The following is a 113843-nucleotide window of genomic DNA, read 5'->3' on the forward strand; positions in this document are numbered from 1 at the left end:
ATCGTCCCTCTCGATAAAACGTTTTAATAGAGAATGTGCGACGCGACGGGGCACCGGAAGGAGGAAGGGGATGCGCGCGTCGCGTAGTGAGGATGATGCGCTCGCGGCTCACCGGGCCGGTAGGCCATCGTTAACCGGAAGTAGCACGAAATTAACAACTCGCCCCTGTGAGGGCTATCGTGCCTGCATGCACATATCTCCCGTTGAGGACGTCAGTGGACTCGTCTACTTCACCGACGGGTCGCTCGCCTACGCGGGAAGGCACGTCCATGAAAAGTCCTATCCTGCACACACCCACAGCTTCCTGGAGGTGGCGGTCGTCGTCGCGGGCACCGGCACGCACCACTCGCTCGCCGGCCGGCAGGCGCTCGCCGTGGGTGACGTCGTCCTGCTGCGGCCCGGCGTCCTGGCACGAGTACGAGCGCTGCGCGGACCTGGTGCTGTACAACTGCTGCTTCCGGCCCGGCCTGCTGCAGCGCGAACTCGCCTGGGCCAGGGAGGACCCGCTGCTGGGACACCTGCTGTGGACCGCCCCCTACTCGCTCGGTCGGCGCGGCATGCTCACGGCGAAACTCGACGACGCGGCGCTGCGGGCGTGCATGACGCCGTTGCGGGCGCTCGACGGGCTGGGCTCGGCGGCCGGTCCGCTGCACCGCGGCGACGTCATCGGCCACCTGACGTTGTTCCTCAGTGCCCTGGCCAGGGTCGTGGCCAAGGAGGGAAACAGCAGGCTGAGCCCGCCGGCGTCGCCGCACCCGGCCGTGGCCAAGACCATGCGCCTGCTGGAGGGCGACTTGGCTCATCCCTGGACGCTGCGCGAGCTGGCAGAAAAGCTCCCCATGGTGCCCGGCTCGCTCGTGCGGCTGTTCAAGTCGGCCGTGGGGCTGCCGCCCATGGCCTACCTCGCCCAGCAGCGAGCCGAGGCCGCCGCCGCGCTGCTGCTGCAGGACGACCGGCCGATCTCGCAGATCGGCGCGTCGGTGGGCTGGCCGGATCCCAACTACTTCGCGCGTCGCTTCAAGGCCCACTTCGGGCTGAGCGCGCGGGCGTACCGCAGCCGCTTCAGCGACGACTCGGCCTTCCTCCGGACCTGGCTGCACGCGGAGTCCTGAGCTCGGAGCCCATTTCGTGACCCCTGCCGCTCTTGCCGCCCAGTGGCGGCGATGTTACGTTCCCCGCACCCACTGGCATGTGTTAGTGACGTTGGTGCGGCACCTGTCCTCCGTCTCTGCCTCGCCACACACGCAGGACCGCTTAAAACGATCAAATGGAGAGTGTGATGTCCGGGCCCGCGCCCCCGCCCCCGGCGGCAGCCGCTCCGCCCGCGCGGCCGGCCAGGGGCGAGCGGTGGTTTCATCACCGTCTATGTGCTGGCCTCCCTGGCCATCCGGTTGCAGCAGATCGATCCTGAGGGCAAGGAGGCGGCGCTCGGCCTGGCATCGGGATCGGCACGCTGCTCAACATCATCGCCGCCCCGGTCGTGGGCCTGTTGAGCGACGACACCACCTCCCGCCTCGGCCGGCGCAGGCGATGGATGCTGGCGGGCATGCCGGTGCCGACCGCCGGAGCGGTGCTTACCGCCGTGCTCCAGACGGTCCCGGGTGTGCTGCTGGGCTACGTCGTCGCGCAGGTCGGCATCACGTTCATCGAGACCTCGCTGCTGGCGGTGATGCCGGACCAGGTGCCCGAGGAGCAACACGGTAAGGTCGGCGGTCTGCTCGGATTCACCGCCCAGATCGCGGGGGTGGCCGGATCCCAGGTGTCGGGCGCGCTGGCCGGTTCGCCGCTGCTGCTGTTCCTCGTACCGGCCCTGGTGGCCTGTGCCGCCGTGCTGCTGCTGGTGGTGACGATGTCCGACCGGCCCTTGCCCCGCGACCAGCGCAAGGTGCTCGACCTGGCGGGTGCTGGCACCCGGCTGGACCGCCTATCAGCACCGCCTGCGCTACCAGACCTTCGACGTGACGGATCTGCTGCGCGTGGGGACCAACTGCCTGGGCGCGACGCTGGGCGACGGCTGGTACCGGGGACGGCTGGGCTTCGAGGGCAAGCGGGCCCTGTACGGCGATTGGCTCGCCTGGCTGGCCCAGCTGGAGCTCGTCCACGACGACGGCACGATGGAGCGCGCGAGGACCCCGCCCGCGCTGGCGCCGCCGACGTGTAGGTGGCGAGGGTCGACGCCGAGGTGGTCGACAGCTCAGCTGTGCCGAAGTAGCTTCTGCCGCGACGCACCGGGACACGCTGGGCCCCGTACATCGTCTACTGGCTTGACCAGGTTTTGGTCTGCTGCGCTGTCCTAATTCGCGACTTCGAGCCGGTATTTGAAGAGGTGACAGGGACCTGCGGCCCATTCTGATAATGCCGCGGTGACCAGCGGATATCGCTTGACCCGGGCCATGAAGGTGGGCGTCGATACGGCTACCCGCGCATCCGACGACCCCGCGGACACTGTTGCGGCACCCCTGGGTCAGAGCTGGGCGAGTGGGCGCGAACAAAGAGACAAGCCGAACGGAGAAAGGCCATCACGACGATGAACGGCACCATCTATAAGACGTGTTCCTGCCGCGATGAGGCGAGCGGGAAGAAACTCGGCAAGAAGTGCCCGAACCTGCGCCGCCCAGGAGGGAAGAGAGAACGTTGGAGTACCACGCACGGCACCTGGGCCTACCAACTGGAGCTACCTCCATACGCCGACGGGCGGCGGCGGAACCCGCTGCGCCGCCAGGGCTTCACCGAGGTCAAGGAGGCGGAGGCCGAGCTTGAGCACGCCTGCGCCCTGCTGTCCTTGGACGAGGACCCTCACATACGGCGGAAGATCACCGAACTGATGCTCGCCACGCTCAAGGGAACGCGCACGCTGCCTGCGGTAGAGGAAGTACGCCGCAAGGTGCGCACGCACCAGGACCTGAACCCCACGGTCACGGTGGCGGAATGGATGACTGAGTTTCTGCGCCGCAAGCGGAAGATCGACGCCACCACCCGCCGCTCGTACGAGGCCCATATCCGGCTCTACTTCGTCCCCTATCTGGGCGACATCCGGCTGGATCGGCTGCGGGTCTCGGACGTGGCGGGCATGTTCGACGCGATCGAGGAGTTCAACGACGTCATCGCCACCGCCCGCGCCAGCGACGATCCCGAGCAACGGGCGAAGGTACGATACCGGCGGCCGGTCGGGCCGAGCACCATGCACCGTATCCGCGCAACCCTCCGGCACGCGCTGAACATCGCGATCAAACAGGACCGGCTGATCGACTTCAACCCGGCGGCGGTGGTGGAACTCCCGGATGCCGACAAGCCGAAGGCATTGGTGTGGACCGACGAACGCGTCGCCGCCTGGAACCAAGATCTGCACCAGCGGCTAAGCGTCGAACAGCAGCGCCGCGGCGGCGGCCGAGGTAATCCGATCAACGTCTATATCTCCACGCCGCGCCCCTCATCGGTGATGGTGTGGACCCCGGCACAAACTTCAGCCTTCCTCGCCCGCGCAGCCACACACCGGCTGTTCGCGCTGTACCGGCTGATCGCGCTGCGAGGTCTGCGTAGAGGCGAGGGCGCCGGGCTGCGCTGGAAGGACGTCGACCTCCAGGCAGGCAGTGCCGGAGTGCACTGGCAGATCACCCAGCTTGGCTGGGAAACGATCCAGGGCAAGCCGAAGACCGAGGCCAGCGACCGCGTCATCGCCTTGGACACCGACACGGTCACCGTCCTGCGTACCCACCGCCGCAACCAGACCGCCGAGCGGCTCGCGGCGGGAGAGGCATGGGCCGACAGCGGCTTCGTCTTCACTGATGAGATCGGTCGACCACTCCATCCGCAACACCTCAGCGACCAGTTCTACCGGCTCGCTTTCGAAGCGGGACTGCCACCGGTGCGGCTGCACGATCTTCGCCACGGTGCGGCCTCCCTCATGCTGGCCGCCGGAGTGGATTTGAAGGTCGTACAGGAAACTCTCGGTCACGTCTCGTCCACCTTCACCCGCGATACCTACACCAGCGTCTACCCCGAGGTCGCCCGCGCCGCGGCCGAATCCACCGCTGCTCTGATCAGCGCCGCCCCAGCCGCTGGGGAGCCTCGATTGATCACTCTGCCCGCGGGTACCGTCACTCCGATCGTGTCCGGTCGCGGATGAGATCGTCATCACCCTGCTCGGGGCCGAGCGTGGTTTGATCAAGGGCAGGGATTCCGTCCGCGGCCTCGGTCGCTATGGCGACCGCTCGGGCGACCGCTGGAGCCGAGTCGGGCTTGTCGAGGCTGGTGCGGAGGGTGACCGGCTTGAGCAGGACGGCGGCGAGGATGCCGAGGGCGGCGACGGCGGCGCAGATGAGGAAGATGCGTCCGGTGGCGTCGCCGTAGGCGGCGCGGACGGCGGTGCCGTGGGTGGTCAGGTCCTCGACGTGGCGGGCCAGGACGGCGCCGAGTACGGAGACGCCGATGGTGCCGCCGAGGGAGCGGAAGAAGGAGACGGTGGAGCTGGCGGTGCCGATGTCCTTGAGCGGCACGGCGTTCTGCACCGCCAGGACGAAGTTCTGCATGGTCATGCCGACGCCGAGCCCGACGGCGAGCATGGCCACGCTCATGAGGGCGATCGGGGTGGTGTGGTCGATGAGGCCGAGCCCGGCGAACCCGCCGGTGAGCAGGATGGTGCCGGTGAGGATGTACGGCTTCAGCTTGCCGCTCTTGCTGATCATCCGGCCGGCGACGATGGAGGAGATGAGGATGCCGGCCATCATGGGGATGGTGAGCAGGCCGGCCTGGGTGGCGCTGTAGCCGCGGGAGGCCTGGAAGTACTGGCTGAGGAAGACGGCGGCGCCGAACATGGCGGTGCCGACGGCGAGGCTGCCGATGATGGCCAGGGCGGTGGTGCGCTGCTTGACGATGGCGAGCGGCACGATGGGTTCGGCGGCGCGCGTCTCGACCCACAGTGCGGCGGCGAGCAGCACCAGGGTGCCGGCGAGCATGGCGGCGGTCTGCCAGGAGCCCCAGGCGAAGGCGTCGCCGACGAAGGAGATCCAGATGAGCAGCACGCTGATGCCGGCGGCGATGAGGGCCGCACCCAGATAGTCGATCTTGACTTCGGCGCGGCGGATGACAGGCAGGCGCAGCGTCTTCTGCAGGATGAACAAGGAGACGGCGGCGATGGGGATGCCGAGGTAGAAACACCACCGCCAGCCCAGCCACGAGGTGTCCACGATGAGGCCGCCGAGCAGCGGCCCACCGATGGTGGAGGCGGCGGTCACGCTGCTGAGATAGCCGCTGTAGCGGCCGCGCTCGCGGGGCGGGATCATCGCGCCGATCGCGATCTGCACGAGGGCCTGCACGCCGCCGACCCCGATGCCCTGCACGGCGCGGGCGGCGATGAGCTGGCCGGGGTCCTGGCTGAGGCCGGCCGCGAGCGAGCCGAGCACGAAGACGACCACAGCGGCCTGGACGAGGGTCTTCTTGCTGAACAGGTCGGCCAGTTTGCCCCAGATGGGGGTGGTGGCGGTGGTGGTGAGCAGGGTGGCGGTGACGATCCAGGTGTACTGGGTCTGCGTGCCGTCCAGCGCACCGATGATCTTCGGCAGGGCGGTGGTGACGACGGTGCTGCTGAGAGTGGCGACGAACAGCGCGAGCAGCAGGCCGCTGAGCGCCACGAGCACCTGCCGCTTCGTGGCGGCCTCGTTCGCCGCGGTGGGGTTCTGCACGGGATGGCTCCAGGGTGAGGGATCACGGCGGGGCGGCCGGGATGGCCGGCCGCCCCGCCGCGGTGAGGACGGCCGCGGTGCGGGTGTCGCGTCGCGGTGCGGACTCAGACGATGACGGTGCGGACGCCCTCACCCCGTTCCATCAGCTCGATCCCCTCGTTGACCTGATCGAGCGTGATGCGCTTGGACACCATCGAGGACAGGTCGATCCGGCCGGTCTCGGCCAGCCGGATGTAGCGGGGAAAGTCGCGCAGGATCTGCGAGCCGCCCGCGACCGAGCCCTGGATGCGCTTGCCGGTGAAGATGGCCGCCATCGCGGGCAGCGTCAGCGTGGCGTCCATCTTCGGCGGCATGCCGATGAGCGTGACCGTGCCCTCCGGCCGGGCCAGGTTGAAGGCCTGCACGATGAGCTCAGGCAGCCCGACCGCCTCGAAGGAGTGGTCGGCGCCGCGCCCGCCGGTGAGAGCCCGTACTTCTTCGAGGGGATCGCAGGAGGCGGGGTCGAGGGCGTGGGTGGCGCCTGCCTGAAGGGCGGCCTCGCGGCGGCCGGGGGAGGGGTCGATGGCGATGATGACGGCAGCGCCAGCGATGCGCGCGCCCTGGATGACCGACTGGCCGACGCCGCCGCAGCCGACGACGGCGACGCTGGAGCCGGGCTGGACCTGGGCGGTGTTGAGCGCGGCGCCGACGCCGGTCATCACGCCGCAGCCGAGCAGGGCGAGCTGCTCGTCGGGCAGGTCGGTCTGTACGGCGACGACGGTGGCCTCGTCCACGACCATGGCCTCGGCGAACGAGCCGCACCCGCACAGCGCGGGGGCCTGCCGCCCGTCGGGCAGGTCGAAGCGGGGCGCCATCCGTACCGCGCCGCGTTCGCAGTGGTTGGACATGCCGTTGACGCACCACCAGCAGGAGCCGCAGGCGGGTGAGACGGAGGCGAGCACGCGGTCGCCTGTCTTGACGCGGCGCACGTCGGGCCCGACGGCCTCGACGGTGCCGCAGGCTTCGTGGCCTGGCACGATCGGGGACGTGCGTTCGGCGCGGTTGATGGAGGTCAGGTCGGTGTGGCAGATGCCGCTGGCCGCGACCTTCACCAGCACGTCGCGGGGGCCGATCTTCGGGGTGGGCAGGTCTTCCAGGACGAGTGGCTGGTTCGGCTCGTAGGAGACGGCGACTTTCACAGGGAGTCTCCCAGGTGCGGAGGAATGCCGATGGTGCGCGGTTCGAGGAAGCTCTGCAGCCCTTCGGGGCCGAGTTCGCGGCCGAGGCCGGACTCTTTGAAGCCGCCGAACGGGGTCAGCGGCATGGGGGAGGGGCTGCCGTTCACGATGACTCCGCCGGTGCGCAGCCGCCGGGCGACGGCCAGGCCACGCGCCGGGTCGGCGGACCAGACGCTGCCGGACAGGCCGTAGCGGGTGTCGTTGGCGATGCGGACGGCGTCGTCGTCGCCGTCGTGCGGGATCAGGCACAGGACGGGACCGAAGATCTCCTCCTGCGCGACCCGCATCGAGTTGTCGACGTCGCCGAGGATGGTGGGCTCGACGTACCAGCCCTTGGGCAGGTCACGAGGACGTCCGCCGCCGGCCACCACGCGGAAGCCCTCGTCCAGGTTGATGTAGCCTTCCACGCGCTCGCGCTGCCGCTCGGCCACCAGCGGGCCCACCACCGTGGCCGGGTCATGCGGGTCGCCGACGGGCACGGTCACGGCCTTGGCGGCGGCGGCCTCCAGGGCCTCGGCGTAGCGGGAGCGGGGGACGAGGACGCGGGTCTGCGCCGCGCACACCTGCCCGGAGTTGTGCATGGCGCCGCCGACCAGCTTGGGGATGATGGTCTCCACCTCGGCGTCGTCCAGGAGGACCGCGGCCGACTTGCCGCCGAGCTCCAGCGAGACCCGCTTGATCTGGTTCCCGCACAGGCTCATGATCCGCTTTCCGGCGGCGGTGGAGCCGGTGAAGGCGACCTTGTCGGTGCCCGGGTGGGTGACCAGGTGCTCGCCGACCGCGCGGTCGCCGGGCACGACATTGACGACCCCGGCCGGGACGCCCGCCTCGTGCAGCACCTCGGCCAGGATGTACGGGCTCAGCGGCGTCTCCGGCGGCGGCTTGAGCACCACGGTGCAGCCGGCCGCCAGCGCCGGGGCGAGCTTCCACGCCGACAGCGTGACCGGGGCGTTCCACGGCACGATCGCGGCGACCACGCCCACCGGCTCCGACGTCACCAGCCCGGCCATGTCGCCGCGGCGCACCAGGCGGTCGAAGTCGTAGGTGCGGATCAGTTCGGCGTAGTACTCGAAGACCGGGGCGACGGTGGCGGTCTGGAACGGGGCCTGGCTGCTGGCCACGCCCATCTCCTCCACCAGCACTTCGGCGATCTCGGCGGCGCGCTGCTTGACCAGGTCGGCGGCGCGGACCAGCACGTCGGCCCGCTCGGCAGGGGTCATGCGGGGCCAGGGGCCGTGGTCGAAGGCGGCGCGGGCGGCGGCCACGGCGCGGTTGATGTCCTCGACGGTCGCCACGGGCACCTCGCCGACGACCTCCTCGCTGGAGGGGGAGACCACCTTCAGCACCTCGTCACCGGCGGGCTTGACCCACTCGCCGCCGACGTAGAACTCGCGCCGGTACATCAGCTGATCGTTCACTTCACTCCTCTACGGTGATGGCCAGGGCGGGGCAGACCAGGGCGGCCTGCTGGACGTCCGCGAGCCGCTCGGGTGACGGGGTCTCGTTCAGCAGCACGACGATGCCGTCCTCGTCGCGCTGGTCGAACACGTCGTCGGCGGCCATCACGCACTGGCCGGAGGCGACGCACTTGTCCTGCTCGATGATGATTTTCATGGGGTCCTTACCAGGTGACGGGCAGCTCGTAGGCGCCGTAGACGAAGCCGTCGTGCTTGAACGGGATCTGCTCGACGTCGGCGGCGAGCGCCAGGGTCGGGATGCGGCGCAGCAGGGCCAGGTAGGCGACCTGCAGCTCCATGCGGGCCAGCGGCTGGCCGAGGCACTGGTGCACGCCGAAGCCGAAGGTGACGTGGCGGCGGGCGTCGCGGGTGAGGTCGAGCCGGTCGGGGTCGGGGAAGGCGGCCGGGTCGCGGTTGGCGGTCTCGTTGACCACGACGATGCCCTCGCCGGCCTTGATGACCTGGCCGGCGATCTCGATGTCCTCCATGGCGACGCGGCGCAGGCCGCCGTGGGTGATGGTGAGGTAGCGCAGCAGTTCCTCGACCGCCGAGGTGATCAGCTTGGGGTCGTCACTGTCGCGCAGCAGGGCGAGCTGGTCGGGGTTCTGCAGCAGGGCCAGCGTGCCCAAAGTGATCATGTTGGCGGTGGTCTCGTGGCCGGCGAACAGCATCAACACCCCCATCTGGGCGGCCTCCGGCCGGGTCAGCTCACCGCTGTTGACCCGCTCCACCAGCCCGGACAGCAGGTCGTCGCCGGGATTGGTGAGCTTCTCGCCGATGAGCCCGTCCAGGTACTGGCCCAGATTCCGCTGAGCCTGCCCCCGCTGCTCGGGAGTCGAGGTGCGGTTGATGATGACCTTGCTGTTGGACTGGAAGAAGTCGTGGTCGTCGTACGGGACGCCGAGCAGGTTGGAGATCACCAGGGACGGCAGCGGCAGCGCGAACGCCTCGACCAGGTCGGCGGGCTTCGGCCCGGCCAGCATGGCGTCGATCAGGTCGTCGGCGACCTTCTGGGTCTCCGGCCGCATGGCCTCGACCCGCTTGATGGTGAACGCGGAGGTGACCATGCGGCGCAGCCGGGCGTGCTCCGGGTCGTCCATCATGATGAAGCCGATGCCGCCGGCGTTCTCCTGCTTGGCCATGCCCTCCATCGCGGCCGCCTCAGCAGGTGAGAGGCGGGGGATGCCGTTGAAAGGGGAGACGCTGACCTTGGAGCTGCCGAGCACGGCGCGGTGTTCGGCGTGGCCGGTGACCAGCCACGGCGTGCTACCGTCCCACAGCCGGACCCGGGTCAGCGGGCCCTCCTCCTGCCGGGCCCGCATCGCGGGGGCGGGATCCAGCGGACAGGTCGCCGGGCGGGCGATGTCGTAGTCGGGAATTGTCGTCATGGTTCCTCCTGTGAGATGTGATTCAGGCGAGCTTCGCGGACCAGCCGCCGTCGACGGGCACGATGACTCCGGTCACGAACGAAGCGAGGTCAGAGGCCAGGAAGGCCGCGACGTTGGCCTGTTCCTGCGGCTGCCCCGCGCGGCCGAGTGCCGCCTTGCCGGCCAGTTCGCGCATGATCTCGGGCGGCGCGGCGAAGTTCTTCTTGCTGAGGGTGAAGCCGGGCGCCACCGCGTTGGCGCGGATGCCCTGCGGCCCGTACTGCACGGCGATGGCCTTGGTGAGGGCGTTGACGCCGGCCTTGGCGGCGGAGTAGGCCATCGAGATTCGCTCGTCCACGTTCAGCGAGGCGGCGGAGGAGAAGTTGACGATGGCGCCGCCGCCGGTGGGGACCATGGCGCGCACGGCGTGCTTGTCGCACAGGACCGTGCCGCGCAGGTGCACCGAGGTCAGGTCCTCGTACTCCTCGGTCGTGATCTCGGCGCTGCGGCGGCTGCCCGGGATGCCGGCCACGTGGACCAGCGCGTCCACCCGGCCGAACACCTCGATGGCGCGCGCGAACATCGCCTCGACGTCTTCCTCGCGGCGCACGTCGACGCGGAAGGGACTCACCGAGGGGCCGAGCGCGGCGGCCGTGTCGTCCTGGCCGCCGCTCAGGTCCGCGGCGAGCACCTTCGCGCCCTCACCGGCGAACACCGCCGCGCAGACCTGACCGATCCCCGCGCCGGCGCCGGTGATCACGGCGACCTTCCCTTCGAGCAGCCCGCCGGGTGGGCGAAGTACGCCGGCCAGGTCATCGGCGTTTGTCATGTGAGCTCCCTATGAGGTGGGGCCAGGCAGACAGCGGGACGGGCCGCGTACGGCTACCCAGCAAGTAAGTCGAGTGGTTGATTTAAATAAACGGATTGATTTAAATTGTCACAGGGGCGGACACCTGTCAACCCAGGACCCGCAGTTGGAACGGCCATTCGGCCCGCCTGTGCGTAAGCTGTCCTCCCGTCACACCTCGCCGGCACGGCGAAGGACCCGCGGCGACCTGAGGGACTGGGCCGTGGCAGGCTGGCGCGCAGTCCCGGTGCGGTGGAAGACGATGAAGAGCAGGATGAGACGACGAGACGAGCAGGTCAGCGCGACCCGGGAGGCGCTGCTGAGCGCGGCCGAGCGGCTGTTCGCCGAACATGGCGTGCACGCCGTCGGCAACCGCCAGATCAGCGAGGCCGCCGGCCACGGCAACAACGCCGCTGTCAGCTATCACTTCGGCACCAAGGCGGACGTGATCCGGGCCATCGCCCGCAAGCACGCCGAGCAGATCGAGGGCCGCCGTGAACGCATGATGACCGGCCTCGGCGATTCCACCGACCCGCGCGACTGGGTGGCGTGCCTGGTCCGGCCGTACACCGAGCACCTGGAGAGCCTGGGCACCCCCACCTGGTACGCCCGCTTCACCGCCCAGGTCATGGCCGACCCCGCGTTCAGCGCCATCATGATCGACGAAGCCCTTACCGCCGCCCCGATCGTCCGGCTGTTCCAGGACGGCCTGGCCCGCTGCCTGCCCGGCCTGCCCGCCGAGGTGCAGCACGAACGCGTCACCATGGCCCGCCATCTGGTCACCCAGATGTGCGTCGAGCGGGAACGGGCTCTCGCCGAGGGCGCCCCCACCTTCCGTCCCACCTGGACGGACACCGCCGACGCTCTGATCGAGGTGATCGTCGCGATCTGGCAGGCGCCCGTCCACGGCACGCCGTCGTAAGGGTCTGCTGCGACAGCAGGAGGCCGAGGGGGTCAGATTGCGACCCACCCCGATCCCCTGACAAGCGCGGCTGGAGGCGTATCAGGCCGGCCCCGCGAGCTGGAAGGCCGCGGTGAGCTGCTGCCGGTGCTGGCGGGCCTGCTTGGGCATGTTCCAGCCCAGCACGCCCGTGACCTGGCCGTCGCGCCGGTACACGGCCACGAACCGGCGCTCGGCCAGGGCGCCCTCCACGATGGACACCTCGGCGTCCGGGGACGGCATCCCGTGCACGTGGATCTTGGCGTCGAACTGGTCGGTCCAGAAATAGGGGATGGGCGTGTAAGGGCGGTCCTCGCCCAGCAGGTTGCCGGCGACGGCGATGGCCTGTTCGGTGGCGTTGGTGCGGTTCTCCAGGCGTACCGGCCGGCTCAGCGTCTCGTGGTGCCAGCGGGCCGCGTCGCCGGCCGCGTACACGCCTTCCGCCGCCCGGCAGCGGGAGTCGCAGACCAGCCCGTTGTCCAGCTCGAGGCCGCTGCCGGAGAGCCACTCGGTGGCCGGCGCGGCGCCGAACGCCACCACGACGACGTCGGCCGGCAGCACCTCGCCGGTCTCCAGGCGCACGCCGGTGACGCGGCCCTGCCGTTCGGCCAGCCCGGTCACCGCGGCGCCGAGCCGCAGCTCGACCCCGCGTTCGGTGTGCAGCTCGGCGAGCAGGTCCGCGACCGGCCGGCCGAGCTGGAGGGCCAGCGGCGCCGCCTGCGGGCCGGCCAGGGTGACCGGCACACCCAGGCCGCACGCGGTGGCGGCGATCTCGGCGCCGAGCACCCCGTCGCCCACCACCACCAGGCGCGTGCAGGACAGCAGGTCCATCCGCAGAGCCAGCGCGTCGTCGAGGCTGCGCAGCACGTGCACGCCGACCAGCCCGTCCTGGCCGGGCAGCGTCCGGGGACGCAAACCGGTGGCCACCACGACCGCGTCCGCGCTCAGCACCCGCCCCGACGCCGTGCGCACCGCACGCGCCGAGGCGTCGAAGCCGGTCGCCGGGTCGCCGAGCACGAAGTCCGCGTCCAGCGCGGACAGCACGGCCGGGGGCCGCAGCTGGGCGCGCTCGGGCTCCCAGCTTCCTGCCAGGACCTGCTTGGACAGCGGCGGCCGGTCATAGGGCAGGTGCGGCTCGGCGCCCAGCACGGTCACCCGGCCCGCGTAGCCCTTGCGCCGCAGGGCCTCCACGGTGGCCAGGCCGGCGGCGGAGGCGCCGACCACGAGCACGTCGTTGGGGACGCTCACGCGTCCTCGCTCACCAGGATCGCGGCCCCGGGGCAGACGTCGGCGGCCTCGCGGACCACCGGGTGCAGTTCTTCGGCGGGCCGTTCGTCCAGCAGGATCACGACGCCGTCCTCGTCGCGCTGATCGAACACCTCCGGCGCGAGCAGCACGCACGTGCCGGCGGCGCAGCACTTGTCCTCGTCGATGGTGACTTTCACGGTCGATCTTCCTTTCTGCGTGGGTGGGGGTTCAGGCGGCGGCGACCCGTAGAAGCAGATCGGCGACGGCCTTGGGTTCGGTGATCATCAGGTCGTGTCCGGTGTCGATGTCCCAGACCCGGTCGGAGGCGGCGGCCTTCGCCATGCGGGCGGGGTCGCGGTGGGGGAGGGTGTTGGTGCAGAGGATGTGGGTCTGCGGAAGGTCCCACAGCGCGGCCTCGTTGGACAGGCGCAGCGGCTGTTCGAAGCACTTGTACGGGTGCGGGGTCAGCCGTTCGGTCAGCCAGGCGATGTCGGCCGGGTCGGTCACGCCGTAGTGCGGGATCGGCTCGGTGCCGGGCCACAGGACGAGTTCGACACCGTCGACCACGCGGCCGGCGGCCCGGGCGGCCCGCATCGATCCTGGGGAGACGTCGGCGAGGGCCTCGCCGTTGACCGGGGTGGCGGCGTCGAGGTAGACGAGGTGGCCGATGCGGTCGGTGGCGCGGTCGGCGACGCCGGTGATGACCATGCCGCCGTAGCTGTGACCGACCAGGATCACCTCGCGCAGGTCCTCGTACTCCAGCACCGTGGTGATGTCCTTGATGTGGAAGTCGAGGTCGATGTCCGGGCGCAGCAGGTGGGCCCGCTCGCCCACGCCGGTCATGGTGGGGGTGTGCACCTCGTGTCCCGCCCCGCGCAGGATGCGGGCGACGCGCTGGTAGCACCAGCCGCCGTGCGCGCCGCCGTGGACGAGTACGTAGGTGGCCATGAGTGTTCTCCTTCGATCAGTGAGTTGCAGTGTTCTTGGCGGGCAGGAAGGCGGCGATGGCGAGGGCGAGCAGGGAGGCGGCCGCGCAGATCGCCAGGACCAGGCGCAGCCCGTTCTGGGAGGGGAAGGCGGCGCCGCCGAGGGTGATGGTCAGGCTGGCCAGGACGGCGCCGGCCACGGCGCTGGAGACGGATGTGCCGATCGCTCGCATGAGGGTGTTGAGGCTGTTGGCGGCGGCGGTCTCCGAGACCGGGACCGCGGCCATGACGAGCGAGGGCATGGCGCCGTAGGCGAACCCGACGCCCGCGCCGATGACGCAGGAGACCAGGACGAGCTGCCAGATGGCCGACATCAGCACGACACTCAGGCCGTAGCCGGCGGCGACCACGAGAGCCCCCAGCATCAGGGTGACCTTCGGGCCCCGGGCGGCGGAGATGCGGGCCGACCAGCGGGAGACGACCCTCATCACCAGTCCCTGCGGTGCGAGGACGAGGCCGACGGCCAGCATCGTCTGCCCGAGCCCGTAGCCGGTGGCGGCCGGTAGCTGCAGCAGTTGCGGGAAGGCGAGTGACATGCCGAACATCGCGAAGCCGAACATGGCCGAGGACAGGTTGGTCAGCAGCACCTGACGGCGGGCGGTGGTGCGCAGGTCGACCAGCGGCTGCCGGGTGCGCAGCTCCCACCAGCCCCAGGCCAGCAGCACGACGACGGCCGCCACGAGCAGGCCGATGGTCAGGCCGCTGGTCCAGCCCCAGTCGGTGCCCTTGGAGATGGCCAGCAGCAGGCACACCAGGACGGCCGACAGCCCGGCGGCGCCGATCAGGTCGAAGCGCCCGCCCGTACGGACCCGGGACTCGGGGATGAGGGTGAGCACCAGCACGGCGGCGATGGCGCCCAGCCCGGCCGAGATCCAGAACAGCACATGCCAGTCGGCGTGGTCGGCGATCAGCGCGGCGGCGGGCAGCCCGATGGCGCCGCCGACCCCCATGGACGAGCTCATCGTCGCGGTCGCCGCGCCCAGCCGTTCGGGCGGCAGCTCGTCGCGCATGATGCTGATGCCGAGCGGGATCACTCCGGCGGACAGGCCCTGCAACACGCGTCCGATAATCATCGGCGTAAGGTCGGTGGACAGACCGGCGATCGCCGAGCCGACCGTCAGCAGGGCGAGGCTGACCAGCAACATGCGGCGCTTGCCGAACATGTCGCCCAGCCGTCCCACGACCGGAGTCGCCACGGCGGCGGCGAGCAGGGTGGCGGTCACCGCCCAGCTGGCGTCGGCGGCTGAGGCGCCGAGAAGCCCGGGCAGCTTCGGGACCAGCGGGATCACCAGGGTTTGCATCGAGGCGGTGACGATCCCGGCGAAGGCCAGAATGCCCACGATCACGGCGGGCCGTGGCGGGGCGGAGCTGTGGGGATCGGCAGGTGGAGCAAGAGTGAGGGACATGGAGGGTCTCCAGCCATGCGAACAATTTAAATCGTGCGATTTACTTCATTGAACCATATGCTTGAGGTGATTGGTCCCTGTGGTCGATGACGGCCTGGCGTGAAGGAGTGAGCGATGGCGAGCAGGACGGCGCGGCCCGAGCGTGGAAGCGCGACGCGGGAGCTGATCCTGACGACCGCCGAACGGCTGTTCGCCGAGCACGGGGTGCACGCGGTCTCCAACCGCCAGATCAGCGAGGCCGCCGGGCAGGGCAACAGCGCCGCGGTGGGCTACCACTTCGGCACGAAGGCCGACCTGGTACGCGCGATCGCGCGCAAGCATGCCGAGGAGATGGAACGGCTCAGGGTGTGGATGGTGGCGGACATCGCCGGCTCCACCGAGGTCCGCGACTGGGTGGGCTGCCTGGTGCTCCCGCTCACCCGGCATCTGGACGACCAGGGCAGCCCCAGCTGGTACGCCCGCTTCCGCGCCCAGGTGATGGCCGACCCGGCGCTGTTCGAGATCACCGTCGAGGAGTCGCTGCCGTCGCCGTCGCTGCGGCTGCTCGTGGACGGCGTCAACCGGTGCTTGGCCGACCTGCCGCCCGCCGTGCGCGAGCAGCGCTGGGTCATGGCCCGGTACGCGATCGTGCAGATGTGCGTCGAACGGGAGCGCGCCCTGTCCGAAGGCACCTCCACCCGCCAGCCGAGCTGGGACGACCTCGCCGCCGTCCTGATCGACGCGATCGCCGGCATGTGGCAGGCTCCGGTGACCCCCCGGTCCTGACCGGCCCGCTCGCCGTTCCGGGGTTCTCAGGCCTGGGCGGACACCTCGGCCCACTCGGCCCAGGTGTCCAGCCGCTCGGCGTAGAGCCGCCGGGCGGCCTGGTACGGATGGGCGCCGAAGACGACCCGCAGCGGCGGGTTCTCGGCGTCGGCGATGCGCAGCAGGGCCTGTGCGGCCGATGCCGGGTCGCCCAGCTCGCGAGCGTGCGATCCGGTCGAGAGCGCTTCCCGCAGATGGTCGTACTCCGCCAGGGGAGCGGACTTGACCGCGCCGGTGCCGAGGCCCGTGCTGTACGCGCCGGGCTCGACGATGGTGACCTTGATGCCGAACTGGGCGACCTCGCCGGCCAGGGACTCGCTGATGCCCTCCAGCGCCCACTTCGAGGCGTGGTACGCGCCCAGCGTGGGGTAGGCGGCCACGCCCGCGAGGCTGGAGATCTGGATGATGCGACCGCCGCCCTGGCGGCGCAGGAGGGGCAGTGCCGCCTGGATCACCCACAGCGGCCCGAACAGATTCGTCTCCAGCTGGTCGCGCAGGTCCTGCTCCTCCAGCTCCTCGACGGCGCCGTGCACGATGTGGCCGGCGTTGTTGACGACGACGTCCAGGCGGCCGAAGTGCTCGTGGGCGCGCCGGACCCTGTCGGTCGCCGCCGCCCTGTCGGTCACATCCAGGGGCAGCGGCAGGACCGCGTCGCCGTGCGCAGCGACGAGGTCCTGCAGCGTATCGAGATCGCGGGCGGTCGCCGCGACCTGGTCGCCGCGCGCCAGCGCCGCCTCGGCGAAGCGCTGGCCAAGACCCCGCGACGTGCCCGTGATGAACCAGACCTTGCTCATGGAAGCTCCGTCCACAAACCGTTGAATCACATGACTCGCCACAGTAAATCATGCGATTTAGTAGCTGGCGCTGCACGGCGGCCCCCTCATTGACCTGGGGCGTGGTCATCGCCCAGACTACAGCCCTACCGGACGCACCCGTCCGGTTCGCTGGTGTGCTGAAGGGAACTTGCGTTGACCGATCAGTGGGACGACATCGCCGACGTGCTCGTCGCGGGCTCCGGCGCGGCGGGCCTGACCGCCGCCATCGCCGCCGCCGACCAGGGGCTGGACGTTGTGGTAGCGGAGAGTACCGCGCGCTGGGGCGGCACCACGTCCATCTCCGGAGGCGGGCTGTGGATGCCGGCCAACCCGCTCATGCTCCGCGACGGCGTCCACGATTCCGCCGAGGAGGCCCTGCGGTACATGGACGAGGTCATCGCCGACGCCGGCCCAGCCTCCTCACCCGAACGGCGGAAGGCCTACGTGCAGACGGCCCCCGAGGTCGTGGCCTTCCTCGGCCGTAAGGGGGTGCGGTGGCGCAGGTCCCCGGACTACCCCGACTACTATCCTGACCGGCCCGGCGGCAAGGTCGGCAGGGCGATCGAGGCCGCCCCGTTCAACACCAAGCTGCTCGGCGACTTCTACGACAGCGCCCGCTCCAAGGAGAGCGGCATCCCGCTGCCGCTCATGACCGACGACGTGTGGCTGCTGACACGTGCCTGGTCCACGCCGAGTGGCTTCGCCCGCGGCGCGCGTTTCGTCTTCCGCTCGCTGGGCCACCTCGCCGGCGGCAAACGCCCGGCCGGTATCGGCGGAGCGCTCGCCGCCTCGTTCATGCACGTCGTCCGCACCCAGCAGACCCCCGTCTGGCTGTCGGCGCCGGTCGTCGACCTGATCGTCGAAGGCGATTCCGTGGTGGGGGCGATCGTGCAGCGGAACGGGAGCAAGCGCCGGGTCCGGGCCCGGCGCGGTGTCGTCCTGGCCGCCGGCGGATTCGCCAACAACGCCGAGTGGCGGGAGAAGCACCACGGCATCCCTGGCTACTCCTCCGCCCCCGAAGGCGACCTCGGCACGGCCATCGAGGCGGGTATGCGGGCGGGCGGCACGGTGGCGCTCATGGACGACGCCTGGTGGGGCGCCTCCCTGCTCGGCCCCGACGGCAAGGCGCGCTTCCTCGTCTCCGAACGGTCGTTCCCGTTCTCGATCATCGTGGACGCGAACGGCGAGCGTTTCACCAACGAGTCCGCGTCCTACATCGACGTCGGGCATGCCATGCTGGCTCACGACGTGCCCGGGCCGATGTGGATGATCAGCGACGTCCGGCACGCCCGGCGCTACCTGAACTCCGCCCTGGTCGGCCAGGTCGGAAAGTGGCGCCAGGCCGGCCTGCTCTTCGAAGCTCCCACCATGGAGGCGCTGGCCCCGAAGATCGGCCTCGACCCCGCCCGGCTGGGCGCGACCGTCGGGCGCTTCAACGGCTTCGCCCGTTCCGGGGTGGACGAGGACTTCGGCCGTGGCCGCACCGTCTACGACAACTATTACGGCGATCCGCGGGTCAAGCCCAACCCCAACCTCGGCGCACTGGAGAAGGGGCCCTTCCGTGCCGTCCGCGTCTATCCGGGCGACCTGGGCACCAAAGGCGGCCTGCTGACCGACGAGCAGGCCCGCGTGCTGCGCGAGGACGGGACGGTCATCCCGGGTCTGTACGCGGCGGGCAACACCACCGCCTCGGTCATGGGCCGCACCTATCCCGGCCCGGGCTCCACCATCGGCCCCGCCGTCGTCTTCGGCTACCGCGCCGCCCGGCACGCGGCCACGCGCTGAGCGGGTCTCACGTCTCGATGCCGTGCCGGAGCATCCGCCAGATCCGCTCGGCGGCCTGGGTGCGCCCGGCCTGTTCGGGAAGCTCGGCGAGCAGGAGGGCCAGCATGCCGATGGCCAGGAGCAGATCGTGGGTCGTCACCTCCGCCCGCACGCGGCCCGCGCGCTGAGCCTCGGCGAGCCCGCCTTCCAGCAGGTTCTGTACGCGTTCGCGCAGCTCGAGGATCCGCGGGTCCGGCTGCGGCGGCATGGTGACCAGGCGGATGAACGTGGTCGAGGCGATGGCCTGCTCGGTGACCAGGGCCAGCACCTCCTCCAAGGTGGTGCCGGGCCTGGCGGCCAGCGCCTCCAGTTCGGCGATGCTGTCGTCGAAGACGGCCAGGGCGAGGCTGAGGCGATCGGGGAAGTGACGGTAGAGGCTGCCCTGTCCGACCCCGGCCGCCCGCGCGACGTCGGTGAGCGAGGCGTCGTAGCCGGAGGCGGCGAAGGCGTTCCGGGCCGCCGCGATCAGTGCCGCGCGGTTGCCCGCCGCGGCGCTTGGTCCTCTGTTGGGTCGACGCGTGGCACTCACGGTGACTAGGCTAGCAACCGGACGATGGCGTCCGGATGTCATGGGATCGCCAGCCGCAGCCAGGCCGGTCAGACCGAAAGGACCACCTCTTGACCACGACCTTCGACGGTCGCGTCGCCCTCATCACGGGTGCCGGCTCCGGCATCGGCCGGGCGATGGCCGTCGCCTTCGCCAAGGCCGGCGCCCGCGTCGTGGCCTGTGACCTCAACGAGGAAAGCGCCAGGCAGACCGCCTCGGCCATCGGCGACCAGGCCGTGGCCGTAGCCGCCGACATCGGCGACGAGACGGCGGTCTCGGCCCTGGCGGAGGCGGCGATCGGCGCCTACGGGCGCATCGACGTGCTGTGCAACAACGCCGGGATCATGGACACGATGGCCCTGCCCGCCGACATCCCGATCGAACAGTGGGAGCACGTCCTGCGCGTGAACCTGACCGGCACCTTCCTGGTCACCCACGCCGTCCTGCCGCACATGCTGCGCCAGGGCGGCGGCGCCATCGTCAACACCGCTTCCGAGGCCGGCATCCGCGGCGGCGCGGCCGGTGCCGCCTACACCGCCTCAAGCACGGCGTCGTCGGCCTGACCAAGAGTGTGGCCTGGGCCTACGCCAAGGACGGCATCCGCTGCAACGCCATCCTGCCCGGCCCCACCATCACGAACATCGCCAACGGCACCACCTTCGACCCGACCGGCACCGCGCGCCTCGGCCCGGTGCTCGCTCTCGGAGAGCGCCGGGCCGAGCCTGAGCAGATGGCGGACGCTGCCCTGTTCCTGGCCTCAGACGCGGCCTCGTTCGTCAACGGCGCGATCGTGCCGGTGGACGGCGGCTGGTCGGCGGCCTGAGGAAGCGCCGGGGCGGGGTTTCGGCACCAGCCCCGGCACGACGAAGAAGGTTAGTCGGCGAGCGCTTCCCTGCGGCGCAGTTCGAGGGTGTCTTCGACCCGCCTGGCGTCGCGCGGGTAGGTGCGGTAGAGGAGGCCGAGCACCAGGCCGTTGGCGATCATCAGCAGGACCAGCAGCCAGAGGAACACGCCCTGGATGCTGAGGGCGGCCGCGAGCATGCCCGCCAGCAGCGAGAACAGCGCCCAGGCGATGGTCTCGAACACCGTCAGCCAGATCGCGAACGCCTGGCCGCGCAGCTCCGGCAGTACGACGGCCGCGACCAGAGGCCGGTTGACGGGCGGGTTCAGCCCCTGGCAGATGCCCAGCAGGCCCCAGAAGACGGAGTAGAGGGCGATGTCCTCGTAGCGGAACTGGGTGCCGAAGAAGGCCGCGGCGGCGAAGAGGATCTGCGCGAGCTGCAGCACCAGGACGCGGCCCCGGTACGGCATGAGCCGGTCGAGCTTCGGCAGGAGGAACCCGGCGGCCAGCGTCGTGATGGCGTAGCCGACGCTGAAGGGCACCGCGACCAGGGCAGCGACGGTGTTGCTCAGGCCGCGCTCGGTGACGAGGAACTGCACGCCGAAGATGGTGATCAGCAGGTGCCCCGACAGCAGCCGGCTCACCATCATCACCGCATAGGTGGGGATGCGGAACAGCCCCAGGACGGAGCCAAGAGTGATCTTCGCAGTCTGCTCGTTCGAGAGGCCGGCGAGCTGCTTCTCGGCGGCCCCGGTTCCCGGGTCCTTGAACCAGACGGTGACGACGAGGCCGGCGAGGATGCACGCGCCGCCGAGTGTCCACAAGGCCCATCGCCAACCGTCCGGGAAGGACAGGAACATGGCCAGGGCGGGCGCGATGAGGAGGCCGATCAGCGTGGGCAGGGCGTAGAGGACACCGGTGGCCCGGGCCCGCTGCTCGTCGGCGAAGGAGTCGGTGACGACGGTCATCGCGATCGGCACGGCGCCGATCACCGAGGCGGACATGAGCGTGCAAAAGAGCAGAATCGTGGCGAAGTTCTGTGAGAACCCGGCGGCGATGCCGAACAGGCCGCCGGCCACGGTGATGACGGACAGAGTGGCCCGGCGGCCGATCTTGGTGGTCAGCCACACCCAGAACGGCCCGGCGGGCACGCTGGCGACCTTGCCGAGCGCGCCGATGATGCCGAGGTGGCTGCTGTCGAGCCGCAGGGAGTTCGCCAGGGTGGGGAAGATGGTGTTGATCAGGCCGGCTTCGGTGTTGTCGACGACCGTGACGCCCGAGATGATGGCGACGTTGCGCCAGCGGTGGGGGACGTCGGCCGCTGCGGGTTGTGCGGGCGCGGTGGAAGCGCTGGCATCCATGGGGGTGCCCCTGTCTGCAGTTGTGCGGGGAGGGAGTGTCAGAGCCGCTCGTCGATGCGGCGCAGCACCGCGGCCGGCACGTAGCCGTAACGAGCGAGGTCCAGAAGGGTCAGGGTGGCGGGGGCGGCGAGCAGCTCCGACTGCGTCAGCTCGGGTGCTTCTGCGGCGAGGACGTCCTTGGCCCCGGCGATCCGCAGGAGCTCCACGATGGGCGTGCCCAGCAGGGCGGAGTTGCGCAGGTCCTCGATCGCGGGCAGTGGCTCGGCGACGACGGCCGCGCGGTCACGCTGCTCACGCACGAGGAGGTGCTCGCGCGTGATGGCGCCCTCGCGCGGGATGCCCAGGCGTTCGAACTGGCTGGCCGGGGCGTCGGTGGCGACCATGAGGCGGCGCAGCAGCTCGATCATGCGCAGCTCCACGTCGTCGTCGGCGATCGGGTGCTCCTGGGCCGGGTCGCGCTGGAGGTCGAACAGCAGCGTGCCGTGCTGCCACGGGTTCATGTACGTGGGGGCGGCCGGCAGGCACATGGTGCGCACGCCCTTGGTGAAGGTGAACGGCTCAGCTGGTTCCCACTCCTTCAGCTCGCCGGGGGAGAAGCGCGTGCGCATGTGGGTGGGCATGAGGGTGAACTCTTCGAGCGGGCCGTTGGCCGGATCCTTGGCGGCGCGCATGTAGACGTAGCGGCCGTCGGTGACGTTGACGTGGCCGCCGTGGATCCCGAACAGCACGGCCTCATGGCCCAGTGTCGTGGCCAGGTCGTTGCCCTGCATGTCGGGGGTGGGTTCGAGGCCGAAGTAGCGCAGCACGGTCGGGGCGATGTCGATGGTCTGCGCGAGCTCGCCGCGCCGCCGGTCGCGGCCGCCGGTGCGCGGGTCCCACAGGAACATCGGCAGGTGCACCAGTTCGTTGAACCACGGCATGACCGTCTTGGCCCACCAGCCGTGCTCGCCGAGCAGGAAACCGTGGTCGGTGTTGACCAGCAGCAGCGTGTCGTCCCACATGGCGTGCTCGTCCATGAAGTCCAGGACGCGGCCCAGCGAGCGGTCGCACATCGACACCAGGGCGGCGTACTCGTAGCGGGCGTGCTCGACCTGCGCCTTCGGCTCGGCCACCTTCTGGTAGGGCGGCCAGTCGAACTCCGGGCCGTCGTAGTCGTGCGGGTAGCGGTCCTTGTAGGGCTGGTGGGTGAAGAACGGCTCGTGCGGGTCGAACAGCTCGATCTGCAACAACCACCGGTCGGCGTGCACGTTGGTCTCGAGGAAGTGCAGGCCGGCGTCGACGGTTCGGGTCTGCGAGTGCTCGGCCTCGGTCGGCATGTACGTCCGGTTGACCGCGTCCTGCTGATGAGAGCCGGACGTGCCCACCACGCCCTTCCACGGATCACCCTCCTGGCCCCGGAAGAACTCCCAGGTGCTGTAGCGGGTGTGGTAGGTCGCGCCGCCGTCCTCCCAGTAGTGCGGATGGTCGGAGACCAGATGCGTGTGCACGCCCGCCCGCTTGAGCAGCTCCGGCATTGAGTCGTCGAACGGCTCCAGCGGCCCCCAGCTGCGGTGCAGGAAGTTGTAGCGGCCGGTGTGCAGCTCGCGGCGCGCCGGCATGCAGGGCAGCGAGCCGGCGTAGAAGTTGTCGAACGTCACTGCCTTGGCGGCCAGGCGGGCGAAGTTCGGGGCGTCGACGAAAGTGTCGGCGTAGGGGGAGAGCAGGTGCCGGTTCAGGCTGTCGAACATGACGATGACGGCCCTCATCGCGACGTCTCCTCGGCAACCTGGCCATTGATGTGCTCGCCGTCGAGCAGGCGGCGGCGCAGCTCGATGAGGGAGGCGATGTGGCGGTCCATCTCGTCGGTGCCGCGCCGGCGGATCCACTCGGCGATCTGGGCGCCGAGCTCGGTGTTGCCATCGGTCGGCATGCTGGGAAAGGTATGGTCTTCGGGCTGGTGGCGGTATTTCGCCACCTCCGCCAGCCGGGTGTTGATCTCGATGTCGAGAATCTCGATCACGTGCTCGACCGTCGTGAAGGCGGCGCTGCCCAGCCGGACCACGAAGTCGGGGTCCTGGAAACGCGAGGGCGGCTGGTAGGGGCTGGCCAGCCAGTCGTGGACGACCGCCTGGCCCTCCTCGGTGACGTGGTAGCGCTTGGCGTTGGTCGCGCCGGGGCGCTCCTCGACGGTGTGCTCCACCCAGCCGCGCTTCTCCATGGCGGCGAGCGTCCGGTACGCCTGACTCATCGTGGTGTTGGACCGGAGGAACCGGCCGTAGGTGTCGAAGAACTTCTTCAGCTCGTAACCCGTGCTGGGACGCATGAGCAGGGCGCTGAGAATCAGGATCTCAAGCTTCATGAGATGTGCGCCTGTCGTTGTGACGAAGGTAACCATTCCACAAGTGGAATGGTGATACCATGCCACAAGTGTCACGGTCTGTCGATAGTCCTTCGTGCTGCACCCCGCGCCGCGGCCCGGCCGCTCAAGGAGAGCGGGCGCCGGATCCACTCCGGCACGGCACGCATGCGATCGAGCAGTGCCACATCGAGGCCGGCACCTTCCGCATGGGTGACGCCTTCGGCGACGGCCTGCCCGGCGACGGCGAGTCACCCGTGCACGAGGTGCGGCTCGACGCGTTCGACATCGATGCGACCGCCGTGACCAACGCCGACTTCGCCCGTTTCGCCGACGACACCGGCTACCGCACCGAGGCGGAGGCCGCCGGTTCCTCTGCGGTCTTCCACCTGCTGGTGCGCCCTGAAGCGGAGGTGGTCGGCAGCTCGCCCCGCGCCCCCTGGTGGATCTTCGTCGAGGGCGCGAGCTGGCGGCGTCCGGAAGGTCCAGGATCGGACCTGCTCGGCCGCGAAGACCACCCCGTCGTGCACGTGACCTGGCACGACGCCCAGGCCTACTGTGCCTGGGCGGGCCGGCGCCTGCCCACGGAGGCCGAGTGGGAGCGCGCCTCGCGCGGCGGCCTCGAGGGCGCCCGCTACCCCTGGGGCGACGAGCTCCTCGACGCGAGCGGGCAGTGGCAGGTCAACATCTGGCAGGGCGCCTTCCCCCGGCACAACACCGGCGACGACGGCTGGCCGGCCACCGCCCCCGTGCGCACCTACCGGCCGAACGGCTTCGGCCTCTGGCAGACGGTGGGCAACGTGTGGGAGTGGTGCGACGACCCGTTCGACCCCCGCGCGTACGCCAAGCGCGCCCGCGCGCAGGGACCGGCGCACGAGCCGCGCCCCCGGGTGTCCCCGGTCCTGCGCGTGCTGCGCGGCGGCTCCTACCTCTGCCACGACTCCTACTGCAACCGCTACCGCAACGCCGCCCGATCGTCGAACACGCCCGACTCCAGCATGGGCAACGCGGGTTTCCGCACGGTGGCCCGCTGACCTACCGCAGCGGGCCCTCGTGGCCGAAGGCCAGGGGCAGGAAGCGCTCGGCCATGCGGCGGTAGCCGGCCGCGTTCGGGTGCAGGCCGTCGGGCAGATCGGCGACGTCCTCCGGGCCGAAGAGCGCGAGCCCGTCGAGGACGTGCAGGTTCTCGTCGCCCTCCTTGCGGCGCAGACCGGTGTGCTGGTGCAAGAGCTCGCGGATGCGGGTCAGCGTGAGCGCGCCGTCGCCCAGCTCGGCGGGCCGTGCGGCCACGTGGACCTGGCCATCGGCACGCATGAGGGTCGGGCCGGGATGGTCCTCGGCGACCGGGCAGACGATCGGGGTGACGATGAGGATCGGCGTCGTGGGATGGCCGTCCCTGATCGTGTCCAGGAAGCCGTGGAAGGCCGGGACGAAGGCGCGTTCGCGCAGGGAGTCGGCGTTGACGACGTTGATGCCGAGTTCGAGGCTGATCGCGGCCGCGGGCAGGTCGCGGATGGTCCGGGCGACGAACTGGTCCAGGTGGCACTGACCGCCGAGGCCGAGGTTGAGCAGCGAGCGGCCGGCCCGCCGGGCCACGATCGCCGGCCAGGTCCCGGTCGGGCGTTCGGCCTCGGAGCACTGGCTGATGGAGCTGCCGTGGTGTACCCACAGCGGGGCCTCGGCCGGCGCTGGACGCAGTGACGCCCCGTCGGGGATCCGGACGTCCAGCAGCTTGAGTCCCGCCGCGGCGGGGAGCCAGATCTCCACCCGCTGCTCTTCGCCGCCCTCACCGAGGTCGAACCGGAGGGTGGCGGGGCCGCCCGGCCGCAGCTCCATGCCGCCGGTGGCCGGGTCCACCACGATGAGGTTCTGCTCATCGGTGACCACCGGCTCGCGCAGGTCTCCGTCGATCACCAGGTCGAAGGCGGTGCCCGTCGCCGCCGTGCCCGGCATCAGGATCTTGGTGAGCTCGACGTCGAGCTCCAGTGCCGTGGCGTCAGTCATGGCTTCGATCCGGACCCCGGACGGTATCGCGCTCATGAAGTCGAAGCCGAGGTCGCCCAGCCGGGCCCGTGTCGTGCCGGACGAGCGGTGGAAGGTGACGCCTGTCGTGTCGGAGGCCGGCTCCACGGCGCCGGCGACGGAGCCGAGCGCGGCTTCCCTGATGGATCGCATGGCGAATCCTCTCGATGAAGGGGCAGGGGGCGGCGAGGTCTCGCCGGAGGATCGGGCTTCAGGTGGAGGCGCGCTGGATCACGCGGGGCCTGGCGGAGGCGGAGGTCGCACGCGGCTGTGCGCCGGAAAGGCTCGCGACCACGGACTCAGCGTGGTCGCGCGCGATCTCGTGCAGATCGAAGACCACGGTGGTGAGGGGCGGGATCGCCACTTGCGCGGTGAGGATGTCGTCAGCGCCGATGACGGCGAGGTCGGCGGGGGAGCGCAGGCCACGCTCGTGGACGCCGGCCAGGACGGCGAGCGCGGTGTCGTCGTTGAAGGCGCACACACCTGTCACCGACCGCTCCGTCCAGTGCCGCACCGCCTGCGCCGCGTCCGGAACCTTCAGGGCGACGGTCAGCTCCACGGGAGGTTCGAGGCCGGCCCGGGCGCAGGCCTCGGCCACTCCTCGCAGGCGGTCGTCGGCCATCGGCCGCAGGGCCGCGTCGGCGGTGAGGGCGTAGCCGATGCGCCGATGGCCCCGGTCGATGAGGTGCTCGGCCTGCAACCGGCCGATCTGCTGCATCGAGGAGTCCTCGTAGGGGAGGGGCAGGACGACGGTGGCGCCGGCGCGGCGCAGGGCTTGGGCGGTGCCGGCGTCGAACGGGTAGAAGCCGATCACCGCCGATGCGCCGACGCTGGCGCAGACGTCCGGCAGTGGACGGCCGTGCGCCCCTTCGAGATGCGTGACGAGAGTCAGGTTGAAGGCCGCGAGCGCGGTGGCGAGCTCCTCGATGAAGCGGCTGATGCTCGACCCGATCGGCAGGTCGGGAATGGCCAGCAACGCGACGTCGCTCCGGCCGGCGCGCAGCGCGCGGGCCCAGGCGTGCGGGCGGTAGCCCAGGCGTTCTGCCGCCTCCATGACGCGACGCCTGGTCTCCTCGGGGATCGACTGCCCCGGGGCGTCGTTGAGCACGACGCTCACCGTGGTGCGGGAGACACCCGCCGCCCGCGCGACGTCGGTGCTCGTGATCCTTCTGGCAGGTCGCGTCATGAATCCTCACGTCGAGGTGCTGGGGGCAGGGCATCTCATCCTAGACGGGTAGTGACACGTGTCTGTCATGGGAGGGACGGTTCGCGGTCCGTTGCGAATACGTTACGGAAACCGCTCTTGTCAGCCCTGGGATACCTGCTGTTAACGTCAGCTCATCCACCACAGACACGTGTCACCGAAACGTGTCACCTGCGCATTCGAGTCGTCCATCCGCCTGAGGGAGCACCTCGTTGACTTTCCCCGCCACCTTTCTCTGGGGCGCCGCCACCGCGCCGCATCAGATCGAGGGCAACAACACCGACAGCGACTGGTGGCTGAGCGAGCAACTGGTGCCCGGCCTGGAGCGCAGCGGCGACGCGGTCGACGGCTACCACCGCTATCCCGAGGACATGCGGCTGCTCGCCGAGGCCGGGCTGAACGCGTACCGCTTCGGCGTCGAGTGGGCGCGCGTCGAGCCCACCCCCGGGCACTTCTCCCGCGCCTCACTCGCGCACTACCGCCGCATGATAGACACCGCGCTGGCCCTGGGTCTGACGCCGGTCGTCACCTTGCACCACTTCACGAACCCGCGCTGGTTCGCCGAGCGGGGCGGCTGGATGGCCGACGACGCCATCGACAGGTTCGCCGGCTACGTCAGGGAGGTCACGGCCATCCTGGACGGCGTCGAGTGGGTCTGCACGATCAACGAGCCGAACATGCTCGCCGTGATGGTCGCCATGAGCCGCGCGGCCCAGGCCGGTGACGTCGAGAAGTGGACGACGCCCACCATCGAGGGCGAGACCCGGCCCCCACTGCCCGAAGTCGGACCGGAGATCGGGCGGAGACTGGCTGAGGCCCACCACGCGGCCCGCGAGATCGTCAGAAAGCACACTGGCGCGGCCGTCGGGTGGACGGTGGCCAACCAGGCGCTCACCCCGACCCCGGGCAACGAAGCCAAGCTGCGCGAGGTGCGTTACCTGCGCGAGGACCTGTATCTGGAAGCGGCCCGCGGCGACGACTTCATCGGCGTGCAGTCCTACACCAGCCAGCCCGTGGACGAGAACGGCGTCGTCCCGCATCCGCCCAGCCCGGACAACACCCAGACCGGCTTCGCCTACCGGCCGGACGCGCTGGGCATCGCGGTCCGCCACACCTGGGAGGTGACCGGCGGTATACCGATCCTGGTCACCGAGAACGGCATCGCCACCGCCGACGACTCCCGGCGGATCGCCTACACCTCCGAAGCGTTGCGGCACCTGTCGCAGGCCATGGACGACGGCATCGACGTACGCGGCTACCTCCACTGGAGTGCCCTCGACAACTTCGAGTGGGGGAGCTGGGAGCCCACCTTCGGGCTGATCGGCGTCGACCGCGAGACCTTCGAACGCCACCCCAAGCCCAGTCTCTCGTGGCTGGGCCACGTCGCCCGCCACGGCCGGCTCTGACCCCACCAGCAGAAGGAACACGCGTGCACAACAGAATCGACATCTCAGCGCTGACGCTGGAGGAGAAGGCCACGCTGCTGTCCGGGCGGGGCGCCTGGGAGACGGCGGACATCGAGCGCCTCGGCATCCGGTCGATCACGCTGACCGACGGTCCGCACGGTCTGCGCAAGGTGGCCCCGGACGCCGAGCAGTTCAGCTTCGAGGCGAGCCTGCCCGCCACCTGCTTCCCCACGGCGGCGGCCCTCGGCTCGTCCTGGGACCCCGATCTGCTCACGGAGGTCGGCGAGGCGCTCGGCGCCGAGAGCCGGGCGGCCGGGGTGGACGTCATCCTCGGGCCGGGCGTCAACATCAAGCGCTCACCGCTGTGCGGCCGCAACTTCGAATACCTGTCGGAGGACCCGGTCCTGACCGGGCATCTGGGAGCGGCGCTGGTGCGCGGCATCCAGAGCCGGGGGGTGGGCGCGTCGGTCAAGCACTTCGCCGCCAACAACCAGGAGACCGACCGCATGCTCGTGAGCGCCGACGTGGACGAGCGTACCCTGCGGGAGATCTACCTGGCCGGCTTCGAGCACATCGTGAAGAACGCCCGGCCGTGGACGGTGATGGCCGCCTACAACAAGGTCAACGGCGTCTACGCCACCCAGAACCACTGGCTGCTGACCGAGGTGCTGCGCAAGGAGTGGGGCTTCGACGGGGTGGTCGTGTCGGACTGGGGAGCGGTCGCCGACCCCGCCGCGGCCGTCGCCGCCGGGCTCGACCTGGAGATGCCCGGCACCAACGGCATCAGCGCCGCCCGCCTCGTCGCCGCCGTGCGGGCCGGGGAGATCGAGGAGGCGGTGCTCGACCAGGCCGTCGCACGCCTGCTCACCCTGATCGGCCGCACCGCCGAACCGAGCGGCGAAGCGGACTTCGACCGGCATCACGCCCTGGCCCGGCGGGCCGCCGCCGAGTCGGCCGTGCTGCTCAAGAACGACGACGCCATCCTGCCTTTGAACACCGGAGCACGAATCGCGCTGATCGGCGAGTTCGCCCATACGCCAAGGTTCCAGGGAGCCGGCAGCTCCCAGATCAACCCCACCAGGGTCGACAACGCCCTGACCGCGCTGGCCGGCGACTTCGCCGAGCTGTCGTTCGCCCCCGGATTCCTGCTGTCCGGAGACCAGGACCCGGCACTGCTCGCCGAGGCGGTGGCCGCGGCGGCCGGCGCCGACGTGGCCGTGCTGTTCCTCGGGCTACCGGAGGGCGAGGAGTCGGAAGGCTTCGACCGCGGGCACCTCGACCTGCCCGCCGTCCAGCTCGACCTGCTGGCGGCCGTCGCCGAGGCCAACCCGAACGTCGTGGTCGTGCTGGCCAACGGAGGCGTCGTCGAGGTCGCCTCCTGGCGGCACCACGCCAAGGCGATCCTCGAAGGCTGGCTGACCGGCCAGGCCGGCGGCGGCGCGATCGCCGACCTGCTGACCGGCCGCGCCAACCCGAGCGGCCGCCTCGCCGAGACGATCCCGCTGCGCCTGGCCGACACCCCCGCCTACCTCAACTACCCGGGACCGACCTACGGCGAGCGGCTGTATGTCGGCTACCGCTACTACGACGCCAAGGATATGCAGGTCGCCTACCCCTTCGGCCATGGCCTGTCCTACACCGCCTTCACCTACTCCGACCTGCACGTCGAGACCGACGCGAGCACCGTGCGGGTGCGGCTCGTGCTCACCAACACCGGACCGGTCCCCGGCAAGGAAGTCGTGCAGCTCTACGTCGGCGACCCCGACTCCACTCTCGACCGTCCCGTCCGCGAGCTCAAGGCGTTCACCAAGATCGAGCTCGCCCCGGGTGAATCCGCCCCGATCGTGTTCGAGCTGCAGGAACGCGATCTGTCCTCCTACAGCCTCGACCACGGCCGCTGGGTCCTGGAGGCCGGCGACTTCGAGATCGCCGTCGGCGCCTCCTCCCGTGACCTGCGCCTGACAGCCACCGTGACGGTGGACGCTCCCGTTCTCACCAAGCCCCTCAGCAGGCACTCGCCCATCCGCGACTGGCTCGCCCACCCGACCGGCGGCCCGCTCCTGCTCGAGGCGATGAGCGCGGGACAGGACCCCTCGGTACTCACCGACCCGGAGATCTTCCGCATGGTCGAGTCACTGCCGCTCAGCAGGCTCGCCGCGATGAGCGGCGGCCTGCTGGACATCGACCTCCTGCTCCAGACCACCGGGCGCTGACCCTCCCATCCCTGCGAATGCCGCACTCATCCCCCTGCGAGGTTCCCATGGCATTCACCCACGCCGACCAGCCACCCATCGACCCGCCCGCCGCGCTCATCGACGACCGGCCGAAGGTGGGCGCCGGCTACATCTGGCTGATGGTCATCGCCGTGTTCGGCTCCTTCATGGCGCTGGTCACGCCCATCTCGATCTCCCTGTCGATCAGGGTCGCCCAGCTCGCCCCCGGCAACGAGGAGTATCTCGGTTACGTCACCGGAGCCGGCGCCATCGCTGCCCTGCTGACGACGCCGGTGTTCGGGATGCTCAGCGACCGCGCGCGAACCCGGCTCGGCCGCCGCCGCCCGTACCTGATCGGCCTGACCGCTCTCGGCGTCATCGCCCTCGTGGTGCTGGCCCAGGCCCCCAGCATCCTGGTGCTCACCATCGGCTGGATGCTGGCGCAGATCGGCTGGGGCTCGGTCATGACCCTGCTGACCGCCTCGCAGGCCGACCGCCTGCCGGAGTCCCAGCGCGGCAAGGTCGCCGGCCTGTCCGGCGTCGTCCAGCAGCTCGCGCCCGTCAGCGGGACGGTCATGGCGGGCGCGGTGACGGGGAACAACCTCCTGCTGTTCCTGGTGCCCGGTGCGATCGGCGCGGTGGCCCTGATGCTGTTCATCGCGTTCGTCCGCGAGAGCGACAGCCGTCACCTGCCCAAGCCGGAAGAGCCTTTCTCCGCCCGGCTGCTGATCCAGCCCTACCTCTTCAGCCCGCGCCGCAACCCCGACTTCGCCTGGAACTGGCTCGGCAAGCTCCTGTTCATGGCCGGCGTCACCTTCTACTCGACCTTCACCGCGTTCTTCCTGGCCGAGCGGATGAACGTGAGCGTGGCGGAGGTGGCGGGCATCATGGCCACCTTCGGGCTCGGCGGCATCGTCGCCGCCATGCTCGGTGCGATGGGTGGCGGATTCCTGTCCGACAAGCTGCGCCGCCGCCGGATCTTCGTGCTGCTCGGCGGTGCCGTCGTCGCGATCGGCGCGGTCGTCATGGCCATCTCGCCGACCGTGCCGCTGATCATGTTCGGATCGATGCTGGGCAGTCTCGGCATCGGCCTGTTCTCGGCCGTGGACCAGGCGCTGATGCTGGACGTGCTGCCCGACCGGGACACCGACGCGGGCCGCTACATCGGCATCTACGGCTTCGCCAACTCGATCGCGCAAGGCGTCGCGCCCCTCGTCGCGCCGCTGTTCCTGGCGATCGGCGTCACCGGGGCAGACAAGAACTACACCCTGCTCTTCTACGTCGCGGGAGCCTTCACCTTGGCCAGTGGCCTGGTGGTGCTGACGCGCGTCAAATCCGTCCGCTGAACCGAGAGAAAGAAGTCCATGTCCGAGTGGCTCGTCACCTCGCAGGCCCCCGACGGCACCGTCTACCGTGATCTCAACGGCAACGGTGTCATGGACCCCTACGAGGACCCCCGCCTGCCCGTCGCCGAACGGGTCCGCGACCTCATCTCGCGAATGACCGTCGAGGAGAAGGTGGGGCAGTTCTTCCACCCGATGATCGAGGCCGGGCAGGACGGCTCGCCTGTCGAGACCGGCGCCATGCTGATGCCGAACTCCACCTCGCACACCATCCAGCGGCAGTACATCACCCACTTCAACGTGATCATGCTGCCGGGCGAGGCGGAGGTCGCGGCGCTGTGGCACAACCGGGTGCAGAAGCTCGCCGAGCAGACCCGGCTGGGCATTCCGGTCACCATCTCAAGCGACCCGTGTCACTCGGGCGGCGACAATCTCGCCACCTCGATGCTGTCCGGCGCATTCTCCCGCTGGCCGGAGGCCATGGGCCTGGCCGCGCTGCGCGACGTCGAGGCGGTGCGCGAGTTCGCCCGCATCGCCCGTCAGGAGTACCGGGCGATCGGCATCCGGTCGGCCCTGCACCCGCAGATCGACCTGGCCACCGAGCCGCGCTGGGCCCGCCAGTCCGGCACGTTCGGGCCCAGCGCCGAGCTGGCCGCCGCCTACGTGCGCGCCTACCTGGAGGGCTTCCAGGGCGAAACCCTCGACGCCACGAGTGTGGCGTGCATGACCAAGCACTTCCCCGGCGGCGGCCCGCAGAAGGACGGTGAGGACCCGCACTTCCCGTACGGGCGCGAGCAGGTCTACCCGGGCGGCCTGTTCGACCACCACCTGCAACCGTTCCTGGAGGCGATCGACGCCGGCACGTCGGCCATCATGCCGTACTACGGCATGCCCGTCGGGGCCGTGCACAAGGGGCGGGCGATCGAGGAGGTCGGGTTCGGCTTCAACAAGGACGTCATCACCGGCATCCTGCGCGAGGAACTCGGCTACGACGGCGTGGTCTGCACCGACTGGCAGCTCGTCACCGACAGCCCCTACAGCCCGGCGCGGGCCTGGGGCGTGGAACACCTCAGCCGCGCCGAGCGCGTCGCCAGGATCCTGGACGCCGGCTGCGACCAGCTCGGCGGCGAGGAGTGCACCGACGTGCTGCTCGCCCTCGTCGAGGACGGCACCGTCCCCGAGTCCCGGCTGGACGAGTCGCTCGCCCGGCTGCTCGCGGTCAAGTTCGAGCTGGGCCTGTTCGACAACCCCTACGCCGAGGAGCCGGAGCGCGCCGGCACCGCGGAGGCCGTCACGGCCGGGTTCGACGCCCAGGTCGGATCGCTGGTGCTGCTCAAGAACGACGGCCTGCTGCCTCTGCCGTCAGGGACCCGGGTGTACGTCGAAGGTGGCGCCTTCCCCGACGGAGTCGAGCGCCCCGAGGACGCCGACGTCATCGTCGTCCGGCTCGACGCGCCCTTCGAGCAGCGCGACACCATGTTCCTGGAGCCGTACTTCCACGCCGGCAGCCTGGACTTCGCCGAGGAGACGGTGGCGCGGGTGCGGGAGCTGGCCGCCATCGCGCCGGTGGTCGTGGACGTCAAGCTCGAACGCCCGGCCGTCCTGACGCCGCTCGCCGACCTGGCCACCGCGATCGTCGGCAGCTTCGGCTCAGGGAACGCGGCGGTGGCGCACGCCCTGGTGACCCCGGGTGCGATGCGCGGCCGGCTGCCGTTCCAGCTGCCCCGCAGCATGGCCGCCGTCGAGCGCAACCAGGCCGACGTGCCCAACGATCTCGACGACGTGCTGTTCCCCGAAGGTTTCGGACTGGAGTACAAGTGATCCGCACCTCCTTCAACGAAGGCTGGCAGGTACGGCCCAAGGTCAACCCCTTCGCCGAACTGGCCGGGGTGGTGGTCCCGTACCAGGACGTGACGCTGCCGCACGACGCCATGATCACGCAGACCCGCGTGCCCTCCGAGGATGGCGCCGCCGGTGCGTACTTCCCTGGAGGCGTGTACGAGTACCGCAAGACGTTCTTCGTCCCGGAGGAGCACCGGGGCAAGCGCATCGCGATCGAGTTCGAGGGCGTCTACCGCGACGCGACCGTCCACATCAACGGCGACTACGCGGGTCAGCGGCCCTACGGCTACTCGCAGTTCCACATCGACGCCGACCGGTTCCTGCGCTTCGGGCAGGACAACGAGATCCGGGTCGAGGCCCGCGCCCACCAGGACTCGCGCTGGTACACCGGTGCGGGCATCTACCGCGACACGTGGTTGCTGGTCGGCGAGGTCGTCCGCATCCCGTCGGACGGCGTCCGAATCACCACCCCGGACATCGACGCCGAACGTGCCGTGGTCGAGGTCGCCACGACCGTGGTCAACGACTCCATCGCCATCCACACGGCCGACCTCGTCACCGAGCTCCGCGACGCCGCCGGCGCCGTCGTGGCGAGCGGCACCTCGAAGGTCACCGTGCTGCCCGGCCAGCCCGCGACCGTCCGGCAGCGGCTCTACGTGCGCGACCCCTTGTTGTGGAGCGTCGAGGCGCCCGCCCTCTACACCTGTGAGGTGCGGCTGGCCGACCTCGACAGCGAGCGGGTCACGTTCGGCATCCGGTCCCTGCGCCTCGATCCTCAGCACGGCTTGCGGATCAACGGTGAGAGCGTCAAGCTGCGCGGCGCGTGCGTGCACCACGACAACGGCGTGCTCGGCGCGGCCACGTTCGCCCGCGCCGAGGAACGCCGCGTGCGGATCCTCAAGGAGGCGGGCTTCAACGCCATCCGTATCTCCCACCAGCCGATGAGCAAGGCGATGCTGGACGCCTGCGACCGGCTCGGCATGCTGGTGGTGGACGAGACGTTCGACGTGTGGACCTCGGCCAAGAGCCCGTACGACTACAGCCTGAACTTCCCCGAATGGTGGGAACGTGACATCGAGGCCATGGTCGCCAAGGACTACAACCATCCCAGCGTCATCATGTACTCGATCGGCAACGAGATCCCCGAGACCGGCACGCCCTCAGGCGCCGCCTGGGGCCGCAGGCTGGCCGAGAAGGTGCGCGCGCTGGACGGCACCCGATACGTCACCAACGCGATCAACAACATGCTGGCCGTCATGTCGGAGCTGGGCGCCTTCATGCAGCAGGCGGCCGAGGACGAGGGCGCGGGCATCAACACCCTGATGGCCGACGCCGGCGACGCGATGAACGCCGTCGCCGTCTCGGACCTGGTGACCGAGCGCACCGCCGAGTCCTACGCCGTGCTCGACGTCGCGGGCATGAACTACTCCGACAGCCGCTACGCCCTGGACCGCGAGAAGTTCCCGGACCGCATCATCCTCGGCACCGAGACCTTCCCCACCCGCATCGACCGCAACTGGGCGCTGGTCCAGCAGTACAGCACCGTGATCGGCGACTTCACCTGGACCGGCTGGGACTACCTGGGCGAAGTCGGCATCGGCCGGCCCCAGTACGTGAGCCCGGACGGTGAACGCCCGCCGCACAACGCCCCGTACCCGCACCAGACGGCCGACTGCGGCGACATCGACATCACCGGCCACCGCCGCCCCGCCTCCTACTACCGCGAGATCGTCTTCGGCCTGCGCACCGAGCCCTACCTGGCCGTCCGGCGGCCCGAACACCACGGCAAGACCTTCGCCGGCAGCCCTTGGGCGTGGAGCGACACCCTCGCGAGCTGGACCTGGCCAGGACACGAAGGCGCGCCGATCACCGTCGAGGTCTACGCCGCCGCCGACGAGATCGAGCTCCTGCTCAACGGCCGCTCGCTGGGACGGCAGCCGGTGGAACGATTCCGCACCGCGTTCGAGACGACCTACGAGCCCGGCGAGCTGGTCGCCATCGCCTACCGCGACGGCGCCGAGACCGGCCGCGACCTGCTCCGCTCCGCGACCGGCCCCGTGCGGCTGCGAGCCGAGGCCGACCGGCTCACCATCTCCGCCGACGGAGGCGATCTCGCCTACGTCACCCTCACCCTCACCGACGCCGACGGAATCCCGTACACCTCGGCCGACCGTCCGGTGCGGCTGGAGGTGTCGGGCACGGGCGTGCCGGCCGGGTTCGGCAGCGCCTGCCCGTCCACCGAGGAACGCTTCGACGCGGCCGAACGCCGCACCCACGACGGCCGTGCCCTGGCCGTCCTGCGCCCCACCGGTCCCGGGAAGATCCACGTGATCGCCACCGCCCCTGACTGTGAACCCGCCGAAATCGTCATCAGCGTGGAGTCCGCATGATCGACAGACAAGCTCTCGTCCGCCGTCACACCGTTGAGATCACGCAGCCCGATCCCGCGGCCGCGCTGACCGTCGGCAACGGCGACTTCGCCTACACCGCAGACATCACCGGCATGCAGACCTTCCCCGCCTTCCACGACCAGGCCGCCGCCTTCCCCGAAGGGCGGCTCGCGCTGAACACGGCGACCATGTCCGGCTGGGGCTGGCACGCGATGCCGAACCCGCACGGTTACGTGCTGGCCGACGCGATGACCACCTACGACAGCCCGCGCGGCCCGGTGCAGTATCCCGACAAGTTCGACATGAACTCGATGATGGGCGGGGAGATCCCGGAGGAGTTCCGCGCGGGCGCCTGGCTGCACGCCAACCCGCAACGGCTGGACCTCGGGCGCATCGGGCTCGTGCTGAGGCCGGAGGCCGGGGCCGCGCCGGAGCAGGACCCTGCCGTCCTGGAAGATCCGGTCCAGCGCCTCGACCTGTGGGCCGGCACCATCACCAGCGTCTTCACCTACGCCGGGCATCAGGTCCGGGTGACCACGGTCGCCGACCCGCACCGCGCCCGCGTGGCCTTCCGCATCGAGTCGGACCTGCTCGCCACCGGCCAGGCCGCCGTGGCCGTGCGCTTCCCGTACGCCAGCGACGGCTTCTTCGCCACCTCCGACTGGACCGCGCCGGACAAGCACACCACCGTGCTGCAGTCCCTCGGCGAGCACGCCTGCCGCTTCGAGCGCACGCTCGACGACACCACGTACGTGGTGCGCCTGGACTGGTCGGACGGCGAGATCGCAGCCGCCGCCGAGCCGCACACCTTCGAGCTGAAGACGTCCGCCACCAGCCTGGAGCTCGTGGCCACCTTCGCCCCGCAGGACGCGGGAGCACTGGGCCGCGGCGAGTTCCTGACGATCGAGGGCGCCGCGAACGCCTGGTGGCGCGCGTTCTGGACCACGGGCGCCGCCATCGACTTCACCGGCAGCACCGACCCGCGCGCCGCCGAGCTGGAGCGCCGGGTGGTCCTGTCGCAGTACCTCAACGCGGTCAACTGTTCGGGCAGCACCCCGCCGCAGGAGACCGGCCTGACCACGAACTCCTGGTACGGCAAGTTCCACCTGGAGATGCACTGGTGGCACGCCGCCCAGTTCGCCACATGGGGTCGGCCCGACCTGCTGGAACGCAGCCTCGACTGGTATCTGACCATTCTCGATGTGGCCAAGGAGACGGCCCGCCGCCAGCACTACGCGGGCGCCCGCTGGCCCAAGCACGTCGCCCCCGACGGCCGCGAGAGCCCGTCCCACATCGGCGCCCTGCTCGTCTGGCAGCAGCCGCACCCGCTCTACCTCCTCGAACTGCTTCACCGCAGCCGCACCGAACCGGAACGGGAGCGTCTCGTGGCCCGCTTCGCCGAGCTGGTGGAGGAGACCGCGCTGTTCATGGCCTCCTTCGTCGAGGAACGCGACGGCGTCTACCATCTGCCCGCGCCCGTCATGCCGGCGCAGGAGTTCTACGACGCCAGGGCCACCGAGGATCCGACGTTCGAGCTGGCCTACTGGTGGTGGGGCCTGGAGATCGCACAGCGCTGGCGGGAACGTTCCGGCCTCAAGCGGCACGAGGACTGGCAGCGCATCCAGGACAACCTCGCCCGGCCTCACCAGCGCGACGGCGTCTACACCGCCATCGCCACCGAGCCGTACCTGCGCCGCGACGACCATCCCTCGATGTTGTGCGCCCTGGGCGTCGTGCCGGAGAACCCGCTCATCGATCCCGCCGTCATGGAGGCCACCCTCCTGGACGTCCTGGCCGACTGGCAGTGGGAGACCGCCTGGGGCTGGGACTTCCCCACCTTGGCGATGACCGCCACCCGCCTCGGCCGCCCCGACCTGGCCGTGGACGGGCTCCTCATGGAGACGGGCAAGAACACCTTCCTCCCCACCGGTCAGGTCCCGCAGTTCGGCAGCCTGCTGCCGATCTACCTGTCGACCAACGGCGGCGTGCTGGCCGCCGTCTCGCTCATGGCGGCCGGCTGGGACGGCTCGGACACCGACTGCCCGGGGTTCCCGAAGGACGGCAGCTGGGTGGTCCAGCACGAGGGCTTCACCCCCTGGCCGTGATCGTGTAGCAAATGCCGTGGCGCCGGCGAAGCACTCCGCTTCGCCGGCGCCACATGTTCTCCAGGCAAAGGCCCAGGCCTTTTGCCGGTCTCGTCAGCCGGTCCAGGCCGGGCCGCCCGGATAGGCGTACGTGGTGAGCGTGTCCTGGCGCACGGTGGAACTGAACCCCGGCTCTGTGGGGGCGCGGTAGCGGCCGTGGTCCATGACGACCGGGTCGAGGAAGTGCTCGTGGAGGTGGTCGACGTACTCGATGACACGGCCGTCCAGGCTGCCGCTGACCGCGACGTAGTCGAACATCGCCAGGTGCTGCACCAGCTCGCAGAGCCCGACGCCGCCGGCGTGCGGGCACACCGGCACCCCGAACTTGGCCGCGAGCAGGAGGTTGGCGATGTTCTCGTTCACGCCGGCCACCCGGGTGGCGTCGATCTGCAGCACCTCGATCGCGCGGGCCTGCAGCAGCTGCTTGACGACCACGCGGTTCTGCACGTGCTCACCGGTGGCGATCTTGATGGGGGCCACCGCGCGGGCGATCTCGGCGTGGGCCAGGATGTCGTCGGGGCTGGTGGGCTCCTCCACCCAGCACGGGTCGTACGGTGCCAGCGCCCGGATCCACTCGACCGCGACATCCGTGTCCCACCGCTGGTTGGCGTCGACGCCGATGAGCACGTCAGGGCCGCAGATCTCGCGGGCGATGCGCATACGGCGGATGTCGTCGTCGAGGTCGGCGCCGACCTTGAGCTTGATCTGGTCGAACCCGGCTGCGAGCGCTTCCTTGCAGAGGCGGGCGAGCTTGTCGTCGTCGTAGCCGAGCCAGCCGGGGGTGGTGGTGTAGGCGGGGTAGCCGTTGGCGCGTAGGTGCTCCTCGCGCTCGGCGCGCCCGGCGGCCGCCCCGCGCAGGATCGACAGCGCCTCGTCGCGGGTGAGCGCGTCGGTGAGGTAGCGGAAGTCGACCAGGTCGACGATCTGCTCCGGCGTCAGGTCCGCGAGCAGCTTCCACAGCGGCTTGCCCTCGCGCTTGGCCTTCAGGTCCCATACGGCGTTGACCAGCGCGCCGATGGCCATGTGCACGACGCCCTTCTCCGGCCCCAGCCAGCGAAGCTGCGAGTCGTGCACCAGGTGCCGCCAGAACGCTCCCATGTCGGCGAGGGTGTCGTCCAGGGGAAGCCCTTCGACCAGGGGCGCCAGGGTGGCGATGGCCGCGGTCTGCAGGTCGTTGCCCCGTCCGATGGTGAAGGCGAACCCGTGGCCCTCGTGGCCGTCGCCGGCGTCGGTGCGCACGATGACATAGGCGGCGGAGTAGTCGGGGTCGGGGTTCATCGCGTCGGAGCCGTCCAGCATGCGCGAGGTGGGAAAGCGCACGTCATGGGCTTCGACGGAGACGATGGACGGGCTCATTCGGGTCCTTTCACAGGGTGATGCGGTACAGGCTGGCGGCGTTGGTGCGCAGCATGCGGGTGCGTTCGTCCGCGCTGTAGCCGGAGGTGAGGGCGTCGTAGGTGCGCCACAGGTCGCCGTAGCCGACGGCCGGCCTGTCGACGGGGAAGTTGCTGCCGAACAGGCACCGGTCCGGGCCGAACGCCTCGATCGCGTCATGCACCACGGGCGCGAGCTCATCGAGCGACCACGCGGGCGACACCGACCGCAGCGCGGAGATCTTCAGCAGGGCGTGCGGGACCTGGGTCGCGAAGCGGCGCAGCTCGTCACGCCATTCGGCGCGCTGCCCGGGGAGCCCGGCGTGTTCGAGCACCACCGGCAGGTCCGGCAGGTCGCGGAAGATACCGGCGGCCTGGGCGAGCTGGTGCGGCCACACCTGGAGGTCGAAGGACAGGCCCCGGGCGGCCAGCCGTCGCAGCCCGGCCGCCCATCGTGGGTCGTCGAGCAGGTTCTCCCGCGGCACGTCGGCCTTGGCCGAGTGCGGGTCGTACCAGGCGAGCTGGCGGATCCCGCGGAAGAGCGCGTGCCGCTGATGGCGGTCCAGCACCTCGTCGAGGTCGGGTGCGCGCAGGTCGGCGTAGCCGACGCAGACCGTCGGCACGGACTCGCCCAGGGAGGCGAGCCAGGCCGTCTCCTCAGCCGGGTCAAGGGCGTGGCCGATCTCCGCCTGGACGTGCACGGTGGCCGCGATCTCGACCTCCTCGGCGTCGGCTCGCCAGTCGGACACGAGGTAGTCGTGCCGCAGCTCCGCGCTGCCGTCGTCGGCGAGCCAGGGGTAGGAGAAGCGGCCGAGCTGCCACAGGTGCAGGTGCGCGTCGACGACGCCGCCGGGAATCATGAGCTGAACCCGTAGCTGGTCTTGCCGTCCGGGCTCATCGACACCAGCCCGCCGTCCACGAGGATGTCGGTGCCGGTGACGAACGACGCCGCGGGCGAGGCCAGGAACGCGATCACGCCGGCCACCTCGTACGGCTCGCCGCAGCGGCCGAGCGGGCAGGCGGCCCCCCAGAGCGGGTCCCACTTGTCCCGGTCGCCGTCGGCGGCGCGGTCGAGCACCTCGGTCCACACGTAGCCGGGGCTGACGCTGTTGACCCGGATGCCGCGCGGCGCGAGATCGAGCGCCTGGCAGCGGGTGAGCTCCAGCAGGCCGCCCTTGCTGGCGTTGTAGGTCCAGCGGCCGGCCTGGGAGATGTGGCCGGAGATGCTCGCGACGTTCACGACGGCGCCGGCCGACGAGCGCGAAAGCGCCTCGGCGGCGGCCGCGACGAGCTGGGCGGGCGCGAGCAGGTTGACGTCCAGGGTCCGCCGCCACTGGTGCTCGGTGGCGTCCACGCCGCCCAGCAGGAACACGGCCGCGTTGTTGACCAGCACGTCCAGCGCTCCGTCCGGGCCGGAGGCGGCCTCGATCAGCTCCGGCTGGCGTGCGGCCTCGGTGATGTCGGCGGTGACGGGCCGAAAGGCGTCGGCACGCTCACCCAGGCTCTGCCGGACCGCTTCCAAGCCGTCGCCGTTGACGTCCATGCCGGTGACGTGCGCGCCCTCGGCGACGAACTGGCGCGCGGTGGCCGCGCCGATCCCGCTGCCCGCTCCGGTGACCAGGACGTGGCGGCCGGCGAAACGATCCGCGATCGCGGTCGGCCGGATGGTGTTCATGATGGACTCCCCAAAACTTCGGTGGTCGCTCTCGGGACGAGGACAGGTGTCAGCCGGACGTGCCGGGGCGAGCCGCTCGGCTGCCGGAGCAGCCGGGCCGCTTCGCGTCCCTTGTCCTGCAATGACTGGTTCACCGTGGTCAGGCCCAGGTACTCGGCGGCGCGGATGTCGTCGTGGCCGGTGACGAGGACATCGCCGGGGCAGCGGACGCCGGCCGCCCGCAGCTCGGCGAGCAGGCCGAAGGCGAGTTCGTCGTTGGCGCACACGATCGCGTCCGGCAGGTCACCGCGGGCGAGCAGGTCCCGCGCGCAGGCACGCCCGCTGGCCCCGTCGGGGAAGGGCACCTCCAGCGTGGGCCGGTCGCGCAGGCCGTGCAGGGCGCAGGCGTCCTCGAACGCCCGCGCCCGTTCGACGAGGCTGGACATGCCGCCGTGCCGCCCGACGAACACGGCGGTGTGCGCGCCTGCCGCCCGCAGGTGGGTCACCACCTGCGTCATTCCCGACACCGGGTCGACGCCGATGAAGTCCACGTCGTCGAGGGCGCGCCTGTCGAGCTGGATGAGCGGCACCTTGCCGGCCGCGGCCCGCAGGGCGGGCGCGCTGTCACGCACGTGCACCGGGCAGACCAGCAGCGCGTCCACCCGCCGGCGCAGCAGCGTCTCCAGCCGTCGCGCCTCCACCTCGACGTCGTTGTCCGCGTCGCAGAGCAGGACGTCCACCGCGGCCCGCGCCAGCTCGTGCTCGGCCGCCCTGATCACCGCGGGGAAGATCGGGTTCTCGATGTCCGGCACCAGGATCCCGATCGACTGCGACGACCGGTTGCGCAGGGCGGCGGCCAAGCCGTCCGGCTGGTAGCCCAGCTTCCGGCAAGCCCGCTCGACCGCCTCCCGCTTCTCGGGCGCCACCTTGGCGTGACCGGTCAGGACGCGGCTCACGGTCGCGGCGGACACACCCGCTTCGAGGGCCACGTCCTTCATGGTCACTTGCAACGGCTCGTCCTTGAATTCGATTTCATACCTTGGCAGGGACGAGCGTACAGCTGAGAGCATCAGTGGGGAAGCTCTGATATGAAACCGATTTCACGCGAGTGCAGTGCCTCGCACGTCTGGTTCTGCCAGAGACGGCGTGAGGTCTCCTGTGGGTAGGCGGAAGGGCCGGGGAGGACCCCTACTCCGCCTCCGCCGTCGCCGTCGCGCAGGTGCGCGGCTTTCAGAGCGACCTCGGCGCCGGCCGCATCGTCGCCGGGCCCGAGCACCTGGCGGGGTATGGAGCGGCCCGTGGCGGACGCGACTACGACGACGCCGAGGTCTCCGACTCCGAGCTGTGGAACGTCCACCTGCCGCCGTTCAAGGCTGCGGTGGACGCTGGCGCGCTCAACGTCATGAGCGCGTACATGGATCTCAACGGGATCCCGGCCTCCGGGAACCGGTGGCTGCTGACCGACATGCTGCGCGACGCCCTGGGCTTCGACGGGTTCGTGGTCTCCGACGCCAACGCCGTATTCAAGGCAGCGGCGGTCGCGGCCAAGCGGGGTGCCCCTGGGCGGACGGATCGAGCGGGCTGCGGTGGAGGCGGCGTAGAACCAGGGCCAGCAACAGACGGAAGCGGCCCGAAGGATCGCCGAGGGACCAGCCGAGCAGCCGTTCGGCGTAGGTGACACGTTCTTGCAAGGTCGAGTGGTGCACCCGCAGGATGAGGGCCGCCGCTCGCAGGCTGGGAGCGGCGGCGACCGCGTCGAGGGTCACGAGCATCCAGGGTGCGGCCTGACTGGTGCGTTCCAGGGTGAGGACGTCGGCGACTTTCGGGGTGTCCGGGCCGACGGTCGAGGCGAGCACCGCCAGCCCGCCTGCCTCTTCGGCGTGAACGACCCGGGGACCGGGGTCGGCCGGCGTGCCTTCGGCGGTCAGGCGCAGGGCGATACACGCCTGGGCCCAGGAGAACGGCAGATCAGCGATGGCGACGGCCGGGCCCACTCCGGCACGCACGCCAGCCGGCAACACAACTTCGCGGCCGGACGGCCCGGACGTGGGCTCGCGATGGATGCGCGCGCCACCTGGGCGCAGGGCGACCGCTCTAGCCTGCACCGCGTCGGCGAGGCCGAGCCGGCGCGCCGCCGTTGTCCGGGCTTCGGAAGCGGCCGCCGCGTCAAGGAGAACTTCCACCAGGGCCCGATCCTGCAGTCGGTCCGCTTGCCGGCCGCGCGTGCGGTCCAGTACGGCGGCGACCGCGGCGGCGGCCCGCTCCAGGACCACCGCGTCGATGGGGCGCGGCGGGCCGGAGTACTCCAGCCACAGGATCGCGTCCCCAGTGCCCACGGGTGTGCTGGGCCAGGCGGGATCGGGGCTGTCGGCGGGTTTGCCGCTGCGTCCGTCCGCGTCGATTCTGATGCGCACCTGGCGGGCGTCGTCGACGAGCGCGGCGGGACCGGCGGTCAGCACCGCCGCGCCCCTGACGATCGCCTGGATTCCGGCCCTGTGGCGGAGCAGATCGTCGAAGTACATGATGACCCGCAGTGCCGCCCCGGCCTGCGGATCAAGCGCGTCGAGACGGACCGTCAGGTCGTGCATCGCTCCAACTCCTTCCTACGGGCTGCGGGTGAACTCCGCGGCGTTCACCCGCCGGTCAAGCCGGCAGCACCCTGCGCAGCCACAGAGCCCGCGCCGCGCGAGCATCCTGAGAGATCGCCGCATGTGGCGCCATGCCGTCGAACCCGTGAAAGGCGCCGGGCCACACGTGCAGTTCAGCGCTTCCCCCGGCCTGCCAGATGCGACTGGCGTAGGTGACGGCCTCGTCGCGGAAGGTCTCGGCCGTTCCCACATCGATGAAGGCGGGCGGCAGCGCCGACAGATCCATGGCTCGCGCGGGTGCCGCGTAGGGGGAGACGTCAGCGGTGCCCCGCGCCGCTCCCAGCAGGGCCGTCCATCCGGTCTCGTTGGAGACCCGGTCCCAGACGCCCAGCCCGGCCATCTGCCGGGCGGAGGGGGTGTCATTGCGGTCATCGATCATCGGACACATCAGCATCTGGGCGAACAGAGCGGGGCCACCGCGATCGCGGGCCAAAAGGGCCAGACCCGCGGCCAGGCCTCCCCCCGCGCTGGCGCCGGCGACCATGATGCGAGCGGGGTCGAGCCCCAGTTCCTCGGCGTGTTCCTCGATCCACATCAGTCCGGCGTAGCAGTCCTCGATCGGTCCGGGGTGCGGCGTCTCGGGCGCCAGTCGGTATTCCGGCGACACCACGGCCATCCCCAGGTCCTGGACCAGGTCGAGGAACCCTGCCAGCCCTGTCCGGCAGTCCCCGCTGACCATGCCGCCGCCATGCGTGTGGTACATCACCGGAGCCGGCCCTGTCACCGCGGTGGGCCGGCAGATCAGGAGGGGCACGTCCGGCGCACCCTCCGGACCCGGCACCGTCCGCTCCTCCACAGTGTAGGCGCCGTTCCTGGTGAGGGTTTCGTTCGAATCCGGCTCCATGCTGGGACTGGCCTGCCGCAGCGTCGTGAGGTCGGCCAGGTCGCGGAGGGCGTCGGGTGGCATCATCTCGTTGATGACCCGCAGAACCGGCGCCAGTTCCGGGTCGAAGGGCGGCGGAGCACCGACGGGCAGGTGGGAGGAGCCAGGGCCGAAGGAGGTCATCGTCAACTCCAGGTGGTGTGGTGGGCTCACCATCATCGGTCGCCGCCCGTTGTACGGGCCGCCGCCGTGCGGCGGATACTCCCCGCCATGTGGCGGGTAGGCGTCCACGCTGAGCGGGGACATGGCGCTGGGATCGGTCCGGGCCGCACAACAGTCCTCTTCGGATTCACGGAAACGTACTCACATGTACGTTTAGCTGCTCCAGCAGCGTACTGGCATGTACGGATCGTCAGGATGCGCACATGCGAGACGATCCCGGCGACCAGGCCGACGCGGCCAGACGCAGTGACGCGGCACGCAACCGTGCCCGGCTCATCGCCGCGGCCAGGGAAGTCTTCGCACACACGGGCACGACGTGGCGCTGGAGGAGATCGCTCGCGCGGCCAACGTGAGCCGCACCACGCTGTATCGTAACTTCGCCACCCGCGAGGACTTGGCCGCCATCATTTACGCCGAGGGACTGCGCCTCATCGAGCACCGCGCGGCCGAACTCGCCGGCACTCCATTCGGCGTGATCGAGCTGTTCGAGTTCCTGCTCGACCTGCAGGTGGCGAACCGATCGATCACGCCGGTGCTGTCCCATCCGGACACGTACCCGTCCGCCTACGGCGGCTTGCTCGCCGCCGTCCCCCTCATGGCGGCTGGTTGGATGGCTGTGACGTCGGCTGCCCGGGGTTCCTGAAGGACGAGAACTGGGTCGTCCGGCACGAAGGCTTCACGCGCTGACCCTGATCCGGCTGGTGATGAGGCCGCGCAGGCCTCCTGGGATCGCCTCAGGTCGCAAGAAGGGGAAGCGCGCTGAAGGTCTGGTCCTTCCAGAGACGGCGTGAGGTCTCCTGTGGGTAGGCGGTGACCGACGGGTGGACGTCGAAGACTCTGGTCAGGCGCTGCTCGCGATCGTAGGCGGGCCAGCCGGGATCGCCCGAGGCGGCGAACGACGTCCAGGCGGCGCGGATCTGGGACGTCAGCTCGCGGGCTTCGGCGACGCCTTCGGGACCGATCGCGGCCGGACCGAGGTGAGCGTCGTAGGTGCCGAACAGCAGCGGGCCGTCGAGGCCGTGACAAGCGCGCAGCGCGCCGCCGCTGCCCGGCGACTGCCAGGCCAGCTCGTACAGGTGGGCCCGCCCGCCGCCGCTGACCTGCGCCTCGGCCAGCTGCTGGGTCGGCATGCGGAACAGCCAGTCGCTCTGCACCAGCTCGTACAGCTCCTCGGCGGAGGCTTCGGGGAAGGCGGCGCGGTAGGCGCGCTCGCCGTCCCGGCCGGGACCGAAGATGCGCAGTGCCTGCGCCGCCTGCTGGTCGGTCACCTTGCCGAGCAGACCGGAGAAGAGCAGGAACAGGCGGTACTCGTCACGGTTGTGCCCGATGATCAGGTCCACATCCCGGCCCGCGCCGCCCGCCAGCGCCTGCCAGGGCGCCTCCGGCAGCACCTCACCGTCCACGACCGGGGAGAAGGCCGTGAGCGTGTGCGCGAACGCGCCCCACCGCTCCTCGTGCTCGCGCATCTTGCCTTCCACCGCGTGCCCGGCGGCGGGCAGCTCCCGGGGATCCACCCCGGACAGGTCCGCGGCCGTCGGACGCCGCCCCGCCTCCGCCGCGATGGCCGCCGCGACGTCGCGGGCCAGGGCGTCGGACAGGAACGTGCCCGGCAGGCTCTGCCCGACCGCGCGCCGGAACAGCCCTTTCGCGCTCGGCATGACCATCAGCGCGGCGATCGAGCCGGCGCCGGCCGAGTCGCCGAGGATCGTCACCCGATCGGGGTCGCCGCCGAACGACGTGATGTTCTCGCGCACCCATCGCAGGGCCGCGACCTGGTCGAGCAGGCCGCGGTTGGCGGGCGCACCGTCGAGGTGAGCGAAGCCCTCGACGCCGAGACGGTAGTTCAGCGACACGAAAACCACATCGCCGTCGCGTGCGAGGTGCTGCGCGTCGTAGCCCGGACTGCCGGAGAAGCCGTGCTTGTAGGCGCCGCCATGGATCCACACCATGACCGGGCGGAGAGCGGCCGGGTCGGGGTCGGGCGTCCAGACGTTGACCGTCAGCCAGTCGTCGCCCGTGCCGGCGAACAGGTCGCCGCCGCTGCGACCGGCCATGTTGGCGTCCTGCGGGGCCGGCGGGCCGAACGAGTACGCCTCCCGGACACCGTCCCAGCGAATTGCCGGACGGGACGCCTGGAAACGCGCCTCGCCCAGCGGAGGCTCGGCGTAGGGAATGCCACGGAAGACGGCCAGGCCCTCCTCCACGCGGCCACGTACGCGCCCGGCGGTGGTCATGACTTCGGGCATCGCAAGCTCCTATCTAAAGCGTTTGATTTAACAGTTGTCTATTTATTAACACATGTCTAGTGTTGGCCGGGTGCAGGACCGACAAGACCGCCGCGTACTCCGCAACCGGGCCGCCCTCATGGACGCCGCCGTCCGGCTGGTGACGAAGCACGGCACGACCGCGCTGCCCGTCGGTGACCTCGCCGACGCCGCGAACGTCAGCCGGCAACTGGTGTACCTGCAGTTCGGCGACCGCGACGCGCTCCTCGTGGCCGCCGCGGCGGATCTGGTGAATCGGGAGCTCATACCCGAGGTGAGCGACGACGCCGCACCGCACCGGACGCGACTGCTCGCCATGGCCCGGCACTTCGCGCGGCACCGCCCCTTCTACCGCGCGATGCTCACCGGCTCCTGCGCCTTTCCCACCGCCCGGGCCCTGAACAGGCTGTTCGCCGGACTCGTCACCGCGGACGGCCTGCGCCAGGTCTTCGGCGACCTCGACGACACCACGGCCGGGGACCTGGCCAAGCTGGTCACGGGCGGTACCGGCGCCATCGTCAACGACTGGCTGATCGACGCCCCGGATCCTCTCGACCCCGAGGAACTGGCGGACCGGTTGTCCAGCCTGAGCCACCTCGCCTTCGGAGGTCACCCGCGATGAACGTACGCAGCCACCTCGCCCAGCGCATGATGCGCCTGTCCCCGCCCACCACCAGGAAGCTCGCCGTAGACCACGACCTGCGAGTGCCCATGCGCGACGGCGCCGTGCTGCTGGCCGACCGCTGGCGCCCGGTGCGAGGCGGCGACGGACTGCCCACCGTGCTCATCCGCGCCCCGTACGGCAGGACCGGCACGGCCACCGAGATGATGGCCAGGCCGCTGGCCGAACGGGGCTTCCAGGTGCTGGTCCAGAGCACCCGCGGCACGTTCGGCTCCGACGGCCCCTTCGACCCACTGCGCCGTGAGCGGGAAGACGGCCTCGACACCCTCGACTGGCTGATCAAGCAGCCGTGGTGTGGCGAGTCCATCGTCCTGTACGGGGCCAGCTACCTCGGCTTCGTCCAGTGGGCGGTGGCCGACGCCGTCCCACCTCAGGTCAAGGCGATGATCGCGGGAGTGTCCGAGTCGGCGCTCACCCTCGACTTCCTGCGCGCGGACGCCTTCTCCCTGGAGACCCCGTTCGTCTGGGGTGTCCAGGTCGCCGGCCAGGAACGCCGCTTCGCCATGCCGCGCGCCCTGCTCAGCGGGAAGAAGGTCCAGCGTGCCTTGCGCACCCTGCCGCTCGACCAGGCCGGCACCGCCGCCCTCGGCCACCCCTACGACTACCTCCAGCACATCCTGACTCACGACGCCGACGACCCGTTCTGGCAGGGGCTGGACCACCGCGACCGCGTCACCGGCATCCGGGTGCCGGTGAGCTCCGTCGGCGGCTGGTATGACATCTTCCTGCCCGGCCAGCTCCGCGACTACAAGGCTCTGCAGGCTGCGGGCCACCCCCTCGCCCGCCTCACCGTCGGCCCTTGGGCGCACACCTCCATGGGAGTCGGCCAGACGACCGTCACTGAGGCCCTGGACTTCGGCCTGCCCCTGGCCAGGGGTGAGGAACCCGCCGGGCGCGCCCCGGTGCGCCTGTTCGTGATGGGGGAGGAGCGGTGGCGCGACTTCCCGTCCTGGCCGCCGCCCGGCTATGAGCCCCGCAGCTACCACCTCCAGCCCGGCGGCGGCCTCTCTACCGACGTGCCTCCCGGCTCGGAGCCCGACGGCTACCGCTACGAGCCGGCCGACCCCACGCCGGCGCTCGGCGGCGTCCGCATGGCCTTCGGGGAGAAGGCGGGTCCCGTCGACAACGCCACTCTCGAGGCGCGGCCCGACGTCCTCACCTACACCACCTCAGCACTGGACGAGGACGTCGAGGTCATCGGCGAAGTGAACGCCGAGATCTTCTTCCGCTCCAGCCTGCCGCACGCCGACGTCTTCGTCCGCCTGTGCGATGTCGACCCCGGCGGGCGCTCCGTCAACGTCTGTGACGGGCTCGTGAGCCTGGACGGCGCCGACACGACCACGGCGGCGCAGGTGCGGCTGTGGCCTACGGCGTACCGGTTCCGGCGCGGTCACCGTATCCGCGTCCAGGTCTCCAGCGGCGCCTTCCCGCGCTACAACCGCAACCCCGGCACCGGCGAACCCCGCGCCACCGCCACCACCCTGCGCGCTGCCGACCAGCAGGTCTTCCACGATCCCGGCCACCCCTCCGCCGTCATCCTCCCGATCGGGTAGCTGTCACCACTCGGCGAAGGAGCCGTCCGGGTGCCGCCACAGCGGGCTGCCGACGATGGCTCATGATCGGGCGTTTCGCGCTCTCGGCCAGGGCGCTCCGGTGCCCTCCATCGTCCGCGCGAACGGGTTGTCGCGGGTGATTTGCCCGCTGCGCACCCGCTCGCCGGTGAAGGCGGAAGTATACAGGGCGGCGATGAACTCCATCGTCCGCCGCACGTCAGCGGTGGTCGCCGGCGGCGCCTGGCCCTGGTCGAGGGCGTCGAGCACGGCGGCGAGCCAGCCGTCGTGGCTGCTCGGCACCGTGCTGCGGTCCCGCGCCCACATCTCCGCGACGGCGTCGTGACCTGGTGCCGGAGTGACGGTCCAGTCTTCGTCGGTGTAGCCGTACAGGTGCTCGACCTCGACCGTGGCACGCTCGTAGTCGAAGCGCAGCTCGGAGGTCTGCCGGGGTGAGACGACCGAGTTGACGACGGTGGCGACCGCGCCGTTCTCGAACGTCACCAGCGCCATCGACACGTCCTCGGTGTCCACGGCGTGCACCTGCCGAGCGGCCACGGCCGTGACCTCGCGCCACGGGCCGAGGACCGACAGCAGCAGGTCGAACTGATGGATGCCGTGCCCCATCGTCGGGCCGCCGCCCTCCGACTCCCAGGTGCCACGCCATGGGACCGCGTAGTACGCCTCGTCGCGGTACCACTGGGTGGCGCAGGTGGCGAGCAACGGGCGGCCGAGGTCACCCGCCTGGTGCAGGCGCCGCAACCGTTCGGCGCCGGCGCCGAAGCGGTGCTGCAGCACGGTCGCGACGCGAGCCCCGGTGCGCCGCTCGGCCTCGATCAGCGTGTCGATCTCGGCGAGCGACAGGGTGGGCGGCTTCTCCACCAGTGCGGTGACGCCCGCCTCCAGGCACGCGAGCGCCTGGGACGCGTGCAGCTTCGGCGGCGTGCACAGATGGATCAAGTCCACCTGGGTGTCACGCAGCAGCTCGGCCAGGCTGGAGAACGCCTGTGGGGCGTTCCACCTGCCCGCGAACTCCTTGGCGCGGCCGAGGTCCACGTCGGCCACGGCGGCGAGTTCGATCCTGCCGCCGGTGGCGGCGATCGCCTGGGCGTGCGCATGGGCGATCCCTCCGGTGCCGACGATCGCGGCCCGGTGGGTGGGCGATGGTGACAACCCTTCAACTCCTCGAATCAGTAAGGGGCGGAGTCGCGGACCACCAGCGAGGTGGACACGGTGATGGACAGAGGCGACCGGTTGACCTCGGGATCGCAGATGAGCCGGACCATCTCCTCACTGATCCGGTCGAACGGCTGGCGGACCGTCGTCAGCGGCGGGTCGACCCGCTCGGCCAGCCCTGTGTCGTCGAACCCTGCGACGGCGACGTCCGCGGGCACGTCACGTCCCGCGTGTCGCAGGGCGGTCAGCGCTCCGCTGGCCATGAGATCGCTGGCGGCGAAGACCGCGTCGATATCGGGGTCCGCCTCCAGGAGGGCGCGCATGGCCTCGCGGCCGCTCTCCACGCTCCAGTCTCCGGGGACGATGCGGGAGTCGACCCGGGGCAGGCCGTGTTTCTCCAGCGCGGCGAGGTAGCCGTTGAGCCGGTCGACCGCGCCACCGATGTCCGGCGGCCCGGCGATCATCGCGATCCGCCGCCGGCCGGTGGCCGCCAGGTGCTCGACCACGGAGCGGGCACCGGCGAAATCGTCGGCCGCGACACTGCTGATGACCCCTTCGTACCCGAGCACCCGCCCGCATGCGACGGTCGGGATCCCGGTCTGGATGAGCTGCGACAACAACGGATCACCGGGGCGCGAGGACACCAGCATGACCCCGTCGACGTGACCGCCCTGGACGTACTGCAGCAACTGCTCGCGCTCGACGTCGTTGCTGGCGAACATGAGGACGAGGGACAGCCGCCGGTCCGACAGGGCGCGGGCGACGCCGCGCAGGAGCACGGCGAAGTTGGGATCGTCGAACAGCAACTGGTGCGGTTCGGTGAGCAGGAAGACATACGACCCCGAGCGGCCGGTCGCCAAGGACCTGGCGAGGGTGTTGGCGGTGAAGCCGGTACGCGCTACGGCCTCCTCCACGGCGCGCCTGGCCTGCTCGCCGACGAACTTACCGCCGTTGAGCACGCGCGACACGGTCGCGTAGGACACGCCGGCCTCGCGTGCCACGTCGCGGATGGTGGGCCGCTTGCGTGGCGACGCGGGGGAGGGGGTCTCCGCCGGGGGGTCTTGCAAGGGAATGCCTCCTCGTGGCCTGTAACCGGTCACAGGAAACGCCTATATTGCCGTCCTGTCAACACTTGGAAAACTCGATTCCACTCGCTAGCATCGCTCAACACTCGGCTGTGACCGGTTACAGCAGTGGCCGCCGCCGTGCACAAACCGCGAAGAATCACCCGTCACTCTCACTTCCACGCGTCAGCGAGCCGCCTCCGCGGACAGTCCCCAGAAAACGCCACCGCCTTGGTGTGCCAGTTTGGAAAGCGCTTTCCGACTGGCGATCAATCCGGCACGGGCGGCTTCCGACCGAGAAGCCGCCCGGCATCAGCGGCTCAGCCCCGGCGCCTGTACCCGCTAGCCATATGTCAGAGCGAAGGAGCCTCCATGACCAACTGTCCTGGCGTCGGCACGTCTGGAGAAGCAGCACCATGACGTACACCCCGGTACGGTCGGCGGCCCGGCAGCACACCGAGTACGAGACGGGATCGAACCGCCTGCCCGCCCGCGCCTGGGCCCGCTCGGACACGCCGCGCATCCTGCTGTCGGGCGAGTGGTCGTTCCGCTACTCGACGGCTCCCGAGACGCCCGCCGACTTCCTCGACGGCGCCCCCGAGGGCTGGGGCCGCATCGACGTGCCGTCGCACTGGCAGCTGCGCGGCCATGGCCGGCCGATCTACACCAACCAGCGCTACCCATTCCCCATCGAGCCGCCGCACGTCCCCGACGACAACCCCACCGGCGACTACGTGCGCTCGATCGACGTGCCGGCCGCATGGTCGCATGGCCGGGTGGTGCTGCGCTTCGAGGGCGTGGACTCCTTCGCGCGCGTCTGGGTGAACGGTCACGAGACCGGTACGACCAGCGGCAGCCGCCTGCAGAACGAGTTCGACGTCACGGACGCGATCCGCCCCGGCCACACCAACATCATCGCAGTGCGCGTGCTGCAGTGGTCGGCCAACAGCTACATCGAAGACCAGGACATGTGGTGGCTGTCGGGCATCTTCCGCGACGTCGTCCTGGAACTGCGCAGGCCCGGCTCGATCGGCGACCACCGCGTCCTGGCCGACTACGACGCGGGCACCGGCATCCTGCAGGTGACCGCCGACGTGCCGGCCCGGGTGCGCATCCCGGAACTCGGCATCGACGCCCCCGCCGGTGAACGGATCCTGATACCCGAGGTTGAGCCGTGGACGGCGGAATCACCCCGGCTCTACCACGGCACCCTGTCCTCCGGCACCGAGACCATCGACCTCGCGGTGGGCTTTCGCCGCGTCGAGATCGCCGGCGGCGTCCTCAAGGTGAACGGCCGGCGGGTCCTGTTCCGCGGCGTCAACCGCCACGAGTTCGACCCCGACCACGGGCGCGCCCTCGACGAGGCCACCATGCTCGCCGACGTCCGCCTGATGAAGCAGCACAACATCAACGCGGTACGCACCAGCCACTACCCGCCCCACCCCCGCTTCCTCGACCTGTGCGACGAGTACGGCCTGTACGTCATCGACGAGTGCGATTTCGAGACGCACGGCTTCTTCCTCGACGACTGGGACGGCGGCCTCGCCGGAAACCCCACCGACGACGAGCGATGGCAGGAGCCCCTGGTCGACCGCATGCACCGCATGGTGGTCCGCGACCGCAACCACCCCAGCATCGTGATGTGGTCGCTCGGCAACGAGTGCGGCTCCGGCTCCAACATCGCCGCCATGGCCACCGAGGCCCGCCGCCTGGACCCCACCCGGCCGCTGCTGTACGAACGCGACTGGACCGCCCAGCATGTTGACGTCTACAGCCGCATGTACCTGACCCACGCCGAGGTCGAGGCCATCGGCAGGGGAGAGGAGCCACCGCTCACCGATCCCGCACTGGACGTGCGCCGCCGGGCGCAGCCGTTCATCCTGGCCGAGTACGCGCACGCCATGGGCAACGGCCCCGGCGGCCTGGCCGAGTACCAGGAGCTGTTCGAACGCCACCCGCGCTGCCAGGGCGGGTTCGTCTGGGAGTGGATCGACCACGGCCTGCGCACCACCGACGCCGGCGGGCGGGAGTTCTTCGCCTACGGCGGCGACTTCGGTGAGGAGTTGCACGACGGCAACTTCGTGGCCGACGGCCTGCTGTTCCCCGATCGCACGCCCTCCCCGGGGCTGCTCGAGCTGAAGAAGGTCTTCGAACCGATCCGCTTCGAGCGGGCCGACATCGGGGTACGGGTGCGCAACCTGCGCGACCACACCGGCTTGGACGACCTCACGGTGACGTGGACCCTCACCGAGGACGGCGAGGAGCGCGCGCACGGCGTCCTCGGCCTGCCGCAGATCCCGGCTGGGGGAGAGGCACTCCTCCAGCTCCCCGAACCGCCGCCCCTGACCGGCGAGGCCTGGCTCACCCTGCGCGCGATCCTCGCCCAGGACACCGCATGGGCCGGTCGCGGTCACGAGGTCGCCACCGGGCAATGGCAGGTCCGCGAGGCCGCGCCGCGCCCCCGCCGCCGCGACGGGGCACCCGTGCGGGCCCGCTTCGACGAGCGCGGAAGGCTCCTCGAACTGGCGGGCACGCCGCTCGTCCCGCCCCGCCTCGACCTCTGGCGCGCCCCGATCGACAACGACCTCGGCTGGTGGGGGCCGGCCGTCGAACCCCAATGGCGCGCACACGGCCTCGACCGCCTGCACGACCGCCTCGAAGACCTCGAAAGCGACGACACGGAGCTGCGCGTCACTGTCCGCACCGCTGCCGCGGCCAGCGACCTGGCGATCAGGAACATTTGGACCTGGACCCTGGACGGCACCGGCCTCGACCTGCACCTGCGAATCGAGCCGATCGGCGACTGGACCTGCCCCCTGCCCCGGCTCGGCATCCGGCTCGGCCTGCCCGCCGCCGTCGAGCGCGTCTCCTGGTACGGGCGCGGGCCCGGCGAAACCTACCCCGACTCCAGCAGCTCCCAGCTCATCGGCCGCTACCAGGCGAGCATCGAAGACCTGCAGACGCCGTACGTGATGCCCCAGGAGAACGGCAACCGCTCCGACGTACGCCACCTGACGTTGTACGACGCCGCCGGCGCGGTCATGACCGTGCGCGGCGCGCCCACGTTCGACTTCACGGCGCGCCGCTGGACCAGCGAACAGCTCGAGGCCGCCCGGCACCCGATCGATCTCAGCCCCGGCGAGCACGTGTGGCTCAACCTCGATCTGGAGCAGTACGGCCTCGGCTCGGCCTCCTGCGGCCCTGGCGTCCTGCCGCAGTACGTCCGGCCCGTCAGGTCGGCCTCCTTCCGGCTCCGCTTCGAACCGCACCGGGAGGCCGAGTGAGCGCGATCGACGAGTTCCAGCGACTCGACGCCGTCCCGAGCGGGAAACGGGACAACAAGGCCGCGTTCGTCTTCCTGCTGCCCTGGTTCGCCGGGCTGCTGCTCATCACCGCCGGACCGATCGCCGCCTCCTTCGCCCTCGGTTTCACCGACTACAACCTGATCCAGCCCCCCGAGTTCAACGGCCTGGACAACTTCACCCGCATGCTCTCCGACGAGCGGCTGCACAGGGCGCTCGGCGTCACGTTCCTCTACGTGCTCGTCTCCGCGCCCCTGCAACTGGCCGCCGCGCTTGGCCTGGCGATGCTGCTCGACCGCGGGCTGCGCGGCCTGGCCTTCTACCGCTCGGTCTTCTACCTGCCGTCGCTGGTCGGCTCCAGCGTCGCGATCGCCGTCCTGTGGCGGCAGATCTTCGGTGACGAGGGCCTGGTCAACCAGGCTCTCGCCCTGGTGGGCATCCAGGGCCGGGGCTGGATCTCCGACCCCGACACCGCGCTGTGGACGCTGATCCTGCTCAACGTCTGGACGTTCGGCGCGCCGATGGTCATCTTCCTGGCCGGGCTGCGCCAGATCCCCGCCATGTACTACGAGGCCGCCGCCGTGGACGGCGCGAGCAAATGGACCCAGTTCCACAAGATCACCATCCCGCTGCTGTCACCGATCATCTTCTTCAACCTGGTGCTGCAGATCATTCACGCCTTCCAATCCTTCACCCAGGCGTTCGTGGTCTCGGGCGGCAGCGGCGGCCCGTCGGACTCGACCCTGTTCTACACGCTCTACCTGTACCAGCGCGGATTCGGCAACTTCGACATGGGCTACGCCTCGGCCCTGGCCTGGCTGCTGCTGGTCATCATCGCCGGCTTCACCGCCATCAACTTCTGGGCCGCCAAATATTGGGTCAACTACCATGATTAACCTTCGCAAGGCGGGCAAGCACGCCGCCCTCATCCTGCTCGCGCTGATCATGCTCTACCCGGTGCTGTGGATGGTGGTCAGCTCGCTGCGGCCCAGCAACGAGATCTTCCGCTCGCCTGGCCTGGTGCTCGACGGGCTGCGGACGCAGAACTACGGCGAAGGCTGGAACGCGCTGGCCTCGCCCTTCGGGCACTACCTGCTGAACTCGGCCATCGTCGTGCTCGGCTGCATCATCGGCAACCTCGTCTCCTGCTCGATGGCGGCCTACGCCTTCGCCCGGCTGGAGTTCACCGGCAAGAAGCTGTGGTTCGCCATCATGCTCGGCACCATCATGCTGCCGATCCACGTGCTCATCGTGCCGCAGTACATCATGTTCTCCCAGGCCGGCTGGGTGAACACCTTCCTGCCGCTGATCGTGCCCAAGTTCCTGGCCACGGACGCGTTCTTCGTCTTCCTCATGGTGCAGTTCATCCGCGGGCTGCCGCGCGAGCTGGACGAGGCGGCCCGGATCGACGGCTGCGGCCACGGCCGCATCTTCGGCCGGATCATCCTGCCGCTGATGCTGCCGGCGCTGGCCACCACCACGATCTTCACCTTCATCTGGACCTGGAACGACTTCTTCGGCCAGCTCATCTACCTCACCGATCCCGAGATGTACACCGTCCCCGTCGCGCTGCGCTCCTTCGTGGACGCCACGGTCTCCACCTCGTGGGGCTCCATGTTCGCGATGAGCGTCGTCTCCCTCGCACCGATCTTCCTCGCCTTCCTGGTCGGCCAGCGCTACCTCATCCGGGGCATCGCCACGACCGGCATCAAGTGACACCCCCCAAGGAGAAGGATCCGATGATGCAACCTGCGTTCTCTCGCCGCTCCGCCCTGGCCACGATGGCCGGCCTCGGCGCGGGCGCCCTGCTGACCGCCTGCGGGCAAGGAGGCGGCAGCGCCTCCGGCGAACTGTCCAAGGAACCGGTGACGCTGCGCTTCACCTGGTGGGGCTCCGACGCCCGGCACAAGCGCACCCAGCAGGTGATCGACCTGTTCCACAAGGCGCACCCGAACATCACCGTCAAGGGCGAGTTCAAGGACTGGAACGGCTACTGGGACAGCCTGGCCACCACCGTCGCCGCCAACGACGCCCCGGACATCATCCAGATGGACGAGCTCTACATCTCCTCCTACGCCGAGCGCGGCGCGCTGCTCGACCTCGGCACCGCCGCCAAGCACCTGAACACCGCCGGCATCGACCCCAACGCCCTCGGCACCGGCAAGATCGGCGGCAAGCAGTACGGGCTGCCGACCGGCCTGGCCGCCTACGCATTCGTGGCCAACCTGGACCTCCTCGACCAGTACAAGGTGGCGTTGCCGGACGACTCGACCTGGACCTGGGACGACCTCAAGACCGTAGGGGCGCAGGTCTCCAAGGCCAGCGGCGGCAAGGTGGTCGGCGTCGGATCGTGGGGTTTCGACACCGGCGGGGTCAACATCTGGGCCAGACAGGCCGGCGCGGCACTGTACGACGAGCAGGGCAAGGTCGTCATCCCGCCGGCCGTGCTCGCCGACTTCTGGCAGTACCTCGCCGACCTCGCCAAGGCCGGCATCGCGCCGACCCCGTCCGTCACGGTCGAGCGTGCCAGCGCGAGCCTCGAGCAGACCCTCCTCGCCAGCAACACCTGCGCCTTCGCCACCTGCTGGAACACGCAGCTGCCCTCGTATGCCGCCGCCAGCGGCAAGCGGCTCAAGCTGCTCAAGATCCCCGGAGAGGCGCAGGCCAAGACGCCCGCCCCCTACTACAAGCCGTCGATGTACCTGTCGATCTCGTCCCGTTCCAAGCACGCCGCCGAGGCCGCCGCCTTCGTCGACTTCTTCGTCAACAGCCAGGAGGCCGGCGCCATCCTGCTCGCCGACCGCGGCGTACCGGCCAACACCAAGGTCCGCGAGGTCATCGCCCCCAAGCTCACCGCCGAGGACAAGGCCGCCGCCGACTACCTCAGCAGCCTCAAGGTCGGCCCGGCGCCACGGGCCACCCCCAACGGCGCGAGCAGCAGCGAGGCCATCGTCAAGCGCTACACGGAGGAGGTCCTGTTCGGCCGCGCGACCCCGCAGCAGGCCGCCGCCGGATTCATCAAGGAACTGCAGGCGGAGATCGACGCCGCCTGACGGCCAGCGAGCGCAAGGAACGCACATGACACTACGCGCCCTTCTCACTGTCGCCCTCGCCGCCTCGATGGTGGCCTTCCCAGCGTCGCACGCCACCGCCGCACCCCGGACGCAGGCCGTGCAGACGACCGCCGACGAGCTGGACAAACTGTACGGCTCGCTGGCCGGCGCCGTCGCCGCCGACTACACCGCCGGCTCCTGGCACACCTTCGAACCGGTACGCCGGCGGGCCGCCGACCTGCTCACCGGCTCCCCGACACCCGAGCAGCGCGAGGCCGCGCGTACCGAACTGGCCGCCGCCGCCGACAGCCTGGTGATGACGCGTGGCCTGCGCGAGCTGGTCACCACCTACCGGACCAGGAAGAGAGCCGACTACACCCGCAAGTCCTGGACACCGCTTTTCCGCGCGCTGGCCGCCGCCGAATCCGTGCTCGCCGACGACCAGGCCACCCGCGCGACCGTCGTGCAGGCGAAGAACGCCCTCCAGAACGCGGCGGCGGGCCTGGTGCCGCTCTCCGACGGACGCTTCGCCGACATTCGCAACGACACCTTCTGGCACGACACGCAAGGCAACCCTATCTACTCGCAAGGCGGCGGCATCTTCCGGTTCGGCGACACCTACTACTGGTACGGGGTGCGCTACGTCGGGGCCGAGCTGTACTACAAGAGCCCGACCAAGGCCTACGACCGGGACGCCACGTTCGTCGCCATCACCAGCTACTCCTCCAAGGACCTGGTGCACTGGACCTTCGAGAACAACATCGCCACGGCTCAGACGCCTGTGTGGATCCCCCCGTCCAAGGATGTCGCCCCCGGCACCTTCTCTCGGATGACGAACCTGGCCGACACCTCGTGGATGGGCCGGATGGGGGTCGCGTACAACGAGAACACCGGCAAGTACACCGTCCTCATCCAGATGAAGAACGCGCTGGACGACCAGAGTGGCAACACCGCCCAGTCCGTCCTGTTCCTGCAGGGCGACTCGCCCACGGACGACTTCACCTACGCCAATATCCAGCCGCAGATCCAGAACTCGCCGACCTCGGGCACCGGCGACCAGACGGTGTTCACCGACGATGACGGCAGCGACTACCTGATCTTTTCCAACAGGGCCGGCCGCACCGGCTCGTACGTGGCGAAGATCTCCGACGCCGACTCCCTGAGCGTCGAACCCGCCAAGCTGATCGGTTACGTCCCCGCCGGACGCGAGGGCAACGCGATGTTCAAGCACGACGGCCACTACTACGTCGCCACCTCCGCCTTGCACGGCTGGAACACCTCACCGACCTATCTGATCAAGTCCAAGACCGGCGACATCATGGGCGACTACACCCCTGAGTACGTGCTGCCGGGCACCGAACGGGACTACAGCCACGTCACCCAGAGCGGCTTCTTCGTCAACGTCAAGGGCACCGTCATCTACGCCGGCGACCGCTGGGCCGACTTCGCCTGGAACGGGATCGGCTACAACCAGTGGCTGCCGCTGTCCGAGGCGGAGGACGGCCTGCTCTTCCACTCCCTCAGCCACTGGCGGCTCAACGCCGAGACCGGCAAGTGGAGGCCGGGCACGGACAACAACCACATCCTCAACCCGGAGTTCGCCGCTGACCGCGTCATCGTCAAGCAGCTCACCGGCTGGACCGGGACCGGCACCATCACCAATACCTCACCCGGCGCCGGCTCCACCCGCTTCGCCGCCACCCTCGGCGGCACGGAACCCGCGACGAGCTCCCTGTCCCAGGAGAACGCGCTACCGCGCGGCACCTACCGGCTCACGCTGCAGGCCAAGACGGCCGGCGGTCTCGACCACGCGCGCGTCCGCGTCACCGGCGGCCGCCACGAGAACTACGTCCTCGACCTCAATCAGCCCACCGAGGGCTGGCAGCCCCGCGAGCTGCGGCATCTGCGCCTGACCGGCGGACAGATGCGGATCAGCGTCGAAGCCGCCGACAGCACCGGCGGGCGGACCCTCTCGGTCGACGCGTTCACGCTCGTACGCGAGCGTTGACGGCTTCCTCCTCTGACCGGAAGGCGCCGGCCGTTTCCCACGCAGGGGAACGGCCGGTCGCCCGGTCTGGACCTTCGCAAGGAGCAGGATCATGACCGTAAGCCGCAATCTCCTCACCATCGCGACCGTGGCGGCGCTCACGGCCGCCACCGTCCTGGCCATCCCACCGGCGCAGGCCGCCGCCTTACCCGCCGGTTGTACCGGGACCGCTCCCATCGTGTGCCATTACGACGTGCCGCCCGGCAACTACGACCTCCGCGTCAGGCTCGGGGCGCGAACCACCCTCTCCGTCGAGGCGCGCCGGTTGATCTTCGGTGCCGGGACCGGCAACGGGACGCCGACCCGTACCGCGACCGTCAACGTTCGGATACCCGAAGGGCAGCCGACCGGGCAGGGCGGCACCGGAACCGACGGCCTCACGCTCACCTTCGGCGGCGCCGCGCCGCGGCTGTCCGCCCTGACCGTCACGCCGGCCACCCGGCCGCTCGCTGTCTACCTGGCCGGTGACTCGACGGTGTGCGACCAGTTCCTCGCCCCGTGGACCGGGTGGGGCCAGACGGTGACCTCGCGGATCCGCGCGGGCGCCGTCGTCGCGAACTACTCCGACTCCGGAGAGAGCTCGGGCAGCTTCCTGGCCAACCCACAGCTCTTCCCGGCCATGCGACCGCTGCTCCAGCCAGGCGACCTGGTGCTGATCCAGTTCGGGCACAATGACAAGGCCACCACCGCAGCGGACTATCGCGCGAACTTGACCTCGCTGGTCAGCCAGGTCCGCGCGCGCGGCGCAGTGCCGGTGCTGGTCACGCCGCCGGTGCGGCGGCTGTTCGACGGGGCCGCGCTGACCGCCACCGCCCTGCACGTCAACTCGCTCGGTGTTGACCTGCCGGCCGAGATGCGCGCGGTTGCGACCGCCGAGGCCGTACCGCTGATCGACCTCACCACGAAGAGCGAGGACCTACTGGAGTCCCTCGGCCCGGCCGACTCCGGCCGCCTCTACCTGACCGCCGAGACCGACGGCGTCACCGACAACACCCACTTCTCCGAGTACGGCGCCGCCATGATGGCGGACCTCGTGCTGCAAGGCGTGCGCGAGCAACGGCTGTCGCTGGCCCGTCACCTGCGCTGAAAGCGCTTCACCTGTTAAGGCGACCGCGCCGGGGTCACCCGTGCCCGCTGGACCGCGCGCTCTGGCGCGGCCGCAGAACAATATTGACATCTCCTGGCCATGTGCAGGATATTGGCACGACTGGAAGTGAAGGCGCACTTATAACGCATCTCTAACTGATCTGATGCAGGAAATGAGCACAAGTGATGGTTCTGGCCGGCTTTGACCGGGCAGTGGTGATCGCGCTGCGCCGCGCGCCGCGAGCACCTCTCAAAGCCCTCGCCGCGGAACTCGGCGCCGATGAGCGGACCGTGCGGCGCACCATGAACCGGCTCCGCGACGAGGGCACGCTGACCTTCTCGGCAGCCGTCATGCACGAGAACGTGCACGGCTGGCTGGACGCCCAGATCGAGCTGTCCTGCCGGCCGGGCACCAGCGACGCCGTCGCCGGCGCGCTCGCCGCCCGCGAGGACACCCGGTTCGTGGCAGTCACCTCCGGCAGCGCCGATGTGGTGACCGACCTGGTCGCGCCCGACACGACCGCGCTGCACAAGGTCGTCACCGAGGAGTTCGGGGCGCTCGACGGAGTGACCGGCGTACGCACCCAGATCGCCCTGCGGCTGCTGTTCACCGCCGTCGACTGGGACCCCGACGGCCGGCGCACCGAACTGCGCCGCCGAGCGGAGGAGGGGCTGCGCGCCGAGGTCGTGAGCCCCCTGGACGAGACCGACCTGGCCATCGCCGAGGCGCTGCGCGCCGACGTACGGGCGCCGTTGTCCAGCCTCGCGCGAGCCCTCGGCGTCCACGAGACCACCATCCAGCGCCGCCTCACCCGCATGATCGAGGCAGGCGCGCTGCACGTGCGGGCGGACGTTCCGCCGGCGGCACTGGGCTATCCGGCGGAGTCCAGGTTCACCCTCGGCGTGCGCCCCGCCGACCTGGCGGCCGTGCTGCGCCGGCTCTCGGCGGAACCGGCGCTGCGCGCCCTGTACGTCGTGACCGGCCCGTCGAACGTCCTGGGCTACTCCGTCCACTCCTCGGTGACCGACCTGTACTCCCTGCTCGACGGGCCGCTGGCCGAGGCGCCGGGGCTGCTCGCCGCCGACGTCTCCCTGGTGCTGCGCGCCTACAAGAGGACCGGCGTACGAACGTGATCACGCGCACCCCGCCCCGTCGTCCAGCGAGGAATCCATGACCCCGAAATTCAGCCAGATCAAGCCCGGCACCGGCAGCGGCTCCGGCCAAGGCCCCTACCGCCGCCTGGTGCTGCGCGGCGTCACCGTCATCGACGGCACGGGCGGCCCTGCCTACGGCCCGGCCGACGTCGTGATCGAGAAAGGCCGCATCGACGCGATCGTCTCCTCCGGCCGCATCACCGACATCACACAGATGGGGCAGACCACCCAGGAGGCCGATGTCGTCCTGGACCTGGAAGGGCACTACGTGCTCCCCGGGCTGGTCGACGCCCATGCCCACATCGGGACGGCCGAGCAGGCGCCGGCCGCGGACTACGTGTACAAGCTGTGGCTCGGCCACGGCATCACCAGCGTCCGCGAGCCGGGCTGCATCGGCAACGGCGTGGGCTTCACCGTCCGCGAGGCGGCCCGCAGCGAGGCCAACGAGATCACCGCGCCGCGCATCGTGCCCTACGCCGCGTTCGGCGGCGAGCGCGGCGAGCCTTTCCGCACGCCGTACGACGCCCAGCAGTGGGTGCAGCAGGCGGCCGAGAAGGGCGCCAAGGGAGTGAAGTTCTTCGGCGCGCCACCGGAGATCTTCCAGGCCGCGCTGGCCGAGGCCAAGCGGCTCGGCATCGGCAGTGCCTGCCATCACGCCGCCTCCGACGTGGCCCGCGTCAACGCCCTCATGACCGCGCGGTGGGGCCTGACGAGCATCGAGCACGGCTACGGCCTGCCCGAGGCGATGTTCGCCGACCGCCGCATCCAGCGCTTTCCCGCCACCTACAACTACAACGACGAGCACGACCGCTTCGCCTACCTCGGCCGCCTGTGGCGGGAGGCCGCCGAGCCCGGCTCGCGAGTGTGGGATGAGACCCTGGACGAGCTCGTCGCCCTCGGCACCACGCTCGACCCGACGCTCGTGGTGTACGTGGCCGCCCGCGACGCAGCCCGCGCCCGTGGCGGCCGGGAGTACCACCGCGACTACTCCGCCCCGCAATCCTGGGCCTTCTTCCAGCCCTCGCCCGCCAGCCACGGCTCGTTCTTCCACGACTGGGGCACCGAGGAGGAAGTGGCGTGGAAGGAGAACTACCGCCTGTGGATGGCCTTCGTCCGTGACTTCTACCTGCGTGGCGGCCGGCTGACGCTGGGCTCCGACGCCGGCTTCATCTACAACCTGTACGGCTTCGGCCTCATCGAGGAGATGGAGCTGATGCGCGAGGCCGGGCTGCACCCGCTGGAGATCATCCAGTGTGCGACCGCCAACGGCGCGGCGCTGCTGGGACTGGCGGACACCGGCACGCTGGAGCCGGGCAAGGTCGCCGACCTTCTCGTCACCGCCGAGAACCCCCTCGCCAACCTCAAGACCCTGTACGGCCACGGCCACCTGCGGGTCGCACCCGACGGCACGCCCGCCCGCGTGGGCGGGGTGACCCACACGATCAAGGCCGGCGTCGTCTTCGACGCCGCCCGGCTCCGCGCGGAAGTACGCGACCTGGTCGCCGAGGAGCGCGAGCGCCTCGGCGCCGGCACTCCGTTCTGATCGGAGCGCCTCGCCGCAGCCCCATAGTTCCAGGAGGGTCCCATGACCTCTGTCCCCCCATCCGTCTCCACGTCGCCGATCGCGGCTGCACCGACCCGCCGCAAAGTCGTCGTCGCCACCGGCGTCGGCCAGGTCATCGAATGGTTCGACTGGACGCTCTACGCCGCGTTCGCGCCCTTCTTCGCCGACCGGTTCTTTCCCGCCGAAGGCTCCGGCACCGGGCTGCTGGCCGCCTTCGGCGTCTACGCCATCGGCTTCCTGTTCCGTCCGCTCGGCGGCGTGCTCTTCGGCTACCTCGCCGACCGTTTCGGCCGGACCCTGATGTTCAACATCACCATCGTGATGATGGCCGCGGGCAGCCTCATCATCGCCGTGCTGCCCACCTATGACCAGATCGGCGTGGCCGCGCCGCTGCTCCTGCTGCTCGCGCGGATCGTTCAGGGCCTGTCGGCCGGCGGTGAGATGCCGGCCAGCACCGCGCTGATCACCGAGGCCGTGCCGGCCGAGCGGCGGGCCTTCTACTCGTCGGTCATCTTCGTCGGCACCGGCATCGGCGTGCTGCTGGGGTCGGTGCTGGGCTGGGCGCTCACCGGCCTGCTCTCCGCCGAGGCGATGGCCTCCTACGGCTGGCGCATCGCGTTCGCCGTCGGCGCGGTCGTCGGGCTCTATGCCCTGGTGCTGCGCCGCTCGATCCACGTGCCGGCGCCCGCGCCGGCAGCCGGGCAGGCACGGCTGGACCGGGCCGGCGTGACACGGAACTTCGCCGACCTGTTCCGCACCCATCCCAGAGGCGTGCTGCGCATCATCGGGGTCGGCATCGGCGGCACCGTCGGCTTCTACACCCTCACGGTGTACATGCCGACCTACCTGACCCGGCAGACCGGTTTGGACGCGCCGACCGCCTTCATGGTCAACTGCGTCATCCTGGTGGTCTACAGCGCGTTGATGCCGGTGGCGGGCCTGCTGGCGGACCGCTACGGACGTCGTCCCGTGATGGGCTGGAGCGCGCTCGCCCTGGCCGTCGCGACGGTGCCGGCGGCGCACGCCCTGTCCGGGTCGGCCGTCGTCGCGCTGGCCGCGCTGCTCCCTCTGATCGTGCTGATCACGGGTTTCCACGGCCCGTTCCCCGCGCTGATGAGCGAGCAGTTCACGCCGGAGCTGCGCGGATTGGGCGTGGGTCTGGCGTACTCTCTCGTGACCGCGCTGTTCGGGGGTACGGCGACATACCTCGCCACCTGGCTCGCCGGGACCGGACGCCCTATGTGGTACTTCGTCTATGTCGCCCTGGCGTTCCTGCTGGCCGCGGTCTGTTTCTTCGCGATGCCGGAGACCGCCGAGCGCCGGCGACGGGGCTGAGTACACTCGGTGCAGCATGCGCGCGGCTCAGGTGACCAGGTGAGAGGTGCCAGGTGGAGGGTGACGACGTCCAGGTGATCGTCGACGCCCTCGCCGCGCGGCTCGGGCGCTCGGTTGCGGTGGACGACCCCTCCATCCATCTGATCGCGGCAAGTCGCCATTTCGGTGATGAGGACGCGGCAAGGGTACGTTCCGTCCTGGACCGCGAGGTCTCCCGCGAGATACGGGACTGGTTGGCGGTCCAGGGTGTGGCGGACTGGACCCGCCCGGCACGCCTGCCCGGCTACCCCCGACTCGGCATCGAACCCCGTGTCTGCGTGCCGGTACGGTGCGAAGGCATGCTCCTGGGGTTCCTGTGGCTCATCGACGGACCGCACCGGCTCGACGACGACGAGATCGGCATGGCCGAGGAGGCGGCCGCCTCCGTGGGCGTCATCCTGTACCGCCGGATGCTGCTGCACGAGCGGGAGCGGTCCCGGGCCGCGTCCCTGCTGCGGCTGCTCATCTCACCCGAGGCCGACGACCGGCGGCAAGCCGTCGAAGAGCTGCGCGAGGAGCAGATCCTCACTGCCGGCGACCACCTCATCGTCCTGGTCGCCGAGGTGGAGGGGGAGAGCGGGGATCCGTCGTTGGCTCTGGAGACGGCGGCCGAGCACGTGCAACGGCTCCGGCCGCCGGGGTCCGTGCTGATGCTCGCCCAGCGCCGGCGAGCCGTCGTCGTCCTGACCTCCGGGCACTCCATGACCGAGCAGACCGCACGGGACTTGGCCGATCGGCTGCGCAGCCGGTTCGCAGAGCTGGCGGGGCGGGACCGCACGGCCGAGGGGACGCGCTGCCTCGTCGGCATCAGCCGGTCACGGCAGGGCCTGGACACCGCGGTCGAGGCGCACCGGGAGGCGGTCACCGCAGCGCGTGCGGCGCGCCTGCTGCCGGTCTTCGGCGAGGTGGCCACGTGGTCCGCGCTCGGCCCGTTCGCGATGCTGCTGCGCATCGACATCGACCAGCTCGCCAAGCAACTACCGCTGCCGGGCATCGGCGACCTGCTCGCCGACCCGGCCAACGACGTCCTGGTCACCAGCGCCGAGCGGTTCCTCGATCGGGCGGGCGACGTGGCCGCCGCGGCCGAGGCCCTCCACGTGCACCGGACGACGCTGTACTACCGGCTCAAGCGCATCGAGACCATCACCGGGCTGTCCATGGACGACGGCATGGACCGGCTCACGCTGCACCTCGCGATCAAGCTGGCCAGGCTGAACGAAGGCAACCGTTCCGCCGGCGGATCCTCCTGACCGGCCTGAACGCGAGACCACTGAAGAATGGTCAGGAACGCCGCCTCGTCCGGCCGCGTCCCCACCGGTAGACCAGGCCGAGGGCGACCCACACCACGCAGATCGCGTACGGACGCCAGTCCGTCGCCAGCCCCAGCACCGCGATGACCACGGCGGTCACCATGCCCAGCGCGGCCATCACGGTAACGGTCGACCGGCGGAACCTCAGCCGGGCGCGCGCGTGCACCTCCGGGTGCGAGCGCACGACGTTGAGGCCGGCGAGGCAGGTGCCGAAGTACTTCATCATCGTCGGGATGTTGACGGCGATCAGCAGGGGCAGGATGTCCTGCGAGAGCAGCAGCCCGAGCGAGGCGACCACGAAGGCGGCGACGGTGGCCAGGTGCGGCGTCCCCCAGCGGGGATGCACCGCGGCCAGGGCGCCGGGCAGGGCGCCGTTCCTCGCCATCGCGAAGACGAACCTGGAGAAGACCAGGAAGACCGCGTTGAGCGACTTGACCAGCGCCAGCACCGCGGCGCTGACGATGAGCGGCACCGCCCAGGAGCCCATCGTCGCCTCGGCGGCGGTGAGCAGGGGTGCGTCGCTGGTGGCCAGCACCTGCGGCCCGGCCACGCCCAGGGAGGTCGCGGAGATCGACAGGTAGACGACGAGCGTGAGGACCAGCGCCAGAACCAGGCCCAGGGGCACGGTCCGCTCGGCGTCGTCGACCTCCTCGCCCACCTCGGTGGCCGTCTCGATGCCCAGGAACAGGCTGATCAGCAGCGGGATGGAGGCGAGGATCGGCCCCCAGCCGCCGAACACCGGGCCGATCATCTCCGCGCTCGCGTGCGGGGCGCCGACGGCGACGAACACCGCGAAGGTGACGAGCAGCAGGAGCATCATCACGGTCTGCGCCCGCGCCGCGATCGACACGCCGAAGAAGTTGAGCGCGAAGACCAGGAGGAACAGGCCGAGCATGATGGGCCAGCCGGGCAGCGCGGGCCACACCATGCCGAGGTACTCGATGAGCACCCGCACGAGCAGCACCATGATGGCCGCGCTGCCCATGATCCGCAGCCACGCGACGACGAAGCCCACGACCGGATGGACGAAGGCGTGCTGCCATTCGTAGGAGGCGCCGCTCTTGGGCGCCGTGGAGGCCATGAACGCGTAGACGAACCCGAAGATGGCCATGGGGACGGCGGCCAGCGCCGTGGCGATCAGGACGCCTGAGCCGCCGACCGCCGTGGCGGGCCCCAGGACGGTGAAGACGGAGGCGCCCATCGCGGTGCCCGCGCCGAGCATGACGAGGTCGATCAGGCGAACCGACCGCTTGAGCGTTCGTGGTTCCGCGGCCGCGCTGTTGGTATCGGTCATGCGTGGCTCCCCAGCCGTCGGCCGGCCTGAATGACGGTGCGTCCTTCGGACTGCTCCCACAGCAGGCTCGGCTGCTGGAACGGGTCCCCCGGGAGGATCAGCAGGTCCGCCGGGCTGCCCGCCTTCACCCGGCCCAGGTCCGGGCGCATCAGCAGGTCGGCGTTGACGGAGGTGGCCGAGGTGAGGGCGTGGTAGACGCCCTCCACCTCCACATGCAGGCGCAGCGCGGCCAGCTGCTCGTCCTCCAGCTCACCCACGAGGTCCGAACCGAGCCCGATCGGCACTCCCGCGACGCGGGCGTGCTCGATGGCGCGGCGCCCGGCATTCAGCACCTCCAGGTTCTTCGCCTTCGATACCGGCGACATGCCGTAGGCGGCTCCGCGGCGATCCATCGCGTCGTAGGCGGCCAACGTCGGCACCAGATACGCTCCCCGGGCGGCCATCACGGCGGCGGTGCCGGCGTCGAGCAGGTTGCCGTGCTCGATGCTGCGCACCCCGTTCTCGACCGAGTGCAAGATGGCTTCCGGGGAGTAGGCGTGCGCCGCGACGTAGCTGCCGCGCCTGCCGGCCTCCTCGCACACAGCCCGCACCTCCTCCGCCGAGTACTGGGGGACGCGCAAGGGATCGATCTGGGAGACGACCCCGCCCGACGTCATGATCTTGATGGCGTGGGCGCCCTGCCGGAAACGCTCCCGGACGGCCCGCCGCAGCGCGTCCACGCCGTCCACGACCTCACCGATGTGGCCGTGGCCCGCGCAGGTGTCACTGTCCCCACGCGGGTCCACGTGGCCGCCGGTCTGGCTCAGGCCGGGCCCGGTGTAGAGGTAGCGAGGTGAGGGCAAGAGTCCTTCGCCGATCGCCCGTGCCAGCCCATGGTCGCCGCCCGACGGGTCGCGCACGGTGGTGAATCCGCGGGCCAGAGCCGCCGTCAGCCTGCGGGCGCCGGCCAGCGTCACATAACTGCGCGGCGCCCAGTCCAGGGCCAGCATGTCGAAGCCGATCGCGTACGCGTGGAAGTGGGCGTCGATCAGCCCGGGGATGACCGTGCCTCCCCGGGCGTCGATCACCTGGCCCGCAGCCGGTGCGGCACCACCTACTGCGGTGATGACTCCGTCGGTGACGTGTACGGGGCCGTCGAGGAGTTCCTCGGACTCGCCGTCGAAGACGGCGCAGTTGACGATGGTCAGGCCGTTGGCGGTGGACATGGAACTCCTATGAGTCGAGCCGGGGGGAGCGGGGACGTTCGTCGAGTTCCTGATTGACCTCGACGTAGTGGCCGTCCGGATCGAAGAAGGACGCCATGTACACCCGCTGGACCGACGAGCCGTCCAGGGATCGGTACTCGCGCACGCTGGGGCCGCGAAGGATCTCGGCGCCTGCCGCCGCGGCCCGCTCCACGACGCCGGCGATGTCGTCGGTGGACACCGCCAGGATGACGTCACGGTCGCCGAGCGCGGTGCGTGGCGGGCGCGGTGCGGGATCGAAAGGCGGATCGGTGTAGGCGAGGAAGCCGATCCTCGGCGTGGCCTGGTCGTCGCTGAGATAGACGATGCGGAAGGTCGCCTGCTCGGGCGGGCCGGCGATGGTGGGGAAGTCTGCGTCTCCGCCGTACTCGGCGTCGATCACCACTTCCCAGCCGAACGTCCAGCGGTAGAAGTCGATCAGCGGGTCGATGTCGAGGACCACGACGCTGATGCGGGAGAGCAGCGAGCCGGTGATCACGGTCATGACGACGCCTCCTTGGCACGCTTCATGTGGCGGTGGGCGAGTGCGTAGTGGGCGTAGGCCCAGATGCCCAGGAAGGACCACACGAGCAGGGCCAGCCGCAGGCCGTCGGCGGCTGAGCGTCCGCCCGCCACGAGCCAGTCGGACAGCGAGCCGATGAGGTACGGGGCCAGGAGCAGGTTCGTGATGGCGGCGGTGACCGTGAAGATCGCGAACACCTGCGCTCGCATGGTGGCGGGGGACAGGTCCTGCAGCAGCGCGGACACGGGCCCGGTGTAGCAATAGATGAGGCAGGCGAAGGCCGCGGTGGCGATCAGCGCCCCTGACTGCCCGGGGACGACGAAGATCGCGATCGCACTGATCATCGCGATGAAGGTGCTGATCTTGAGGACGGCCATGGTGCTCGCGACGCTGCCCTTTCGCCACCACAGGAAGAGGGCCACGAGGAGGAGCGCGGCCGTTCCGCCGATGCCGTAGACCCAGCCGAGGAATCCTCCGGCCGCCCCGGCGTCGAGACCGGCCGAACGGGTGAGGTAGGCCGGCAGCCACCACAGCAGCCCCCATCCCCACAGGCTCATGACGGTGCCGGCGGCGAGCACGTGAAAGAGGGCGGGTGACTTGAGCACATGGCGGCTGGTGTCGATGAACGAGGAGTCCCGCACGGTGACCTCGGCCGCCGTGGGGTCGAGGGCTCCTCGGGCCGGCTCGCGCACGGTGAACACCATCAGCAGGGCGAGCGGTACGCCGATGAGGCCGAAGACCACGAAGGCGGCCCGCCACCCGCCGAACTGCGCGGCGACGAACGTGGCCCCGAGCGTGCCGATCATGCCGCCGATCGAGGAGCCCGTCGTGAAGATCGACATCGCGACCGTACGCTGCCTGGGCGGGAACTTGTCGGCCAGCAGGGAGAAGGAGGCGGGTGTGCCCCCGGCTTCACCGGCTCCGACGACGAACCGGCCGATCAGGAACTGCACGGTGTTCTTGGCGAAGCCGGACAGGGTGGTCGCCACGGACCAGACGGCCAGGGAGACGACGATGAGGTTGCGCCGCGAGGCCCGGTCGGCCAGGCGGCCGAGCGGGATGCAGGCCACCGCGAAGAACAGCGCCGTGCCAGAGCCGGTGAGCAACCCGACCTGCGCGTCGGACAGCCCGTACTCCGCTTTGATCTGCTCCAGGAACGTCGAGGCCAGGTATCGGTCGGCGATGTTCATGCAGTAGATGAGCATGAGGAGGATCAGCACGTAGACGCTGTAGGCGCGGACGCGCTCCGCGGGGGCGTTCACGGCGGTGGGCATTTCGGTGCCCTGGGGGGAATCTTGTTTCACAATGTTGCCCTGAGGTAGCAGCGATCAGATCGAGTTCGAGCGGACGGGGCCCGCGGGCGCGCCGCCCGCGATGGCCGGCCGGTCGGCGCTGAACGCCTGGATGGGAAAGCGGCTGGCGCCGTCGAGCAGGAGCTCGGTGAGGATTCGCCCGAGCAGCCCGGCGAACTTGCCGGCGTGCCCGGCTCCGGCGCACACCACGACCCGGTCATGGCCGGGCACGTGGTCCGCGATGAAGTCCCGGTCGGGCGGGAAGTCGTAGCAGCACACGCGGGAGTACAGTTCCGGGCCGAGCGCGTCCGGCAGGTAGCGCTCCAGGAAGCGCCGCACGTGCTGGATCCGTTGCGGGTCCGCGGCGTGGGTGCGGGACTCGGTTGTGACGACCGGCCCCGCGCCGTCGATGCCCGCCTTGGTGGCGACCTCGCCATAGATCGGGAAGCCGTAGTAGAGCAGGTCGTCCGTGTCGATGAATCCGTAGATCGGGAAGCGCTCCGGGGCGAAGTCGCGCAGCTTCGTCGTCGCGAAGTACGTCACCTGTTCCTCGGTCAGCGTGATGCGCAGGTCGGCGCCCAGCATGCGCAGCAGCACCGGATTCCAGGCGCCGCCGCACAGCGCCAGTGTGTCGGCCGTGTACACGACGTCCCCGGCTTCAACCCGTACCCCCGCGTCGTTCGCCGCGATCGCCTGCACCTGCGCTCGGGGTATCACCGTCGCGCCGTTGTCCCTGGCGAGCGCCACATGGGCCGCGGTCGCCCGCCGGATGTCGAGCACTCCGGCCTCGGGATCGAACAACGCCTGGTGCTGCGGGCCGAGCCGCCACTGTGGCCAGCGCCGGGTGACGTCGGTCCCGCTGAACTCGTCGAAGGGCAGGCCGGCCGCGCTCATCGCGGCGGCGGTCTGCGTCAGGTACGTGGCGCCGGACGTTCCCGACTCGGCGAGGATCAACCCGCCGGTGCGCTGCACGAGGGAAAGCCCGGTGCTCTGCTCGATCAGGTTCCAGCTCTGGTAGGCGGCAGGTGTCAGGGCGGTGTACTCCGGCCTGCTGTAGGCGTGCCGGATGATCCGCGAATGGTCCTCGGAGGCACCCTGGGTGTGGCCGAGGTCGTACTGCTCGAGAACGAGGACGTCGCCGCCGAGGCGGCGGCTGAGCCAGTAGGCGGTGGCGGCGCCGATGGCGCCGCAGCCGATGACAATGGCCCGATAGCGGTGGGACATACAACCTCCCTGGTCAGGGCCTGCCGGAGTGGTGGCACCAGTCAATCCGCGCCGCGCCGGGAGGTCTGCCACACGGAGTCGAAATCTTCCCGCCGGGCGTTCGACACCTGTAGGACAGACGGCGTCAAGGTTGTGAGGCCAGCGCTCTGCGCAGCGCCGCGGCTACCGGTTCCGGGCCGGTCGCCACCGCCGCGATGTGCGCGTCCGGCCGGATGACCCACACCTCCCTGGGGCCCGCGTAGTGGCGCAGCAGACGTACGGGGGCCGCAGTGGCGCGGCGTGCCGCTTCGACTATGGCGTGCTCGTCGATGTTCTCGCCGGTCAGCAGCAGGAACCCGTCGCGCGCGACTTCTCGCAGCCGCGTCGCGGAGTTGGTGAGCGGCATGTCGGGGACGATCACGCCGGGAACCGGGGCCGGCGTCGCGCCCCGGGGTGGCCGACCGGGGAACGGCCGGGCAGGGTCGGGGGTGGTCAGCGGGGAGTCCACGTACCAGAACGGCTCGGCCAGCCGGCCCGAGTCGACCGCTGCGCGGGCCTGGGGGTCGGAGCGAGCGGCTCGGAGCGTGGAGAGGCGGTGGCGGTGGCCGGCCTCGTCGCCAGGCACCAGGAAGCGCATGGTGGCGGTGGTGACGTCGAGGTTCTCCCGTGCCGCGGCGTGCCGCTCGGCATGGTAGCTCTCCAGCAGCGCCTCACCGGCCCAGCCGTTGAGCACGAAGGCGAGCTTCCAGGCGGCGTTCTCGGCGTCCTGCACCCCGGAGTTCAGGCCGCGGGCGCCGAAGGGAGAGACCAGGTGCGCGAGGTCCCCGGCGAGCAGGACGCGGCCGACGCGCATGCGATCGGCGAGGCGGGAGTGGAAGCGGTAGAGCGAGCTCCAGACCACCTCGTAGGGTCGGTCGCCGATGATGGCGCGGATCCTGGCGTCGCGGGCCCCGCTGCCCACCTCGGCGCGTTCGTCGTGGTCGGCGGGGACCTGCCAGTCGATGCGGAAGGTCGATCCGGGACAGGGGTGAATGAGCACCTGGCGGCCAGGGTTCCATGGCGGGTCGAAGTAGAAGCGCCGCTCAGTGGCCCAGCCGGGCAGGTCGGTGCGGATGTCGCAGATCAGGAACCGGTCGTCGAAGGAGTGCCCGTCGAAGCGCACCCCGAGCATCCGGCGGATCCCGTCGCCTTTGGCGCCGGCGCAGGCCACGACGTAGGCGGCGCGCACGCCGATCTCGCCGGAGGTGGTCCGGCAGGTCAGCGTCACGCCGTCCTCGTCCTGGGCGATGGCGGTGACGCGGTGGTCCCAGCGCGTCTCGATGAGCGGCTGCGCGTCGATGCGCTCGTCGAGGAGCTGCTCGGTGCGGCTCTGCGAAATGTTGACGAACGGCGGGAACGCGGACGGGCCGGCCTGGTCGTGGACGTAGCTGAACAGTTCGTGGTCGCGGTGGAAGGTGCGGGCGGTGGTCCAGGTGACGCCCTCGCCGGCGATGCGCCGCCCGGCGCCGACGCTCTCCCAGATGTCGAGCACGTCGCGCTGCTGGACGATGGCCTTGGAGCCGACCGCGTCGCGGTGCGGCCGCTGGTCCAGCAGGACGACCGAGATGCCCCAGCGGGCCAGCAACAGCGCGGCCGTCTGTCCTACCGGGCCGTTGCCCAGCACGGCCACCTGGGTGTCGATCAGGGTCATCGGCTCAGCCCTGCAGCTGGTTCCAGACCTCACGGTCGCGCTCGGCCGTCCAGATCGCGGGTCGCTCGATGCCGGACAGCTCGTCCCAGAGGCGGGAGACGTCGAAGGGCAGGCAGTGCTCGAAGATCGGCCAGCGACCGTACCGGTCGGCGAGCGCCGCGTGGGTGGCCTCGAACGCCTCCTTCAGGGTGCCGCCACGACGGTGCACTTCGCCTACCTCGCGCAGCATGACCTGCAGGAAGTGCCGGGTCTGGGCGATGGCGGCCTCGACGTCGGACCGGCCGCGGGCCACGGCTCCCCGCCCGCCGATCAGGGTCTCGGCGGCGAACGCGGACACCCGATCGAGGGTGGTGGTCGCCCACTCCCGGTGGAAGGCGTCGCCGGTGTACAGCGCGGCCTGCGACTCGACCAGGTCGCCCGCGAAGAGGATCTTCTGCTTGGGCAGCCAGGCCACGATGTCGCCCTCGGTGTGGCCGCGCCCGCAGTATCGCAGCACCAGCTCGCCCCGCCGGCCGCCCAGGTCGATGGTGAAGGTGTCGGAGAAGGTGGCGGTCGGCCAGGTCAGTCCGGGGATCGAGCCGGGTTCCTTGAACAGGCGGGGCATGCGCCCGAACTCCGACTCCCAGTCCTGCTGCCCGCGTTCGGCGATGAGCGTGCGGGTGTTGTCGTGCGCCACGATCACCTCCGCGGCGAAGGCGCTCGCGCCCAGCACCCGGACCGCGTGGTAGTGCGACAGGACGAGGAACTTGACCGGCTTGCCGGTGTGCTCGCGCAGCTTCGCGAGCCAGTCGCGGGCGGCGACGGGGGTGGCCAGGGCCTCGAAGCAGACCAGGAAGTCCTCGCCCTCGATGGCGCCCACGTTGGGGTCGCCCTCGGCCGTCAGCGCGTAGACGCCGTCGGCGAGCACCTCCAGGGTCTGCGGCTTGTCGGTCAGGTCGGCGGAGGAGGCGAACGACTTCTGTGCCACGGCGACACTCCCAACTAATCAAAGCCTTTACTAATTGAGGCGTGATCGTACGTGCCGGAGTGGCTGGTTGGGAAGACCCGTAGCCTTGCTGCATGACCGCCGGACCCGACTCCAGCCAGCTGAACTTCCTGTCGTTCGTCGACTTCGCCGTCGATCGCATGGGCCGGGAGTGCGCGCAGGTCGACCCCGCGGCCATGCGCCTGGTGCTGACCCTGCACCGGGTCACCAACGCCCTGGTCTACGACCTGGAGTCCTCCGTGCACCGGCCGCGCGGCCTGAGCTGGCCGGGTTTTCGCGTGCTGTTCGTGCTCTGGCTCGCCGGCCCCGGCGAGGCCAAACGCGTGGCCGAATTGTCGGGCATGAGCCGGGCCGCCGTCTCCGCCCTGGTCAACACCCTGGAACGCGACGGCCTGGTCGCGCGCAGGCAGGCCGAGCATGACCGGCGTGCCGTCGAGCTGAGCCTCACCCCGGACGGCCGTGTGGCGATCACTGATGCGTTTCTCGCCCACAATGGTCGTGAGCGAGCTTGGGCGGCGACGCTCACCGAGGCCGAGCGCGGCACGCTCGTCACCCTGCTCGAAAAGCTCGCGGGCGGAGCCGGCGCGGCACAGGCCAGGCGCCGGGCCTGAGCTCTTCTTCCAAACTTTGTTGATGTGCTCTATGGTTCATTGACATTCGTACCGGAAGGGGAGGCCATGGCCAGCAGGCTCTACATCGGCGGCGAGTGGGCGGAGGCTTCCGGCGGCGCTTTCACGACCGTGGATCCGGCGACGGAGGAGGTCATCGAGGAGGTCGGCCACGCCGGAGCCGCTGACGTCGATGCCGCCGTGCACGCCGCCCAAGGCGCGTTGCGCGATCCCCGATGGCGGGACCTGGCGCCGCAGCAGCGCGCCAAGCTGCTCTTCCGCCTGGCCGACCTCATCGACGAGCACGCCGATGAGCTCGCGGAGCTGGAGACCAGGGACCAGGGCATGCCGCTGGCCTTCTCGCGTGGCGGCGCCATCTCCGCGGCCGAGCACTTCCGGTACTTCGCCGGCTGGGTCACCAAGATCGAGGGCAGCGTGAGCCCGGTCTCCTACCCGGACGCGCTGCAGTACACCAAGGTCGAGCCGGTCGGGGTCTGCGCGCTCATCACGCCGTGGAACTTCCCGCTGATGATCCTCACCTGGAAAGCCGCGCCCGCGCTCGCCACCGGCAACACCATCGTGATCAAGCCTGCCGAGCAGACGCCGCTGACCGCGATCCGGCTGGTGCGCCTGACGGAGGAAGCCGGGTTCCCGCCCGGCGTCGTCAACCTGCTGACCGGCGACGGGCAGGTGGGGCAGGCGCTGGTGGACCATCCGCGGGTCGACAAGGTCTCCTTCACCGGCTCGACCGCCGTCGGGCGCTCCATCGTGCGCGCGAGCGCGGGAAACTTCAAGCGGGTGACCCTGGAGCTGGGCGGCAAGAATCCCAGCATCATCACCAAGGACGCCGACATCGACGTGGCCGTGCGCGCCAACGCCATGGCCGGCGTCGCCAACAGCGGCCAGGTGTGCGCCGCCTACTCGCGCTTCTACGTCGACCAGGCGCGGACCGACGAGTTCGTGACCAAGCTGGCCGCCACGGTCGGCGCGATGACCCTCGGCCCCGGCCTGGACGAAGCGACGCAGCTCGGCCCGCTGGTCTCGGCGGCCCACCTGGACAAGGTCCTCGGCTACGTGCGCACCGGAGTCGAGGAGGGAGCCGAACTCGTCACCGGCGGCGGTCGCCCGGACCGGAAGGGCTACTTCGTCGAGCCGGCCGTCTTCGCCGGGGTGCGCGACGAGATGGCCATCGCGCGTGAGGAGATCTTCGGCCCGGTGCTGTCGGTGCTGTCCTATGACGACGCCGACGAGCTGGACGCCATCGTGGAGCGCGCCAACGACAGCGAGTACGGGCTGGCGGCGAGCGTCTGGACGCGGGACCTCGCCGTCGCCAACCGCCTGGCGAACCGGCTGCGGGCGGGCTCGGTGTTCGTCAACATGCCGCCGTCGGTGGACCGCACGGCGCCCTGGGGCGGCGTCCGCTCCAGCGGATGGGGACGGGAGATGGGCCGGCATGCGATCGAGGCGTACACCGAGCTCAAGTCGGTGTTCACCTATTACGGCGGCTGAACGACCCTGCCACGGGCAGCGGGGCCGGTCGGCGGACCGGCCCCGCTGCCGTCATTCCGCAGGTGCCGACACGGCCGGCGGAGGCAGGAAGGGCTTGATGTTCAGCTCGCGGTAGATGTCGTGCGGGAAGTACAGGTCGCCGTTCTTGACGACCATGCGGATGTTGCGTACAGCGCTGACGTCCCGCGTCGGGTCGCCGTCGAGCAGTACGAAGGAGGCGCTCCTGCCGCGTTCGATGCTGCCGTGGCTGTGCCCGAGCCCCAGGTGCGCCGCGCAGTCACGGGTCGCGATGCGCAGCACCTCGACGGGGGTGAGGCCCGCCGCGGCGTACAGCTCCAGCTCGCGGTGCACGGTGAAGCCGGTGCCGTCGTCGGTGCCCGGCCACATCCGCACCCCTCGCTCGTGCAGCAGCCTCATCACCTCCAGTAGCTTGCCGAAGGACTCCTCGTAGGCGTCCAATTCCTCCTGCGAGGAGTAGGGCACGTAGGTGCGCTTGCGGGCGCGCTGGTAGCTGACGGGCATGTGGTCGAGGTAGGCGCGGTCGCCGGGGGCGACGGTGCGGGTCCGGCTGCGCATCAGGCGCTCCAGGATGACCGTCGTGGTGTCCAGGCCGATCCCGCGCTCGACCATCCGGTTCACCGTGCACTGCACAGGTGGCGAGTCCAGGTCCAGGTCCTTGGAGCGCGCCATCGCGGTCAGCCGCAGCGGCGTGCGGGTGTCCTCCTCCGGGGAGATCAGCCAGCCCAGCATGAGCTGGTTGATGTGGGTGATCTCGTCGTAGCCGTCCTCGATGACCCGGTCGGGGCTGCTGAAGGCGGGCACGTGCCCTACCACCCGCATGCCGAGCCGGTGCGCCTCGGCGGCCATCGGCGCCACCCAGTCGGGGTTCATCGAGTTGTAGATCTTGATCTGGTGGTAGCCGAGGCTGCCGTAGCGGCGCACGGCCTGCAACGCCTCGTCCAGGGTCTCGGGGATGATGCCGAGCTTCATCGAGAAGTCGCTGCGCCCTTCGATGAAACCCGAGGGCACGACGGTCGGCCCGGCGATCTTCGCGGTGTCCATGCGCGTCGTCAGGTCCAGCAGGACCTCGTTCTCGTTGCCCATGTCGCGGATGGTCGTCACGCCGGCCGCGATGTAGAACAGCGCCGACCACCCGGAGACGTGCGCGTGCATGTCGTGCAGGCCGGCCAGGAGCGTGCCGCCCGCGCCGTCCACGACCACCTCGTCCGGCAGGCCGGCCGCCGTGGTCTCCGGCTCGATCAGGGTGATCTTGCCGCGGTAGGTCGTCACCGACATGGGCTCGGTCAGCTCGCCCCGATCCGGGTCGAAGATGCGCACGTCGCGGATCCGGACGGGAACGTCGTGGTGGTGCCGGACGCGGGACTGGATCTCCTCCAGGTGGCGGCGGGTGAGGGAGGCGATCAGGTCGGTGAGTTCGGGTACCCGCTCGGCGAAGTCGTCGCGGACGAGCAGGTCGGAGAAGTTCAGGGTGCCGCCGCTGGTGGCGATCAGCCGCTCGTCGGCGTCCATCAGCACGTACTGCGGTGTGAGGGCCGCGCCGGTGACGGCGTACACGTCGATGGTGGTGCCGTTGAGGTCCACCTGCGTGAACGGCTTGGCCTGCACCGACCCGGCCGGCAGCGCCTCGATGGTGCCGCCGGCGGCGAGCGCGGCCCGGGCGTAGATCCAGGGGGCGTAGGAGCTGCAGTCGGCGGCCAGGTACAGCTTGAGGCCGGGGCTGTCGTCGCTGCCTTCCTCGGCCTGGCTGCTCCACGACTGCACGTGGCCGTCGGTGGCGAGCCTCTCCTGTACGGCGCCGCCCATCAGCGAGGTGCCATCGATGCTCCACTCCAGCGGGACGTGGTCGGCGTTCAAGAGGAGGCGCTCCTCGAACTTGGCGCCCCTGCCGTTGTTGAACACGCCGAAGTCCAGGTGGATGCGGTCGCCGTCGTAGGTCGCGGTGATCTCGCCGACGCGTACGGCCGCCCCGAAGACGCTGAAACGCTCGATCATGACCGGCCTCCCCGCCAGGCGATGCAGGTGAGCTCCACGTTCAGGCCGGCGGGCATGTCGCCCACGGCCACGGCCGCGCGCGCCGGCGGCTCATCGGTGAAGTAGGTGCTGTAGATCTTGTTCAGCAGCGGCCAGTCGGCCATGTCCCGCAGGTAGCAGGTGACGGAGACGACCTCGTCCATGCGGAAGCCGGCCTCGGTGATGACGGACTGGAGGTTGTCCATGGTCTGGCGGATCTCGGCCTCGATGCCCCCTTCCACGACCTGGGCCGTGCCGGGGACCAGGCCGCCTGTACCGGCGACGTAGCAGTGGTCACCGGCGACGACCGCGGATGAGTACGGCCCGAGCGCCGAGCCGCTGTTGATGACTCTCTTCGACATGCAGGTCCTTCCGGCTGTGAGGGTCAGCCTCATGTGGTGGGCAGGGCCGCCAGCGCGCGCACGAGCGCGTCGCAGTCGGCGTCGGTGGTGTAGAAGTGTGCGGAGATGCGCAGCAGGCCGCCGCGGTCGGCCACCGTGATGCCGTCGCCGGCGAGGGCGTGCACGGCGGCCGGCACGTCGGCCACGCCCGCCAGGCTCACGATGCCGCCCATCCGGGACGGGTCGGCGACCGGCGCGAGTCCCAGCTCCAGGCACTCCAGGTAGATGCGGTCGGCCAGCCTGGCGACCCGGTCGTGAATGGCGGGCAACCCGATCTCCCGCCGGACGGCGGCGGCAGCCCCCAATGCGTGGATCCCGGCGAAGTTCGGCATGCCGTAGGCGAGCTGCGTGGACGGCGGGACGTTGGCGTGCCCGAGCAACGTCGGCCGCAGTCCGGCGCGGGCGGACGCGGAGCTGATCATCACGGCGATGCCGAAGCCCGCCAGCAGCCACTTGTAGCCCGTCGCGATGTAGAAGCCGGCCTGAGCCGGTGCGACGGGGATGGCGCCGGCCGCCTGGGCTCCGTCGCAGACGAGCAGGGCGCCCATGCGGGCGCACGCGCGGCCCAGTACGTCCAGGTCGATGCGGGTGCCGGTGAAGGAACTCACGTGCGAGACGGCCACGACGCGGGTGCGGTCGGTGATGGCGGCCAGCAGCGCGCCGAGGCGGTCGTCACCGGGCTGCGGGTCCACCTCGACCAGGCGCACGCCGTCGCCGAGCCGGCTCCAGGGCCACTTCACCGTGGGGAACTCGCCGGTCAGCATCAGCACCTCGTCGCCGTCCCGCCACGGGACGGCCCTGGCGACGGCATTCATCGCCTCACCCGTGCTGGCGGCGAACGACACGTCATCCGCCTCGACGCCGAACTCCCGCGCGATGGCCTCGCGGGTCCGCTCGACGCCTTCGCGCACGCGGGACATGCCCCGCACGCCCGCGCCGAGCGCGTCGTAGCAGTCCTGGACGGCGCGCGCGACCGCCGCGGGAACCAGGCCGATGGAGGCCGTGTCGAGGTAGGGCCCGTCGGGCCGGCCGGGGAAGCGCGCGTTCAAGTCGGTCGTGATGATGGATCTCCTGCTGGTCAAAGGCCTCGCGACGGCTGGTGCGAGGCTCACATGGTGGCCTTGACCTGGTGGACCCAGGCGCCGGAGCCCAGATCGTAGATGTCGAGCTCCGGCTCGGCGAAGGCGAACCCCTGCCTGAGGGCGAACACGGTGTTCTCGGAGAACAGCGGGATGTAGGGCACGTCATCGGCGGCCTCGGTGAGGAGCCGCTGGGTCGCCGCCCACCGGTCGGCGGCGGGGCCGGGACTGTTGACCACCTTCACCGCGTCCTCCACCGCCGGGCTCGTCCAGTTGCCCACGTTGAACCCGCCCTTGCCGGTGTTCTCCTTGCCGGCGAGCAGCCCGAGCAGGCCGGAGGGGTCAGGTGAGGAAGGCGACAGCGGCACGGGGATGTTCATGCCCTTCAGCTTGCGGCCGAAGAAGTCGGCGCCCCACTGGGTGGAGGTGATGGTGTTGGCCTTGATGGTGATGCCCAGCGGCTTGAGGTTCTCCTGGAGGCTCAGCAGGACGAGCTTCTGCCAGGGATAGGTGGAGATGTAGTCCACCGTGGTGGTGAAGCCCTGCGGGTGGCCGGAGCGCGCCAGCTCCTCCTTCGCCTTGGCGGGATCGTGACCGTACTGCGGCAGGGAGGACAGGAAGCCGCGGGCGGCCTCGGCCGAGCCGGCGACCCCGGTGAGGTGGCCGGCGGGCACGAGCCCCTGCGCCGGGACGGCGAACTCGCCGAAGGCCGCCTTGGCCAGAGCGGCCCGGTCGAGGGAGTAGGCGATGGCCCTGCGCACGTGCTCGTCGTCGAAGGGCGGCTGCTTGATGTCGAAGAAGATGTAGTCCTGCCCCAGCGACGGGGTGGAGTAGACGGTGACGCCGGGAAGCGCCCGCCACCGCTGCCCGGCCTGCAGATTCGTCACCGGCCCGCCGTCGATGGAGCCGCCGCGCAGCGCGAGCTGCCGGCTGTTGTCGTCGGTGATGGGCGTGAACACCACCTTGTCGGGCGCGGGCTTGGCGCCCCAGTGGTGGGGGTTGCGGGTCAGGGTCACCCGTTCGCTGGTGTACTCGGACACCTGGTAGGGGCCGGTACCGATGGGCACGGCCTCGGAAGTGCCGAGCTTGGCGGCGTGGGCCTCGGCGAATTTCGCCTGCTGGACGAGGACGGCCAGCGCCAGCGCCGCCCGGTTGGACGGGTTCGCCTTCTTGAGCTTGACCGTGACCTCCATCGGGCCGGTCGCCTCGACACCGGCGACCTGGACCCCCGAGCCGGTGCGGCTGGTGGGGTCGCTGCAGTGCTCGATGCTCCACACGACGTCCTCGACGGTCAAGGGCGAGCCGTCGGAGAAGCGCGCGCCTTCCCGGATCGTGTACACGATCGTCTTATCATCGGGCTCGCTGACCTTGGACGCCAGGTTCGGCGTCAGCTCGCCGGTCGAGGATAGGCGTTCCAGGGGTTCCGTCACCGTGGACATGATCATTCCAGTGACGCTGGTGTGCGCGCTCTGGGCCCAGTCCAGCGAGGTCACCGGTGCCAATGTCGCCCAGGTGAAAGTGGGGATGGTCCGGTCGGTCAGGCGGGCGGGCGGCGCGTCGGTGGCGGGCCCGGCGGCGCATCCGGTGGCCAGGAGTGCCAGGAGGACGACCGGAGGGACCAATGATCGGGGGGAGATCTGCGGCACGGGAACTTCCCTCTCTTGCAGGGCAGACATGACGCACCCGGAGCCTGACGGAACTTCCCGGCGATGCGTATGGGGGAGCAGGGCTGTGGCCGCTGTCCGATGTTCCAGGATGGTTGCACGCGGCATCTCATAAATCAACACCTTGTAGAGATGAGCAATCTCCCTGTTCAGGGTGAATGTCTGCCCGCTGTTGCGAGTGCGTAAACGACAGAATCAACATATTGTCAGCGACCAACACGCCTCGTATAGTTCGACGAAATTTGGCCTCACCGTCGACCAACCCTCTGCCGCCGTCCGGTGCGCCGCTCACGACCGCGGCTCCGTCTCCAGTGGAAGCAGTTGATCTGGATGGCAATCACGACCTTCATCGTCAAACGTCTGGCGGGCGGCCTGGGCCTGCTCGCCGTGCTCAGCCTGCTCGTCTTCGGGCTGCTCGCCATCAGCCCCGGCACGCCGATCCAGACCCTGCTCGGCACCCGGCCGGCCTCACCCGAGCTGGTGGCCGCGCTGAACGCGAAATACCATCTGGACGAGCCCTTCATCGTCCAGTACGGGCATTGGCTGACCGGGCTGCTCGGCCTCGACCTGGGCGAGTCGATCTCGGTGCAGACCGGCTCGGGCGTCGCGGCGCTGATCTCCGAGCGGATCTCCCTGTCGCTGCAGCTCGGCCTGTACGCCCTGCTCCTGGTGGCGCTGGTCGGCATCCCGCTCGGCATGGCCGCCGGCATCCGGCGCGGCCACGCGGTGGACCGCGTGGTGTCGCTGCTGTCCACCGTCGCCGTCGGCGCACCGTCCTTCGTACTGTCCATCGTGCTGCTGTACGTCTTCGGCGCCCAGCTCGGCTGGTTCCCCATCTACGGGATCGGCAGCGGCGTCGCCGACCGCATCACCCACCTCACCCTGCCCGCGATCGCCCTGGCCACCGTCCTGTCGGCGATCGTCATCCGGCAGACCAGGGCCTCGATGCTGACCGTCATGCGGCAGGACTACATCACCTTCGCCCGCCTGCGCGGCCTCAGCCCGGCGCGGGTGCTGCTGCGTTACGCGCTGCGCAACTCCTCCCTGCCCGTCATCACCAGCACCGGGCTGATCATGATCGCCACGCTCTCCTCGGCGGTGTTCGTCGAGCAGGTCTTCTCCATCCCGGGCGCCGGCTCCCTCCTGCTCGCCGCCGTCACCAACAAGGACGTTCCGGTGGTGCAGGGCATGGCGATGCTGCTCGGCCTGTTCGTCATCGTCATCAACCTGGTGGTCGACCTGATCTCACTCGCCCTGGACCCTCGCATCCGCTTCACCGTGAAGGAGGCCTGATGGCCACCGCCGTCACCTCCGCACCGCCCCGCGCCAAGGGCGGGGTACCGGTGCTCGTCATCGCCGGGTCCGTCGCCGCCGGGCTCGTCGTGCTGCTCGTCCTGTTCGGCGGATGGATCACCCCGCACGATCCGGCCGAGCAGGACCTGCTGCTCGGCGCGGCCGGCCCCGGGCCCGGCCACCCGCTGGGCACCGACTCGCTCGGCCGGGACGTGTTGTCGCAGCTCATCGCCGGCACCCGGATCGCCGTCACCGGCCCTCTCGTTGTCGCGGCGGGCACGGTGTTGATCGGCGCCACCCTGGGCATGATCGCCGCCTATTACGGCGGCGTGGTCGACGCCGTCACCAACAGGTTCGCGGACCTGATGTACGCGCTGCCCGGCCTCCTGGTGATCATCGTCGTCGTCGGCGTCGTGGGCGGCGGCTACTGGTTCGCCGTGGCCGTGCTGACCGTGCTGTCGGTCCCGGCCGAGATCCGGCTGTGCCGCAGCGCGACGCTCGTGCAGACTCGGCTGCCGTACATCGAGGCCGCACGCACCCTCGGACTGAGCGGTCCGCGCATCATGTTCCGGCACATCCTGCCGAACATCGCGCCGACCGTCATCGCGACCTTCCTGCTCGACTTCGTCGGCGCCCTCATCGGCCTGTCGGGGCTGTCGTTCCTCGGTCTCGGCACCCCGCCCGGCACTCCCGACTGGGGCGCGATGCTGCAGGAGGGGCAGGCCCTGCTCACGGTCAACCCCTGGATGTCCCTGGCACCCGGCCTCATGATCATCGTCACGGCCGCCGGCGTCACCCTCATAGGAGACTGGATGTACGACCGCTATTCCAGCCGTGGTGAGCAGCGATGACGCCCCTGCTGTCCGTACGGGACCTGAACGTGCACACCACCACCGGCCGTACCCTCGTCCGCGAGGTGAACTTCGACCTGCACCAGGGACAGACCCTCGGCATCGTCGGTGAATCAGGCAGCGGGAAGACCATGACCGCCCGCGCGGTCGCCCAGGTCCTCGCCGACAACGTCCGCGCCCAGGGCAGGATCAGCTTCGACGGCGTCGACCTTCTCGGCCTGCCGGAGCGGCGGCTGCGCGCGCTGCGCGGCACCCGCCTCAGCATGGTGCTCCAGGATCCGTTCACCGCGCTCAACCCCCTGCAGACCATTGGCGCCCACCTGCGCGAATCGCTGCCCAACGCCGCGCGCGGGGATCGGGGCGAGATCGCCCGCCGGCTGCGCGAGGTCGGCCTCGACCCCGACACCGTCGCCGGGAAATACCCCTTTCAGCTCTCCGGCGGCATGCGCCAGCGCGTCGCGATCGCCGCCGCGCTGGCCGGCGACCCCGACCTGCTCATCGCCGACGAACCGACCACCGCGCTGGACGTCACCACCCAGGCCGACGTGCTCGCCCTGCTGCGCAGGCTGCGCGACGAGCGCGGCATGGCCCTCATCCTCATCACGCACGACCTGAGGGTCGCCTTCTCGGCCTGCGATCGCATCCTGGTCATGTACGCCGGTTCGGTCCTGGAGGACGCGCCCGCACAGAAGCTCGCGGCGGCGCCCGAGCACCCCTACAGCACGGGACTGCTCCTGGCGGAACCGCCCGTGTCGCACTACGTCGCGGACCTGACCTCCATTCCCGGCGGCGTCCCGGCCGCCGATACCGTCGCGCACGTGTGCCCGTTCGCCGAACGGTGCCAGTGGCGGGAGGAGGCGTGCACGGCCGCCCGGCCCGCACTCGCCGATGCGGGCGGCGGGCACGCCACCGCCTGCCTGCGCATCGACGACATCCGTCCGTTGCTCCGCGACACCCAAGCCCGGCTCTCGGTTCCCGCCACACCCCCGGAACCACCGCGGGGCAAGCCGTTGCTGAGCGTCGAGAACCTGGTGAAGACCTATCGCACCCAGCCCCTCCTGGGACGGGCGCGCGTCACGACGGCAGTGCGGGACGTCTCCTTCACCATCACGGCGGGGGAGTCGCTCGGCGTCGTCGGGGAGACCGGGTCGGGCAAGACCACGATCGCCCGCAGCATCCTCGGGCTGATCCGGCCCGACTCGGGCTCCATCACGCTCGACGGCACCGACATCAGCGACTACCGCGCCCTGGGCCGCGCCGGGCGCGCCGCCGTACGACGTGTCGTCCAGGTCGTCTTCCAGGATCCCTACGCCTCGCTCAACCCGTCGCTCACCATGGGGGCCGCCCTCGCCGAAGCGGTGGCCGTCAGCCGGGAGACCGGTGACCACGGTGCGCGGGTCGCCGAGCTCCTGGAACTGGTGGGCCTGCCCGCCGGCTACGCCGAGCGCCGGCCGAGCGCCCTGTCGGGCGGCGAGCGGCAACGCGCGGCCATCGCCCGCGCGCTGGCCGTACGACCGCGCCTGCTGATCTGCGACGAGCCGGTCGCGGCCCTCGACGTCTCGGTCCAGTCGCAGATCCTGGAGGTGCTGCGCGGCATCCGCGCGGCGCTGGGCACGAGCCTGCTCTTCATCACCCACGACCTGTCCGTGGTCCGGCAGATGACCGACCGCGTCATCGTGCTGAGGCACGGGCAGATCGTGGAGAGCGGCACCACCGCCACCGTGCTGGACGCGCCGGAACACCCCTACACCGCCCAGCTCGTGGCCTCCGTCCCGGAAGCCGGCGACGCCGAACCGTCGGCGGTGGGGTCATGACCGCACCCGAGCCGCCTCCGGTCCTGGACCTCGCGCCGGGCAGCACCCAGGAGGTCACCGCGGCTCACGACGGCACGGGAACCACCCGGCTGCGCCGCCTGGACACCGTCGCCGGCGCCGGCTTCAAGATCCTGGTCTGGGACTTCCCGCCGGGAACCAGCGAGGGCGCGCATCATCACGGGGACGAGCCGGTCGGCGTGGAGCAGTATCTGGTGCTGCACGGCCGGATCCGGATCGTGGTCGACGGCGCCGTGCATGACCTCACCGAGGGCGACTCGATCGCGATCGCCCGGCGAAGCGTCCGGGAGACGCGAAACGACGGCGACGCGCCGGCCCGGGTGCTGCTGGTATTCGAGAGTCTCAACAAAACCTGAATTTCACCATCGAACCCGCCCAGTAAGTGAGAACCGATGAGTCAGCACTACGAAATCGAGCAGTCCGGCGTCTACAACGGCCGTGAACTGACCTACACGTTCACGCTCGACGTGTTGCCCGTGCGCAACGCCAAGGGGGCGCACGCGGGCTCGGCCTCGCTCTTCTCCTACGTCGCCGACGTACCCGAGGAGGAGCGGGCCAGGCGGCCCGTGGTCTTCCTGTTCAACGGCGGCCCCGGCGCCGCCTCCGCCTACCTGCACCTCAGCGGGATCGGGCCCAAGCGCGTCGCCGTCCCCACCGATCTGGCCGACAGTATCAACCCGCCCTACGTGGTGGAGGACAGCCCGAACTCCATCCTCGACGTGGCCGACCTCGTCTTCATGGATCCCGTCAATACGGGGTTCGGCCGCCTCCTCCCCGACGCCGCCGCGGACGACCTGTACTCAGTCCAAGGGGACGCGCGCTACTTCGCCGATCTCGTGTGCGCCTGGGTGACGCGCCAGAACCGCTGGGACTCACCCAAATACGTGCTCGGCGAGAGCTACGGCACCCATCGCGCCCCCTTCATGGTCACCGCGCTCGCGGGGATCAAGGCCGTGCCGTTCGACGGCATCATCCTGCTCGGCCAGGCGCTCAACGTGCAGGAGACCGTCGAGCGCCCTGGCAACGTCGCCGGCGCGGTGGCGGGCCTGCCCTTCAAGGCCGCCACCGCGTGGTACCACGGCGTCGGGGCGCACGACCACGCCGGCGTCGACGCGGTGGTCGAGGCGGCGCTCGAGTTCGCCTACGGCGACTTCGCCGCCGCGATGACACGGGGCAGCCGGCTGGACGAAGACGAACGGGTGAAGATCGCCGCCCGGCTCGAATACTTCACCGGTGTTCCCGCCGAGACCTACCTGCGCAAGCGCCTGTGGCTGAGCAAGGGCGACTTCCTCAAGGAACTGCTCGCCGACTCTGGCCGCGTCCTCGGGCGCAACGACGCGCGCTACGTCTCCAGGGCCGCCGACACCTCCGCCGGGGAGGCCGACATCGAGCCCAGCTTCGCCCATCTGGCCCCCGCCTTCAACGCCGGCATCCTGCGCTACCTGCACGGCACGCTCGCCGTCCCGACGGAAGAGGAGTATCGCGTCTTCGACGAGAGCGCGGTGGCGCGCTGGGACTGGAGCGACGCCGGCTCGGCCCGGTTCATGCAGATGGGCAAGCCCTCGCCGTTCCACGTCTACCCGTACCCGGCGCGGCTCACCCAGTACCTCAAGCAGGTGCCGCGGGCCCGGCTGTTCATCGGCACCGGCCACTACGACAGCCTCACCACCGTCGGCGCCGTCGAGCACCTGCTGCGCCAGTACGACCTGCCGCTGGAGCGGGTGACCGACCGGCGCTATCCGGCCGGGCACATGATGTACACCGATCCTGAGTCGCTGCGCATGCTCGACGACGACCTGCGCGCGTTCGTCTCGGCGTAACGAGCCCGCCCTGACGAAGGCCGCCACCCGCGCCAGGTGGCGGCCTTCGCGCACATTGTCAGCCGGCGGCCTTACGGATGAACTGACGCAGGTCCTCGGCGAGCACGTGCCTGTTGCCGCTGTCGAGGTAGGGCTCGTGGCCCCCGTAGTAGTTCCGCACGACCAGCCGGTCCTGCGGCATCCCCGCCTGCTCGACGGCGTAGCGGGCCAGCCCGGCGCCGGCCACCAGGTCGAAGTACCCGCTGCCGACCATGAGGTGCAGGCTCTCGTTGCGGCGCATCGCGAGCGCGAGGTCGTCCGCCGTGGTGCCCTTGCCGAGTCCGTCCCCGTACACCTGCGGCCTGCGGGCGAAGTTCCACGTCTCCAGCAGGCCGCGCCAGGCGATTGTGGTGTACGGCTGATCCATCTCGACCCCGAGCCTGGTCTTCTCCAGATTGTTGAAGACACCGGCCGTCACCGGGAAGAACCGTGAAAGGGCCGCGTCATCGAGGATCACATCGCCGGCCCCGCCCAGGGGCGAGGTGTAGCGGCTGTCGTACACCCCCACGGCCCGGCCCTGGCCGGCGAGCACGGTGCGGGCGAACGTGAACTCGTCGATGCCCAGCGTGCCCTCCAGCGCCGTGACCGGCACGGCGGTGAACTCGGCGGCCTTCTTGACCACGTCGGCTCGCTCGGACGCGGGCAGGGCGCCGCCCGCCTCCTTCACCAGCGCGTCCAGATATTCGCCGCACGCGAACCGGTACGCCTCCTCGAAGTACTCCTCGAGACTCCGGCCCCGGCGGTCGATCACCTGGTGGTGCCAGGCGGTCGCGGCGAAGGCCGGCAACCGGGTCGCGGTCAGGGCCGCGGGGCCCACGCCCTCGTTCCCTAGCGGCAGGCCGAGCCCGTTGACCAGGCAGATGACCCCATTGAGCGCGATGGCGCGCGAGTAACCCTGGTACCAGGGGCTGCCCATGAGCGCCGTGGTGACCAGCGCCGCCCGGGTTCCGCCGTAGCTCTCGCCGAGGAAGAACTTCGGCGAGTTCCAGCGTCCGTTCTTCGTGATCCAGGTATGGATGAACTGGGCCGTCATGTCGGCGTCCTCGTCCACGCCCCAGAAGTCCGCGCCGGTGCCCGTGCCGACCACCCGGCTGTGCCCGGTGCCGACGGTGTCGATGAAGACCAGGTCGGCGGTGTCGAGGAGGCTGTCAGGGTTGTCCTCGAAGTCGTACGGTGGGGTCGGGCTGGGCTGCCGGCCGTCGACGATCTCCAGCCGCGACGTGGGAACGGCCCACGGGCCGAGAACGCCGATCTGCAGCACGTTCGAGGCGGCTCCCGGCCCGCCGCCGGTGATGAAGACGACGGGCCGCTGCCCTGCGGGCGCGCCGTCCTTGACGTAGGCGTAGCTGAAGACGGCGCCGATGGGGTCGCCGTGGTCGGTGTAGAGGTAGGTCTCGCCGGCCGTGACGGTGAAATTGATCGTCTCACCGCCGATCACCGCCTCATGGGAGGTGACGAACTGCCGCGGGGGCGGGACGTCGTGTCGCGGGGCCCGCGGGCGGGCGGGGTCGTACGAGGACCGGGGCGCACTGGCCACAGGCTCGGCGGGCGCCTGTGCGGCGGAGGGATCGACGTTTTCGGTGTCCATGCGCAATGCGCTCCTGGGAGTGGCGAGGGGTGAGGTGAGATCGGGAGCAACACCAGGTCGAGTAGGTGGATGGCATGCTGCCACTATATGTATAGGCAGTCAACGTTTCATGGAAGGACGTCCCTTGTTAACCTTCATCGCAGGCGGACACCACGGGAGGCCGTTCTTCCATGATTTGTTGACTGCTCCATCATGTAATGGAAGAGTGGGCAGTTCTCCTCTCAATGCAGGAACGGAGCAGCAGTGGCGGGCGACCAGCAGCACTTCTCGGCGGCGGAACGCGCTCATGCCGCCCGTGTGGTCAAAGTGCTCGCACCCGTCGTGCCCGCGCTCGCGCTGGCGTTGCGACCGCGCACCGAGGTCGTCCTGCACGACCTGACGAAACTGCCCAACTCCATCGTGGCCATCGGCAACCCCCTCACCGGCCGCGACGTGGGCGGACCGGCGACCGATCTGGGCCTTCGCATCCTGAGCGCGGGGTGGAGCGAACACCTCATCGGCTACCGCACCGAGACCGAGGAGGGCCTGACGATGCGCTCCTCCAGTGTCTTCTTCAAGGCCCCCTCGGGCAGATCGGTGGTCTGCCTGTGCATCAACACCGACATCGCCGAACTCGAACGCGCGCAGGAAGTGCTGGCGGCCCTCACCGCGACGACCTCGACCGACCCCACGACCGACGGAGGCCAGGACATCAGGGAGACCTTTCCCGTCTCCGTGGACGACCTGGTCGAGGGGATACTGCGCGATGCGATCGGCGCGATCGGCGTGCCGGTCGCCCTGATGAAGAAGACGCACAAGATGGCCGTCGTGCGCGAGCTGAACCGCCGTGGCTTCTTCACCATCCGTGAATCGGTGGACCTGGCGGCCCAGCGGCTCGACGTCAGCAGGTTCACCATCTACAACTACCTGAACGAACTGGAGGCCGGGGCCGAGGCTCAGTAGCCGGTCCGCCCTCCGGGCGCCGGTTCCGGGTCATGGTGCGGACGTAGCTCTCCGGGTCATGGGCCGGGGCCGCACGAACGCCGGCGCTCCGGCCTCACCCCACGTTGGCGGGGCCGGAGCCTGCCGCTGTCACTCGGTGTCGTCGGCGCGGAGGGCCAGGTCGAGCAGCCCAGGGAAGCGGGCGTCGAACTCCTCGCGGCGTAGCCGGTTGAGCCGTTTGGGGCCGTGGTCGCGCTGTTCGACCAGGCCGGCGTCGCGCAGGACCGAAAAGTGGTGGCTCTTCGCGGCCCGTCCGACCGGTACGTCGAAGTTGCTGCAGCTGAGTGCCCAGTCGGGGTGGCTGGCCAGGTCGCGGATCAGCTGGATGCGTACCGGATCCGCTATCGCGGACAGGGCGGTGAGAAGCGGGACGTCGTCGGGATGCGTGTGCACGGGCGCCGGCCGGTGACTCGTGCCTTCAACCTGGTCCGACATGGCGATGTTCTCCTTCACCCGGTGTTCGATGACCATCTTACAGTGCTAGTGTTCGATCCCAGTTGAACACTCGTGGGAGAGGTGGTTTTACTATGCGTGCTGTCGAGTTCCAGGAGCACGGCGGTCCCGAGGTGCTGCGGATCGTGCAGACCGCGACACCTGAGCCGGGCCCTGGCCAGGTGACCATCGAGGCCGTCTGGGCGGGAGTGAACTTCGCGGACGTGAAGGCGCGTGCCGAGGGGTACCGAGTGGCGTCGCTGCCCTACCGTCCGGGCCTGGAGGTATCTGGGCGAATCCGGGCGGTCGGGAAGGGTGTCGAGGGGCTGCGGGCGGGGCAGGAGGTCGCCGCGCTCGTCGATGGCGGCGGTTACGCCGAGGTCGTGCTCGCGGAGGCCGCGAGGGTCTTTCTGGTGCCCGACGGATTGGACCTGCGGACCGCGGCCACGTTGCCGACCGTGCTGCCGACCGCGCACGCCCTGGTCCACGAGGTGGGGCGGCTGAGGGCCGGGGAGAGCGTGCTGGTGCACGGCGCGGCGGGAGGCATCGGCACGGCGGTCGGACAGCTGGCCCGGGCAGCGGGCGCCGGCGTGGTGTACGGGGTGGCCTCCAGCGAAGCCAAGGCCGACTACGCACTCAAGCACGGGTACGACGAGGTGTTCCGGCCCGACACCTTCGAGACAGACGTCCGCCGGGCGTCCGGTGGCAGGGGCGTCGACCTGGTCCTGGACCCGGTGGGCGGCGACACGCTGCACCGCGGCCTGGAGGCGCTGGCCGTCTTTGGGCGCCTGGTGTCCTTCGGCAACGCCGGCGGTGCAGAGCCCTGGCGGGCCGGGCAGGGTGAGCTGTACGCGCAGGGCCGCTCCGTCGGGGGCTTCTCCGTGCTCGCCCTCGCCCAGTCCGCGCCCGATGCCCTGCGTGCGCTCACCGAACGCGCCGTGCGCGCCGTGTGTGACGGAACGGTCGTCCTTCCCGTCACCGCAGAGTTCCCTTTGTCGGCCGCGGCCGACGCACACCAGCACATCGGCGGACGCACGTCCATGGGCAAGCTGCTGCTGCGTATCACGGACTGACCGCGGACACGGCCCACCACCGGCCGCCAGGCGTCGCCACGCTCCAGGGCCAGCTCGGTCGCGGCGATGGCCATCTCGCTCAACGTCTGGTGCACCGTGGTCAGCGGCGGTCGACCCACGCCACGACCGGCAGGTCGTCGAAGCCGACCACGCTCAGGTCCCGGGGAGTGGACAACCCCAGCTTACGGGCCGCCCGGTAGACGCCGAGCGCTTGCAGGTCGTTCACGGTGAGGGCGGCGCTCGGCCGGTCGGGTCGGGAGAGCAGATCACGTGCCGCGGCATGGCCGTCCTCGCGGGTGAGCAGGGTGCGCACCACGAGGCCGGGGTCGGCGGGCAGAGCGGCCTCGGCCCGCGCCGAGGAGTAGCCGGCCAGCCGGGCACGGCAGAACGCGTGGTCCGGGCCACTGATCACGGCGATGCGGCGGTGCCCAGCTCAATCAGGTGCGGCGTCGCGCCAGGCCGCCCCTCCAGTTGGTGGCGCCCACGAACGGCACGTCATCAGGCAGCTCGTCGATCGGGTCGAAGACGACGAACGGGATACCCTTCGCCTTCAGCTGATCGCGCTCCATTATTGAGAGCTGGGCCACCGACAGCACGCAGCGCGGAAGACGCCCCACCGTGTCGTCGATGGACATGCCCGAGGATTCGTGAAGGCCGAACTCCGAGACCATGACGAAACTTCTCGATGGTCCAGCCTGCAGAGCTGTCCGGTCACCGAGCCGCCGACCTGGTCACCTGGTAGGTGACGGTGGTGCCGCTCCAAAAGTGGAAGGTGAGCGTCACCGGCGCGCCATCACGCAGCGCGTTGAGGAAGTCGGAGGTGAGGGTGACGGTGTCGGCGGCGCAGTCGGGGGAGAACGTCCTGCCGAACTCCTTGTAGGAGGTCCAGTCCTGCGTAGTGGGTCTTCTGGCTTGATCTTCCGATGGTAGTCAGTGGGGTCTGGACTGACGATGACGGCCTAAATGATCTACCGTTGTACACGGTCCGTACACAAGAGCAACCACCGAGCAGCCAACTATGATCAACAACGAGATTCGAGGCTGGCGAAAACCGAGAAACCCCAGGTCGAACGCGGTATTGATGAGTAGGGCGGGTGGGACTTGAACCCACGACCCACGGATTATGAGTCCGATGTCACCGGGGTTGAACGAGATTAACCGATGTCATTCGCTCGCGTTCCAGCAGGTCAGTGGCATGGTCGCTTGTTGAACGAGGGTGGATGAAAGTGGTCCCGAGGGGGGCCGTCTGTTCCTGCCGGTCTCCCAACGGTCCCCCTCGTCGATCACCAAGACGGCATCCAATCGGGTTCCGGAATCCTCGGCTCGACGGCCCACAGCTTCCCGTTCCAGTGGGCCCGCGACCCGCGCGGCCCGTAGACGAACACAGGCGGCGAGCCGGCGTCGTGCTTTCGCGCCAACTCGGCGAGCAACACGATCAGTTGGGCGGTCGCTTCCCACGCCGCCCAGCCGGGGCACGACAGAGCTCGAACCTGTTGCCCGGCCGACGTGCTGACGATGATCTGGACGTGGTGGGACGCTTCGAGCCGCTGACGGGGCGGTACCTCGTTGGCTACCGGGTCGCCCTCGGCGAACACCGGCAGCGGGTAGACGTGAACGATGCTGTCGACCCGGATGAGCTGTTGCGGGTCCTCGGTGACCAGCCACGCCGCCATACAAGCAGGGTGCGGCATCCTGGCCGCATAAGGAAGCCCCCGACGCGATGGGCGCCGGGGGCTTCGTGTTCGCCTACTGCTGGTGGTCGTGCTCGATCCAGTCGAAGATGTCCGCGTCGACCTGCCGTTGCCACTCGGGCAGGTCCTCCCACGCCGCGATGTACGACGGCTTGGGGTTCTCGAAGTGCTTGAGGATCTGCCCGTTCCAGCAGACGGCGATGAACTGGCCGCGCTGCTCGCGGGGAAGGTTCGCCGTCTTGCCGTCCGTGGCGTCGATGAAGGCGCGCACCTGCTCGCAGACCGCCGCGGCGCTGTCGCGCTCCCACTGCGGGGTTTCCTCCCACGGTGCGACGTAGCCGGGTTTCGGCTCGCCGGGGTATCGCTTCCGTACGCCGGCTATCCATGCCTCGCGGAAGATGCGGCCGGGTTCCTGCAAGGTGGGCTCCTCTCGATCAGACGGCGGTGAGCGCGTCGATGTCGTCGTTCAATGCGCGGACGCGGTGGTCTGTGGTGAGCGCGGCCATCTGCGCCTGCAGACCGCGCAACTTCTGCCCGATGACTCCGGAGCCGGTCTGGCGTGCCAGCGCGACCGCGGTCCGGCCGTAGTCGAGCAGCTTGTCCCGGTCGCCTTGCTGGACGCCGAGCGCCGCCAGGTCGACGAGGACGCCGCCGCGCCGCCGGGTGGACAGGGTGTGGGTGAGCGCGCCGGTGAGGACTTCCTCGGCGAGGTCGGGGCGGCGGAGAGTGATGTAGCAGGTGCCGCGTTCTTCGGGGAGTCGTTCGCCGCCGAACCGTAGCCATCCGCCGTTGTGGACGGGGCCGGTCAGCCCGCGGACTTCCTCGGCGGAGTCGAGGGCGCGCTGACATCCGTCGAAGTCTCCGAGTCCGGCGAGCGTCTCGGCGCGGACGACCTCGACCCAGTGCCGGGTGGACAGTGAGCTGTCGCCTCGGCGGGCGAGTCGGGCGGCGAGGTCGAGCATGGGTTCGGCGTCGGCGTAGCGCCGCTCGTACACGCCGATGAAGGCGTGCCGGGTCATGGCGCACGCCCACAGGTCCCATGCGCCGGCTTCCTTGCTGGCGCTGGCGGCGAGGGTGTAGCAGTGGGCGGCTTCGGTGTACTGGTTGCCGTCGAAGAAGATCTCTCCCGCGAGCTGGAACAGGTCACCGGCAAGGGTGCACAGCCGTGCGTGCGCTGCCTGCGAGGTGGGCCGTTGCATGCTGCGGACGAGTGTCGAGAGCTGGTCCTGGACGAGCGGGTATACCTTGCCTTTGGCCCCAGCCAGCATAAACACCTGCCACAGGTGGGCGTTGAGTGCCTCGTACTGGTTGGTGGCGTCGAGGTCTACCGGCGTGTTGCGTCTGGCGTGGCCGAGCCGGTCGAGGTCGAGGGCGTCGTCGGCGTACGGCGTGGCGATGAGTGCGCCTGCCATTGAGAAGATCCTGAGCAGTTCACGGCGGTTCATATCGTCATCGGTCCACTCCTGGCGCGGTGCGGGCGTGGGCGGTGGTGGCGTGCTCGCGGGCGGCCCTTGAAGGAGGAGCCCGAACCGGGCCTTGACGTGTTCGGGTGCCTGCCACAGGAACATGTCGAGCATCTGCTGTTGGAGCGGTTCCGGCTTGAGGTCCGGGTACTTCTCCCACTTCTGGACGGTGCGGAGGCCGACCCCTAGCCGTTTGGCGAACTCGTCTTGTGACGAGTGGTACGCCTGGCGGAGGAGCGCGGCCAGTGTGCCTGTCCAGTCGGTCACTACGTCCACAGCGATCTCCTTCGCTGAGGTCATCCTGCCCGTGATTTTAGGTCGGGCAGTCGGGCGTGCCAGGGGGTGTGCGGCACGAGTGCGCTGTCAGTGCGCAATGAGTTCGTCACGCTCTGACGCTGAACCGGTGTTCGATTGAGGTGTAGCGAGAGGCCCCGCCGGGAGAGCCGGCAGGGTCGCCGACTCGGCGAGGGGAGCCTCAATGGGAAGTCTCCGGGGGGTCAGGCCGCTCGGGGAGCTTCGCGCCCGGATCGTGCACGTACCAGCGGACGAACGCCCGCAACACCTTGGACATGTCGGCTTCGGGATCGGGGCTGCGATCGACGGCCTCTTTGAAGGCGTCCCACAAGTCGTCTGTGGTCCGGAAGCGGCGGACGTCTGTGGTCTTACCCATGAGCCCTCCCTTCGTGGCTACAAGAGAGTGTCCCACAGCGCCTTGCTTGTGGCTACAGTGTGGCTACAATATAAGCACAGGCTCCAAAAGAACGGGCGGGCCAGGTGCGCCAACACCTAACCCGCCCTCAGTCACCACCCCTGCGGTATCAGGAGGAGACCTTGAACGATTCCATCACGTCCGCAACGCAGCCCGCGACTCGCCCCTGCCAGCCGTGGTGCGTCAACCACGACGCGGCCGGCGACGTCTGCCACGCCGAGGAGATCAGCGGCACCGGGCTGACCCACCACGCCAGCGAGGGCGCCCGCATCCACCTCGACGACGAGTGCCTGTCGCTGGAGGAGGCCGCCGAGCGGGCCCGCGCCATCTTCGCCCAGGTGGAGAAGACCAGGGAGAAGACGCGGCTCACCTTCGAGGACCTGTACCCGGAGTGGACGGAGGCCGCCGAGAACAAGGGCCGGCTCGCGGCCATCGCGGCGAAGTGCGAGTACCTCTCCGAGATGGAGGCCAACGCCCGCGAGCAGATCAGCGACGAACCGGCGCTCTGGCTGGCGTCCGACCCCTGCCCCGGTTGGTGCACCAACGCCCGGCTGCACAAGACCAGCGACCACCCGGACGACCGCGCCCACGACGGCGCGACCGTCGCGGTTCCGCTGCTGTCCATGCCGGTCGTGCCGATGACGTTCGCGGACGGCCCCCGGTGGACGGCCCCGGAGCTCCACCTGCAGTTGGTGAAGGAGTACCGCGAGGTCGAGCCTCGCGTCTTCATCAACGACGGCGGGGACCAGGTCCGCCTGTACGCCACCCTCGACGAGCTGGAGCGGATCGGCAACGCCATGTTGGACCTGGTCCGGCAGGGCCGCGGCCAGGGGTGGCCCAGCGTCCCGCTCGTCCCGCTGCAGCACGGCGCCGCCGAGTGCGACGACGTGACGTGCAAGTGCCACGAGCACCCCAGCTTCGCCGCTGACTCCGAGCGCTGACGCTCCCGTCCCGGAGCGCCGCCTGACGCTCCGGGGCACCCCTTACCCGCCCTCGATCGAGAGGCGATCATGAGCAACTTCGTTCACCAGGCGTTCACTCTGTGGGCTGTCGGCACTGAGATCGACTCCCACTGCGGGTTCCTCGCCTACGGCAAGGACGCGCCCGGCGTGGTCGAGATCGTGCTCCCGCACCACGACGGCAGCGGCGAGGCGACGAGCTACGTGGTTGACCGCGCGCTGCTGGCCATCGGTCTGCAGCGTCAGGCCAGCAACGGCGCGATCGTCGTCCGGCCCCACAACACCCGCGCCGACTGGCTCATCATCACCCTGGCCGCGCCCGGCGGGGCCGGCGACTTCTACGCCGACGCCGTCGTCATGCGCCAGTTCCTCGCCGCCACGGCCGAGCTGGTGCCGATGGAGGTGGCGGCGTGAAGGGCAACGAGGTCATTGCCGACGTCCTCATGTGGACGGTCGACTACCAGCCCGTCGCGGCGTTGCTCCGCTACACGGCCGAGGACCCGTTCGCGGTCACCCTCGACTTCGTGGACGACGCCGGCCGGGTCACCGCCTCGTACCGGTTCGCGCGGACGCTGCTCACCGCGCGGGTGTGGCAGCCCGTCGCCGTCGTCCCGTGCGACCTGGTTGTCATCGACCCGGCCCGCGAGCCCGGCACGACGTCGTTCATCCTGGCGCTCGACCACGACACGCTCCCGATGGCGTTCCTGACGGAGACCGCGCCGCTGGTCGAGTTCCTCCGCGACTCCTACGAGGTCATCCCGCCTGGGTCCGAGGGCTACCACCTCGACATGGACAGCATCATCGCTGGAGGTTCCTGATGGGAGACACTCCCGCCATCGCGTTCGGGCTGCTCTGCCTGGCGCTTGGCATCCTCTTCTACCGCAAGCGGGGCAAGATCTCTAAGCCCGCCGGGGGTGGCGCTACCGCAGGTGGCCCCGCCCCGGCAGGGAAGGGCAAGCTCCGCATCCCCGCCCCGGTCCTGTACCGCATCATCTCGGGCCTGATGTTCTTCGGCGGCGTCGGCATCGCCTCCACGTTCGTGGGCGACTGGCTGCGCGGCTGGGATTGGAGCATCGGCTCGCTCAGCTCTCGCGCGTGCATCGTCATCGTCGCCGTCCTGATGTTCTTCGCCCTGCTCATCGACATCGCTGACGGCAACGGGCTCAAGCCCACCACCTACGCGATGATCGTCATCTTCCCGCTCATGTACGCCACCGCCGGCGGTTCGTTGGCGTGGCCCAAGGCCCTGTCCTCGTGGGCGTGGGCGCGAGTGACGGGGGCGATCTGATGAGGATCGAACACATCATCGTCGCCATCATCGTCATCTGGGCCGGGCTCGTGTTCGTCCGGGCGCAGAGCCGGTCCGCGCTCGACAAGGCCAAGCCGTCCCTGCCCGTCCGGGCGATGCAGGCGGCCGGGGCCAACGTCGAGGCGAAGCGGCTGATCCCCGCCGTGGCGGAACTCGGAGAGCGGGCAGTCGTCGCGCTCGCCGGCCGGGCTCGCGAGACCGTCACCGCGAGGGTCGGCGGTGCGCGGGAGCGGCGCGCGGAGCGTCGCGAGGAACGGCGCGCAGTGCGAGACGAGCGCCTCGGCGACTTCGGCCAGCGGGTCCGCGACATCGCCGCCAAGGCAGGCGCCGCGGTCGGCGACGGCGCGGCCCGCCGCTGGGAAGGCCGCGCAGGCGACCGCCCCATGGTTGACCGGCCCGCCGACGCCCGTTCGGCGGGCGACCGTCCGGCCCGGCCCCGGTGGCGTCTCCTCCGGCGGTTCGTCTGGTGGCGCAACCGGGACGGTCGCACTGCCCCGAATGGCACCCCGGACGACGGCACCTTGCCGACGCTGACGCACGACACCGTCTGTAGGCGCTGCGGTACCGAGCACAGCGTGACCATCCCGGAGGGCGAAAACTCCGGGGAGGTCATGTGCGACTGCAGGAACAGGGTCATCATCTTCCGCGACCTCAAGGGCAACCCCCCGCCAGTCACAGACCCGGACGCCTGGGTCGCGTTCCAAACGCTGGTCGCCGCCGAGGCCGGCTACTGCACATCGATCAAGTGCACCGGAAACGGCACCTACGTGGAGGTCACGCCCGAGGGCATCCGCCACGTTCGCTGCCCGCAATGCACCACCAACAAGGAGGAATCCATGTCCGACACCACCATGACGCAGCCGAACATCCCCGCGCAGGCGGGTGGCCCGGCCACGACCGAGGCCGCGCCCGCCGTCCAGGCCCCGGCCGACTGGCGGACCCTGGCCGTCCGCGTGGCCGACTTCAACCCGGACGACGACGCCGACCTCATCAACTTCATGACGCAGGAGATCGCCGGCATGGCCGCGTACGCCAGCGCCTACGAGTCGGTGTTCCAGACCTGCACCGGCAGCCTCGGCCTCGACCCGCGTTCGGTGCAGGCGCTCGGTGAGTTCGGCGAGAACTTCGTCCAGATCACCGCGGAGATGGCGAGGGCCCGCGCCCGTTTCGTCGCCATCTACGAGGAGGTCATGCGGATGGTCGCGGACGGCACCGTGATGCCGCACAACGGCCGGTTCTTCACCGGCAACGTCCCCGTCTAACGCCCTTCCTGCCCCCGTCCGTACGGGCGGGGGCGCACCCCCCCCTCCCATCCATTCGAGGAGATCGACATGTGTGACAGCCAGCAGCCACAGACCGAGTGCCCCCACGTCGTCACCTGCGGCTCGTGCAACGGGTCGGGCCGCGACACCGTCCTCCCGCTGACCAAAGCGTGCGAGGTGTGCCGCGGCATCGGCAAGGTGCGCGTCCCGTAACCCCTGGTGGCGCTGCCTCCCTTCCCTGGGGCAGCGCCACCCCAACCCGCGAATCCCGCCACTGAGAGGAGATGCTGACCATGACCGGACGTCACGCCGCAGGCCGTTGCCCCGACGAGCCGCACGAGCTGCACGCCGTTACGCCGATCGTGGCCGACAGCCCCTCTGACCTGCTACCCGGTGAGGAGCCGGATCGCGTCTGGGAGTTCCTGAAGGCCGCCACGCGCGCCTCTGTCAGCTACTTCAAGGACGCGCCCGCCGAGCGGCTCCCGCTGATCGGTGGTGGTCTCGTGTACGGGGCCGGGCTGGCGCTCCACCACTTCGGCGTGCCGTGGTGGACGATCGCCCTGCCCACCGTCGCCGGCGGCATCGTCTCGTACGCGGCCGGGATGAACCGGCTGAGCATGCCGTCCGCTCTCGGCGTCACTCTTGCGTCACTCACCTGCGGAGGATGGCTAGCCACTGTCGCGGAGACCGGCGCGGGCCGACTCGTGAACATGGTGTACGCGGGAGCGTTCGCGCTCGGGTACGGCATCTACCGGTGGGCGCTGCGCCGGGCGAAGAAGCGGAAGGGCACTGCCGACGCCGCGCCCGAGGCCGGTCCCGAGGTGACGCCCGGCAGCACGCCTCGCATTGGGTGGGAGGGCTATTTCTCCCGTTGGGGCATGGACGGCGCGGAGGTCATCGCCGCGGAGCCGACCCGCCTCGGCGAGAGGGTGCTGCTCAACACGAAGGGCACCGGCAAGCGCGCCAGCACGTACGTGGGTAAGGCGCTTGAGGAGTTGATCGCAGAGGACTTCGACGTGGCCACGCCCCGCGTCCGGGTCACGAACGCGGGCCTGCCCGCCGGCCAGTTGCTCATCTCCGTCCAGTTGATCGACCCGTGGGCGACCGCGATCCCGCATCCGACGCTCGACCCCAACTCGGAGATCAAGCTCCCGGAGGTGGGCGACGTCCGCGAGCCACAGGTCATCGGCATGGACCCGGAGACGGGGGAGCCGCTGACCATCACCATCTGGGCTCAGGACGGCGCGAAGCACACGTACGTGCTCGCGGTGACCGGCGGCGGCAAGTCCGTCACCTTGAACAACATCCTGGAGCGGCTGACCGCGGCGTTCAACTGCGTGGTGTGGGGCATCAACGTGTCCAAGGCGCAGGAGATGCGGCATTGGGCGCCCGCGCTCGACCTGGCGGCGTGCGGTCCGGAGGACCGTAAGAAGGCCCGGATGATGCTCCGGATGGCGCGGAAGCTGTACACGTTCCGGGGCAAGCAGCCGCGTAAGACGTCGAACGTGATCCCGAACGCGCGGCAGAAGCTTCTCGTGGTCGTCATCGACGAGATCGACGAGCTGACGAAGACGGCGGACGGCGCGACGGATCTGGGTGTCGTCGAGGACCTGGGGAAGATCGCGAGCAAGGGCCGATCCGAGGCGGTCGCTCTGGTTGTCGCCGGGCAGCGCAACACGCAAAGCCACGGCGGCAGCACCGACGTGGTCACCCAGATGACGAACTACGTGGTGCTGAAGGGCGTCTCCACGAACGACCTGGTGCGGATGAGCATCCCGGTGCCGGACATGGGGGAGTACGGCGGCGGCAACCCCGGCGTGCTCGCGACCATGCTCAAGTCGGAGGCGGTCCCGCACATTGGCCGCAGCTTCGCGCTCGCCGCCGGCGGAGATGAGGAGTCCGGCCTCGGCCAGATAGACCGGATTGTTGCCGACCGTCCGCCGAACAGCTTGGAGGGCGCGGAGATCGCGCACCTCGGCGACACGTACCTCAAGCTGAAGGCCGGTCAGATGCCGTCCGCAGAGAGCGCGGCGAAGCTGGAGCGGGAGACTGCCGACCCTGCGGACGCCGAGCAGGACGAGCGGCCGGTTGACCCGACGCCCGAGGTGACGTCGTCGGAGGAGCGTTCGCAGACCATCGACGAGATCCGGGACCGCCACCTGTTCCTGGTGCCGTCCCTTACCCCGGAGGGGCAGGAGCGTCTCCGTCAGATGCGGATGGCGCAGCGCGAGCAGGTCGTCCAGGAGGAGCAGGCGGCGGCGTCGGCTCTGCCGGCGGAGGTCCGGGCGAAGCTGATCGCGTTGCTCGACAGGGACGGCGGCGTCGCCACTCGTGATGTCGAGGTGGCGCTTGGAGTGTCGAACGCGACCGCGTGGCGGTACATGAACCAGCTCCGCGGAGAGGGCGCTGTGGACTCTCGCGGCAACGGCCCGGCAACCCGCTGGGTCCGGCGGGGTGATGACGTTGCGTGACCGATTCGGCGGTGAGTGCCGCTATCCCTTCAAGCCCTTCAACCCCTTCACGGTGTCGCCCCTATACCCGCCCTCTGGAAGCCCCTGTGAAGGGATTTCGGGGGCCCTGTGAAGGGGTGCGTGAAGGGATAGCCGCCACCCGGCCCCACTACAGAACGTGACTACTAGGAGGTTCGAATGTCGATCTTGTCTCTCGCCGTAGAAGCCGCAGACACGACGGAGCTGGCCGCCGAGGCGGCGGTCATGGTGTCCCGCTGCCACGCATCCGGCCTCGACCCGGACGCCTACCGGTGCGTCATTGCCGCGATGGTCAACCTCGGCGCGAACCCCGCGACCGGCGGGCCGGCCTGGTGGAGCGACCGGGAGTTCGTCGGCAAGCTCATCGACCTGGAGTGCGAGCTGTACACCAGGCTGCAGGAGATCAACCGCCTGATCACGAGGGCCACAACGGAGATCGCGCGAATCGACCGGTACACGCCCGTCGAGCAGGTCGAGGCCCTGCATGCCGCGCTCGACGTACTGCGCCCCGCCCGCGCCCGCGTGACCGCCGCCCTCAACAGGGTCATCGCCGCCCCCGACGAGCTGACCGGCACGTACGCCGCCTGCTACCGGCACGTGAGGGCTGGCAAGCAGCTCCCGTACAAGGGCCGGTTCATCAGCGGCGCCGTAAACCCGCAAGCCTGACGAAGGAGAACCGACATGGAAACGGCAGAGACGAAGCCCCTCGACGGCAAGCTCGTCCTGATGATTGTCATCGCGGTGCTCGCGCTGGTGGCGGTGGTGGTGGGCGCGTTCGTGCTCTCGTATGACGCGCTCACCGCCGTGGCGAAGGCTGCCCACATTGCCGAGAGCCTGGCCTGGCTGATGTCGGTCAGCGTGGACGGCGCGATGACAGTAGGCACGATGGCCGCCCTCGTGCTGAAGATGCTGGGCAAGCCTACGCGCTACGCCTGGTTCGTGGTCCTGGCCGGTGTGCTCATCTCGGTGCTGTGCAACGCCCTGCACGCCACCCAGTCGCAGGGCGGCAAGGTGATCCTCGACCCTTGGCAGGCGGGTGCCGTGTCGGCGATTCCGGCGGTGGCGTTGGCGCTCAGTCTGCACCTTCTGATCATCCTCATTGAGGCGATCAGCGACGCCGTACGGGGACGCAGCAAGACGCCCGACGAGCCCCGTACGGGAGAGGTGGACGAGCCCGTACGGACGCTCACCACTGAGGCCGTACGGGTGCCTTCCGTCGAGCCCGTACGGGCCATCGAGCCGACCCGTACGGAGCCCGTACGGGTCGCCGACACCACCCCCGTACGGACGGCCCGTACGGACGCACCGGCCCCCGTACAGCCGACCCGTACGGCGGTTCCGGTCACGCCTGAGCCCGCCCGTACGGAGACCCGTAAGGCCACCGCGACGCCCGCGCCAGCGCCCTCGCAGGCTGTCAAGTCGCCCAAGACTCTCGTCAAGACGCCACCCGTCCCGGTCGAGCGCGACGCCCTGGTTGCAGAGCTGGCCTGGGCGATCAGAGCCACGGGCGATGACTGGAGCCCTGACTATGACGACCTGATGGCTCGGTCCGGCTACGGCCGGTCGTGGTGCGAGAAGGTCGTCCGCGACGCCCGAAAGGCCGCCCGGTCCAGCGAGCCGCCCGCGCCCCGTACGGACGCCCGTACGGACGCCGTTGAGGCCCGTACGGACGACCCGTACGGCACCCGTACGGAGACCCCCGACGAGCCCCGTACGGACGAGGCCGACGACACCCGTACGGACTCCGTACGGGCACGACTGAGGGCCGTCAACTAGAACCCGTACGGACGCCCGTACGGAACGACGAAGGGCCCCGCCCACCGCGATGGTGGACGGGGCCCTTTCACTGTCGGGGGCGAGAACGGACGATCAGCGGAGGTGCCGCTGAGCCGACTGGGCAGCGTTCGGAACCGCGTACGTGACGCCCAGCGCGCCCAGCACCGCCAGCGCGACCGTCACCCACTCGCCGGCCTCGATCACGCTGTCTCCCATCGCGACGACGAGAGAAGCCGTCCCTGCGGCCACGCCCGACACGATGGCCTTGGCCACGCTGCCGACCTTCACCATGGTTACCTCCTGAGGGTTGGAACCCGGCCGGCCACGGGGACACGACCGGCCGGGCGTCTGAGAGGCGCGCAGCATGTACAGGCGCGCGAGGGGATCAATCACCGGTCGAGCGCGTCGAGCCTGACGAGGACCTGCGTCAGCATCGCCTTGATGCGGTCCTGCTCCGTCTCGATCCGCTGCAGGAACGCGGCCGGGCTGACCGCCGTCTCGTCCTTCTCGCCCTTGTTCATCTTGATCCGGGCGTCATGCCATACGGCGTCAACGTCCACGTCGTCGTCTCCTTCGATGAGTCGCGCCACCTGTAGGCGGAAGTCGTGCATGTTGATCGAGTGCGGGTCCGGCTTGGCCGTGTTGACTTCCTTGTGGCCCTTCACCCGCGCCGCCGACAGCCCGAACTCCTTGCACAGCTCCGCGCACAACTTCCGGTAGGCGTCGAGCTGGATAGCCGGCCACGGCTGCCGCCCGTCTGACTCCGCCTCGATGCCGATGCTGTTCGAGTTCGTGTGGTAGCCCGACGTCGAGGGGGCGTTGTGCCAGCACCGCCCCGCCGCGATCACGTAGATGCGGCCAGACCTGCCCAACCCGAACTGGCTGAGCGGCCCGTCCAAGCCGGGCCGGCCGGAGCGGACGACCGCGAGAGACGGGTAGTCGCCGCCGCCGGACGGTCCCGCCGAGTGGTGGCAGACAATCCCCTCGACGGCCGGTTGCGGCCCATGCCCGCGGGTCTTCCACCCCGTCACCTCGGTCACGGGATGCCCCGTCCTCCGGGCCACCTCGGCGAGCTGCGTAAGCCACTGCATCAGAAGCCCTCCCTGTGCGCGTCCAGGTGCGCGGCGAGCCCGTCCTCGACCCGCCGCACACCGTTCTCGACCCTGTTGACGACGTCCCGCAACGTCGACCCGTGGTTCGGGTGGAGCTGCTCCTCGATCGTCGCGAGGCGTTCCATCACACCGGGGCGGGCCGGGACACCATGCCGGGCGGGTTCGCCCTGCCAGTCGTCCACGGCGTCGCCCATCTTCTTCAGGAACCGGACCAGCTTGGTGACGACAGTTATGCCGCCCGCCAGCGTGGCCAGAGCGACGCTGACAGCAAGGATCTCGGTCATGGCAGTACGGACCTCCATCAGGCGTTATGGGTGCGTGAGGGTCCGCGAGGGTGTCATTCTGCGGGAGACAGCTCCCAAGTCGTCTCCCACAGGCGGGTACCGTGCGACCACCTGTGGGAGATCGACTCGATGAAGAAGTCCCGAGAGATGCCGAACCCGGTGTTGTGGTTGGCCACGAGCGTGATCCGGTCGCCTACCCGGCGCGTGTACGCCTGCTTACGGTAGGCGGGCGACTTGCTCGCGTAGAACGACATGGACAGGATCGGCCGGTCGTCGGCGTGCGTGGCGAGCACCAGTTCGGCGTACGCCATCGCGTCCGCCGCCGTGGCGAACAGGTTGGCCGGGTTGGTGTACGTACGGATGGCGTTGTGCTCGTCCTGGCTGGCGTAGTCGTCGGCCTGCACGAGCTGCTGGTCACCCTGCACGAGCGGGACGCCCGACACTTGGATGTTCTCGTGCGACTGTGTCCCACCGCCGACCGCGGCGTTGTACGAGATGGTGAACGTGCCATCGTCGCCCGAAGGGTCCGACCCAGTCACCTGCGTTGTGGTAACGCCACCTCGAACCGCGATCGTCACCGTGACAGGGCCGGCGGCCGGAGATGTCGTGAACGACGCCGGGTCCTCCACCGACACGGCAGCGATACGGCGGGCGGAGCCCATGGAGACGCCGTTGCCGTTCGTGTTGGTGATGGACGCGCCGTTCGCATACCCGGACGGGACGCCGGTCTGCGTGGCGAACCCGTTCCAGGTCTTCCACGCTGCGATGTACAGCGTGGAAACGGGCCCCCATGACGGGCTGATGGATGGCGGATCGGGCTGGGCAGACGCGGACGTGAACTCGCTCACCTGGACGCCCGCCAGCGACCCATACCAGCCGGTCACCCTGTAGACGTGGGCAGCCCAATGAGCGTTGACGGAACTGAACGAAGCGGTCCCGCCGCTGTCGCTGCTCTCGCCCACTTTCGCCACGACACCGAACGTGGACGTCTTCCCGATGACGCTCCAACCGGAGGGCGCGCTTCCATCCCAGTTCGCTGCCTGCAGACTGTTGCCGACGAGGATGAGCAGCAGATCACCGTCATTGACGGTCGCCGGAAGGTTCACGTTGAACGTGCCGCTGGACGTGCTGGCCTGCGTGGTCACCGAGACACCAGTCGGCGCGGCAGGGATCTTCACGTCGCGCGTGTGGCCTGTCCACCTCGACACGAGCCCGGTCGAGGACGCGCGGATCGTCGCGGTCTGACCCGTCGTGAGGATGTACGGGCCAGGGTCGGTGTACAGGCTGGTTGCGGCACCTTCTGTCCACGGGGAAACGCCCGCGACAATCCGGTTGAACACCTCGCGCCGCCAGTCGTACGGCTCCAGCCGGTGATACCCGAACTTGCCGTCTGGCGCGTCGGTGAAAAGCACCTGCGATGAACTGCCGTCCCTGGCGCTGCGTGCGCGGAACGCCAGCGGCCCCTCTTGCATCTCATACAGGAACCCGTACTCGGTTTCCTCGAACGAGCGGGCGGCATCTATCGCCGTTGACTCGGAGATGGCGACCGTGCCCGTGGTCACGTCGCCTTCCGCGATGGACCCCGGCGGGTGAAGCAGCCCGGCCGACGCCAGCACGTTCCCCATGAGTGGGCCAGTCCTGCGCCCCTCAATGCTTACTGGCGGGGTGACCTTCTGCGTGGCGAGCTTGGACAGCCAGCCCTCACCGGAGATGGTGGCGACCTTCTCAGGCCCGGCCTGTACCGACGACACCAGTTCGGCAATGTCGCCCGTCCACAGCACGCCCTCGACCTGGGAGGGCAGCCCATCCCACACATATAGGTCGTCGAGTTCAGGGCGGGCGTCTCCTGTCGCCCACGCAGCGTAGATCCCCACCTGTTCGGCGCTCGTGTTCGGCGCCGTCGCCGACAGCATCGGCACGCCGTCCAGGTAGAGGGTCGCCGTCGATCCCTCGACGAGCACGCCGAGGGTGACGCCCCCGTATACGTCCGAGGTGCGAGCTGCCGCGACGCTCTCGACGCCGGCGGCCACATCGAGCAGGTACACGCCGCCAGCCGCCAGGTCGACGACGCACAAGCTGTAGTCGTCGCTGTCCACGTACCTGTAGATGAGGCCGACCCGGTTCGAGATGGCGCCGGTCACGCCGATACGGGCCTGCACGTAGTAGTCCGCGGCCCCGACGTCCAACACAGCGATGTGCGGGTCGCCCTCACCTGTGGCGACCGCTCGGTTGGTCGCGATGGCGAAGTCGTCGCTGAGCGGCTGGACGTACGTCAGCCCGGTCTCGTCCTCGTCGAGAGCGCCGTCCGCCCGCCGGAACCGGTCACGCGCGAGCAAGGCAGGGTCCGGGGTGGTCGCCGCGGTGGTGCGGACGCGGACCTTCCTGCCCGTCTTGAGGCTGTACGGGGCCGTGACGAGCGGCGACGAGGCGTTGAAGTAGTTGAACCGGTCATCGTCGTTGCGCAGGCTCGCGCGCAGCTTGCCCGGCCCGGCCCGGCCGGTCAGCAGCGAAGGCCAGTCCCGGCCGGTGAACGTCTCTGCTGACAGCACGTACGGGGTGATGTCCTCGACGGGCGCGGAGAAGTCGCCGTCGTTGTCGAGGTCCCACTCGACCACGATGTCGGACGGTACCTGCCCCGCGTGAACGAACTGGGGCGAGCCCGTCCCGCCCACCTCGACGCCGCCAGCGCCGATCTGGGAGCCGATCTGGTGGGCGTAGTACACCTCGGCGGCCCCGCTGACGACAGCGCCGCCAGCGCCGACCGCCGTACCAACCTCGATGCTCTCAAGGATGGTGGCCGCGCCACCCACCACGACGCCGCCAGCGCCGATGACGTCCGCGAGCGCCGGCCTGGTCGGCGGTAGCCAGTTCTGGCCCCGCCTGCGGAAGGGGCGGCGAAAGACGTTGTTGTTCGGCATGCCTCCCCCTCAGCAGATGGTCAGCCCTCTTCGACCCACAGCGTCCCGGCGAACGTGAAGTCGTCCGCCGGCGTGGTCTGCATGCGGACGAACAGCCCCTCGCCCTGGATGGCCTTGGGCGCGAACGCCGGGTCCGGGTACCAGATCTCGAACGGGCTGTTGCGGACGTTCCACGACATCTCTTCGAGGATCTCCGTGTCGCCCGTCGTGGTCGCCACCGTGGCGTTGTTCGTCTCCGAGGTGAAGGACGGTGCCTGGTTGGACTTGGCGATGTTCTCCGGTGCGCCGGCCGAACCGCCCGAGCCGCTCGTGATGGTGGCACGCATGCGGATGATGCTGATCCGGAGTCCTTCCTCCTGGGCGTCACCCACCTCGGACGTCTGCCCGAGCCGGATACCCCGGATCTTGCACGGGAGGTCGTCGGCAGGCAGGACCTCCCACAGATCCGCGTTGCCGCCGCTCGCGGTCACGGTCGCCGTGAACGGAACGGTGTAGATGTCGCTCATCCGAGCCTCCATATTCTGTTCGGGCGATGCGTGAAGAACGGGGAGCCGCCAGCGCCCAAGTGCGTGATGGTCAGCTTGGGGTCCTGCGTGGTTCCGGTCTCGTCGGCGGCGGAGAACTGCAGGTAGGCGACGCTGGTGGGCTGGCCACTCGTGCGCATGTTGCTGGAACTCAGCAACAAGTAGACGGTTCCGGTCTTCAAGTTCGCGGCGCTCAGGAAAGCAGCCTGTGAGGCGAAGGTCCTGTACGTGTTGGTCGAATCGAACTGAGTGAAGGTGCTCGACGCTAGGAGGGTCAGCCCAGACAGAGAGGCGCCAGCGACCCAGTCGGCAGTGGTGAGCGAGGCGCCCCAGTCCAGCGCCCTTGCCTCTATCGTGTCGGGGCCCGAGCTTCTCAGGTAAAGGTCCAGCGTGACTGCGGAAACCGTGTCGTCGTCGGCTATCGCGGACGTGTCAAACGAGACGAAACTCTCGTAGCAGGCAAACTGTCCCGTGCCTTCGAAGTTGTTCGACTGCCCAGCGAGCAAGGACGTGGAGGACGGGAAGGCGCTGAGGTTTGATCCCGATCTTGCCGTCGTATAGCTGGAGTTACGCGAATAGACATAGCCGTCCGCTGTGCTCGCGAACACGGTTGTGACTGTTCCGCGGGTTCGCCACCCCTTCGGGTTCGGTGCACCCTCGACGCTGTCCCACACCGCTTCCCAGAACGCGGCGACCGGGTCAGCGCTGATCAGCCGCTCCATGACGGGACGGCCATCCTTCGCTTGCCCCGTCTCCACCAGACGTACCCCAGCACGGGGCACGGTGGGCGGGTTGATGATGCGACGGTGCGGGTCGATCGGGAGTTCCCGGCCCCGCTCGTCGAACAACTGCACCCATGCGTCAACGCCGATGATCTCGCCGTCGCCGTCGAAGATGTAGTCGGGGGCTTTGGCCACGACGAGCTTGAGCCCGTCGCGGCCTTGCTTCTCCAGCTTCGAGCCCGGCCTTGCTGCCCATTCCTCGCCAGTGACGGCCTTGACCAGCTCAGCGCGGCCCTTCCGTACGGGGTCCTTGGGTTCCCGTTCGAGCTTGGCCATCGTCAGTCCTGCGTGTCCGCGAGCGTGACCCGCGGGGTGACGCGGATGAACTCGCCGTCGAACTCGATGACCAGCGGCGTGGTGAACTCCTCGAACCACTGGAGCGCCCCGTCAGAGGTGCGGGTCACGTAGTAGCCGTACAGGGTTTGCGGCGTCTGGTCTGCTGAGCTGATGAAGTTCTGCGCCGCGTACGTGCCCGTGGCCGGGTCGCCTGCGCTGGTCGTCCACCCGCCGCCGGTCAGCGCCGCCGAGGCGTACCCGGTGAAGTCCGCTTCGGTGAAGTCGGCCTCTGTCAGCGCCTCGACCTGGCCGGCGGTGAGCCCGTCCGTGACGTCGTTCTTGAACAGCCGCAGCGTGTAGCCCACCGCGAGGATGGCGTCGAGGAACGCCTCCTCGCCCTGGTTCACCACCACCAACGTCATGACGTGGCCACCGCCCCTCTAAAGCCGCCTCGCGTGAACTCGTCACGGATGATCTGGATCAGGTCGCGGTCGGAGCGGATCGAGCCCTGCACGTACAGGTTGACGACCACGCCGCCACCGCCGCCGCCCTGGTTGAGCATCTGCTTGCTCTGCCCGGCCGGGATGACGGTCGAGCCGAACGGGAGCCGCACCAGTTCGGGCCCCTGCTCGCCGACGAGCGTCATGTTCGAGCGGGGCCCGCCGCCAGCCGCGCCGATGATGCCGCCCCGTGCTCGGGTGGACGCTGACACGTTCCCGGCCCGGTAGATCGACGTGTCGCCGACCGTGCGGACGGTCACGGTCACCGTCTTGTTCGGGATGGACGCGAGCGCCGACTTGGCCTGCGCGACAGCGGTTTGGAGCTGCGAGATCTCCGCCTTGAGCTGCGACTTGCGTTCCTTCGTCAGCTCCGGGTTCTGCAGTTCCTTCTTCGCCGTGGCGAGCTTCGACTGTAGTTCGCTGATCTCCGTCGTGATCGCGGACCGGTATTCCTTGACGAGCTTGGGGTCGCCCAGCTCGGTGATGGCCCGGCCCTTCGCTTCGAGCAGCCTCGTGATTTCGGCGTTGAGCTGCGCCCGCCGCTCCTTGGTCAGGTTCGGGTCTGCGAGTTCGGCCCGCGCCTTGTCGAGCTTCTGCTGTAGATCCCAGATGTTGGCCTTGAGCTCCACCGCCTTGCCCGCGTCCTGCGCGGCCCGCTTCCACTCGTTGACCTTGCCGAGCGCCTGGTCAATGCCGGACACCAGCTTGCGGCTGATGTCCTCCATGCCGGGCATGTTGCCGAGCGCCTGCGCGACGGTGCGCAGGGTGCCGAGCAGCTTCTCGGCGAACCCGAGCACGGCCTCACTGGCTCCGACGAAGACGCGGCCCAGTACGGCGTGGACGTTGTTGACGACGCCGACCATGGTTCCGAAGAAGCTGATCAGGCCGGAGATGGCGTTGATCGTGGCAGGGATGGACTGGAGCAGGCCCATGAAGAGGGTCGTGAAAATGGTCTTGTTTTCTAGGACAACGTTGGCCAAACCGGACAAAGATGACGCAATGTCCTTGAAGAGGTTCTTCATCTGAGGTCCGACCTGCCCCATCAGGCCGGCGAACGCCGACGCGATCGGCTGCAGGGCAGGCTTCAGCTCCTTCAGCCCGCCGATGAACCCCTTCAGGAAGCTGTTCGCGCCATCGGCGATATCGACGAAAGCCGCCTTCAAGGTCGGCTTCAGCTCCGCGCCGAGATCCTTCAACGACGAGCGGATAGTCCCGAACGTGCTGGTGATCGGCTGGGAAACCTCCCGGATTCCCTCGATCATGTCGCGCTTGAACTCACGCCACGTCTTCGCCATCGCCTCGGCGCTCGCGTTGAACTTGGCCGCCCGCTCCTTCTCCGCCTCGTCCCACTCTTTGTCGATGTCCTCGATGTACAGGTGAGCCATCGCGGCCAGACCAGCCAGGCCAGCGCCGAGCCCCATGACGATGCCGCCGCCAAGGACCGTGCCAAGCGCCGGACCGACCGAGGCCAGCACGCCGCCGAGCGCACCGATAAGCGCCGGCTTGGCCGCCGTAGCCGCCATCTCGAAGGTCGTGCTGAGCGCGCCCTTGATCTCGCCGACACCGGCAGTCACCGCCTTGGCGATGCCCTGCATCAGGCCCGACCCGGCCCGCGACGTGTCCACGTCGACCTTGGCCGTGACGGTGCGCCCGTTCACGTCATCCAACGACCGCTGGACCGCCTGCAGCTTGGCGAGCGCGGTAGCCACGTCCGCCCGCACATCAGCGGAAACGGTGTCGCCGTCGATCTCGCGCAGAGACTCGATGATCGCCCGAAGCTCGCCCTCGGCCTGATCGGTGTCGATGTCGATACCGACCGTCTTGCTGGACAGCGATTGGATCGACGACCGGATAGCCGCGATCTTCACCTGCGCCTCGGACGAGTCTGCGGTGATCTTCACGCTCGGGAGCGACTTCACCGCCGACTCAATGCTCGACTTGAAGCCCCGCGCGAACGCGCCGCCGATCTCGTCGCCGTCCTTCGGCGCCCGCTGACGCTGCTTGGTCGTCTGCTCCTTCAGCGGCGCGAAAGCGTCGCCGAGCCCGTCCTTGATGCCGCGCTGCAGCTCACGCCCGGCCTGCTCCCCGGCCTCGCCAGCGTCGTCGACAGCGCCCTGCATCTGCTTCTGCGCGGTCTCCCGCATGCCGGCGAAGGAGGTGTCGAACTGCTTCTTCAGGCCCGAGAACAGGCCGGACGTCTTGTCCCGCCCCGTAACGACGATCTTGACTTCGTTCGCCACGGCTACTCACCCCCGTCCGAACCGAGTTCCTCAAGAGCGAGCAGCCGCAGCAGTTCGGCATCCTCGGCGAGCAGCGCAGACGGCAGGCAATGGAAGCGCTCGCACATGCGGAGCACCCACTGGGCGTGATTCAGCTCGCGAGGCTTGCGGACGACGTTTCCATCGGAATCGACGCCGCCAGGGACGGCTCTCCACCTGGCGACGGCTGTGGCAAAGGGTCAGACACGCCGCTGACCGCGTTCACGTACGCACCGACGATCGCGAACACGAACTCCTGGTCCTGACCCTTCAACCCCTCGACCGTCGCAGGGATCGGCCGGTCGTCGTCGTCTTCCAGGTTCCACGACACGAGCACCTCGGCGAACGTCGCGAGCATGCCGTCCACGTCGGCGAGGGTGGCCTTGTCGAGGTTGTCGATGGTGTCCGCCATGGTCATGAGGTCGCCGAGCGGCATAGACCGCGCCCTGACCTCAAGGCCGTCCATCTCCGGGTCGGCGAACTGCAGGTTGTACACCTTCCTCGCCCGCTTGTAGCCCACGGCTCAGCTCCACGCCGGGACGGTGCCGTCAGCGAGGACGCCGGGCGCCGACCAGGTCAGCGAGCCATCGTCGCCGCGGCTCAGCGAGTAGTCCGTGTACAGCACTTCGGGGGCGAGCGTCTGCCCGGACACGGTGATCGTGGTCGTCCGCGCCACGCTCGTGCTGGACACCGTCTTCAGCACGGTGTGCGACTTGTCGGCGGCGTCGTTGAACACCCCGTTGAGGGTGATCGAGAAGTCCGCCAGCAGAAGCAGCCGCTCCATCGCCGACTTGTCCAGGCCGGTCACGTCCTGCACCGCGCGGGGTGTGCTGAACTCGAAGTTGGTGACGTCGTTGCGGATGTCGCACACGCTGCCGCTTGAGTCATCGACCGACAGCGCAGACCATCCGAGGCCGCTCTCCTTTGCCATGACGGCTATCCCTTCTCGATCTGTTCGGCCAGTCGGCCCTGATGCTCTTGGAAGTCCTCGACCCAGTCCTCGGCGTTCGCGTGCCTGCGGACCTGGCCTGTCGGGTTGCCGCGCCAGTCGCCGCCCCGGACGAGGTACACCTCCGGGCGTGCGGTGCGCACCTGGTGGGGGGCGAAGCAGCGTTGCCCGGCCTCGAACGCGAACACCGTCAGGCCGGCCGGGTCGCGGTCCTCGGCGAAGCGGCGGCCGGACTCGCGCCGGATGTAGTGCGCCTGCTTCTGCCCGAGGTCGGTCCGCTCGTCGATGACGGACCGCCACCCGTGCAGGTAGGCGGGACAGTCGGCCTCTGCGCACGTCGCGGGCCGCCAGTGCGTCGCCGGAGGGGCGACCACCTGGTACGTCTGGAACGCCTGCACGGGCAGCGCGGGCGTGATCCTGGTCAGAGGCCGCATCAGAAGCTCACCTCTGTCTCGTTGACGACGACGACCACGTTGAACGAGGCGGACGTGAACGTGCCGGTCGTGACGACGCGGAGGTACCGCTTGACCACCTGATCGGTGGCGGTCGCGATCCGCTGCGACGTGACCCCGGTGGCCGCGGTG

100 protein-coding genes and 6 pseudogenes (1 of these 106 running past the window's edge) are annotated in these 113843 nt (G+C 69.9%); 48 read left to right on the plus strand and 58 right to left on the minus strand.

The window, feature by feature from the left end; translation table 11 throughout:
• Positions 1–187: 187 nt before the first annotated feature.
• The 5 genes and pseudogenes from ABD292_RS49055 to ABD292_RS32545 form a co-directional block, all read left to right on the plus strand.
• Positions 188–511, plus strand: a pseudogene (locus ABD292_RS49055) (AraC family ligand binding domain-containing protein); the annotation flags it as partial.
• Between the two features lie 262 nt (positions 512–773).
• Positions 774–1112 (plus strand): helix-turn-helix transcriptional regulator, encoded by a 339-nt coding sequence (locus ABD292_RS49060; protein WP_425565224.1) that lies wholly within the window; start codon positions 774–776, stop codon positions 1110–1112.
• A 341-nt stretch (positions 1113–1453) separates the two neighbouring features.
• A pseudogene (locus ABD292_RS32535) lies at positions 1454–1873 on the plus strand (MFS transporter); the annotation flags it as partial.
• A gap of 85 nt (positions 1874–1958) precedes the next feature.
• The gene (locus ABD292_RS32540; protein ID WP_344215034.1) at positions 1959–2297 is read left to right on the plus strand and encodes an alpha-L-rhamnosidase N-terminal domain-containing protein; all 339 of its coding nucleotides are present in this window, start codon (positions 1959–1961) and stop codon (positions 2295–2297) included.
• A gap of 230 nt (positions 2298–2527) precedes the next feature.
• Complete coding sequence (locus ABD292_RS32545; RefSeq protein WP_344214098.1) at positions 2528–4126, plus strand: tyrosine-type recombinase/integrase; 1599 nt, start codon at positions 2528–2530, stop codon at positions 4124–4126.
• Here the strand turns inward: ABD292_RS32545 and ABD292_RS32550 are convergent.
• From ABD292_RS32550 to ABD292_RS32575, 6 genes are all read right to left on the minus strand, one after another.
• Positions 4098–5681, minus strand: coding sequence for an MDR family MFS transporter (locus ABD292_RS32550; protein ID WP_344214100.1), 1584 nt, complete (start codon positions 5679–5681; stop codon positions 4098–4100). The genes ABD292_RS32545 and ABD292_RS32550 overlap by 29 nt on opposite strands.
• Positions 5682–5785: 104 nt before the next feature.
• Positions 5786–6859 (minus strand): zinc-binding dehydrogenase, encoded by a 1074-nt coding sequence (locus tag ABD292_RS32555; protein WP_344214102.1) that lies wholly within the window; start codon positions 6857–6859, stop codon positions 5786–5788.
• Positions 6856–8316, minus strand: a complete 1461-nt coding sequence (locus ABD292_RS32560) for an aldehyde dehydrogenase (RefSeq protein WP_344214104.1) — start codon at positions 8314–8316, stop codon at positions 6856–6858. Before ABD292_RS32560 ends, ABD292_RS32555 begins: the two co-directional genes overlap by 4 nt.
• Before the next feature lies 1 nt (position 8317).
• Entirely contained in the window at positions 8318–8512 is a 195-nt protein-coding gene (locus tag ABD292_RS32565; RefSeq protein WP_344214106.1) for a ferredoxin, read from the minus strand.
• A 7-nt stretch (positions 8513–8519) separates the two neighbouring features.
• The gene (locus tag ABD292_RS32570; RefSeq protein ID WP_344214107.1) at positions 8520–9743 is read right to left on the minus strand and encodes a cytochrome P450; all 1224 of its coding nucleotides are present in this window, start codon (positions 9741–9743) and stop codon (positions 8520–8522) included.
• Positions 9744–9765: 22 nt separating this feature from the next.
• A complete protein-coding gene (locus tag ABD292_RS32575) occupies positions 9766–10551 on the minus strand; it encodes an SDR family NAD(P)-dependent oxidoreductase (RefSeq protein WP_344214109.1) in 786 nt (261 codons plus the stop codon).
• A 292-nt stretch (positions 10552–10843) separates the two neighbouring features.
• Here ABD292_RS32575 and ABD292_RS32580 point away from each other — a divergent pair, with 292 nt between their 5' ends.
• A complete protein-coding gene (locus ABD292_RS32580; RefSeq protein WP_344214111.1) occupies positions 10844–11491 on the plus strand; it encodes a TetR/AcrR family transcriptional regulator in 648 nt (215 codons plus the stop codon).
• An 81-nt stretch (positions 11492–11572) separates the two neighbouring features.
• Here ABD292_RS32580 and ABD292_RS32585 read toward each other — a convergent pair whose 3' ends face one another.
• From ABD292_RS32585 to ABD292_RS32600, 4 genes are read right to left on the minus strand one after another with little or no spacing between them, the layout of a single operon-like run.
• Complete coding sequence (locus ABD292_RS32585) at positions 11573–12757, minus strand: NAD(P)/FAD-dependent oxidoreductase (RefSeq protein ID WP_344214113.1); 1185 nt, start codon at positions 12755–12757, stop codon at positions 11573–11575.
• On the minus strand, positions 12754–12954 hold the full coding sequence (locus ABD292_RS32590; RefSeq protein WP_344214115.1) for a ferredoxin: 201 nt from the start codon (positions 12952–12954) through the stop codon (positions 12754–12756). Before ABD292_RS32590 ends, ABD292_RS32585 begins: the two co-directional genes overlap by 4 nt.
• Positions 12955–12985: 31 nt before the next feature.
• Complete coding sequence (locus tag ABD292_RS32595) at positions 12986–13705, minus strand: alpha/beta fold hydrolase (protein WP_344214117.1); 720 nt, start codon at positions 13703–13705, stop codon at positions 12986–12988.
• Positions 13706–13721: 16 nt separating this feature from the next.
• Positions 13722–15149, minus strand: coding sequence for an MFS transporter (locus ABD292_RS32600; RefSeq protein ID WP_344214119.1), 1428 nt, complete (start codon positions 15147–15149; stop codon positions 13722–13724).
• 114 nt (positions 15150–15263) lie between these two features.
• Here ABD292_RS32600 and ABD292_RS32605 point away from each other — a divergent pair, with 114 nt between their 5' ends.
• Positions 15264–15914: a TetR/AcrR family transcriptional regulator gene (locus ABD292_RS32605; RefSeq protein ID WP_344214121.1), complete on the plus strand. Its 651-nt coding sequence runs from the start codon at positions 15264–15266 to the stop codon at positions 15912–15914.
• Positions 15915–15940: 26 nt separating this feature from the next.
• Here the strand turns inward: ABD292_RS32605 and ABD292_RS32610 are convergent, their stop codons facing one another.
• Complete coding sequence (locus ABD292_RS32610) at positions 15941–16747, minus strand: SDR family NAD(P)-dependent oxidoreductase (RefSeq protein WP_344214123.1); 807 nt, start codon at positions 16745–16747, stop codon at positions 15941–15943.
• A gap of 174 nt (positions 16748–16921) precedes the next feature.
• On the opposite strand from ABD292_RS32610, the gene ABD292_RS32615 reads away from it, so the two are divergent.
• Positions 16922–18553 carry an FAD-dependent oxidoreductase gene (locus ABD292_RS32615; protein WP_344214125.1) on the plus strand — a complete coding sequence of 544 codons (1632 nt, stop codon included), beginning with the start codon at positions 16922–16924 and terminating at the stop codon, positions 18551–18553.
• A 7-nt stretch (positions 18554–18560) separates the two neighbouring features.
• On the opposite strand, the gene ABD292_RS32620 is transcribed toward ABD292_RS32615, so the two are convergent.
• Positions 18561–19121 (minus strand): TetR/AcrR family transcriptional regulator, encoded by a 561-nt coding sequence (locus ABD292_RS32620; RefSeq protein ID WP_344214127.1) that lies wholly within the window; start codon positions 19119–19121, stop codon positions 18561–18563.
• A 155-nt stretch (positions 19122–19276) separates the two neighbouring features.
• Here ABD292_RS32620 and ABD292_RS32625 point away from each other — a divergent pair.
• Positions 19277–19962, plus strand: a pseudogene (locus ABD292_RS32625) (SDR family NAD(P)-dependent oxidoreductase).
• A gap of 50 nt (positions 19963–20012) precedes the next feature.
• Here the strand turns inward: ABD292_RS32625 and ABD292_RS32630 are convergent.
• From ABD292_RS32630 to ABD292_RS32640, 3 genes are read right to left on the minus strand one after another with little or no spacing between them, the layout of a single operon-like run.
• Positions 20013–21341 carry an MFS transporter gene (locus ABD292_RS32630; protein WP_344214129.1) on the minus strand — a complete coding sequence of 443 codons (1329 nt, stop codon included), beginning with the start codon at positions 21339–21341 and terminating at the stop codon, positions 20013–20015.
• A gap of 38 nt (positions 21342–21379) precedes the next feature.
• Positions 21380–23086: a sulfatase gene (locus tag ABD292_RS32635; RefSeq protein WP_344214131.1), complete on the minus strand. Its 1707-nt coding sequence runs from the start codon at positions 23084–23086 to the stop codon at positions 21380–21382.
• On the minus strand, positions 23083–23679 hold the full coding sequence (locus ABD292_RS32640) for a PadR family transcriptional regulator (protein WP_344214133.1): 597 nt from the start codon (positions 23677–23679) through the stop codon (positions 23083–23085). The genes ABD292_RS32635 and ABD292_RS32640 overlap by 4 nt, the downstream gene beginning before the upstream one ends.
• A gap of 68 nt (positions 23680–23747) precedes the next feature.
• Between ABD292_RS32640 and ABD292_RS32645 the strand changes: the two genes are divergently transcribed.
• A complete protein-coding gene (locus tag ABD292_RS32645) occupies positions 23748–24710 on the plus strand; it encodes a formylglycine-generating enzyme family protein (protein WP_344214135.1) in 963 nt (320 codons plus the stop codon).
• A 1-nt stretch (position 24711) separates the two neighbouring features.
• Here ABD292_RS32645 and ABD292_RS32650 read toward each other — a convergent pair whose 3' ends face one another.
• Positions 24712–25851, minus strand: a complete 1140-nt coding sequence (locus tag ABD292_RS32650; RefSeq protein WP_344214137.1) for an SGNH/GDSL hydrolase family protein — start codon at positions 25849–25851, stop codon at positions 24712–24714.
• Between the two features lie 58 nt (positions 25852–25909).
• The gene (locus ABD292_RS32655) at positions 25910–26884 is read right to left on the minus strand and encodes a LacI family DNA-binding transcriptional regulator (RefSeq protein ID WP_344214139.1); all 975 of its coding nucleotides are present in this window, start codon (positions 26882–26884) and stop codon (positions 25910–25912) included.
• A gap of 230 nt (positions 26885–27114) precedes the next feature.
• Here ABD292_RS32655 and ABD292_RS32660 point away from each other — a divergent pair, with 230 nt between their 5' ends.
• Genes ABD292_RS32660 through ABD292_RS32685 form a run of 6 tightly spaced genes read left to right on the plus strand, consistent with a single transcriptional unit; the run spans position 27115 to position 38201 of the window.
• Positions 27115–28308: a glycoside hydrolase family 1 protein gene (locus tag ABD292_RS32660; protein WP_344214141.1), complete on the plus strand. Its 1194-nt coding sequence runs from the start codon at positions 27115–27117 to the stop codon at positions 28306–28308.
• A gap of 23 nt (positions 28309–28331) precedes the next feature.
• Positions 28332–30521 (plus strand): glycoside hydrolase family 3 C-terminal domain-containing protein, encoded by a 2190-nt coding sequence (locus ABD292_RS32665; RefSeq protein WP_344214143.1) that lies wholly within the window; start codon positions 28332–28334, stop codon positions 30519–30521.
• A 47-nt stretch (positions 30522–30568) separates the two neighbouring features.
• Positions 30569–31867, plus strand: a complete 1299-nt coding sequence (locus ABD292_RS32670) for an MFS transporter (RefSeq protein ID WP_344214145.1) — start codon at positions 30569–30571, stop codon at positions 31865–31867.
• Positions 31868–31885: 18 nt separating this feature from the next.
• Positions 31886–33685, plus strand: coding sequence for a glycoside hydrolase family 3 protein (locus ABD292_RS32675; protein ID WP_344214147.1), 1800 nt, complete (start codon positions 31886–31888; stop codon positions 33683–33685).
• Positions 33682–36096, plus strand: coding sequence for a glycoside hydrolase family 2 TIM barrel-domain containing protein (locus ABD292_RS32680; RefSeq protein ID WP_344214149.1), 2415 nt, complete (start codon positions 33682–33684; stop codon positions 36094–36096). The genes ABD292_RS32675 and ABD292_RS32680 overlap by 4 nt, the downstream gene beginning before the upstream one ends.
• Positions 36093–38201, plus strand: a complete 2109-nt coding sequence (locus tag ABD292_RS32685; RefSeq protein WP_344214151.1) for a hypothetical protein — start codon at positions 36093–36095, stop codon at positions 38199–38201. Before ABD292_RS32680 ends, ABD292_RS32685 begins: the two co-directional genes overlap by 4 nt.
• Positions 38202–38294: 93 nt before the next feature.
• Here the strand turns inward: ABD292_RS32685 and ABD292_RS32690 are convergent, their stop codons facing one another.
• Genes ABD292_RS32690 through ABD292_RS32705 form a run of 4 tightly spaced genes read right to left on the minus strand, consistent with a single transcriptional unit; the run spans position 38295 to position 42271 of the window.
• Entirely contained in the window at positions 38295–39596 is a 1302-nt protein-coding gene (locus ABD292_RS32690) for an L-fuconate dehydratase (RefSeq protein WP_344214153.1), read from the minus strand.
• A gap of 10 nt (positions 39597–39606) precedes the next feature.
• Positions 39607–40473, minus strand: coding sequence for an amidohydrolase family protein (locus tag ABD292_RS32695; protein ID WP_344214155.1), 867 nt, complete (start codon positions 40471–40473; stop codon positions 39607–39609).
• Positions 40470–41288 (minus strand): SDR family NAD(P)-dependent oxidoreductase, encoded by an 819-nt coding sequence (locus ABD292_RS32700; protein WP_344214157.1) that lies wholly within the window; start codon positions 41286–41288, stop codon positions 40470–40472. The genes ABD292_RS32695 and ABD292_RS32700 overlap by 4 nt, the downstream gene beginning before the upstream one ends.
• On the minus strand, positions 41285–42271 hold the full coding sequence (locus ABD292_RS32705) for a LacI family DNA-binding transcriptional regulator (RefSeq protein WP_344215037.1): 987 nt from the start codon (positions 42269–42271) through the stop codon (positions 41285–41287). The genes ABD292_RS32700 and ABD292_RS32705 overlap by 4 nt, the downstream gene beginning before the upstream one ends.
• 215 nt (positions 42272–42486) lie before the next feature.
• Here ABD292_RS32705 and ABD292_RS32710 point away from each other — a divergent pair.
• Positions 42487–42792: pseudogene (locus ABD292_RS32710) on the plus strand (glycoside hydrolase family 3 N-terminal domain-containing protein); the annotation flags it as partial.
• Here the strand turns inward: ABD292_RS32710 and ABD292_RS32715 are convergent.
• Together ABD292_RS32715 and ABD292_RS32720 are read right to left on the minus strand one after the other, a co-directional pair.
• Entirely contained in the window at positions 42791–43855 is a 1065-nt protein-coding gene (locus ABD292_RS32715) for a helix-turn-helix domain-containing protein (RefSeq protein WP_344214159.1), read from the minus strand. The pseudogene ABD292_RS32710 and the gene ABD292_RS32715 overlap by 2 nt on opposite strands.
• Positions 43856–43910: 55 nt before the next feature.
• Positions 43911–44921, minus strand: a complete 1011-nt coding sequence (locus tag ABD292_RS32720) for an alpha/beta hydrolase (RefSeq protein WP_344214161.1) — start codon at positions 44919–44921, stop codon at positions 43911–43913.
• A 355-nt stretch (positions 44922–45276) separates the two neighbouring features.
• Between ABD292_RS32720 and ABD292_RS32725 the strand changes: the two genes are divergently transcribed.
• Positions 45277–45603: a TetR family transcriptional regulator gene (locus tag ABD292_RS32725; protein WP_344214163.1), complete on the plus strand. Its 327-nt coding sequence runs from the start codon at positions 45277–45279 to the stop codon at positions 45601–45603.
• A 91-nt stretch (positions 45604–45694) separates the two neighbouring features.
• Here ABD292_RS32725 and ABD292_RS32730 read toward each other — a convergent pair whose 3' ends face one another.
• On the minus strand, positions 45695–47206 hold the full coding sequence (locus ABD292_RS32730; protein ID WP_344214164.1) for a carboxylesterase/lipase family protein: 1512 nt from the start codon (positions 47204–47206) through the stop codon (positions 45695–45697).
• Between the two features lie 70 nt (positions 47207–47276).
• Between ABD292_RS32730 and ABD292_RS32735 the strand changes: the two genes are divergently transcribed.
• Together ABD292_RS32735 and ABD292_RS32740 are read left to right on the plus strand one after the other, a co-directional pair.
• Entirely contained in the window at positions 47277–47846 is a 570-nt protein-coding gene (locus tag ABD292_RS32735; protein ID WP_344214166.1) for a TetR/AcrR family transcriptional regulator, read from the plus strand.
• Entirely contained in the window at positions 47843–49459 is a 1617-nt protein-coding gene (locus tag ABD292_RS32740; RefSeq protein WP_344214168.1) for a CocE/NonD family hydrolase, read from the plus strand. The genes ABD292_RS32735 and ABD292_RS32740 overlap by 4 nt, the downstream gene beginning before the upstream one ends.
• 60 nt (positions 49460–49519) lie before the next feature.
• Here the strand turns inward: ABD292_RS32740 and ABD292_RS32745 are convergent, their stop codons facing one another.
• Positions 49520–50629: a Gfo/Idh/MocA family protein gene (locus ABD292_RS32745; RefSeq protein ID WP_344214170.1), complete on the minus strand. Its 1110-nt coding sequence runs from the start codon at positions 50627–50629 to the stop codon at positions 49520–49522.
• Between the two features lie 17 nt (positions 50630–50646).
• On the minus strand, positions 50647–51699 hold the full coding sequence (locus tag ABD292_RS32750) for a LacI family DNA-binding transcriptional regulator (RefSeq protein ID WP_344214172.1): 1053 nt from the start codon (positions 51697–51699) through the stop codon (positions 50647–50649).
• A gap of 413 nt (positions 51700–52112) precedes the next feature.
• On the opposite strand from ABD292_RS32750, the gene ABD292_RS32755 reads away from it, so the two are divergent.
• The 10 genes from ABD292_RS32755 to ABD292_RS32800 all read left to right on the plus strand — a co-directional run bounded on the left by ABD292_RS32755 (position 52113) and on the right by ABD292_RS32800 (position 66527).
• Entirely contained in the window at positions 52113–54980 is a 2868-nt protein-coding gene (locus tag ABD292_RS32755) for a glycoside hydrolase family 2 TIM barrel-domain containing protein (protein WP_344214174.1), read from the plus strand.
• Positions 54981–54985: 5 nt separating this feature from the next.
• The gene (locus tag ABD292_RS32760) at positions 54986–55894 is read left to right on the plus strand and encodes a carbohydrate ABC transporter permease (RefSeq protein WP_344215039.1); all 909 of its coding nucleotides are present in this window, start codon (positions 54986–54988) and stop codon (positions 55892–55894) included.
• Positions 55887–56714, plus strand: a complete 828-nt coding sequence (locus tag ABD292_RS32765; protein WP_344214176.1) for a carbohydrate ABC transporter permease — start codon at positions 55887–55889, stop codon at positions 56712–56714. The genes ABD292_RS32760 and ABD292_RS32765 overlap by 8 nt, the downstream gene beginning before the upstream one ends.
• A gap of 23 nt (positions 56715–56737) precedes the next feature.
• Positions 56738–58051 carry an ABC transporter substrate-binding protein gene (locus tag ABD292_RS32770; protein WP_344214178.1) on the plus strand — a complete coding sequence of 438 codons (1314 nt, stop codon included), beginning with the start codon at positions 56738–56740 and terminating at the stop codon, positions 58049–58051.
• 25 nt (positions 58052–58076) lie between these two features.
• Positions 58077–60059, plus strand: a complete 1983-nt coding sequence (locus ABD292_RS32775; protein ID WP_344214180.1) for a family 43 glycosylhydrolase — start codon at positions 58077–58079, stop codon at positions 60057–60059.
• Between the two features lie 91 nt (positions 60060–60150).
• Entirely contained in the window at positions 60151–61185 is a 1035-nt protein-coding gene (locus ABD292_RS32780; protein ID WP_344214182.1) for a rhamnogalacturonan acetylesterase, read from the plus strand.
• A 185-nt stretch (positions 61186–61370) separates the two neighbouring features.
• On the plus strand, positions 61371–62318 hold the full coding sequence (locus ABD292_RS32785; RefSeq protein WP_344215041.1) for an Lrp/AsnC family transcriptional regulator: 948 nt from the start codon (positions 61371–61373) through the stop codon (positions 62316–62318).
• 37 nt (positions 62319–62355) lie between these two features.
• Positions 62356–63882 (plus strand): amidohydrolase family protein, encoded by a 1527-nt coding sequence (locus ABD292_RS32790; RefSeq protein WP_344214184.1) that lies wholly within the window; start codon positions 62356–62358, stop codon positions 63880–63882.
• Between the two features lie 42 nt (positions 63883–63924).
• Entirely contained in the window at positions 63925–65238 is a 1314-nt protein-coding gene (locus ABD292_RS32795; protein ID WP_344214185.1) for an MFS transporter, read from the plus strand.
• Positions 65239–65291: 53 nt separating this feature from the next.
• Positions 65292–66527: a helix-turn-helix domain-containing protein gene (locus ABD292_RS32800; RefSeq protein ID WP_344214187.1), complete on the plus strand. Its 1236-nt coding sequence runs from the start codon at positions 65292–65294 to the stop codon at positions 66525–66527.
• 31 nt (positions 66528–66558) lie between these two features.
• On the opposite strand, the gene ABD292_RS32805 is transcribed toward ABD292_RS32800, so the two are convergent.
• The 7 genes from ABD292_RS32805 to ABD292_RS32835 form a co-directional block, all read right to left on the minus strand.
• Positions 66559–67881 (minus strand): APC family permease, encoded by a 1323-nt coding sequence (locus ABD292_RS32805; protein ID WP_344214189.1) that lies wholly within the window; start codon positions 67879–67881, stop codon positions 66559–66561.
• A complete protein-coding gene (locus ABD292_RS32810; RefSeq protein ID WP_344214191.1) occupies positions 67878–69086 on the minus strand; it encodes a metal-dependent hydrolase family protein in 1209 nt (402 codons plus the stop codon). The genes ABD292_RS32805 and ABD292_RS32810 overlap by 4 nt, the downstream gene beginning before the upstream one ends.
• A 7-nt stretch (positions 69087–69093) precedes the next feature.
• Complete coding sequence (locus tag ABD292_RS32815) at positions 69094–69609, minus strand: VOC family protein (RefSeq protein WP_344214193.1); 516 nt, start codon at positions 69607–69609, stop codon at positions 69094–69096.
• On the minus strand, positions 69606–70901 hold the full coding sequence (locus tag ABD292_RS32820; protein WP_344214195.1) for a spinster family MFS transporter: 1296 nt from the start codon (positions 70899–70901) through the stop codon (positions 69606–69608). The genes ABD292_RS32815 and ABD292_RS32820 overlap by 4 nt, the downstream gene beginning before the upstream one ends.
• A 54-nt stretch (positions 70902–70955) precedes the next feature.
• Positions 70956–72143 (minus strand): N-methyl-L-tryptophan oxidase, encoded by a 1188-nt coding sequence (solA, locus tag ABD292_RS32825; RefSeq protein ID WP_344214197.1) that lies wholly within the window; start codon positions 72141–72143, stop codon positions 70956–70958.
• Between the two features lie 124 nt (positions 72144–72267).
• A complete protein-coding gene (locus ABD292_RS32830) occupies positions 72268–73812 on the minus strand; it encodes an FAD-dependent monooxygenase (RefSeq protein ID WP_344214199.1) in 1545 nt (514 codons plus the stop codon).
• 4 nt (positions 73813–73816) lie between these two features.
• Positions 73817–74779, minus strand: a complete 963-nt coding sequence (locus ABD292_RS32835; RefSeq protein WP_344214201.1) for an MBL fold metallo-hydrolase — start codon at positions 74777–74779, stop codon at positions 73817–73819.
• 92 nt (positions 74780–74871) lie between these two features.
• On the opposite strand from ABD292_RS32835, the gene ABD292_RS32840 reads away from it, so the two are divergent.
• Together ABD292_RS32840 and ABD292_RS32845 are read left to right on the plus strand one after the other, a co-directional pair.
• The gene (locus ABD292_RS32840) at positions 74872–75408 is read left to right on the plus strand and encodes a MarR family winged helix-turn-helix transcriptional regulator (RefSeq protein WP_344214203.1); all 537 of its coding nucleotides are present in this window, start codon (positions 74872–74874) and stop codon (positions 75406–75408) included.
• A 66-nt stretch (positions 75409–75474) separates the two neighbouring features.
• Complete coding sequence (locus ABD292_RS32845; protein WP_344214205.1) at positions 75475–76914, plus strand: aldehyde dehydrogenase family protein; 1440 nt, start codon at positions 75475–75477, stop codon at positions 76912–76914.
• 51 nt (positions 76915–76965) lie between these two features.
• On the opposite strand, the gene ABD292_RS32850 is transcribed toward ABD292_RS32845, so the two are convergent.
• Genes ABD292_RS32850 through ABD292_RS32865 form a run of 4 tightly spaced genes read right to left on the minus strand, consistent with a single transcriptional unit; the run spans position 76966 to position 82071 of the window.
• Positions 76966–78927: an amidohydrolase family protein gene (locus tag ABD292_RS32850; RefSeq protein WP_344214207.1), complete on the minus strand. Its 1962-nt coding sequence runs from the start codon at positions 78925–78927 to the stop codon at positions 76966–76968.
• Positions 78924–79307: a RidA family protein gene (locus ABD292_RS32855; protein ID WP_344214209.1), complete on the minus strand. Its 384-nt coding sequence runs from the start codon at positions 79305–79307 to the stop codon at positions 78924–78926. Before ABD292_RS32855 ends, ABD292_RS32850 begins: the two co-directional genes overlap by 4 nt.
• 29 nt (positions 79308–79336) lie before the next feature.
• Positions 79337–80395 (minus strand): aminotransferase class V-fold PLP-dependent enzyme, encoded by a 1059-nt coding sequence (locus ABD292_RS32860; protein ID WP_344214211.1) that lies wholly within the window; start codon positions 80393–80395, stop codon positions 79337–79339.
• 59 nt (positions 80396–80454) lie between these two features.
• Positions 80455–82071 (minus strand): ABC transporter substrate-binding protein, encoded by a 1617-nt coding sequence (locus tag ABD292_RS32865; protein ID WP_344214213.1) that lies wholly within the window; start codon positions 82069–82071, stop codon positions 80455–80457.
• A gap of 348 nt (positions 82072–82419) precedes the next feature.
• Here ABD292_RS32865 and ABD292_RS32870 point away from each other — a divergent pair, with 348 nt between their 5' ends.
• From ABD292_RS32870 to ABD292_RS32890, 5 genes are read left to right on the plus strand one after another with little or no spacing between them, the layout of a single operon-like run.
• Positions 82420–83382 carry an ABC transporter permease gene (locus tag ABD292_RS32870; protein ID WP_344214215.1) on the plus strand — a complete coding sequence of 321 codons (963 nt, stop codon included), beginning with the start codon at positions 82420–82422 and terminating at the stop codon, positions 83380–83382.
• The gene (locus ABD292_RS32875) at positions 83382–84233 is read left to right on the plus strand and encodes an ABC transporter permease (RefSeq protein ID WP_344214217.1); all 852 of its coding nucleotides are present in this window, start codon (positions 83382–83384) and stop codon (positions 84231–84233) included. Before ABD292_RS32870 ends, ABD292_RS32875 begins: the two co-directional genes overlap by 1 nt.
• Positions 84230–86047 (plus strand): dipeptide ABC transporter ATP-binding protein, encoded by a 1818-nt coding sequence (locus ABD292_RS32880; protein ID WP_344214219.1) that lies wholly within the window; start codon positions 84230–84232, stop codon positions 86045–86047. The genes ABD292_RS32875 and ABD292_RS32880 overlap by 4 nt, the downstream gene beginning before the upstream one ends.
• On the plus strand, positions 86044–86421 hold the full coding sequence (locus tag ABD292_RS32885) for a cupin domain-containing protein (RefSeq protein WP_344214221.1): 378 nt from the start codon (positions 86044–86046) through the stop codon (positions 86419–86421). Before ABD292_RS32880 ends, ABD292_RS32885 begins: the two co-directional genes overlap by 4 nt.
• A 36-nt stretch (positions 86422–86457) precedes the next feature.
• A complete protein-coding gene (locus tag ABD292_RS32890) occupies positions 86458–87885 on the plus strand; it encodes a S10 family peptidase (RefSeq protein ID WP_344214223.1) in 1428 nt (475 codons plus the stop codon).
• Positions 87886–87943: 58 nt separating this feature from the next.
• Here ABD292_RS32890 and ABD292_RS32895 read toward each other — a convergent pair whose 3' ends face one another.
• Positions 87944–89512 carry a S10 family peptidase gene (locus tag ABD292_RS32895; RefSeq protein ID WP_344214225.1) on the minus strand — a complete coding sequence of 523 codons (1569 nt, stop codon included), beginning with the start codon at positions 89510–89512 and terminating at the stop codon, positions 87944–87946.
• Between the two features lie 243 nt (positions 89513–89755).
• Between ABD292_RS32895 and ABD292_RS32900 the strand changes: the two genes are divergently transcribed.
• Complete coding sequence (locus ABD292_RS32900) at positions 89756–90454, plus strand: helix-turn-helix transcriptional regulator (protein ID WP_344214227.1); 699 nt, start codon at positions 89756–89758, stop codon at positions 90452–90454.
• 129 nt (positions 90455–90583) lie between these two features.
• Here the strand turns inward: ABD292_RS32900 and ABD292_RS32905 are convergent, their stop codons facing one another.
• Entirely contained in the window at positions 90584–90964 is a 381-nt protein-coding gene (locus ABD292_RS32905; protein WP_344214229.1) for an ArsR/SmtB family transcription factor, read from the minus strand.
• Positions 90965–91020: 56 nt separating this feature from the next.
• Between ABD292_RS32905 and ABD292_RS32910 the strand changes: the two genes are divergently transcribed.
• A complete protein-coding gene (locus tag ABD292_RS32910; RefSeq protein WP_344214231.1) occupies positions 91021–91998 on the plus strand; it encodes a quinone oxidoreductase family protein in 978 nt (325 codons plus the stop codon).
• A gap of 100 nt (positions 91999–92098) precedes the next feature.
• Here the strand turns inward: ABD292_RS32910 and ABD292_RS32915 are convergent.
• The 7 genes and pseudogenes from ABD292_RS32915 to ABD292_RS32940 all read right to left on the minus strand — a co-directional run.
• Positions 92099–92419, minus strand: a pseudogene (locus ABD292_RS32915) (substrate-binding domain-containing protein); the annotation flags it as partial.
• Positions 92420–92435: 16 nt separating this feature from the next.
• Complete coding sequence (locus ABD292_RS32920; RefSeq protein ID WP_344214233.1) at positions 92436–92669, minus strand: type 1 periplasmic-binding domain-containing protein; 234 nt, start codon at positions 92667–92669, stop codon at positions 92436–92438.
• Between the two features lie 40 nt (positions 92670–92709).
• A pseudogene (locus ABD292_RS49065) lies at positions 92710–92886 on the minus strand (hypothetical protein); the annotation flags it as partial.
• A 395-nt stretch (positions 92887–93281) separates the two neighbouring features.
• Complete coding sequence (locus ABD292_RS32925) at positions 93282–93671, minus strand: hypothetical protein (protein WP_344214235.1); 390 nt, start codon at positions 93669–93671, stop codon at positions 93282–93284.
• Positions 93672–93744: 73 nt separating this feature from the next.
• Positions 93745–94107 (minus strand): hypothetical protein, encoded by a 363-nt coding sequence (locus ABD292_RS32930; protein WP_344214237.1) that lies wholly within the window; start codon positions 94105–94107, stop codon positions 93745–93747.
• 16 nt (positions 94108–94123) lie between these two features.
• Positions 94124–95428 (minus strand): helix-turn-helix domain-containing protein, encoded by a 1305-nt coding sequence (locus ABD292_RS32935; protein WP_344214239.1) that lies wholly within the window; start codon positions 95426–95428, stop codon positions 94124–94126.
• A 199-nt stretch (positions 95429–95627) separates the two neighbouring features.
• Positions 95628–95822 (minus strand): hypothetical protein, encoded by a 195-nt coding sequence (locus ABD292_RS32940; RefSeq protein ID WP_344214241.1) that lies wholly within the window; start codon positions 95820–95822, stop codon positions 95628–95630.
• A gap of 161 nt (positions 95823–95983) precedes the next feature.
• On the opposite strand from ABD292_RS32940, the gene ABD292_RS32945 reads away from it, so the two are divergent.
• From ABD292_RS32945 to ABD292_RS32985, 9 genes are all read left to right on the plus strand, one after another.
• Positions 95984–96802 carry a DUF6907 domain-containing protein gene (locus tag ABD292_RS32945; RefSeq protein WP_344214243.1) on the plus strand — a complete coding sequence of 273 codons (819 nt, stop codon included), beginning with the start codon at positions 95984–95986 and terminating at the stop codon, positions 96800–96802.
• A gap of 69 nt (positions 96803–96871) precedes the next feature.
• Complete coding sequence (locus ABD292_RS32950) at positions 96872–97234, plus strand: SsgA family sporulation/cell division regulator (protein WP_344214245.1); 363 nt, start codon at positions 96872–96874, stop codon at positions 97232–97234.
• On the plus strand, positions 97231–97638 hold the full coding sequence (locus ABD292_RS32955; protein WP_344214247.1) for an SsgA family sporulation/cell division regulator: 408 nt from the start codon (positions 97231–97233) through the stop codon (positions 97636–97638). The genes ABD292_RS32950 and ABD292_RS32955 overlap by 4 nt, the downstream gene beginning before the upstream one ends.
• Complete coding sequence (locus ABD292_RS32960; protein WP_344214249.1) at positions 97638–98108, plus strand: hypothetical protein; 471 nt, start codon at positions 97638–97640, stop codon at positions 98106–98108. The genes ABD292_RS32955 and ABD292_RS32960 overlap by 1 nt, the downstream gene beginning before the upstream one ends.
• Positions 98075–99391 carry a hypothetical protein gene (locus ABD292_RS32965; protein WP_344214251.1) on the plus strand — a complete coding sequence of 439 codons (1317 nt, stop codon included), beginning with the start codon at positions 98075–98077 and terminating at the stop codon, positions 99389–99391. Before ABD292_RS32960 ends, ABD292_RS32965 begins: the two co-directional genes overlap by 34 nt.
• Positions 99392–99460: 69 nt before the next feature.
• Complete coding sequence (locus tag ABD292_RS32970; RefSeq protein WP_344214253.1) at positions 99461–99604, plus strand: hypothetical protein; 144 nt, start codon at positions 99461–99463, stop codon at positions 99602–99604.
• Positions 99605–99684: 80 nt separating this feature from the next.
• On the plus strand, positions 99685–101862 hold the full coding sequence (locus ABD292_RS32975; protein WP_344214255.1) for a hypothetical protein: 2178 nt from the start codon (positions 99685–99687) through the stop codon (positions 101860–101862).
• 177 nt (positions 101863–102039) lie between these two features.
• On the plus strand, positions 102040–102546 hold the full coding sequence (locus tag ABD292_RS32980; protein ID WP_344214257.1) for a hypothetical protein: 507 nt from the start codon (positions 102040–102042) through the stop codon (positions 102544–102546).
• Between the two features lie 15 nt (positions 102547–102561).
• The gene (locus tag ABD292_RS32985; protein WP_344214259.1) at positions 102562–103656 is read left to right on the plus strand and encodes a DUF2637 domain-containing protein; all 1095 of its coding nucleotides are present in this window, start codon (positions 102562–102564) and stop codon (positions 103654–103656) included.
• A gap of 93 nt (positions 103657–103749) precedes the next feature.
• Here the strand turns inward: ABD292_RS32985 and ABD292_RS32990 are convergent, their stop codons facing one another.
• The 12 genes from ABD292_RS32990 to ABD292_RS33045 all read right to left on the minus strand — a co-directional run.
• On the minus strand, positions 103750–103947 hold the full coding sequence (locus tag ABD292_RS32990; RefSeq protein WP_344214261.1) for a hypothetical protein: 198 nt from the start codon (positions 103945–103947) through the stop codon (positions 103750–103752).
• A gap of 98 nt (positions 103948–104045) precedes the next feature.
• Positions 104046–104747 carry a peptidoglycan recognition protein family protein gene (locus ABD292_RS32995; RefSeq protein WP_344214263.1) on the minus strand — a complete coding sequence of 234 codons (702 nt, stop codon included), beginning with the start codon at positions 104745–104747 and terminating at the stop codon, positions 104046–104048.
• Positions 104747–105052, minus strand: coding sequence for a hypothetical protein (locus tag ABD292_RS33000; protein ID WP_344214265.1), 306 nt, complete (start codon positions 105050–105052; stop codon positions 104747–104749). The genes ABD292_RS32995 and ABD292_RS33000 overlap by 1 nt, the downstream gene beginning before the upstream one ends.
• 53 nt (positions 105053–105105) lie before the next feature.
• Positions 105106–107970, minus strand: coding sequence for a hypothetical protein (locus ABD292_RS33005; protein ID WP_344214267.1), 2865 nt, complete (start codon positions 107968–107970; stop codon positions 105106–105108).
• Positions 107971–107990: 20 nt separating this feature from the next.
• Positions 107991–108476 (minus strand): hypothetical protein, encoded by a 486-nt coding sequence (locus ABD292_RS33010; RefSeq protein ID WP_344214269.1) that lies wholly within the window; start codon positions 108474–108476, stop codon positions 107991–107993.
• On the minus strand, positions 108473–109552 hold the full coding sequence (locus ABD292_RS33015; RefSeq protein WP_344214271.1) for a hypothetical protein: 1080 nt from the start codon (positions 109550–109552) through the stop codon (positions 108473–108475). The genes ABD292_RS33010 and ABD292_RS33015 overlap by 4 nt, the downstream gene beginning before the upstream one ends.
• 2 nt (positions 109553–109554) lie before the next feature.
• On the minus strand, positions 109555–109974 hold the full coding sequence (locus tag ABD292_RS33020; protein ID WP_344214273.1) for a hypothetical protein: 420 nt from the start codon (positions 109972–109974) through the stop codon (positions 109555–109557).
• On the minus strand, positions 109971–112292 hold the full coding sequence (locus ABD292_RS33025; protein WP_344214275.1) for a hypothetical protein: 2322 nt from the start codon (positions 112290–112292) through the stop codon (positions 109971–109973). The genes ABD292_RS33020 and ABD292_RS33025 overlap by 4 nt, the downstream gene beginning before the upstream one ends.
• 130 nt (positions 112293–112422) lie before the next feature.
• A complete protein-coding gene (locus ABD292_RS33030) occupies positions 112423–112830 on the minus strand; it encodes a hypothetical protein (protein WP_344214277.1) in 408 nt (135 codons plus the stop codon).
• A 3-nt stretch (positions 112831–112833) separates the two neighbouring features.
• A complete protein-coding gene (locus tag ABD292_RS33035) occupies positions 112834–113241 on the minus strand; it encodes a hypothetical protein (protein ID WP_344214279.1) in 408 nt (135 codons plus the stop codon).
• 5 nt (positions 113242–113246) lie between these two features.
• Positions 113247–113693: a hypothetical protein gene (locus ABD292_RS33040; protein ID WP_344214281.1), complete on the minus strand. Its 447-nt coding sequence runs from the start codon at positions 113691–113693 to the stop codon at positions 113247–113249.
• Positions 113693–113843 carry the end of a hypothetical protein gene (locus ABD292_RS33045; RefSeq protein ID WP_344214283.1) on the minus strand. 593 nt of this gene lie beyond the right edge of the window, so 151 of the gene's 744 nt are visible here — the last part of the coding sequence; its start codon lies beyond the right edge, outside the window — the gene reads right to left on this strand; its stop codon occupies positions 113693–113695. The genes ABD292_RS33040 and ABD292_RS33045 overlap by 1 nt, the downstream gene beginning before the upstream one ends.

The organism is Nonomuraea bangladeshensis, from assembly GCF_039529455.1.
GTDB lineage: Bacteria > Actinomycetota > Actinomycetes > Streptosporangiales > Streptosporangiaceae > Nonomuraea > Nonomuraea bangladeshensis.

Coding starts and splice junctions, on each gene's coding strand:
- ABD292_RS49060 (WP_425565224.1), top strand. CDS start 774: ATGCGCCTGCTGGAGGGCGACTTGGCTCATCCCTGGACGCTGCGCGAG.
- ABD292_RS32545 (WP_344214098.1), top strand. CDS start 2,528: ATGAACGGCACCATCTATAAGACGTGTTCCTGCCGCGATGAGGCGAGC.
- ABD292_RS32565 (WP_344214106.1), bottom strand. CDS start 8,512: ATGAAAATCATCATCGAGCAGGACAAGTGCGTCGCCTCCGGCCAGTGC.
- ABD292_RS32570 (WP_344214107.1), bottom strand. CDS start 9,743: ATGACGACAATTCCCGACTACGACATCGCCCGCCCGGCGACCTGTCCG.
- ABD292_RS32575 (WP_344214109.1), bottom strand. CDS start 10,551: ATGACAAACGCCGATGACCTGGCCGGCGTACTTCGCCCACCCGGCGGG.
- ABD292_RS32580 (WP_344214111.1), top strand. CDS start 10,844: ATGAGACGACGAGACGAGCAGGTCAGCGCGACCCGGGAGGCGCTGCTG.
- ABD292_RS32595 (WP_344214117.1), bottom strand. CDS start 13,705: ATGGCCACCTACGTACTCGTCCACGGCGGCGCGCACGGCGGCTGGTGC.
- ABD292_RS32600 (WP_344214119.1), bottom strand. CDS start 15,149: ATGTCCCTCACTCTTGCTCCACCTGCCGATCCCCACAGCTCCGCCCCG.
- ABD292_RS32605 (WP_344214121.1), top strand. CDS start 15,264: ATGGCGAGCAGGACGGCGCGGCCCGAGCGTGGAAGCGCGACGCGGGAG.
- ABD292_RS32610 (WP_344214123.1), bottom strand. CDS start 16,747: ATGAGCAAGGTCTGGTTCATCACGGGCACGTCGCGGGGTCTTGGCCAG.
- ABD292_RS32630 (WP_344214129.1), bottom strand. CDS start 21,341: ATGGATGCCAGCGCTTCCACCGCGCCCGCACAACCCGCAGCGGCCGAC.
- ABD292_RS32635 (WP_344214131.1), bottom strand. CDS start 23,086: ATGAGGGCCGTCATCGTCATGTTCGACAGCCTGAACCGGCACCTGCTC.
- ABD292_RS32640 (WP_344214133.1), bottom strand. CDS start 23,679: ATGAAGCTTGAGATCCTGATTCTCAGCGCCCTGCTCATGCGTCCCAGC.
- ABD292_RS32650 (WP_344214137.1), bottom strand. CDS start 25,851: ATGCGATCCATCAGGGAAGCCGCGCTCGGCTCCGTCGCCGGCGCCGTG.
- ABD292_RS32655 (WP_344214139.1), bottom strand. CDS start 26,884: ATGACGCGACCTGCCAGAAGGATCACGAGCACCGACGTCGCGCGGGCG.
- ABD292_RS32670 (WP_344214145.1), top strand. CDS start 30,569: ATGGCATTCACCCACGCCGACCAGCCACCCATCGACCCGCCCGCCGCG.
- ABD292_RS32675 (WP_344214147.1), top strand. CDS start 31,886: ATGTCCGAGTGGCTCGTCACCTCGCAGGCCCCCGACGGCACCGTCTAC.
- ABD292_RS32685 (WP_344214151.1), top strand. CDS start 36,093: ATGATCGACAGACAAGCTCTCGTCCGCCGTCACACCGTTGAGATCACG.
- ABD292_RS32690 (WP_344214153.1), bottom strand. CDS start 39,596: ATGAGCCCGTCCATCGTCTCCGTCGAAGCCCATGACGTGCGCTTTCCC.
- ABD292_RS32695 (WP_344214155.1), bottom strand. CDS start 40,473: ATGATTCCCGGCGGCGTCGTCGACGCGCACCTGCACCTGTGGCAGCTC.
- ABD292_RS32700 (WP_344214157.1), bottom strand. CDS start 41,288: ATGAACACCATCCGGCCGACCGCGATCGCGGATCGTTTCGCCGGCCGC.
- ABD292_RS32715 (WP_344214159.1), bottom strand. CDS start 43,855: ATGCACGACCTGACGGTCCGTCTCGACGCGCTTGATCCGCAGGCCGGG.
- ABD292_RS32720 (WP_344214161.1), bottom strand. CDS start 44,921: ATGACCTCCTTCGGCCCTGGCTCCTCCCACCTGCCCGTCGGTGCTCCG.
- ABD292_RS32730 (WP_344214164.1), bottom strand. CDS start 47,206: ATGCCCGAAGTCATGACCACCGCCGGGCGCGTACGTGGCCGCGTGGAG.
- ABD292_RS32740 (WP_344214168.1), top strand. CDS start 47,843: ATGAACGTACGCAGCCACCTCGCCCAGCGCATGATGCGCCTGTCCCCG.
- ABD292_RS32755 (WP_344214174.1), top strand. CDS start 52,113: ATGACGTACACCCCGGTACGGTCGGCGGCCCGGCAGCACACCGAGTAC.
- ABD292_RS32765 (WP_344214176.1), top strand. CDS start 55,887: ATGATTAACCTTCGCAAGGCGGGCAAGCACGCCGCCCTCATCCTGCTC.
- ABD292_RS32770 (WP_344214178.1), top strand. CDS start 56,738: ATGATGCAACCTGCGTTCTCTCGCCGCTCCGCCCTGGCCACGATGGCC.
- ABD292_RS32775 (WP_344214180.1), top strand. CDS start 58,077: ATGACACTACGCGCCCTTCTCACTGTCGCCCTCGCCGCCTCGATGGTG.
- ABD292_RS32780 (WP_344214182.1), top strand. CDS start 60,151: ATGACCGTAAGCCGCAATCTCCTCACCATCGCGACCGTGGCGGCGCTC.
- ABD292_RS32785 (WP_344215041.1), top strand. CDS start 61,371: ATGGTTCTGGCCGGCTTTGACCGGGCAGTGGTGATCGCGCTGCGCCGC.
- ABD292_RS32790 (WP_344214184.1), top strand. CDS start 62,356: ATGACCCCGAAATTCAGCCAGATCAAGCCCGGCACCGGCAGCGGCTCC.
- ABD292_RS32795 (WP_344214185.1), top strand. CDS start 63,925: ATGACCTCTGTCCCCCCATCCGTCTCCACGTCGCCGATCGCGGCTGCA.
- ABD292_RS32805 (WP_344214189.1), bottom strand. CDS start 67,881: ATGACCGATACCAACAGCGCGGCCGCGGAACCACGAACGCTCAAGCGG.
- ABD292_RS32810 (WP_344214191.1), bottom strand. CDS start 69,086: ATGTCCACCGCCAACGGCCTGACCATCGTCAACTGCGCCGTCTTCGAC.
- ABD292_RS32815 (WP_344214193.1), bottom strand. CDS start 69,609: ATGACCGTGATCACCGGCTCGCTGCTCTCCCGCATCAGCGTCGTGGTC.
- ABD292_RS32820 (WP_344214195.1), bottom strand. CDS start 70,901: ATGCCCACCGCCGTGAACGCCCCCGCGGAGCGCGTCCGCGCCTACAGC.
- solA (WP_344214197.1), bottom strand. CDS start 72,143: ATGTCCCACCGCTATCGGGCCATTGTCATCGGCTGCGGCGCCATCGGC.
- ABD292_RS32830 (WP_344214199.1), bottom strand. CDS start 73,812: ATGACCCTGATCGACACCCAGGTGGCCGTGCTGGGCAACGGCCCGGTA.
- ABD292_RS32840 (WP_344214203.1), top strand. CDS start 74,872: ATGACCGCCGGACCCGACTCCAGCCAGCTGAACTTCCTGTCGTTCGTC.
- ABD292_RS32845 (WP_344214205.1), top strand. CDS start 75,475: ATGGCCAGCAGGCTCTACATCGGCGGCGAGTGGGCGGAGGCTTCCGGC.
- ABD292_RS32850 (WP_344214207.1), bottom strand. CDS start 78,927: ATGATCGAGCGTTTCAGCGTCTTCGGGGCGGCCGTACGCGTCGGCGAG.
- ABD292_RS32855 (WP_344214209.1), bottom strand. CDS start 79,307: ATGTCGAAGAGAGTCATCAACAGCGGCTCGGCGCTCGGGCCGTACTCA.
- ABD292_RS32870 (WP_344214215.1), top strand. CDS start 82,420: ATGGCAATCACGACCTTCATCGTCAAACGTCTGGCGGGCGGCCTGGGC.
- ABD292_RS32875 (WP_344214217.1), top strand. CDS start 83,382: ATGGCCACCGCCGTCACCTCCGCACCGCCCCGCGCCAAGGGCGGGGTA.
- ABD292_RS32880 (WP_344214219.1), top strand. CDS start 84,230: ATGACGCCCCTGCTGTCCGTACGGGACCTGAACGTGCACACCACCACC.
- ABD292_RS32885 (WP_344214221.1), top strand. CDS start 86,044: ATGACCGCACCCGAGCCGCCTCCGGTCCTGGACCTCGCGCCGGGCAGC.
- ABD292_RS32890 (WP_344214223.1), top strand. CDS start 86,458: ATGAGTCAGCACTACGAAATCGAGCAGTCCGGCGTCTACAACGGCCGT.
- ABD292_RS32895 (WP_344214225.1), bottom strand. CDS start 89,512: ATGGACACCGAAAACGTCGATCCCTCCGCCGCACAGGCGCCCGCCGAG.
- ABD292_RS32905 (WP_344214229.1), bottom strand. CDS start 90,964: ATGGTCATCGAACACCGGGTGAAGGAGAACATCGCCATGTCGGACCAG.
- ABD292_RS32910 (WP_344214231.1), top strand. CDS start 91,021: ATGCGTGCTGTCGAGTTCCAGGAGCACGGCGGTCCCGAGGTGCTGCGG.
- ABD292_RS32920 (WP_344214233.1), bottom strand. CDS start 92,669: ATGGTCTCGGAGTTCGGCCTTCACGAATCCTCGGGCATGTCCATCGAC.
- ABD292_RS32925 (WP_344214235.1), bottom strand. CDS start 93,671: ATGGCGGCGTGGCTGGTCACCGAGGACCCGCAACAGCTCATCCGGGTC.
- ABD292_RS32940 (WP_344214241.1), bottom strand. CDS start 95,822: ATGGGTAAGACCACAGACGTCCGCCGCTTCCGGACCACAGACGACTTG.
- ABD292_RS32950 (WP_344214245.1), top strand. CDS start 96,872: ATGAGCAACTTCGTTCACCAGGCGTTCACTCTGTGGGCTGTCGGCACT.
- ABD292_RS32960 (WP_344214249.1), top strand. CDS start 97,638: ATGGGAGACACTCCCGCCATCGCGTTCGGGCTGCTCTGCCTGGCGCTT.
- ABD292_RS32970 (WP_344214253.1), top strand. CDS start 99,461: ATGTGTGACAGCCAGCAGCCACAGACCGAGTGCCCCCACGTCGTCACC.
- ABD292_RS32975 (WP_344214255.1), top strand. CDS start 99,685: ATGACCGGACGTCACGCCGCAGGCCGTTGCCCCGACGAGCCGCACGAG.
- ABD292_RS32980 (WP_344214257.1), top strand. CDS start 102,040: ATGTCGATCTTGTCTCTCGCCGTAGAAGCCGCAGACACGACGGAGCTG.
- ABD292_RS32985 (WP_344214259.1), top strand. CDS start 102,562: ATGGAAACGGCAGAGACGAAGCCCCTCGACGGCAAGCTCGTCCTGATG.
- ABD292_RS32990 (WP_344214261.1), bottom strand. CDS start 103,947: ATGGTGAAGGTCGGCAGCGTGGCCAAGGCCATCGTGTCGGGCGTGGCC.
- ABD292_RS32995 (WP_344214263.1), bottom strand. CDS start 104,747: ATGCAGTGGCTTACGCAGCTCGCCGAGGTGGCCCGGAGGACGGGGCAT.
- ABD292_RS33000 (WP_344214265.1), bottom strand. CDS start 105,052: ATGACCGAGATCCTTGCTGTCAGCGTCGCTCTGGCCACGCTGGCGGGC.
- ABD292_RS33005 (WP_344214267.1), bottom strand. CDS start 107,970: ATGCCGAACAACAACGTCTTTCGCCGCCCCTTCCGCAGGCGGGGCCAG.
- ABD292_RS33010 (WP_344214269.1), bottom strand. CDS start 108,476: ATGAGCGACATCTACACCGTTCCGTTCACGGCGACCGTGACCGCGAGC.
- ABD292_RS33015 (WP_344214271.1), bottom strand. CDS start 109,552: ATGGCCAAGCTCGAACGGGAACCCAAGGACCCCGTACGGAAGGGCCGC.
- ABD292_RS33020 (WP_344214273.1), bottom strand. CDS start 109,974: ATGACGTTGGTGGTGGTGAACCAGGGCGAGGAGGCGTTCCTCGACGCC.
- ABD292_RS33035 (WP_344214279.1), bottom strand. CDS start 113,241: ATGGCAAAGGAGAGCGGCCTCGGATGGTCTGCGCTGTCGGTCGATGAC.
- ABD292_RS33040 (WP_344214281.1), bottom strand. CDS start 113,693: ATGCGGCCTCTGACCAGGATCACGCCCGCGCTGCCCGTGCAGGCGTTC.